The organism is Nostoc sp. JL31 (assembly GCF_017114965.1).
Classification (GTDB): Bacteria; Cyanobacteriota; Cyanobacteriia; order Cyanobacteriales; family Nostocaceae; genus Nostoc; species Nostoc punctiforme_A.
In genome coordinates, this window is sequence record NZ_JABXKO010000113.1 from 1 (window position 1) to 115,343 (window position 115,343).

Genomic DNA, 115,343 nt, shown 5'->3' on the forward strand with positions numbered 1-115,343 from the left:
TACGCACGGATCTAACTGAGAGGTGCGGGGAATAATATCCCCCATCGACTCAACCAGGCTAAAGCCAGTGATCCTCGCTTTCCTTCTTATTTGTTTGAAACCAAGGGCGAAATTGTAGATGTCAAAGGTGATTACGCCCTGATTAAGTTTGGGAAAGTACCAACACCAAATGTTTGGTTACGTGTGGATCAACTTGAAGAGTTTAAATAAGTAAAAAGAATTCAGAAGTCATAATTCAGGAGTCAGAATTCAGAATTCAGCATTTATTCTGACTCCTGAATTCTTGTTGATAAAAATCGCATCTTAATTTATGTCTTCTTCCCCTAGCTCCCCAATTGTCTGTAATTTACCTCGTGTCACCATCGTGGGTGCGTGTAGGGTTGGCAGTACTTTAGCTCAACGGGTTGCAGAGAAAAACCTGGCAGATGTAGTTTTACTAGATATTATTACGGGAATGCCTCAAGGTTTGGCGCTGGATTTGATGGAAGCCAGGGGAATTGAAATACATAATCGCCAGATTATTGGCACAAATAATTATGCTGATACATCTGGTTCTCAAATTGTGGTGATTACTGCCGGACTTCCCCGAAAACCAGGGATGAGTCGGGATGATTTGCTGAAAACCAATGCCAAAATTGTGGTGGAAGCTGCAAAAAATGCGTAGGCGTAGCCCGTCGTAGACATCGCTCATTCTCCCAATGCTATTTTTATTGTCGTCACCAACCCGTTAGATGTGATGACTTATTTAGCTTGGCAAGCAACAGGTTTACCACGCGTAGACCGAAGGGGCTTGTCGCTAGACATCGCATTATGGGTATGGCTGGTGTCTTAGATTCCGCCCGTTTTGAAACCTTCATTGCCCTAGAATTGGGCGTTTTACCTGCTGATGTCAAAGCAATGGTATTGGGTAGCCACGGCGATTTAATGGTTCCCTTGTCTCGTTATGCTACCGTTAACGGCATTCCCATTACTGAATTGCTGGATGCAGCCACAATTGAACACTTGGTAAAAAGAACTCGCAACGGTGGCGCCGAAATTGTGGAATTGATGCAGATGGGTGGTGCTTTTTTTGCTCCAGCATCGGCTACTAGTGTGATGGTAGAATCGATTTTATATAAATCAGTCGCGGTTGTTGCCTGTAGCGGCGTATCTGCAAGGTGAATACGGTTTAGATGATGTTGTAATTGGTGTTCCCTGCCGATTGGGATGCGGTGGAATTGAGAGTATTTTGGAATTGACGCTGACTGATGAAGAAAGAGAGGGTTTGCATACTTCGGCTCGATCTGTGCGTCAAAATATTGAGCGATCGCAGGAAATAATTCGTAATTTTTAATTTGTATAAATAGTAGTCAAAATAAAAAGCAGTAGGTTCAAATCCCACTGCCTTATTTGTTATTCCAAAATTCATCACCCGATGAAAACCAATATCACCAGATTGGTTTTGCGTTAACGGCGAGAATCCTGATCTGCGGGGTCGCCGTAGGGGTCTTCGCTGGCTGGCCGTACATCACCAAACTCCCCTGTGTCGGCGGGGTCGCCATAAGGGTCTTCGCTAGCTGGACGTACATTACCGTAAGATGAGATATCTGCGGGATCGCCGTAGGGGTCTTCACTGGCTGGGCGGACATCGCCGTAAGATGCCGGGTCTGCGGGATCGCCGTAGGGATCTTCGCTGGCTGGACGTACATCGCGATCGCGGAATTCGGCATCTTGATCGGCTTGATCGCTGTTTGATCCCAAAAGTAAGTCTTTCGCCTTTCGGAAAAATTCATTTACCATAATCTGTCTCCTGATTTAAGTTCGTGTTTCCGACGGGCGCGATCGGCGTTATCCTCCAGGAAACCCGCTTTATACACACGCTTCGCCGATCTAGAGTGCTGGAGCTGCGGATGAAGTTATACCAGTGAGATCGCGACCTGTAGCACTCCGGTTATAGCCTTGGAATTCCCGATATTTTTGTGCTTCAGATTCTGGTACTCTAATTCCTTCTGATGGTGGCGTTACCCAGTGAGCGCGATGTTCAGCATCACGATAATATACACGCCCATTCTTGGATAGATAGTATTTACCTTGCGCTCCTTCTTGCGGAGCATTTTTATGTTGGTTGTACATATAGTAAAGTGCCGCAGCTCCTGCCAAAAGTGCCACTTTTTGCCCTGTACCCAATCCTTTCTTAACTTCAGTTTGGCTTGTAGTCTTGCGATCGCTTACTGTTCTACCAATGGTGTCATCTACTGGTGGTGGAACATTAGCCTTTTGGGAACCGCCTCCGCAACTACTCAGCAAGGGCACCATTAACAATGCCGAAAGCAGCACTGCAAATAGACGCGAAACTATTTTACGTTCTTTATATATTGTGTTCATTGGATTTCGTTCTCACCTGTATTTGCTAAAAGCCTTGCTGTTGCAAAAACAAAGTTGGAATTCCTGTTATTTCGCTTGGATTTGAAAAAACATATACCACTTAATTTACAACTGCACAGCTACAGCGTTTCTCTTTTATATTCGTGGATTTTCTCAAGTATTCCATCCCGCCTTTGAGAGAAATCGTATTCATCCCAAGGAAATATATTATTGATTTTTTATGAGTCTATTTAGCTGAAACGCCGAAATATTCAGCAATTTCTCGGTTATTTTTTCTGCATAAATAACTTAGAAAGATACAGTTACTATGATGCTTTCTGCCAAAAAATATACTCAATATGACATTAAAAAACACTAGCACTCGTCTTCTTTTGGCTTTGTGGGATTTGGGAGGAATGCAGCAGGAAGTTAAGAAGGGTCAACTCACTAAGCGAATTGTATCCAAAAGCCAAAAGGTAGCAGATTATCAGGGCATATTCGAGGAATTACAGAAGCAGGGTGCGATCGCAATCTCCAAAAAGGGATATTCTCTGACATCTGGCAAGGGTTTAGAGGTATTGAGTGAGGGTTTGAGAAGTGGCGAGTTTAAGTTTGAAGGGACAATTGTCGGTACTTGGGCGGCGAATGCGTTGGTGAAGTGGATTAGTCAGGTTGATGTGGCGGTAGATAGTGCAGATGTACCAGTTAATGGGAAGGATGTGTTAGCTAAGCTTTCATCTTATGACGAGTTTAAGTCAGTGGCGTTGGAAGTCTACGACAAGTTGAACTATGAATACAACTTTAATAATCTAGTGCCAATTTATCGCATTAGAAGAGGAATTGGTGATCGCGTGAGTCGTACAGAGTTTAATGATTGGCTGCTGGAAACGCAAGCTAACGATATTTTGCAACTACAGGGCGGGAGTGTAGAAGACAGCGCACCCGACAAAATTGAAGATTCGGTAGCTACAGAATTAGATGGATTACGCTGCTACGCCACACGTCTGAAACCTTAAAGGATGTTTGAAAAGTATTGGGCGAATAGAATTCGCTACTACACAAACTAAGTCCACCTCCGTGGACTAATACAAAATCAAGGGTTTTCTAACCCACGGAGGTGGGTTTTGACTGTATAGCCGCGACTTCTAGTCGCCCGGCTAGTAATAAATTAGACTTTTCAAATAACCTCTTAAACCTTATTTGACTCTTCATACATTAACTTCACAACACTATGACTGTCACCGCATCTACCATTGATGATCTGATTCAAAATCAAAACCCTTTTGCAGGACATATTGTGGTCAGACCCCAACAAATATGGGGTAAAAGTTTTCCTGATGTTCCCTCAATTAATGCTCATGCTTCTAATGCAGTTTTTGATGCTGTTGATAAAGTCAGTAAAGGAAAACGTGAAACTGTAGGTATCACAATTACAGCAGAAAAAGGGTTAGGTAAAAGCCATATTATTAGTAGGATTCGCCATCGATTACAGACAGAAGATAGTAGCTTATTTATCTATATGAGTAAGTATGATAACTTGAATCAAATTAAGTCTCTATTTCTGCAAAGTGTCGCCTCCAGTCTCAGAGCTTTTGGTAGTCAAAAAGTAATGCAATGGCAGGAAATTGCAGCAGCTTTAATTAACGAAGCAAAGCAATGGAACTATACGCCACAACAGTATATTAATATGTATCCAGGTTGGTTGAGCCAACACTCAACTAAAGCTATAGTTCATCTAACAGAAAGTGTTCTGAAAGTCAAGCCTGAAATAACCAACTCTTACATAGTTAAAGCAATTTTGTGGACACTTTCTCCAGTCCATATTAATTATGCAAGCTATTGGTTATCTGGTTTAGAATTAGCACAATCACAAGCTGAAGCAATGGGATTGCCAAATCCTAAAAGCGAGGATAGAGAAGGTGAAGCATTAAGCAATGTTCGTCAAATTCTAGATATCACTAGCTATTATCGAGTTCCAGTGATTTGTTTTGACGAATTAGATATTGCAGATGCTGCTGATAATGGATTTTTAGCAGCACAAGTTATCGCAAACTTAGTTAAGGATTTATATAACAGTCTTAAACAAGGTGTTTTACTGTTAGCAATGTATCCTCGTACCTGGGAAGACCAAATCAAGGCTTTACCAGAAGCTGAAGCAGTTGTTGATAGATTAGCAAGTGAACAAGCTGATAGGCAACCAATTGCATTAAAGTATCTAAATTCTGATGATATTGTTGCTCTAGTTAGTCAATGGTTACAAGATTTTTATGAGGAACATCAACAAACCCCGCCTCATCCTCTTTATCCATTTGATGAAACTAAACTCAGAGAGCTTGGTAAGAGTAGACCTACAGTTAGGTCAGTTTTGAAATGGTGTGCAGAGAATTTTGTACCTAATTCTCCTATTATTGATAATCCGACAAATTCAACAACAAACACTACAACAACTACTAAATCTACAACAATCCATACGGTTCAACCATACTTCGATAATGAATTAGCAAATGTTGAGGTTTCTATTGATTCATTAATGGAAGAAGAAGCAACAATTACTGACGCTCTTTGGGTGGCTTTCAATAGTTTAATAGGTGAAACTGTAGAGGGAGTAACAATCGAATCAATTCAAGAAGTAGAGCCTAGTGCAGCAAATAATGGCTTTATGGATTTCAAAATTATCGGCAATAAGAATAAAGTGAGGATTGGATTAGATGTAGTTCAGCAAGATCGCACTGTTATAGGTGCTGCCTTGGGACGACTAATTGATTACAAAACATTTAACCTAACTCGCGGTTGCTTAGTGCGTTCAAAGATAATTAGTCAAAATGCAGTATTAGCTAGAAAGCATTTAAGATTACTTTTGCAACAAAAGGGTGGAGAATGGGTAGCCTTGCAAAGCCAAGACATTAAACCTCTTTTAGCTATCTATTTTGTTTGGTATAACAGTGAGAGTTACGACCTGACAGATGAACAGATATTTGATTTTATTGGCCAAGAAAAACTAGCAATAAATAATCCTTTGATTAGAGAAATACTCAGCGATCCATCTGGGCAAGAACCTACTAATTTAACTGATGATGGATTACCTATTAGTATTCCTCAAAGTGTTGCTAATGCTGATAATATCGCCCTCAATCTATAGCTAACTATAAATGAATCAGCAGTTTTCAATTCCAACAGCACTATGTCTACCCGTCCCTGATATTGAAGCCTTAATACAGGGGCGAACAATTGCAGCTTTACCCAGGATGTTTATTCGTCCTGGGCAGAGATTTGCACTTTATCCTGCTGATTCTTCAGCTTCAATTAAAGCTTGGGCTAAATGTGAGCTTTGCCAAATTTTAGACGAGACTAAACCATTAGAAATTTTGTCTAAATTAACAATATGGACACCACAAGTATTAAAGGAGATACTACAAAAACAACAATATCTTTTCCTGGCTTACTTGCGCGTCTATCAGTTACCTCAGTTACAAGAAATATCAGTTAATCCCAACATTCAGGAAAAGCTAGGAAAATTTGTTAGTTTACCTAATTCTCTAACGGTTTCGGAAGCAACACCTATATTAAACGATCGCACCTTCGCCCAACGCAAACACCAATTAGAAAAGCTAGAACCCTCGCTGTATCATGAATTGGAAGAATTGCAGAGTGCGATCGCATCCCTAAGCATTAGCCAACCAGCAGCTAAACAATTAGATGACGATATGAAGGTATTCTTAGGTTGGAGTAGTGAAAAGCTAATTAAGCAACCCGATCCAGATTTAGCTTGGATAAATAATATTGCAGCATTGGGTAATCGTAGCAAACAAGAAGATGAGTGGAAAAATAATTATCAAGCTGGGACAGATTTTGAAAATATAGTGCGTGATAGCTTAGAGTTTCTAGGATTTACGATTGACTATGCTCACAAAGGCGGTGCTGGTGGTTTAGATTTATTTTGTTCTAAACCATATCCGCTTTTTGGTGAGTGTAAAGCAGGTAAAAAAATTCCCAATCCTACCGCAGTGCAACTGTTGAATTTGGGAACACTACGCCGACCAGACCTTTTTAATCAAGCCACTAAATTAATTATCGGCCCTGGTCAAGCAACAACCCAACTACAGGACGCTGCAAAAGTACACAATATGGCTATCATTAATCCAGAAACGCTTGAGAAGTTAGTTAAATTGCAAAGCAACCATCGTAACTCAATAGACTTATTTAAGCTAAAAGAATATTTAAAAGCAGGTCAATCTGATGAGGAAGTAGAAAAATATATTGACCAAGTTTATAAAGAGATGAGTCTGCGATCGCAGATTATCACAGTAGTCAAAGAACTCTCTGAACAAGATAACCAAAGTTCAAAAGCTACACATCAAGGTTTCACAGTTACAGAAACTCGTGTTCATTATAATGCCAATACCACTCATAACCCCAAGCTAAATGATGAAGCAGTTCACGATTTACTGATAGAACTTTCCTCACCCTTAACAGGCTACTTAGGGCGAATTAAGGGTAGTGATTGGAAGAGCGATCGCTTTTACTTTCTCCGCAATTTACTTATTAACTAAAGATAGTAAAATCTATCTCTTTTCTTCTCTCTGCGTTTTCTGCGTCTTCTCTCCGAGACGCTGCGCGAAGGCGGCTCGTTTCAAAATAACTGAAGTGCGTAGGCGTAGCCAGCCATAGTTATCGCTTTTACTTTCTGAGTGATTGATTAACGAATCTAAAATAAGCTAGGAGATAATTAGCAATAAACTCAAATATCAACTTACTCATCTGATTCTGCAAATAAAGATTCCAAATTTTGATAACCACTAACTACACGGACAATTTCAATTCCATTATTTATAAGTCGATAAAGAACAATATAATTATCCAAAGGAACACCGCGCAAATCAGGTTTAATATTTCCGTAGCTACGTCCCATCTTGGGAAAATTAGCTAAATATTTACACTTTTTCTCAAACTTATTAATAAAATCCTCCCCAGCATCAATATTTATCTTGACAAAATAATCAATAATTTCTGATAAATCTTGACTGGCTTTTGGAGAGATGATATGTTGCTTCATCCTTGTAATTCTCTTGCTTTACGCAGTTTTTCTCGCAATTGTTCAACTACAACTTTCCCATCAATCCCTTCCCCTCTATCCAGTTGATCGATAGCAACCTCAACTTTGTCGCGTGTTTCTTCAACCCATTGCTGATAACCTTTTTCCCACTCTAATAGCAACTTCAATGCTTTACTAATAACTTCTTCAGGATTCGCATATCTACCTGTAGCAATTTGCGCTTGGATAATTTGCTCAAGTTCAGGTTTAATTTGGATATTCATGATTTATATTCCTATTTATTGACAGATTTAACCTTATTGTAACAATATTTAAATTCAAAGAATTTGAATAGCGATCGCTTTTACTTTCTCCGAGATTTACCTATTAACTAAATATAGTAAATTTTTTTACTTATGCTTTATCTGGGTATCTGCTATTCATTTAAAAATAACTGCGATCGCAGTTATCCTAAAGTTAATATACCAGCCTGATAATTCACCACCAACGGCAGAATTTTTAGCCATTCTGAGCCTAACAATACTTCCGTAATTTCATTGCCCACATAAACGTTAATTTCATACTCTTGTTCGTTTAATATCACCTTGCCTAAATAAATATCAAATCTTGATTCTCCCTTAGCAGCTCGTAAAGATTCCTCACCGATATAAAACCAGTCTAGACCCTCTAAATCTTGTTTGTTAATAGCCATAAAGCCTGTAAAACCAGTATCCAACATAGCATCTACAGGCAAATCTAATCCATCAGATGTAATCAAATCAATTTCAAAAAATAGTTGCCCATTATCTCCAAAATCCCCTTGAATCATATTGTGCCAGTTGTTCCTGTTTCATTTAAACAGAATACACAATGTCTACTATTTGAGTATTTTTCAAGGGATTTTTTATGAGCTTGCATTTTATCCACATCAATTAAGTAATCACCACTATTTGGCTCTACTGCAATATACCAGCCATAGTGCTCCTTAATCAAATCGGGACGTACACGCTCAAAAATTTCCCGACAGCGCTGATAAAATGCCTCATCTTCAGCTTTGCGTCTAGCAAGTTCTTCTGGTGGTAAAATTCGTTCTGGAAAGATTCTGCCTCGACGTGCAGGTTGTTTTGCAGTTGATTCAGCCATAGTAATTAGCCCTATTTGTTAATGCTGTCTTAACTTTATTTTACAGAAATATAAAGGCGATCACTTTAACTTTAGTTTACAGGAAGATACAGGCGATCGCTTTGATGAACTAGATAATTATACTGAAGTTTATAGTCTTTAAAAGTACTTTTATTTTTTCTTTTAACTTCTCTATAAGACGCTATACGCAGCTTTCTTCTCCGTAGTAGTATGCACTTCGTTTCAAAATAACTAAAGTGCAGATTGCTTTACAGTTAATTCCTTCATGAATAATTAATACTATCTATTGACTTAATTTTATTTTATGAGAAGCAATAATAATCTTAGGCACAGCCCACCTGAAAGCATCGCAATCTTTTATCTTTATCTCAGTAAATATTATTTATAGTGATAAACTTTACTAAAAATTTACACTTAACCACTGTGTAACTTCATTTACATTAGATAATGCTCTATTACTGTCGAATAAATACATTATACTTACTACACTGGTGTTCATTAATCACAAACCTCTAACAAGTTGAAAACTTAGGCAAGATGACCCATGTATTATCAAATTTGGAATTTCTTTCTTAAAGAAGATAAATACATTTATTGGAAAGAAAAAATCAAAGTTAACAAAAACTTTGACAAAGTTACATGGCAAAAAAATATTGATTTCTTGTCATTAGTAGAGCAAACTTTCCAGTTAAAAAGTCAACTAGCAGAAACCGATAGCCTTGAACCGTTTCTTAAGTTAGCAAGAGAAAACGGTTATAATTTGACCGCAGAAGAACTTGGCTGGTTTCTAGTTACGAGAAGACAGATTTGGGATCTTTTTGATTTTGCACAAAAAACGCCATCTCTCAAAGAAAAATTACTAATAGCTAAAGAGCCACAGCAGTTCATCGACATCGCTGCCGAAAATGGCTATTACTTTTCTGTAGATGAGTTAGCTTGGCTGCTAATTGACATCAAATCATCATCAAATTTAGTATCTATTAACAACAGCGTTGGAGAGATTCTCACAGTATCAAGCTATGGCAGAATTGAAACAGGATACTGGATTTGGTTAGCAGAACACTGGGGAATTGTGCCACCATTTTGTCATCGGGATAAACCCAGTACTTTCTTATGTCAAAATCTCAACAATCCTTTTTTACCCGATCGCTGTTTCTTACCCAAGAGTTACTTTAATCAACGCCTGATGGCAATTCATAATTAAAATAATTCGTAGTTAGGCAAAGGAAGAGAAGAAAGCAATACTTAACTCAACAGTATTGAGTTATGAAACTTAATTACGAATTACGTTAGCGCAGCGGTAGCGAGTCCGCGTACTCTTACAGAGAAGCAAGCTACGCTTTTAGCGTCTCGTAGAGAGCGTCATTACGAATTACGAACTATACATACAGTGAAGCATCCTAGACAGAAGATATATCTTCTATTTAGGATGCTTCACAATAAAAAATTGTTGTCTCAACAACAATTCTGGACAAAATGTGAGAATTTAGACTAAAGCTATCAGCTAGCAGAAACGGTCAAACTACCGGGTTTCTGAAGATCGCCTTGTAAAACGACACCCCGCTGATTGGCATGGATGTGACGCAAAATCTTGTAAATTGCCTCAACTTGGTCTGATGCGCCTGCCTTCTCGGCGAGTTCGTCAAGAGAAAGGGGAGTTTTTTCTTTTTGTAGCACTGCTACCACTCGTGTTTGCAAATCAAGAATGGAGGCGGCAGCTTTTTTGCCAGCTTCTACTCCTGGTTGATGGTAGGCGTTGACGTTGACCAAACTAGCATATAAACCAACAGCACGTTCATACAAAGCAATTAATGCCCCTACAGTTCGGGGATTAACTTGGGGAATCGTGACTGTAATCGAATCGCGGTGATTTTCATAAAGCGCTTGTCGGGTTCCTTGGAGAAAACCGGAAAGATAATCGCCTGATGTAACTCCTGGATCTATTTCAGTGGATGGACCTTGACGATCTTCCAACACTTCGATGAAGGTAGCAAAGAAATTCGCTACACCCTCGCGTAACTGCTGGACATAAGCGTGTTGATCTGTTGAGCCTTTGTTGCCGTAGACGGCGATACCTTGATGGACAACGTTGCCATCTAAGTCTTTTTCCTTACCCAAGGATTCCATCACCAGCTGTTGCAAATAGCGACTGAATAAAAATAAGCTGTCCTTGTAAGGTAGGACAACCATATCTTTTTCGCCCTTTCCATTACCTGCAAAGTACCAAGACAAAGCAAGCAAGGCTGCTGGGTTATTTTTCACATCTGGGACGCGGGTAGCGTCATCCATCTCTTTTGCGCCATCTAGGATAGCACGGACATCAATGCCCTGTAATGCCGCTGGTACTAGCCCTACAGCAGACATTTCTGAGGTGCGTCCTCCTACCCAGTCATACATCGGAAATCTCGCCAACCAGCCTTCATCTTTGGCCAGCTTATCGAGGTTGCTATCAACGCTGGTAATTGCTACCGCATATTGAGCAAATTCCAAATTGTGTCCGGCGTAGGCTTTTTTAACTTCAATCATGCCGTTGCGAGGTTCTGGCGTTCCCCCAGATTTGGAGATCACCAAAACCAAAGTGCTGGCGAGGCTATTCCGTAGATGATTGAGAACGCGATCGATACCTGCGGGATCGTTGTTATCGATAAAGTGAAGTTTCAGGGGTGGGAAATCAGGAGCGAGAGCTTCCGCGACAAATTGGGGGCCGAGAGCGGAACCACCAATGCCGATGGAGATAATATCCGTGAAGCGGCTTGCTCTGGGAGGATGAATAGCACCTGTTTGGACTTTTTCCGCAAAGGCTTCGATTAGTTCTAGGGTTTGGACTATTTCTTGTGTAAGTTCTGGAGCTGGCGCTAAATCAGGATTTCGCAGCCAGTAATGTCCAACCATGCGGTTCTCGTCGGGATTTGCGATCGCACCCTTCTCTAGTTGAGCCATATCCGCAAACGCCTTGTCAAACTTCGGCCGCAACGAATCCACGAAGGCATCATCGAACCGCATCCGACTTATGTCTAAGTACAGTCCCAATCCCTCGTGGAAATATAACCAGTTTTGGTATCTTTGCCAAAGTGCCCTAGCATCCATAGGGAAATCTCAAATAAAGTGTTATTTCAAAAACCAGTTTAATGTAAGGTTATAGCGATCCCTGCCTAGCCTTATACAGTTTACAGTTTTAAGTGTTCCCTTGACCGTGCCAATTTTAGATTTTAGATTTTAGATTTTAGATTAAAAATTATTTCGGTTGATGCCCCGCACTTCTTTACCAGACGCTACCGCGAACGTGCCAAGAAAGCGAACGTGGGTGGAACAAATCCAAAATCCGCAATTCCAAAATCCAAAATTGATTGACTCTTGACTTTAAACATCTGGCATAGGGATGACACGCAGAAATTTCACAATTTCACCCCTAATTTCTATACCAATCAGGTAATTATCCAGGGTGAAGCGGTGAAAAATGCCTTCATTATCAAGCTGTCGCAGTTCTTTTAGATCACTCAGTTGCCACTTTTGGGCTAACTCAATAAAAACAAAATCATGCACCCGCTCGTAGGCGGCAGGTTCTAAATTCTTCAGGTCTAGCAAAAAAGACCTGGCATAGCGCATTTCCAGACTCACTGGGCGTTACCTTCACCAAAACTTGAGGGGCCACTGTCACTAGCTCAAAAGCGCTGCTGAATCAGAAAAACATCAACAGTCTTACCGCTTCTTCGTGGGTTAAAATATCCCACGGTTGCTGCGATCGCTTGACTTTTTGTATGGCTTTAAGCATATAAAAGTCATAATGTAAAGCTTCGAGAACGTTCCAAATATCTTGCAAATCGTCATCGCCTAACTGCTCGATTAAGTGATGCATTCTAAGTCGCAGCAAATTCATACGTTAATTATTCCCTACAACCAAACACCAACAATAAATAGTATTCCCATAAAATTAGCTACGCTCAAGCTACGCTAAAATTTATTCGCCCGGCGAGGAGGGCAAAGGGGCACAAGGGGGACAAGGTGACAAAAGTTTAGAACTTATAACAAGTCTTTCTCCTTGTCCCCAAGTCCTCTTTCCCATGCCCAATTCCCAATTCCCAATTCCCAATGCCCAATTCCCAATTCCCAATTCCCAATTCCCAATTCCCAAATAATTTAATATGGTTGACTATCTCATTTTCTTAGCAATTTCTACAGCACTTTTTGCTCTATTCGCACTAGGACTGAATTTACAGTGGGGCTTTACAGGATTAATTAACTTTGGTCATATTGCTTTCATGACTCTGGGAGCATATACAACGGTATTGTTAAGCTTAAAGGGCGTACCTCTACTTATATCGGCACTGGCTGGGGCAATTGTCGCCGCCTTATTGGGTTTGATAATTGGTTTTGTCACTCTCCGCTTACGAGAAGATTATCTAGGAATTGTCACCATTGGCACGGGCGAATTAATTCGTTTGGTGGTAAACAATCAGGAATTACCTGTGGGTGATACTTGGATTTCTGGGGCGTTTGGTGTACAAAGTTATCCCATACCCCTATCCACAGAACCAAGTTTGTTTGTCAGATTAATAATGATTGCGCTTTTAACGCTCCTGGCTGCTGTAACTTTCTTTACATTGTGGCGATGGATTCGTACCACTCAAATATCTCGGACTACTGATTTAGGCAAAAGGACGACTAGCAAGCAAGAATTTATATCCCGCTTGGGTGTGGGAATTGTGTTAGCACTTTTGGCGGCAGCGATTTATATTTCTGGGGTAATCGGACTGTATAACTACAACCCAAAAGCGGGTTTAATGCTGGTGTTACTGCTGGTTTTAGCATTTGTATACTGGCGGTTAGAAATTTTGGTGCGATCGCCTTGGGGTAGAATTCTCAAAGCCATCCGTGAAGATGAAGAAATTCCCAAAGCGCTGGGAAAAAATGTATTTTGGTATAAATTACAATCTCTCATGCTTGGAGGTGCGATCGCAGGTATCGCTGGTGCTTTCTTCGCTTGGCAACTCAGCGCCATTTACCCCGATAATTTTCAACCGCAGATCACCTTTGACACTTGGATTATGGTGATTTTAGGCGGTTCTGGGAATAATGTTGGCACAATTGTAGGTGCGGTAATTTTCTTTGCTTACGATGCGCTGACGCGAGAAGTCTTACCCAGAATCGTTTCCCTTGATGAAGCACGTTTGGGCGCATTTCGCATCATGGTAATCGGACTAATTTTGATGGTACTGATGATTTGGCGTCCTCAAGGTATCTTAGGGAAAAAAGAGGAACTCACCCTTGGTAAATAACTATTCATCCCCACTTCCCCTTCTGGCAGCCACTGGACTTTCTAAAAGCTTTGGTGGTGTCAAAGCAGTTAATGAGGCCAGAATCGAAGTTGCTAAAGGCAGCATTACGGGCTTGATTGGCCCCAATGGTGCTGGTAAAACTACTTTATTTAACTTACTCTCGAACTTCATTCGTCCCGATAAAGGACGAGTGATTTTTGACGGCGAACCGATTCACAATTTGCAACCATATCAAATCGCCCAGCAGGGAGTAATACGCACCTTTCAGGTTGCACGGACTCTCTCGCGGTTGTCGGTGTTAGAAAATATGCTGCTAGCGGCGCAAAAACAAACAGGTGAAAATTTTTGGCAGGTGCAGTTGCAACCGCACATTGTCGCTAAGGAAGAAAAGCAACTGCAAGAGCGAGCAATGTACTTATTAGAATCAGTGGGCTTGGTAAAAAAAGCACACGATTACGCTGGTTGCTTATCTGGTGGACAACGCAAGCTGCTAGAAATGGGACGGGCGCTGATGACTAATCCTAAGTTAATTTTGTTGGATGAACCAGCTGCTGGGGTGAATCCGAAACTGATTGATGATATTTGCGATCGCATTATCACTTGGAACCGTCAAGACGGAATGACCTTTCTGATTATTGAACATAATATGGATGTGGTTATGTCCTTGTGCGATCGTGTTTGGGTGCTTGCTGAAGGGCAGAATTTAGCTGATGGTACGCCAGCAGAAATTCAAACTAATCCCAAAGTTCTAGAAGCTTATTTGGGAAAATAGAGTGTGATTGACTTTCTGTTTATGCAATGTATTTAGCGAGCGGACTTTGGACAAATAAAAGTACATAAATACTGTTACTTGTTCAAAGTAAAACTGAACTTTATCGCTCTACAGGCGAAGCGAGAGTTTTAGAAAATGGCGATATTTTAACCATAACAGAACTTTTTCCGGGTTGGGAATTGCCTATTACTGAATTGTGGCCTCCTATATTTACGGAGGAAGAAACACAAATTGAGTGAAGGAGTTTGGTAGCTACTCGCTAAACAATCTCAAGTTAATTTTGTTGGATGAAACATCTGCTGGGGTGAATTGGAGGTTGATTTTTCAATCTTCGTTATTTTCTGCAAAATTGACTTGTTCGTAAAGGTCACGCAAATCAATTTGAAAATCAACCGTTTGCAGTGATAAAGTTGCCGATTCGTGTTCAAGTTCAGTAAATGACCATTGACTTTCCGCAGTTTTTACATACTGCATCACATGATACTGATATTGGTCAATTAAAATATATTCCTTGAATTCTGGAATAGAGCGATAATAAAGAAACTTATCGCCTTGGTCATAATTTTTAGTCGATTTAGATAAAACTTCAGCAATTAACATCGGGTTCATAACCGTTGTTGTGCTGGTTCCCGTATAAGTAGGTTGTCCCTCAATCACCATCACATCAGGATATGTATGCTGCCGATAACGGGGTATCCACAAACGCACATCACCAATATAAACATCATAATTTTTACGCCTTAAAGCAATTTTTAAGGATGCAGCTAAATTCAAAGCAATTTTATTATGATTTGTAGTGCCACCCGTCATCGGTACAATTTCTCCATCACGGTATTCGCTTTTATATTCTGCCTTTTCTTCAATTTCTAAATATTCTTCAGGTGTGTAATAGAATTTTTGTGTTTCTAACTGCATAAAAATACAACCTATGATTGTGCGGTTTATTCATCTTTCATATCTATGTTGTACGCCAATAAATCCCATTTTCTCGCTGCATTAACTGGCAAGCAATCAACTCCCGTCGCAGGGTGGCGCAGTCAATATGGTAGCGTTTGAGAATATCATTTACTAGGCATTCAGGGTAGTTGACTCCTACATCAAACTGGTTTGCTAACCATTTGAGAATTACTAAGCGCTTTTTGCGACTAGCAGGAATTTCTTTGAGGCGATCGCCCTCGAAATAGTTTTTCAACACTTTGCTTTCCCAAGCCTCAGTATCCACATCCTCTATCAAGGATGCCATTTTCTCAGGTGTGAAAATTTCCTTACTAATGCTTTGCAAAGCCTCACTATCCAACTGGTACAGGCGGCTATTTCCTTCAGGACGCATTGTCACCAAATTTAGCTCTTTAAGTTTCGCTAAATGATGAGATACCGTCGGTTCCTTGAGTTGCAGTAGCACCGCCAATTCTTCGACGCTGCACTCCTGATTCGCCAGGATACCTACAATCTTCAATCGGCTATCATCCGCTAATGCCTTGAAAAAGCGCAGTAAGATGTTAAATTGCTCTGGTTGCATAACTAACTTCTAATTAGATGTCTATCTAATTAGAAGTATATCTAATTTAAAACTGGTTGGCTCAGAACCCCAACTTCTCACCAAAAGTCGGGGTTCTTGTTGTTTAATTTAACTAAACTGTTCCTCTGCATCTAGGTTGAACAGCATTTGCAGAGTTTGCATACAGCGCCGTCTAGCTTCCACATCTTGCTGCGATCGCAATTGCACCATCGGGTCATGTAAAATTTTATTGACAATTCCCCGTGTTAATGCTTCAATCACCTCTTGATGTTTATCGGCAAATTCCGAACCCAATCTCGACAAAGCTTTTTCTAATTCTTGTTCGCGGATGGTTTCGACTTTATTTCGCAGACAGCTAATAGTGCTAACAGTTTCTAAACTGCGCCACCAAATATCAAAGGCTTCTACTTCTTCCTCTAAAAGTTTCTCAGCTTCTTGTGCAATCTTCCGACGGCTTTCGTAGTTTTGCGCTACTACAGCCTTCAAATCATCCACATTAAACGCGTGCACGTTTTCCAATTCATTTACATCCGCATGAACATTACGCGGCACAGAAATATCAAATAACATTAGAGAGCGCTGAACTTCTAAAACCATTTCTAATTTGGCACGGTCAAGTATTGGCTCTGTTGCCGAAGTACTTGTAAACACCAAATCACTATCGGCAATTACGTTCATCATTTCCGATAGCGGATGAATATTGATCGGTTGTTGAGGGAATTGCTTTGTTAATTCTAAGGCGCGATCGCGAGAGCGATTTACAATACTAATTTCAACAGCACCTTTAGAAATGAGGTGTTGCACCAGCAGCCGTGACATTTTGCCAGCACCCAAAATTACCACTCGGCAAGCTGCCAAATTTGCCACTTTTATCTGTGCTAATTCCACAGCTGCCGAACTGATCGAGACAGCCCCAGTACCAATACTTGTTTCAGTGCGAACCCGCTTCCCAGCTGTCAGCGCTTGTTTAAATAATCGATTCAAAATGGTTTTTATACCGCTATATTGCTGTCCCAGTTTGTGAGTAGTCTTCACCTGAGCCAGAATTTGACCTTCTCCAAGTACCAGACTATCTAAACCACCTGCTACCCGCATCACGTGCATCACGGCATCATCATGGAGCAACATAAACAAGTGTTGTCGCAGAGAAATCACGGGCAATTTACTGTATTCCGCAAGAAACTGCGTTACTTCCCGAATACCTTGGTCTGCTTCACTGGTGACAATGTAAATTTCCAGGCGGTTACAAGTGCTAAGAATTGCAACTTCGTCAATATGGGGATAGCTGGCCAGTTGAGCGATCGCACTTTCAATTTGTGGTTCTGGAATGCTCAGTTTTTCCCGGACTTCTACTGGGGCTGTTTTATGGCTTAACCCCACCACTGCTATATTCATTTGCTAAATTGTAGTTACTAGTTGGTAGTTGGCAATCTGGCATTAAGTGAGAATAGGGAATGGGGAATTTTTGTTTATTGGTTGATAGTTTTCCAACCAATCATTAATCACTAACTACTAACTACTAACTACTATAAAGGTAAAGCTTTTTGGTGATGATTTTTCCCTTTTATAGAAACATTTCTTTCCAAATGCTTTACCTCTACTTTTACCATTCCCCATTCCCTAAAAATTAGTTCAGTTGGAGAACTTTTGGTTCACCAAACAAGTGAATTGTATCAACAAATCGAGCAGTTTTCGACTGGTTGGAAATTACCAAGCTTTGAGTTCTTGCCCCGTCTTTGAAGAAACGTACACCTTGCATGAGATTACCACTGGTAATGCCGCTAGCCGCGAACAGAATAGTTTTACCAGATGCTAGTTCATGAGCATCATAGACCTTATCGGGGTCATTAATATTCATAGACTTTAAGCGATCGATGTTGGCTTCTCTGCTTTCTCCAATCAGACCTGTTTTGACTATAGCTGGATCGTAGATCAGTTGACCTTGGAAGTGTCCACCCAAAGCACGCATTGCTGCTGCTGAGATTACGCCTTCAGGAGCAGCACCGATACCCATCAGAGCGTGGATATTGGTTCCAGCAAAACCGCAGCTTATAGCTGCACCCACATCACCGTCTGAAATTAGGGCAACTCTCGCTCCAGCCTCACGAATTTCCTTAATTAAATCGTTGTGGCGTTCGCGCTTCATTACTACCACAACAAGTTCTTCAATACCCCGGTCTAAAACCTCAGAGAGAATCTTCAGGTTTTCCGTGGCTGACTTGTTGATATCTACCTTGCCCTTAGCTGCGGGAGGTGCTGCTAACTTCTTCATGTAAAAGTCAGGAGCAGCAAATAATCCACCCTTTTCAGAAATTGCCAAGACAGCCATCGAACCAGGTTGTCCATAAGCTACCAAGTTGGTGCCTTCACAGGGATCAACGGCGATATCAATTTCAATTAATTCATCAGGGTTACAGACACTTTCGGCATTTGGTTGGGTACAGATACCAACTTCTTCCCCGATGTATAGCATAGGCGCGTCGTCACGTTCGCCTTCCCCAATCACAATGCGACCGCGCATGTGGATTTTATTCATCCGCTCCCGCATAGCTTCCACAGCTACCTGGTCAGCGATGTTTTTTTCGCCTTTACCCATCCACTTTGCAGATGCGATTGCGGCTTGCTCTACTACTTCAATAATCTCTAACCCAAGTGTATTTTCCACAGAGTTTGCCCTCTCAGCTGCTTGAATTTGCGTCGTTTCATCTGCCTATTTCAGTTTTCAAGTCTACCAAAGGGCGGATACACGTGGAAGAAAGTTAAGTTTTACTGCTAAATCGTTAGAAAAGTGCCAGTTAACACATCCTAATTTTTTACTCGTAACTACTCCAGTATAAAACGTGTTCACACGTAACTAAGTTAAAAACTTGCACAAATCGGTAACAGTCTATATCTAGAACATTGCTTTTCTTTAGTATCTATCTTTAGGTATAAAATAATAAATTAAAAAGCTGGTAAATTCACTAAAAAATAAAGAACGAGGCGCAGAGTAAATAACTTGTCAAATTCAGAGGTTAATCGTGTTTATCGACTACATCACCCTCATGTTAATCAACATGGTAGCTGGGTTATTTCTACTGGCTGACTATGTGTATCGTGGTATAGATAATTCTAATCAAAGACAGTGGATTCCGGGGTTTGGAATTACAGGTGCGATCGCACTCACGACTGGTTTACACATGAGCTTCACCTGGCCAGTAATGGGCAGCTTTAACATTGCCTTCGGTGAGACGAGTGTCCTATTTGGAATCTTGTTTATTGCAGCTGCGATCGCCCTGGCTCAAAATTGGGATTTATTGACAATAGCAATTTACGCCTTCTTTGCTGGTGCAGTTGCGATCGTAGTGGGTATTCGTATCATCAACTTGAATTTGACAAAGCAACCGCTTTTATCGGGAATCGGCTTTATTTTAACTGGATTAGGTGGTATTTTTGCAGCACCAACTCTTTATTGGAAAACCAACCGAACTTGGCGGCTAATTGGCGTAGCAGTGCTGATAGTAGCCGCTCTAATTTGGGCATTGACTGGATATTTGGCTTACTGGAATCATTTAGAGAGTTTCCAAAAGTGGGTTCCAGCGCCGATGCGGTAAGCAATGATCTAGGCTAGAGACATAGTTAAAACCTTGCTTAAAAAAATATGCTGGAATTTCTTAATCCCCTTTTAAATCGCCATCCAGAGCGAGTCAAAGCCAACGTCGAACTTTACACCTGGCAAACTTGTCCTTACTGCATTCGTGCCAAAATATTGCTGTGGTGGAAAGGTGTAAATTTTACTGAATACAAAATCGACGGCGACGAAGCAGCCAGAGCTAAAATGGCAGAACGCGCTAACGGCCGCCGTAGCGTACCACAAATTTTTATTAATAACCAGCATATTGGCGGCTGCGATGACCTATATCAGCTAGACACACAAAGTCAACTCGATCCCCTTTTAGCCCAAGCCGCTATTTAGAAATCAAATTAGCCCCCAACAATTTCTTTGGTGATGCAATGTTGGGCTATTTTGGATTTTAAATTGCTCGGTAAGCAAGTTCGTAGTAAGGACTTTAGTCCTTATTTTCTGAGTACTAAAATCCTTACTACCAAATTTTTCATTACTAGCTTGACAAAGTGCCAGAAAAGTGTAGCACAATTTTGCCCATCTTTAGGGCAAGGAATATCGAATTGATAAGAAGATGCTAACTAAGTATACGGAATATCTTATACATCAACAATGGATGAATTATGCCCTAGAATTAGCAAAAACAGCAGGTGAAGCAGGTGAAATCCCTGTAGGTGCTGTTATCATTGATTCAACAGGCAAATTGCTAGCACAAGGAGAAAACAGAAAAGAGCGCGACAAAGACCCTACCGCTCATGCGGAAATTCTCGCTATCAAGACAGCTGCAACAACTTTACAAAATTGGCATCTTAATGAATGCACCCTTTATGTAACTCTCGAACCTTGCCCGATGTGTGCAGGTGCAATCGTCCAATCACGACTAGGACTACTGGTATATGGAGTAGACGATACAAAAACTGGCGCAATTCGTACAGTTATTAACATACCCGATAGTGCTGCTTCTAATCACCGTCTCCAAGTAATCGGAGGCATTCTAGAGTCAGCTTGTCGTCGACAATTACAGTCTTGGTTTGCTACTAGGCGACGTAAGGTAAACTAACGGACAGAGGTAAAACTGTCCATCTAGTACCAGACAAGTCACGCAAGAGAATCTACGGTGTAACTAATCAGACTTTTCGTTAAATTTTACCCGTCAATCAGCTGCATCCGTCATGATGGAATTTTACTCTTCATCCGATACCTGCCAGCACATCCCAGCAAATCCTCCGGTAGATAGTACTACCTCAAGGGTTTCTCCTTGGTTAAGTCCCCTGGCATATTTATTAGGGCGTCACTGCCTATTACCATTATTCTTTGGACAAATTAGAATAACCGGACAAAAAAATATCCCTACAACTGGGCCTGTGATCCTTGCACCTACACATCGGGCGCGTTGGGATGCCTTGCTTGTACCCTACGCTACCGCTTGTCTGAGAAAGCAAGACTTGCGATTCATGGTGACTATTGACGAATGCCAAGGTTTACAAGGCTGGTTTGTTCGACGTTTAGGGGGGTTTCCTGTAAATTCTAAGCATCCGTCAATCCGCACGCTACGACATGGAGTAGAGCTACTTCAGCAGCAAAAAACCCTGGTAATCTTTCCAGAAGGCAACATTTTTCGTGATGGCCAAGTTCATCAGTTGAAACCGGGAATTGGTCGTCTTGCTTTGAGTGCTGAATCTAGTCATTCCGGGCTGGGAGTAAAAATTATACCCATAGGCATTAACTACAGCCAACCTTATCCCAATTGGGGTACAGATGTAAGTATTGACATTGGCTCCCCAATCAGAGTCGCCGATTATATGAATGGCTGTATAAAACAAGATGCAAAAAGCATCACAACTGATTTAGCAAAGGCACTGCAACAATTGAGCCATCAAGAAACAAAAGTTACTAATCACGCATTTGCAGAAATTACTAATTCTTGATGTAGTCAAACATCAAGATTACCTCTTAATCATTGACCGTGCATAATTCGGAAACTGCAACTTTTCAATATTTGACACTAATTGCTAACTGCTATATTCATCCGGAGTAAGTCAGAAAAGATTAGTAGTATTTTGCAACCTTTGAGGATGTATATATATAAATTACCCTCTATTGATAATATATTCAGCCAAATTGGCATTTTTTCGAACCAATAGCTAAATTAATTGTCTGCAAACTACTAAATTGCTGGATGATAAATATTTTCACATTTGGTCAGACAGTTAAATAAAAGTTGGGAAGCGCCGACTGAAGAGATCGCTATTCTGAACTAGTTTGGTGCGATGCCTACGGCGGGCTACGCCTACACAAATACTTCAAGCAGTGCCTTGGGAAAATTCTCCTGCCAAATATCCCAGTTAAGCTGAGATAATTATTGGGGAGAAAAGTAGGTACTCAGACAGATGGTGACGCACTCCAGCTTAGGTATCGCCGATCACAGCATATATAAGTTAGTTGGTATACAGGGGTAATGGGAACTCTATTAAACTGATTTTTAGTCTAAATCAGAGATACTTAGGATGTAACTTTGCTTTGTCCAAGACCAAAACAGAGTTAAGATACCCGAAGTTTCCATAACTCTTTTATATAGTTGTCGCACTAATTGATCCCATGAACACTGCTGTCGCTGTTACCTTGATGCACCGTACTGTTTTATCAGTTATAGCAGTCCTCAGCCTGCTATCACCTGTGAATGCTCAGGTATCACAGTCACCAGGCACTACCAGCCAACCACAACCCATTGACCCCAACGATCCTAATAACCTCCGTCCTATAACCGAAAGTAACAGCCTTTTGAGCATTGCAGGTGGCGATCGCTTAGTAAAAGATGCAGAACAAGCTGTTTCTGCTCAAAACTACACCTTAGCTGCCAAGAAACTGCAAGAAGCACGTCAAGTTTATAATCAGCTATCTAATTTTTATCAAGAGTTAAATTCTAGCTTTTCGGGAATTGACAACAGAGTTTCTGATTCTCAGCGTCAAAAAGCTCTATTAACAGCCCAAAAGCGAGATGAAGCCACCTTTCAGCTAGCATTGGTACATCGGGCACAAAATCAGCCAGAACTAGCTGTACCGTTGTTAGTTCAAATAATTAAAAGTCAAAACCCGACACGGGATTTAGGCAAGAAAGCCTATAAACAGTTGTTTGAGCTGGGTTTTGTTGATTCTCCCTATCCCAGAGAAGGTGGTAATTCATCCTCTTCATCCCCAAAAAAATAAATTAAATTTTTGTTGCCTGTTTTTCCCTATCCCCATCTCCCTAACCAGTTGCTTGGGAACGCCCCAGTGCTAGGATAGAGCTATCCGCCGTAACCAAAACCTGAGCATTCTCAAAAATACACCTCAAAGGCGCGTGTATCTACAGCCTTGCCAAAGCCTGAAGTTGGCACAGGCATTTGCTCTATATCTGTTAATAATAGAAAAGTAAGTTTTTTCAGGAATTGCGATGATTAGTCCGCAACAGGTTGAGGAAATGATCAAGGCGGGACTGCCAGACGCACAGGTTCAGGTGCAAGACTTGACTGGTGGCGGCGACCACTATCAGGTGACAGTAGTTTCATCGCATTTTGCAGGTAAAGGACTAGTGCAACAGCACCAGTTGGTTTATGGTGCGTTGGGTCAAGCTATGTCAACTGAAGCGATTCATGCCTTGGCGGTGAAAACATACACTCCCGAAGCTTGGCAAGCAACAGCAGCTTCGTAAATAAGAGTCAGAAGTTAGGAGTTATGAATTTTGACTCCTCACTTCTCACTTCTCACTGTTGAATCCAACATAGGAAACACAAATACCATGACACCAGAACTCAAAGACAAAATTGATAGCTTGCTACAAGAAAACAAGATTTTAGTTTTCATGAAGGGAAACAAGTTAATGCCCCAATGTGGTTTCTCTAATAACGTTGTGCAGATTCTCAATACCTTGGGAGTTCCCTTTGAGACGGTTGACGTTCTCTCAGACCCGGAAATCCGTCAAGGTATTAAAGAATACTCTAGCTGGCCGACAATTCCCCAAGTGTACATCAATGGTGAATTCCTTGGCGGTTCTGACATTTTGATTGAACTGTACCAAAAAGGTGAATTGCAGGAAAAGGTAGAAGTAGCATTAGCTTCGTAATCTCTCTTTACCCAAGCTAAAGGCTATGCTGCTGAATTTGCGTTTCGCAATCAAGGCAATGTGCCGTTTTTAATATCCTTGAAAGGAGAGATACTATTTATTTCCCCTTTCAAGGGTTTTTTAATCGGTTTCTGACAAAAATACTTTATCTACAGCAGTTTGCAGGTAAGTGAGGTAAAAAGTCTAGGACTCACATATCAGATATAAAAATGTTTCTAACTCCTGTCTTCTGCCTCATAACCCGTGGCTTTTTACTTATGCAAAAGAAAACAGCTGTACATTGGGCTTGATTCATTCCTAGACAACAATCCCCTCAGTCTAATTGGCAAAACCAATATAGGGCTGAGGGGATGCGTTTAATCAATACAATATCTCCAAAATTTCACACCACGACAACCCGTTGACCAATACAGATAATATGCTATAATTATCTGCGGTAATTAACGGTTACTATCAATGACCAGGTAAATGGTACTTAGTAGTAATCGGGTTGTGGCTGTGGTTGCGGCACTGCAAAGTTTGATCCATCGTACAAGAAGCGGCTGGCTTCCTCTTCTAGGCGATGAATCAGAAAAGGTTCAATGACGTTGCTATGTCGTAGTGCGGCTAGATATCCATCCAAATACATCCGCATGTCATCCGTGCGATAACCGCGATTCCATAACTCGATGAAGGCATCGGTGAGTCTTTGGTAATAGCGGATGGTTTGTGTGTCTTGGAGCATAACTGCTGTATTGATCTCTTTGGAATGAGAATTGTAAATGATTCACGCTAAAAAGTGAAGTGTAATTTCACTTTGGCATTAATTCAAAGTCAACACATCTACTTTGGGTACTACCCCTAGCAGCTACAACCTACTTTAATCCTATTCCAGAAAACATCGATTCTAGTTATCTGCTCAGTTATTTGTCTGATTTTCATATTCAATGGCCCAATTGTATTGGTGTTATATTCCTGGACGAGGGCAGTAATTTTGCGGAGAAATCTACTTTTACGATCAGGTTGAAAAGCTGTTGTATTAACGTTTAGCTGATTGGTTATAGATATTCCCACATTACACCCATTAAAAGCAGAATGTTAAGCTACAAGAATTTTTGATACGTCTAACAACACTGCTGAGAAATTTAATAAAAATTTAATAATATTTCTAATCCCCTATCGGTAAGGCATAAATTAAAGATATTGCCACGTTTTTTATGAGGAAATGTAAAGCTAATAGCAGTTGAAGTAACAAAGGCTACAAAACCTTAGAGATGGGCTTGTTACTTTGAAAGTCATCAGACGCTAAGGGGTCTTGCCGCCGTGGGTTCGGTTTGTATAGAAATCATTGAGGGGAATCCCCATCTGAGGTCGTTGTTGGGTTGGCACTTGCAACAGCTGGAATACCGCGTGCATCAAGCTGCCAGTATTTATCAAGCAAGGGAAGTATTTTTAAGCCATCAACCAACACTGGTAGTTTTAGATGCAGACCTGCCTGATGGTGATGGCATTGAGTTTTGTCGTTGGTTGCATCGTCAGCAACAGCCTCTAATCTTAATGCTATCTGCCCGTAATAGTGAAGCTGATATAGTCGCAGGTTTAAAGGCAGGTGCAGATGATTACCTGAGCAAACCTTTTGGGATGCAAGAGTTTTTGGCACGGGTAGAGGCACTGATTCGCCGGAAGCGCACACCTACTGCACCAGCTTATTTGGATTATGGCACTTTGCAAATCGATTTAGTTCAGCGTCGTGTCCGCTTTCAAGGGGAGTTTATTGACTTAACGCCCCAGGAATTTAGTTTGCTGTACGTTTTGGCACAAGCTGGGGGAGTACCTCTAAGTAGATCGGAATTGCTGCGTCGTGCTTGGCCTGACGCTATCGATAATCCTCGTACCATTGATACTCACGTTTTATCGCTGCGGAAAAAGGTTGAACTCGATCCCCGGCAACCCAATTTGATTCAAACTATCCGCAATGTTGGATACCGTTTTAACATGGAAATTTTGAATACCAATATTTCACAGTCACAAACAACAAAGTTAGCTAGAGAGAGATTTAATAATCAACGTTCAACACTTACTAGTAGTCAAGTGTAAATGGGGCATGGGGCATGGGGCATGGGGCATGGGGCATGGGGCATGGGGCATGGGGGAGTAAGAAAACGACTCCTGATTCCTGTCTCATCCAAATTTTAAAATCCAAAATCGTCTTGAGCTGCTGCTTGAATCAGGCTTTTTCGTAATTCAATCCAGTCTATCTCTGAGGCTGTTTGATTTGCGAATAAATGACCTTGTTGTAGGTGTAATAACCGAGTGCAAAACATCTGGGCTAGTTCCAGTTGGTGATTGACCATCAGAATCGTGGTTTGATGAGTTTGACTCAACTGTGTTAAGACTTGCATTAGATGAGAAGCCGTACCAAAATCGAGGGCAGAGGTTGGCTCATCTAATAATAATATTTTAGGCTGGATGACTAAGGCACGAGCGATCGCTACTAGTTGTCGTTGTCCCGCAGAAAGTTGCACCTCTGTTCGCCCTAACCATTCATTGGGAATGTGCAGTTGGTCTGTCCAATGATTGACTCGTTGCTGAATTGTCTGTTTGGGCAAACCACGCAAAACTAAAGGATAAGCCAAGGATTGCCCAACTGTCATCCCCAACAGCTTTGATTCTTGCAATACAAGTACAAGCATCTGCCGTAGCTGGATGACAGGAATTTGGCGATATTCTTGATTTTCTAGATAGAGCTTACCACTCGTGGGTTCAATTAGGCGGTTGAGGAGGTGTAATAACGAAGTTTTACCAGCGCCTACTGATCCTACAATGGCAATACGTTCGCCCTGAAATACTTCCAAGTCAATATCTCGCAATATGGGATACCCTTGCTGATTGCCTGGAAGTTGGGTTTTCAGCTTTGTAAACAGATTAACTTGCTCTAGCCTGAGTGTGGCTTTTGCTGTATTCAAGGGGAGTAGGGAATGGGGAGTGCGGACTTGGGGACTGGGGAAAAATAACCAATGCCCATGCCCAATTTTAAGTTAATTGTCTGTTAGTTAAGGCTGTAGTGATCGCCCAGCCATCGACTAATAGTAGCAGCAGAGTGAATATTAGTAAAATCAGGTACATCCACGGCTGGGCTAAAGGGCGAACATCTGTGGTGTCAATGCTCGTCTTTGCTTGGACAATTTGCACCAAACGGGCAAATCCAGCTACACGCATCGGTAGTAAATAAGCTTTCCCATCCAGGCTAAGGAAGTAATAAACTAGCCCTCCTTGCCCAGTGCTGCGAGGTTTTAACTCTTTGACTTGTGACCAAGGTAAAGACCAGCCTTTACGAAAAAAGCGAGGCACCCAGGCGGGGTAAGTAACCTGAATTCCCTCGTCATCTACCATTACTTGTTCAGTTAATACCGCATACAAGGCAATTAAACCGATGCCAATCCCTATCCACAATAAGCCTGGAGGTACGGGTGCAGCTGTTACCTGCGATAAAAATGGTAATGGGACTGTTAGTGCTATGTATAGACTCAGCAACGTTATCCGAATCAAAGGAGACAAACGAAAAACAGAAGTTGAGATATTGGCTGAGTTTGCTGTCACGGCTCAATTACAATGCTTTTCTTCATTGTAGGGTAGGTCTATGTCCCTGGTAGTTGATGTGTGGTAGTTCACGGTAAATACTTTTGTACTACAATCCAACCAGTAAGGGATACCCAGGCAAATCCTACAAACAGAATAATATTTACGCCGATGTGTAAGGGTCTAGCCCAAGGTCGTCTGACACTAATTTGAGTGGCACTGAAAGCAGATAGTAAAACTAGTGCTACCACTATTAATCCAGCGATTAAGTGTGATGAGTGACCTAAAGAACCAAAGTGCCCCCAAGTGCCAACAATACCGATCGCTAGCAGTAGTAGCACTAAACTTACCATGCTGATGCCCATTGTATAGTGGAGCGATCGCACCCCTTTATTTCCGCCCAGAAATGGGGTAATAAAAGGAAATTGCTGCGAAGTTCTTGCTCGAAACATCCAAACGCCGGTAATTGCTAACATCAGATATGCCAGCAGGGACAATCCCATTGACCAGGCGGCTATTTTCCACAACCAAAGAAATGAAGGCAGATTCATAAGAATGATTGTAGATGAGATGGCAGAAATGAGGGAGACAAGGAGAATAATCAATGCTCCATACCCAATAAATAATAAACAAAAAGTAAACAAAAAGGGTTGCTAAATTAGCAACCCTTAAATTTAATAAAATTGTTTTTTTTTAATCAACCGATGCTAAACCAAGAATTTGCAAGGGTTTTGTAGTATCTCCGATTTTTGTATTAATTTGCTGCACCATTAGTTTGGTATTAAAAGGGTCTTTTTCATCTGATGAGTCTGTATCAAACTCATTAGTACTGGGTTCTTCGAGCATCAGGCGATCGCAGGGAATCTTATCGGATAAAATTGCACTTGCCATCATCCCTGTATGAATCTCCACTTGACCTTTTCGCGGAGCTTCAAAAACTAAACGTTGTCCAGGGAAAACAACCCTTTCAAAATACCAGTTGGGAATATTGGAGATGCGAGCTACCTGTATTTTGCTCGTGGCATTAATGTAGCAGCAGAGAATTTTTCCCGATTGCTCGGGTGGTAGAGGATCTAATATTTGAGCCATAACTGCTGAGGAGCTTTACGCCACAATTTTACATTACACTAGCCAAGCCTAGCACCCACTGATCCCCAGTTGCTGTAACTGCGAATACCAACTGAGTCGTTGTAGATTATTTATGTCTAAAGATATATTTTCAGTTGTGATAATTTTGTAATTTTTCACACCTTTTTCGGAATTATACACTAAAAATAAAAGTTTTTGATATTTTTTCTTGGTATAAAACTTTCAATTCCTTAAAGCAGATTGTTAAGGAATTGACATAACAACGATCCCCTTGCTTTTAGCATAGCGAGGAAGTGAGTTTTGCTGTTTCATCTATCCCAAGATTAATCGCCTGGGATCATCGCTTAATGAATAAACTCGATGTTATGGTAAAGCTATATGAAAAAATGTCTTCATAAAGCTCTCTATAGATTCTATGTATGTTTTATGCATAGAAATTTTAGCGTTTTCCGCAGTTGCTAACGGCAGCTTCGTCTATACCAATAATCTGCTTAAATGTCAAGCACAATTGTGATAAATAAAACCAATATAAAACAAGCACACACTTTAAGACTGGATGTTTCTCTCGCTTTCTCCACAGATTGGCAAGATGGAAGTTAAAACACAGATGATCGAAAATCGAATTCTTTACGTTCGCCTTCCTTGTAACCCCATCTTTCCTATTGGGGTTGTCTACTTGAGCGATCATGTCCACAAGCAGTTTCCTAATATTGAACAGCGCATCTTTGATTTGGGAACAGTGCCACCTTTAGATTACAGTTCGGCCCTGGATCGCTGTATTGATGAATTTAAACCGACACTACTAGTATTTTCTTGGCGGGATATTCAAATTTATGCCCCAGTTGGCGGACGTGGTGGCAACCCACTGCAAAACGCTTTTGAATTTTACTACGCCAAAAATCCTCTATTGAAACTACGCGGCGGATTGGGCGGTTTGCGAATCTTCATCGCCTACTATGTAGAGTTGTGGCAAAACCAGAGCTTAATCAAACGCGGTTTGAAACGTGCCCAGAAATATAATTCTGATGCTCGTGTAGTTGTCGGTGGTGGTGCAGTCAGCGTATTTTACGAGCAATTAGGTAAAAGCTTACCCCAAGGGACAATTATTTCTGTAGGTGAAGGCGAAACCTTGCTGGAAAAACTTTTAAGTGGCAGAGATTTTCGAGATGAACGCTGTTACGTTGCCGGAGAAACTCAACCACGAAAACGGCTAATTCACGAACAACCCACTCCAATAGAAAAAACCGCTTGTAACTACGACTATATAGAAAGCATTTGGCCGGAATTTAACTTTTACCTGCAAGAGCAAGACTTTTATATAGGTGTACAAACTAAGCGTGGTTGTCCTCACAACTGTTGTTATTGCGTCTACACCGTCGTCGAAGGCAAACAAGTACGCATCAACCCAGCAGATGAAGTCGTTGCTGAGATCCGCCAATTATACGATCGCGGCATTCGCAATTTCTGGTTTACCGATGCCCAATTCATCCCCGCGAAAAAATTTATCGCCGATGCGGTAGAATTATTGCAAAAAATCGTCGATTCTGGTATGACAGACATCCATTGGGCAGCATATATCAGAGCCGACAATTTGACACCAGAGTTGTGTGACTTGATGGCGAAAACCGGGATGAACTACTTTGAAATCGGCATTACCAGTGGTTCTCAAGAACTTGTGCGGAAAATGCGGATGGGGTACAACCTACGAACCGTCTTGCAAAACTGTCGTGATTTAAAAGCCGCTGGTTTCAACGACTTAGTTTCCGTCAACTACTCCTTTAACGTCATTGACGAACGTCCCGAAACCATCCGCCAAACCATCGCTTACCACCGCGAACTAGAACGGATTTTTGGTGCTTATAAAGTCGAACCTGCCATCTTCTTTATTGGACTACAACCCCATACCCATTTGGAAGAATATGCTTTCAAAGAAGGCATCCTCAAACCAGGGTACGATCCAATGAGTTTGATGCCGTGGACAGCCAAAAAACTTCTCTGGAATCCCGAACCCCTTGGTTCATTCTTTGGCGAAGTCTGCTTGCAAGCTTGGCAACAAAACCCCAACGACTTCGGGCGCGAAGTCATGAAAATCTTAGAAGAAAAGCTGGGTTGTGCTGACTTAGAAGCAGCACTGACAGCACCATTAGAGACGAAAGAAAAACAGTTAGCAGGTGTATCCTAGAAAACACTAAAATGTGAAGAAATTCAGAATTCTGAATTTCTCCCTCTATCTTCCTCAGTGCCTCTGCGGTTATTTTTACCAAATCCCATGTTAGAAGGTTCAATCCTACAACAGCTGGAAGCAGCTCATCGCCACACCACCAGGCCAATTCGATTCGGTGTTTACTACAAAAATACCTTAGTTGCCCTGTGCCACGCTTTAGAAGACCATATCTTAACCGATGACGGTACACCCTTAGTCATCGCAGCCTTCCAACAAGGTAAATGGTATCTACAAGAAGCTCAACGATATGCAGACATCGCTCAATGTAGTTGCCAAATTGCCATCATGGCTGCTGCTGAATCTGGCTTTGCTGAACATCCTACCAGCCAGCTACCCAATGTAGACTTAGTGGCATTAGATGCAGGCGATCCAGTGGCGCAAGAGTGGCACTTAATTATCTTATCGCCTAAATACACAGCAATGGTAATTTGTCAAGAATTATCAGAGGCTGATTATGGCAGCGCTGGAGTACCGACATCGGACTTAGAGCGCAAATTCTATGGCTTGTGGACATTTGAGCCAGAGTTAGTACAAGAGACAGCAGAAATAGCGATCGCTCACATCAAAAAATACAACCCAGAACTGGCGGAAAAACTCACAGGCAATAAACAACAAATTGTACCGTCAATAGACAGATCCCAAAATTTAGGTGCAGTTGTCTCCCGTGTAGTAGATTACCTCCAAACTGGGCAAGAGAATTTATCTATCCCTACAGCCCTTCAGAAACAAACCCTAGATCGCAACTTGGTTTCTAACGAAATCCAAGCCTTTTTGCGAATGGCGCAACTGATGGATATGGCAGATGTCAACAATCCAATGGCAGCTGCGGAAGTAGTAGTACTTGCTGAAGCGATCGCCCAGCTTTTGGATCTTCCCGCATGGCAGATTAAGAGGTTGCGGCTAGCGGCTTTGTTACATCGCATAGATCCATTACAAAAAGCAGAAAGCGTACTCACAGGCGGTATATCCACACGCTATCAAGAAGACGCCCCCAGTTCTCCCTTAACTTGTCCCTTGGTACCAGGGGCGCAAGTATTGCGAACCATGCCAAGATTACGAGCAGTTGCCCAAATTATCACTCACCAAAGCGAGTGGTGGAATGGCACAGGGGAACCAGCAGGTTTAGCTGGAGATGAAATTCCCCTAGAGTCGAGAATTTTGGCATTATTAGCAGACTTTCAGTGGCGACTCAATCAGCGAAAATTGTCAAATCAAAGCCGGGAACAGATATTTACTCAAGCATTAGATGAGTGCAGACAGCAACAATCTACCCGCTTTGACCCCAAACTTGTAGATACCCTAGCTTTATTAGTTATGGGTTTACAACAGGGACTCGACTTACCCTTAATGACACCCAAATTCAGCGCCGGTATCTGGATACTTGATTCCCAATGGGATAACCACAGCAAGATAAGTGAGCAGATTGGTAGTTACTTTACATGAATATTGAAGCCATTAGATTAGGAAAACTCAAACAACTTCCAGGGGCAAATTTAGAAGACGAGGAACTCTCTCGACTGGATTTAAGCCGGATTAATCTTGCTGGTGCTACCCTTGTCGGCACTAATTTCGCTGGTTCTAAGCTCGAAGGAGGGCATTTGGAGGGGGCAAATTTGATGGGAGCCAACCTCCAAGAAACTGACTTGCGAGCGAATTTGATGGGAGCGAACCTGATGCAAGCAGATTTAACAGGTGCTGACTTGCGGGGTAGTAACTTACGTGGTGCTAACTTGATGGGAGCCAGACTCAGTGATGTGTCATTGGTGGGTGCTTTCTTGAGTGGTGCCAATTTAATGAATGTGAACTTGCAAGGCGTTGACTTGCGGGGTGCTGACTTGCGCGGTGCAAACCTGACTGGGGCAAATCTCAAAGGTGCAGATTTGAGTCGCGCCGATTTGCAAGGAGCTTTGTTGAGTGAAGCAAACCTCGAAGAAGCCGACTTGCGGGGGGCGAATTTGGCGGGGGCGAATTTGACGGGAGCAAATTTACTCTGTGCAGAGTTAGAAGGTGCAAATTTGAGCGGCGTTAATTTAAATAAAGCTTGTGTGGTGGGTACTGTGGTTGAGACACTTGCGTAAACATTGCACCAAAAAACCACTTATGCCGATTATTTGTATTTTCGAGGACTACCCACAATGACACCCGTCGCGGCACAAGTCTCAATCACCGCGATCATTGCCATGTTGAGCGCGATCGCCAATCGGCAATGGGAACAGTTCAAAGAACTGGAAGTAGATTTTGTATCCCAGTATGGAGTAAAGGTATGGCAAGAGGTTTTTAATTTCCGTCTCAAGCCAGCACTGGATAAAGATTCTGACAGATGGCTACTGATTCAGTGGCGTGGTGAAGGAATTATTTCAGTCAAAAATGTGGCTTAGCTGGGATCGCAAATAGTTCTAATATTCTTTGCGATCGCTGTATTAGAACATAACAAATTCTTAAAAAGGAGAAAGCCTTTTAAATTCCATTTGCTCATTTAGAGAATTAAATCCATTCGGGAACTGTGTAAACTCGTTATAATAAGCTCCACGCCAAATAGTATGAGAATCGTAGATAACCTTCTGTAAATTAAGACTTGTTAGAGAAGCACCGCTCAGATTAGCTCCACTTAGATTAGTATCTATAAGATAACCGCTCAGTTTAGCTCCTTGCAAATTAGCATTTATCAACTGTGCTTGCTGCAAATTTGCACCTAAAAGTGAACTATAATCTAAATTGGCATTTGTAAGGTTAGCTTCTTTGAGATTTGCATCACCCAACCTGCTCAAACTTAAATTCGCACCCTGTAAATTTGCCTTTTTTAGATTAGCATCATATAGTTCTGCTGACTCTAAGGAAGCGCTCTTTAAATTAGCTTTCTCTAAATTTACTTTATTGAGTTTTGCCCAGTTTAGTTTTGCATTAGTCAAATCAGCATCACTCAGATTGGCTTCGCTTAAATCCAAACCTGATAAGTCAGTTTGAATAAGTTTCGCTCCCCTCAAGTTAGCTCCTTTGAATGAAGCCTCATAGGTAACATTACAGTAATCATCACCAATTTCTGATATACCCATTTTCCCTTTATCGCCAACATCATCTCGCCATCTGAGTTCAGCTTTAGTTAAATCAGCCCCTTGTAGATTAGCTCCGTCTAATTTAGCATTAGTCAGTTCAGCTTCTCTTAAATCTGCTCCAGCTAAATTAGCATTTGTTAAATCAGCACCACCTAAATCACACTTGGGGCATTTTTTAGTTGTTAGCAACTGCTTCACATGAGCGGGATTTGAAGTTTTTTTAGCCTGACAATCTTTACAACTAGAAAGAAAAATAAGTAATAAAACTAATACGATTAATATTTTTATTTTCATATATGACGCGATCGCTCAGTTCGCCCCCGTATCCAAAACGCTAGTACACTCATTAACAACACCCCCATCACTCCTTGTAGAGGATTATTATTCACACCAGTTACCCAATCAGGAACTTGACCAGAATATTTCACTAATTTACCTACATTAATAATGTAGTAACCCCAAACTAAACCACCATGCAAACCAATTGGAAAACCCAAGCGTCCCCTCCGCCAACGCTTTCCCCATACCTGCGTTAACCCCAGCAGTACTAAAGCTGGAAATTGCGGCAGTGTATGAATAATTGCCTCCAAGGGTTTAATAAAGTGCAATGTAGCAAACGCAGTTGCATCTGTCCACAGTGCCACACGCAGACTGTAATCTCGTTGTAATTCATCTAGCAACCAGCCTCGGAATAACATCTCCTCAGCAAATCCAACACCTAAGCCAACAAGTAAACCCTCTAAAACAACTTTCAACAAAAAAACTTTCGGTTGTTGCCACACCAACCAACCCAACAAACTTTCTACCCCAAAAAGTATCAGAATATTAATTATCCCCAGAGCCAAGCCACGTAGTAAATCCACACCGTTTTGCCGCGTGAATTCTAAGCCATAATGCCGCAGAATTTGGGGCTGCTGGTAGACATATTTACCCCATAGTCTCAGGAGAAAAATAAAGATCGCATATAACAATACCAATGTCAATATACTTTCTAAGTTTGAATCATGTACTAGTAAGTATATTGGTGTAGCCAATGGCAACCATAGCAACAATAAAGTCAAAATAAAACAGCCCAGCCTGATAGGGGCAGGGTGTTCAGCTAAACGGACAAGGTTTTCTTTCATACCAATGTAAGTCACCAGCCAATACTCTAAACTTCGACTAATGACCAATGACCAATGACTAATGACTATTCATCAGGTTCAATCGTGCTACTTAAACCGTGACTTATCAATGTTTCGCAATAAAACTCAGCGTGTTCCAGAGCGCAAGTAATGACTAAAGCTAGCCCGTTAGTATGGGCTTCCATCATGATGCTCACAGCTTGGGGTTGGGTAAGGCTAGGTACAGTGGCGATTAGCGACTGTACAACATGCTCCATAGAGTTGTAGTCGTCGTTATGGAGCAAAACGCGATACCGAGGCGCGAGCTTGCGGGTTGTGGAAGGCTTTTCAATGGTTTCAACTGACACGGCTCTTTGCTCTTTTCTCGTTACTTCACTACAACAAAGTCTCTGTTTTGCGATCGCTCAACAGTTGTTTACCTATTCTATAGTATTTCTGCTCAGATACTATGCGAGGAAAACCCTTTGCTGGCAGGGATTGGTTGTATTAGTTTTGCGTAGCCACTTGATAAGGCACACGTCTAAGACATGGCTGCCGTAAGAGTGCTACCCTAATCTTACAGAAGCTTTTCTTAAACGTAGCGCATTTTCACTTTTAAGATTAAAGAAGTTGCAAGCAAAATAATCCTTGCCCCTGCCCAAGATGGACATGAGCCTAGATTTTCTTCAAACGGGACAAATTGTGTCTCTAGAGTATGGCGACAGGAACCTGTATGCAGAAGTCATTCAATTTGTAGTTTCCCGCCAGTTGTGCTGGGTGCGTCCTTTATTAATGGTTACTTTCATAGAAGAATCACCCCTAATTACTGATTTGCGAGATGCATCTGACTTACTTTGGCCTGCAAATTTATTTCGCCCAGCATTAGACACAGAAGTAATTACCTTTTTGAGCCAACTTTTAGCGAAAGAACCAAAAACTGAACCTGATTCAGTCGCAAAGCAGCAACTGAATCACTTTATTCATCAACTTTGGCAAGCCTATCAAGAGGGATTGGTGATTGGGGATTAGGGATTGGGCATTGAGAATAGACAATATAGAGACTTCTTGAATAATTCTTCCTTGTCTTCCTTGTCCCTCTTGTCTTCCCAGTCCCCATTCCTTAATTCCCAGCGTCTTACTCAACTGTAGCTAATACCAGAATCTTTCAGGCGTTGAATACTGTGAAATTCGATTGCTACATCCTTCGCACTCGAAATTTTTTCGTACCTTCGTAAGGTGGATAATTGTGGTTAGCAGCGTCCTCAATAACCTCATGCATCGCCTGGAGGATATGACTAGAAGTCAGTCTATTCGATCGCCAGCAGCCATATTGATGATATCAACTCCCTTAGCAACGAGTTCATTCCGCTTGTGGACAATTTCAGCAAACAGATTGGGAGGAATTTTTTTAGGCGTTTAGCGAACTGTATGGAAATTTTCGATGAATGCACAATGTAGAGGTTCAGTAGCACAGTTTACGCCACCTAAAGTATTTAAATAATCAACCTCATAGAAAAATACTAGCAATGATATGACACTTGTATCCCCCTGCTAAATTTAATTACGAATTACGTTAGGAAGTCCTTGTACCTTTACAGAGAAGCAAGCTATACAACTTCTCTTAGAAAGCGTCATTATGAATTATTTTAAAATCCCAGGCTAGGAACCAACTGGATTCGTCCAGCATCCATCTCTGCCATTAATAATTCTAGAGCTTCGTAATCAACATCAGAAATGTAACCCAGTTCCGTCAGTTCTGAGTTGATTTCATTCTCTATCTCAGGAGTTAGTTTTTTAATGTCAAGAGCTTTTTCTACCAATTTACGAATAGCGTACTGAGTTCTCATAAGTAATAATCCAACTGTAATATGACACTAATCATCCCAGATCAGCCTCAGTATAAAGAGTGATCCAAATACTAACTTATTAGTGATATATATCACAATTTAATTAGTTAGATAGATAATTCACTATGACTTTGCCGTATGCCATCAGCAACGCTAAAGTGGGAGATTTAACCTAACATTAAGACTTGGCTAAATTAGCTTTAGTTATAGACTAAGCAAGGTTTCTCAGCATAGTTACTGATAATTTGTCTGCTCTATGGCCGTCTATAGTTGATTGTTTTTGAACTGAGGTAAAAAAAAAGTATATATAAACACATTTTAACCTGGAATTATAACAATCTTTAAACAGACATAGTAAAGCAATAAAGATTCAGCAAAGAGAGCTAAGACGTATGGTCGATGCAACAAAATAGAGTTTATGTTCAAATAATCCTTAGCTTGACGCTTCAAAATTCTTAATAGGATGTAACTATGCAGGCAGTGCTTAACTATCTCAAGATTGCAGTTATTCGCCCCCAAGGGTGTTTGAATGCTGCAAACGCCTTGGAATTTGAACGAGATATGACTACAGCGTTGGCACAAAATGGTATTTCCATCTTGGTAGTAGACCTTGCAGCAGTAGAATCGTTAGACAGTGCGGGGTTAATGGCATTGTTATCTACACACAAGCTGGCTCTTACTTTAGGAAGAAGTTGCCAACTTCGCGCTGTTGCTCCACAAATTAGAATGATTTTTGAACTGACGCAACTCGATAGGGTATTTGAAATATTAGAGGCTGAAGCCGAATTGGCCCAAACATAACTTTATGTAAAAGCACAAAGGTTCGGGCAATAAGTGGACTTTATGTAAAGGAGTTGTAAGTTGCAACGATAAAATCTGTTAGAAGACCTAATTCAATGCTAATGTTGGGGTTGGGTAGCTGTAATTAAGGTAGCTAGAAGATAGCACAGTGGTTGTTGCAGTTGAAAGATTAATAACGTCGGATATTTTAAAACCAGCACGTTACCTGGGTAACGAGCTGTTAGCAGTACACAAACCTTGGGATACGGCAGCAATACGTTGGGTTTTAACCTACCCAGAAGTATATGAAGTCGGTGCATCTAATTTAGGGCACATTATCCTTTATAACGTCTTGAATGCCCAACCGCGTCAATTGTGCGATCGCGCCTACCTCCCAGGAAAAGACCTGGCAGCCAAACTACGCGAAACTAATACGCCATTGTTTGCGGTAGAGTCAAAGCGAGCGCTGACAGAATTTGACATTTTAGGCTTTAGCCTCAGTTACGAACTGGGTGCAACTAATATCCTCGAAATGTTGGATTTGGCAGGAATTCCCTTGACGTGGCGAGAGAGGCAGGGGAGCAGAGGAGCAGAGGGGCAGGGAGGCAGAGAATCTACCGATACCCAGTCATCCTTTCCGTTGATTTTCGCTGGTGGGCAAACAGCGACATCAAATCCTGAGCCTTATGCTGATTTCTTCGACTTTATCGCCCTTGGAGATGGAGAAGAACTGCTGCCAGAAATTGGTTTGGTATTAGAAGAAGGCAAACAAGCAGGATTAAGTCAGGAAAATCTGTTACTGGATTTGGCACAGATACCAGGCGTATATGTGCCTCAGTTTTACTACATGGCAGAGGATGGCTCAGTTCACCCTCTGCGCCCAGACGTACCAAAACGAATTCTGCGACGGGTTGCAACTCCCATACCAGCATATTCTATTGGTTTGGTTCCCTACGTAGAAACAGTGCACGATCGCTTGACCATTGAGATTCGGCGTGGTTGCACTCGTGGCTGTCGCTTCTGTCAACCAGGAATGCTGACTCGACCAGCACGGGATGTAGAACCCGATAAGGTTGTAGAAGCAATTGAACAGGGGATGCGGGCAACTGGTTACAATGAATTTTCCCTACTATCTCTGAGTTGTTCTGATTATTTATCCCTACCAGCAGTGGGGATGGAAATCAAAAATCGCTTAAAAAATGAAAATATTTCTCTGACTCTACCAAGCCAACGGGTAGACAGATTTGATGAGAATATTGCCAACATCCTGGGAGGAACGCGCCAAGGTGGACTGACTTTTGCTCCAGAAGCTGGTACTCAGCGGATGCGAGACATTGTGAATAAGGGGTTGACGAATGAAGAATTATTGCGGGGAGTAAAAACAGCTTGGGAGCAAGGCTGGGATAAAATAAAGTTGTATTTTATGATTGGCTTGCCGGGTGAAACCGATGTTGACGTTTTGGGCATTGCCGAAACAGTAAGCTGGTTACAGCGAGAATGTCGGGGCAAAGGCAGAAAACCCCTAAATTTTAACCTGACAATTTCTAACTTTACGCCCAAGCCCCATACACCATTCCAATGGCACTCAGTTTCTACCACTGAATTTAAACGCAAACAAAACCTGTTGCGGCAAGAATTCCGCCGAATAAAGGCAGTGAAGGTAAATTTTACCGATGTTCGCATTTCGGCAATGGAAGATTTTGTGGGACGAGGCGATCGCAATTTGAGCAAAGTAGTCCGCCTTGCCTGGGAATTGGGTGCAGGTATGGATTCCTGGTATGAAAATTTAGATCGAGCTTTTAGCGCTTGGGGGTCTGCGATCGCCCAGGCCGATTTAGATTGGAAATACCGCCAAGTAGAAAATGGCGAATGGAATTTGTTTCACGCAGAGGCACAGAAGAGCAAAAAAGCAGAGGAGAATACCCCACTCATAACTCAGCACTCCCTCGATATTCCCCTGCCTTGGGATCATATTGATACCGGGATTGACAAAAAGTGGCTCCAAGAAGACTTGCAACGCGCTCTAGAAGCTGCAATTGTACCCGACTGCTCTTTTGAAGGTTGTTCTCATTGTGGCGTCTGTGGTACCGATTTTGGGCATAACGTGGTGATTGAATCACCTGCTATCCCAAAATTTGCTGGCGAGTTTGTCCCCAACACAATTAAGGCGCAAAGACTGCGAGTTTGGTTTGGTAAGCAGGGTAATATGGCTTTAATGAGCCATCTTGATTTAATCCGTCTGTTTGACCGAGTTGTGCGGCGAGCAGGCTTACCAATTGCTTTTACTGGTGGATTTCACCCAATGCCACGGATTTCTCTAGCAACTGCTTTAGCTCTAGGAGCTACTAGCAGCGGTGAAATTGCAGATTTTGAGTTAACTGTGCCAGTGGAAGTTGATACTTTCCGAGAAAATTTGGCTCGTGAAATGCCCACAGACATACCTATCTATAATGTGGAGCAGATAGATTTAAAAGCTAGTGCCGCTACCCAACTGCTAGAGTCCGCAGAGTATTTAATTACTGTAGTAGCACTTGCAGAAACAACACCCATACAATGGCAAAACTGGATTGATACAATCAAAGCAAAAGAGGAAGTTTGGTACGAGCAAATAACTAAATCAAGCAAGAGCCAGTTAATAAATCTGCGCGATCGCTTATTTGAACTGGAGTTAGTAGAAAACTACAATTGCGTTGCAGAATCTATGTCATCTGTAATCCGTTATCTAGGTAGCTATCGCCAAGACGGTTTGGTGTTGCGTCCCGAACAAATCCTGTTTATGCTAGAGACAGTGGCTGGTGTAGAATTTCAACTCCTGCACATCCACCGCAATCGGCTAATTTTAGGGGTATAATCCCTGTAGGGCAACTTGCTAGTAGTTGTCCGAAGATGGCAGCTCAGAGGAATTGATTTTTAGCAAGGTTGCGTTAGAATAGGGTGAAGAGAAATTTTCTGGCGCTGCATTGAATTAGCTGGTTCACTACCCTGGTACTCAGGGGGCGAAAGCAAAGATATTAGAGTGCAACTTCTAGGATTTTATCCTAGACAAACAAAAAGCAGATTAAAGAATGCACACTCTCTCTATAGCTACCTTGTGAATCAGTAACTAACAGCAAGCTCAGTTAGGTTCTCTAAATCCATGCTTTTAAACAACTGCTGAATGTCTAATTCAGGTAGTGCCCAAGAGCTAGTGCATTACTTTTTTAGAGTTAAAGCAACTGCTGTCGGTTATGCCGACTTGTTGTAGACGTTTACGAGACGCGCAAAGTGCTGTTTGTCTTAGGCTAGAGCGGCTCAAGGCAGGTTAGCAACTGGCGCAGATGAGTATAACCCTAAGATAAATCCGGGGAATGGAAAATAGAAATAGTTTCTTTTTCTTAACGAATTCAGTAGGTTACTCTCAAATAAAGCATCCTGAGTTAAAATGCTCACTCAGGATTTAGAACTTTCAACTCAGAACTCTCAAGATTTGAGGGTATTGCATCACAAATCAACCACGGACGGTTGATTTAATTGCTTAAACGATGTGCAGCAGTTCTGGAATAATCAGCCGTAAAAACGCTCTTAAGAGCGCCAATAGCTATTTAACTTAGAAGCTCAGATTTGCGATTTTTATTATCAGTAGCGCCTTTTGAGGGTTGCGAGGGCAGCGAAAGTATAATATCAAACCGAGAAAACAGTGGTAATTAAAACTGACGCGGAGACGCAAGTAGTTTTGAATTATTAAGTAATTAACCGGATTTGATACAACAAACCTCAAACCTGTAAGTGCTGCCAATTTTTGAGGAAATTGAATGCCGAAACAAATTATCATCGCGGAGCAGCACCAAATTGCTGCGGTTTTTTCTGAAGATCAAATACAGGAACTCGTTGTTGCTACAGGTCATCATCAAATAGGTGATATCTACTTAGGAGTAGTAGAAAACGTATTGCCTGGGATAGATGCAGCTTTTGTCAATATTGGCGATCCAGAGCGCAACGGTTTTATTCATGTTACCGACTTGGGGCCATTGAAGCTCAAGCGCACCGCAGCGGCAATTACAGAATTACTAGCACCACAACAGAAAGTTTTAGTGCAAGTAATGAAAGAGCCAACGGGGACAAAAGGGCCTAGGCTCACGGGTAATATTACCTTACCCGGACGCTACGTAGTACTGATGCCCTACGGTCGGGGCGTCAATTTATCCCGACGAATTAAAAGTGAAAGTGAGCGCAATCGCTTGCGAGCGCTAGCGATTTTGGTAAAACCGGCGGGAATGGGTTTGCTTGTGCGTACAGAAGCAGAAGGCAAACCCGAAGAAGCGATTATGGAAGATTTGGAATTGTTGCAAAAGCAATGGGAAGCTATTCAGCAGGAAGCCCATTCCACCCGTGCGCCAGCACTACTCAACCGAGACGATGACTTTATCCAGCGCGTATTGCGAGATATGTACGGCGCGGATGTAAATCGAATTGTTGTGGATTCCAGCACTGGTTTGAAGCGCGTCAAACAGTACTTGCAGAATTGGAGTGGCGGTCAAACACCGCAGGGATTGTTGATTGACCATCATCGCGATCGCTCCCCAATTTTAGAATACTTCCGCATCACTGCTGCGATTAGAGAAGCCCTGAAACCGAGAGTAGACCTACCTTCTGGCGGTTACATTATCATCGAGCCAACGGAAGCGTTAACCGTAATCGATGTTAACTCAGGTTCCTTTACGCGATCGGCAACAGCTAGAGAAACAGTTTTGTGGACAAACTGCGAAGCGGCAACAGAAATTGCTCGCCAGTTGCGTCTACGAAATATCGCCGGGGTGATCGTCGTTGATTTTATCGATATGGAATCGCGACGTGACCAATTACAAGTTCTCGAACACTTTAATAAAGCACTCAAAGCAGACAAAGCTCGTCCCCAGATTGCCCAACTTACCGAACTGGGTTTAGTAGAATTGACCCGCAAACGTCAGGGTCAAAATATTTACGAATTGTTTGGTGAAACTTGCCCCACCTGTGGCGGTTTAGGACATACTGTGCGTCTGCCTGGAGAAATCGAAAACCGATTGCCAATACCGGCAGAGACACCAGAGCGCGAACGTTTTGTATCTTTACCTCACCGAGAACCACGTCAGCCATCTGCCCGCATCCCGGAACCACGAGAAACATACGATGGATTTGGAGAAGCATTTGACGGCGACTCGGAATTGAGCAACCTAAATCTGATCAATCATCCTAGTTATCAAGAACTTAATGATAAGCGCCGTACCCGGACTCGCCGCAGTCGAATTGGTGTCAATGGGTTAAACGGGAAAGATGAAGCTCGGATTGTTCCCAATCCCCTGGCTTTTGTTAACGAGCCAGATTTAGACCTGGATGTAGAACCAGAACTAGGAGTTGCACCAGAAATTCCCTCGCCCACCCTTGGCAAACCAGGCTGGAGTGAAAGAGTAGAGCGCACTAAAATTATCAAGGCAGAACCAGTTAAGCCAGTGGTAGAACCACCGGAGATTAGAACTGTAGAAATGAGCCTTCAAGAACAGGATATATTTGCCTTAATGGGAATATCTCCCTTGGTGAAGCTAGAGCAAGAGGTGAAAAATACCAAGTCTGTAATTATTAATGTGATTCAGCCCGGTCAACAGCCAACGACCCCAATTGAATCAACCTCAGAATCAACTATTGTCCAAAAAGCAACACCTGAAATAATTACTATTGCTCAAAAGGCAACACCTGAAATAACTGCAAGCAAAATACCGACACCAAAAGTTATTGAGCCAGAACAAAAATCTTTAATCGAAGAGACAACTGAAGCATCGGAGTTGCCTGCGAATCCTTCGGGACGTTTGTCTGCGAAAGCTTCTGCCGCCAAAGAGATCGCAGATGAAAGTGAAGCTAATAGTAGCGCCACAGCTAGCCGTCGCCGCCGCCGTCGTTCTTCAGCCATTGAGGATAATTAATTTGTTTTATGGTAGAAACGTCGCCAGTACCTTTGGAAAAATCCAGTTGGCTGGAGTTTTCTACCTTGTCAGGGATTCCAGAGTTGGTTGCAGGTGTAGATGAAGTAGGGCGAGGATCTCTATTTGGCCCTGTGGTGGCGGCAGCTGTGATCCTACCAGATCATGCTTTGCCAATACTGATAGCAGCTAAAATTAAAGACAGTAAAAAGTTGTCTAGTTCTCGGAGAACTCAGTTAGCACAGCAAATTTGTGAGCTAGCTGTAGATTGGAAAATTGGGTTTGCTTCTACTGCCGAAATTGACAAGATAAATATTTTGCAAGCAACGCTGTTAGCAATGAAGCGGGCTGTGCTGAAGTTAAAGGTACAGCCTGAACTTTGCTTGATTGACGGTAATCAGTCAATCAAAGATTTGCTATTACCGCAACAAACAATAGTCAAAGGGGACGAGCGATCGCTCGCTATTGCCTCTGCTAGTATTGTCGCTAAGGTTTGGCGTGACGATCTGATAATGCGTCTAGCATTAAAATACCCTATGTACAACCTGGAGTGTAATAAGGGTTATGGTAGCCAGCGGCATTTGCTGGCTTTGCAACAATATGGGCCGTCGCCTCTGCATCGTCAGTCTTTTCGTCCTTGCCAAATCAAAGGTCTGAGTGTTGAGTGATTAAATAATTACTCAGCATTCAGGATTGGTAATTCAGTACTATCAGCGTCAAGTCCTCTATCTTTGGTTTGTGAGATCACCCAGTAGCGATAATCTGCCAAAAGTTGATTTAATAACCGTTGCTTGACTGACAACAGTACGCTTTTAAGCAAACCATTGCCAGTAGCTTCTAAAATCGGCTTAGGAGTAAAGGAAAATGGCGGTGGAAAATCCACCACCACTTCTAAATCAGCTTTTCCTTGCAAGCGAGTGCCAGTGCTAAACTCTTTGGGAGACAAATAGCCTTTTAAATTGAGAGCAAAGCGCTGGTTAATATACTCGAAACCTAAAATTTCACAGTTTAGCGATCGCAAATAAATTATTCCGTTTGATTCTGCCCAGACTCTCATGTCTACAGTAGGTTGAATACTCAATGACATAAAAGTTAGCGGACGCATTTTCAAGCGAAATACTTCCTCAGAAAGTTGCTGAATCCGGCTATTGTCAACCAAAGCCTTAACCAGACGTTGAGGCTGACGCAAGTAGTGCTGAATGGGAATAGGCTGCTCTGGAACAGCGATTTCAACCGATTGGGAGGCAGTAAACCGGGTAGCCATGAGCTAATAAAAATATCTGTTTCTTAATTTTAATATTTTTTAACAACTTAGTTCTGATTATTAGAAAAATCAGCTATACATCAATTAGCAAAAAGTTGGTACCCTCATTCTAATCTTTAGTTCAAGAAATATAGATTAGGATTTAACTCTTGACATAAAACCCATAATGTGCTTGTTCATTTGGGTAGAAACCCATATCTATCATTGCTCTTAAATCTTCAGAGGGATTTTAGCAAAAAAACTGCTAGGAAATCTATATGTTAGAAGACTGATATTCCATAACTTTTTTTCCTAGATACATATTCCGTTCTATCCCTTTAGTGCGTAAATTTTAGAGATAACAGTGTTTAGTAAAAGTAGATGTTGGATATATTTACCAAACCAAAATATCATAATCTTTATTTACGCATTACACTCGCAACTCAAGGCTAAAAGCATGACTTTATCGATCGCACATTTAGGTCCTCCCGGCACTTATGCAGAACAAGCAACTATTTTTTATGTCAACTGGTTGAGCAAAACTACGGGAATTGAGGCTAGATTATGCCCCTATCCCAGCATTTCCCAATCACTGCACGCCGTTGCTAATGGTCAAGCGCAGTTGGCTGTTGTGCCAGTGGAAAATTCTATTGAAGGCAGTGTTACTACAACACTGGATACACTTTGGCAGTTGGACAGTTTGCGAATACAGTTGGCTTTGGTATTACCCATTGCCCATATGTTAATTTCTTGTGCGCCTAATTTAGATAGTATTAAAACTGTCTACTCTCACCCACAAGCTTTGGCACAATGTCAGGGATGGTTAGAGCGGTTTCTACCGACTGTACAGATTATTCCTAGCAATTCTACAACCGAAGCACTACAGCGATTGGAGCAAGAGACAACAACAGCAGCGATCGCTTCTAGCAGAGCTGCTCAACTCTACAAATTGCCGATACTTGCCAGTAACATCAACGACTATCCAGAAAACTTTACTCGTTTTTGGGTAGTAAGTCAGGGTGAAGTGGACGCTGGATACCAGGCAACAAAAGCTCCTACTAGTCATACATCGCTGGCTTTTAGTATGCCTGCTAACACACCCGGAGCGTTGGTCAAACCTTTGCAAATATTTGCTCAACTAGGAATTAACCTCAGCCGGATTGAATCTCGTCCGACAAAGCGATCACTAGGCGAATACTTGTTTTTCATGGATTTAGAAGCGGACGCCAAGGAAGCACAAATGCAATCTGCTTTAGCAGAATTAGCCATCCACACAGAGATTTTAAAAATTCTTGGCGCTTATAATGTTTTACCGATCGGCGCCGTTACTTAAGAAGTTAGGAGTTATCAGTTAAGAGTTATCATTTAGCATTTACAAGTTATCAGCCAGGAAATATAAATTATAAGTTGTCGATCTTTTATTTTTGTTTTTTCTTCCTAACTCCTCATTTTTAACTCCTAACTTTTAACTCCTCACTTTTCACTAAATGTATCTTTGAGAACAGCGCGAGCTGCCAAGTGATTCCGAGTAGAAGTTAAAATTTCTGCTTCTCGCTCTAGACGAGTTACAGTATCCTGCATTTCTAGCAATAATTGCTGCTCTGCGGCGACGCCATAAAGGTTACTGGCTACCCAATAAGATAACTCTGTTGGTAGATCGGGCAAATCTTCTGGGAGTTCGATATTTTGTTCGGTTAATTTTGCTGATAGACGCACAACATCTCGTAGTAGTTGTTCTACTTCAGTTGATAAAGGTCGCAAATCTTTAGTGGGTGGTTGGTCTTCAATCCACTCAACTAAGCCGACGCGATATGGCTTTTCACGAACATACTCTAATACACGAAATCTTTGCTGCCCTAAAGTCATCATCTTGATCCGATCGTCTGGCAGGCGTTGGTGATGAATAATTTCGGCACAGCAACCAGTGTTTGCAATTGTACCTTTGACTGGATCAAACATCAAAACACCGAATCTGCGATCACTCTCCAAAATCGTGTTCATCATGATTCGGTAGCGAAATTCAAAGATGTGCAGGGGTAATGGCCTAGTAGGAAACAGAACTACTTCGGGTAACGGGAACAGAGGTAGTTCGCGAACTGCAATTTTAGAAGATGATGTCATTGTTACTTTGGGATAAACTTAATCTTTAAAATTTCTTTTCTCTGCTTTTCCCGTACTTTATCTACATTCTATCATTTGTTTCCTAGCTAAATAAAAGCCCTGAGATATATTTCTTCAGGGCTGTGTAAATATTCATACTAGTGTCTGTTGTCCTTTGTCCTTCGTTCTTTGCTAATGACAAATGACCAATGACTAATGACTAAATTAAAGTTTGACTTCAATATCTACACCCGATGGTAGATCCAATTTCATCAGGGCATCAATAGTCTTAGAAGAGGGCTGGTAAATGTCAATAATCCGGCGATGAGTACGGGTTTCAAAATGCTCCCGTGAGTCTTTATCTACGTGAGGCGATCGCAGCACACAATAGATCCGGCGTTTTGTTGGTAAAGGAATTGGGCCTATGGCTGTAGCGTTGGTGCGGTTAGCTGTGTCTACAATCTTCTCGCAAGATGTATCTAATAAGCGCCTGTCAAAGGCTTGTAAGCGAATTCTAATCTTCTGCTGCTGTAGAGTTGCCATCTTTAATTTTCCAGGTTCTGCGTAATTAGGGGAGTATTTACAGGTTAACGGTTACAAGTTATCGGTTACAGAAAACTATTACCTGTCCCCTGTAACCTATTACCTTATTTATAGAGGGAAGAGAAAGGAGCAGAGAGGCAAAATAAATACCATCTCTGCTCCTTTGTTATGAGCAAAAAGGTGCTTGCTACTTGATAATTTTGGAGACGACACCTGCACCAATGGTGCGACCACCTTCGCGAATAGCGAAGCGCATTCCTTGTTCAATAGCGATCGCGTTGATCAATTCTACTGTCATCTTGATGCGATCGCCTGGCATCACCATTTCTACTTCTTTGCCTTCATCGGAAGTGTAGGCTTTGATAGTACCAGTTACATCGGTTGTCCGCACGTAGAACTGGGGACGGTAGCCAGCGAAAAATGGAGTCTTACGACCACCTTCTTTTTCAGTTAGGACGTACACTTCACCTTCAAATTCATTGTGAGGTTTAATCGAACCTGGTTTGGCAATTACCATACCCCGTTCAATATCAGCCTTCTGGATACCCCGGAGTAGTACGCCAGCGTTATCTCCAGCCATACCTTGCTCAAGACTCTTCTTGAACATTTCAATCCCAGTTACGGTAGTAGCACGAGTATCTCTGATACCCACTAGTTCAACGTTATCGCCAACTTTGACTACACCCCGTTCAATCCGACCAGTGGCGACAGTACCACGACCTGTGATTGAGAACACGTCTTCTACAGCCATCAGGAAGGGTTTATCAACATCCCGCTCAGGAGTGGGGATGTAAGAATCTACAGCATCCATCAGTTCATAGATTTTGTCTACCCAAGGATTTTCTCCTCGTTGGGTCTTGGGATTCTTGGTCATTGCTTCCAGAGCTTGCAGACCAGAGCCTTTGATAATAGGGATATCATCCCCAGGGAAATCATAGCTGCTTAACAGTTCTCTCAGTTCTAGTTCCACTAGTTCTAAGAGTTCTGGGTCATCCATCAAGTCTTCTTTATTCAAGAAGACAACCAGACTGGGAACACCAACCTGTTTTGCCAAAAGAATGTGTTCGCGGGTTTGGGGCATAGGGCCATCGGTAGCAGCAACTACGAGGATACCTCCGTCCATTTGGGCAGCACCGGTGATCATGTTCTTCACATAGTCAGCGTGTCCTGGACAGTCTACGTGAGCATAGTGCCGACTTGCAGTTTCATACTCTACGTGAGCGGTATTGATGGTAATACCCCGTGCCTTTTCTTCTGGGGCATTATCAATTTGGTCGTAGCCTTTAGCTACAGCCTGACCCATAGCTGCCAAGGTCATGGTGATGGCTGCTGTCAAGGTAGTTTTACCGTGGTCAACGTGGCCAACTGTACCGATATTAATGTGGGGTTTATTCCTTTCAAACTTTGCGCGTGCCATGAATACTCATTTCCTTATTTTAACTAAGCGTTCCCTTTGCTTTTTGCAATGATAGTTTCAGCTACGCTGCGAGGCACCTCTTCGTAGTGGCTGAACTCCATCGTGAAGATACCCCGACCTTGCGTCTTTGACCGGATATCAGTGGCGTAGCCAAACATGGTCGCCAGTGGAACTTTGGATGCGACCTTAGCAAGTCCCTGTTCGGTGCTTTGACTTTCAATTTGCCCTCGGCGGGAGATGAGGTCGCCAATGACGTTCCCGATATAGTCTTCAGGAACTTCAACCTCAACTTTCATCATAGGCTCTAAGAGGACGGGTGAAGCTTTCAGCACAGCCTCTTTCATCGCCATTGAGCCGGCGATTTTGAAAGCCATTTCCGAAGAGTCTACATCGTGGTATGACCCATCAATTAGCGTCGCTTTGACGTCAATCAACGGATATCCAGCTAGAACACCGGATTCACAGCTTTCTTTCATTCCTTGTTCTGCGGGGCCAACGTACTCTTTAGGTACTGTACCGCCGGCAATTTTGGAGACGAATTCAAAGCCAGTACCGGGTTCTCCAGGCTCCAAATTGATCACAACGTGACCGTATTGACCTTTACCACCACTTTGGCGGATGAATTTGCCCTCAACTTTGTTCACAGCTTTCCGAATTGTTTCTCGGTAAGCTACTTGTGGCGCACCTACATTCGCCTCCACCTTGAATTCTCGTAACATTCGGTCTACTAGAATTTCTAGGTGTAGCTCTCCCATCCCCGCGATTACGGTTTGGTTTGTTTCCGGATCGACGCGGACACGGAAAGTGGGGTCTTCTTCTGAGAGAGATTGCAGAGCTTTGGACAACTTGTCCATGTCGTTCTTAGTTTTGGGTTCAACCGCCACCGAGATTACAGGCTCAGGAATGAATAGGGATTCCAGAATTACTGGCGATGCATCATCACAGAGCGTGTCGCCTGTCAAGGTGTCTTTCAATCCCAAAGCTGCTCCCAAATCACCCGCCCGCAGTTCATCGACATCTTGCCGATCGTCTGCCTTCATTAGAACTAAGCGGGAAATCCGTTCTTTTTTATTCTTACTAGCGTTGAGAACGTAGCTGCCCTTTTTCAGGACACCAGAATAAACACGAACAAATGTTAGGCGACCGTAAGGGTCAGCCATAATCTTGAATGCCAGAGCTGCTAGGGGTTCGCTGTCATCAGCCCGCCGCTCAACAGTATCGCCGTTCGGCAGTAAGCCTTGAATTGGCGGTACTTCACTTGGCGCTGGCAGGTAATCGACAACGGCATCCAGCATCAACTGTACGCCTTTGTTTTTGAATGCCGAACCGCAAAGTACTGGTACAATTGTCCCCGCAATTGTGCCTTTTCGCAGGGCCGTCCGAACTTCCTGTTCTGTAAGTTCTTCGCCCTCGAAGTACTTAGCCATCAGAGCATCATCGGTTTCTGCTGCGGCTTCTATCAGCTTGGTGCGGAATTCGTCTACCTGCGCTTGCAATTCTTCCGGGATATCGGTTTCCTGGATATCGGTTCCTTGATCATTAGCGTAAATATACGCACGTTGCCGTACTAGGTCAACGATACCTCGGAAGTCGTTTTCACTACCAATTGGTAGTTGAATAGCGATCGCATTTGCCCGCAGGCGATCGCGGATTTGCTCGTGAACTTTATAAAAGTTCGCTCCGGTGCGATCCATCTTGTTGATAAAGGCTATCCGAGGAACTTTGTAGCGCTCTGCTTGCCGCCACACTGTCTCAGACTGCGGTTGCACGCCGCCCACAGAACAAAATACTGCGATTACACCATCCAACACGCGCATGGAACGCTCAACTTCAATTGTGAAGTCTACGTGACCCGGAGTATCGATAATGTTAATTTGATGATCTTTCCAACTGGTACTGATAGCAGCGGCAGTAATGGTAATTCCCCGTTCCCGCTCCTGCTCCATCCAGTCTGTGACGGCAGTTCCTTCATGAACTTCGCCAATTTTATGAATTATCCCAGAGTAAAATAATATTCTCTCTGTTGTTGTTGTTTTGCCCGCATCTATATGCGCCGCAATACCAATGTTGCGTACTTTCTCTAGCGGGATCGTGCGTGCCACAGCTACCTCCTATAGTTTTTGCCTCATGATATCTTGTATATTACTCTTTGTTAAGATTCTATACTTTTACGGAAAACCGTCTTTTTTTGTAAATCTACGATATACCGCTTTGGCAAGGCGATATATCGCTTTTTTACTTAGTAACGATAATGTGCGAATGCTTTGTTAGCTTCCGCCATCCGGTGTGTTTCTTCGCGTTTGCGAATGGCATTGCCAGTTTCGTTGGCAGCATCCATTAACTCATTTGCCAATTTGCTGGCCATTGTCCGGCCTGGTCTAGACCGAGAATATTGCACTAACCAACGCAGTGCTAAAGTAGTGCCCCGTTCTGTACGCACTTCCATTGGTACTTGGTAGGTTGCTCCACCAACTCGCCGAGCCTTTACTTCTACTAAAGGCGTGGCATTTCGCACTGCTCTTTCAAAGGTTTCTAAGGCACCAGCACCAGTGCGTTCTTCAATAGTTTTTAATGCATCATAAACAATGCGTGCGGCAAGTGATTTTTTGCCATGACGCATGATCCGTCTGATAATCATGCTCACAAGGCGACTGTTATATACGGAGTCAGACGGAACTGGGCGCCTTTGAATAACACCACGACGAGACATACTTCACCTTTAATTCGGAATTGGCAACGAAATTATATGCTATCAGACACCGGAAACTAAAAGCGGTAGAACCCAACCCTCAGACTTCCTCAATTTTTTCGACCGTTGCAGCAAGGCTGACTTATTTACTGCCAATTTTTGATTTTTGATTTTGGATTAAAAGTTTTCGGTATATATTCCGATCGCAAGGATCTGAACAAATCAAAAGTCTGTAAGCCTAATTCCCTTGTGGGTTTGACCAATCCAAAAGACGCTCGATAACTCGCTAACGCTACGCTATCGCAAATCTAAAATCAAGAATTGTTTGACTTACTACCTGCAACGAAATACTCAAGGCGACAAGATTATAAACTTTAATGTTCAGATGAGAAATTAGCTGTAGATTACAGCATTTTCCTCCTCAGAACTTCTACACTTGCTCGCTTAGTGTAGATGTAGCTTGCTTGATTTTTTGAAACAGACTTTAGCAGCCTTCATCACTACTGTTAGAACAAAGACGGCGCTCCTTCTTTTGCCCTTCAGCTTTTTTAAGGTAGACGATTAATCGTGTTGGATGCGATTAATCGCCTAATCCTATTTTTTCGCTTCTTTAGGACGCTTGGTTCCATACTTGGAACGGCCTTGTTTGCGGTCTTTGACTCCGGCTGTATCTAGGGTGCCACGGATAATGTGGTATCTCACGCCTGGTAGATCCTTAACCCGACCGCCACGAATCATCACAACTGAGTGTTCTTGTAAGTTGTGACCAATGCCTGGAATGTAAGCTGTGACTTCAAATCCAGAGGTAAGTCTGACTCTTGCTACTTTACGTAGGGCTGAGTTAGGCTTTTTTGGTGTGGTTGTGTATACTCTGGTACAAACTCCCCGACGTTGGGGGCATTGTTTCAGAGCAGGGGACTTGGTTTTCTGACGCGCTTGTTCGCGCTCATTTCGTATTAGCTGCTGTATTGTTGGCATGAGTTACAGCGCGTAAAGCTGCTTATGGTCTAAGTTTTAACAAATCCTGATTATATCTTTTTTTACGGCTTTATGTCAATTGCTATTTTTCCTTAGTGATTGAACATCTGTTTTTTGATTAATTGTTCAATCACTAAGGACTCAAGGAGAAGGAATTGCCACAGCCACAGGTAGCGATCGCCTGGGGATTGTGGAAGCGAAAACCACCACCCATTAAGTCTTCTGAATAATCAACTCTCAAACCGTTGAGGTAATTTAAGCTTGCGGCATCTATGACTACTTGAATCTCATCCAAGTGGAAAACCTGGTCGTCAACTTTTATTGCTTCATCGAAGGACATATCATAAAAGAACCCGGAACAACCACCTGGTTTTACTGCCAATCGAAACAAGACATTTGTCTGCTTGGACTTTATTCGCCCAATCTCACTTACGGCTGCTTGACTCAGATGAATCATGGAACTCGTTTTTTGCAATTGAATACCCCATCTTCCATTTTACAGATAGGTTGACCCTTGCTTGTGCAAAATTCCAAATTACCCAAGGCATGAGCGCGATCGCTATTACTACATTTATAACACTAACATGCTTCAGTCCCCACCTTGATTAGGTAGGGACTTCTGGGGTGTAGTAGTTCGTTTACAAAGACGGTTTACAAAAAAATGTATTCAGCTTTGGGGTTAGAGCTTTAATAGCGTTCTTTTGGTTTTAATCTTTGGTACGGGCATAGTCATCTTGGTAGCGGATAATATCATCTTCTCCCAAGTATTCGCCATTTTGGACTTCAATCAATACCAAGGGAATCACGCCAGGATTCTCTAAACGATGAGATGTACATTGGGGTACATAAGTTGACTCATTATTGCTCAGTAGTACTTCTCTATCACCACAAACTACTCTAGCTGTACCAGAGACGACAATCCAATGTTCGCTGCGATGATGGTGCATTTGTAGACTGAGGCGGTGTCCAGGCTTAACTTCGATGCGCTTAATTTTGTATCCGCGCCCTTCTTCCAAAACTGTAAAAGCACCCCAAGGACGTAATTCAGTTGCAGCAACGCCCCTGGAAGTTATGGTTGGAGGGAGGTGTAGAGTTTCAGTCTGTGTAGTTTCTTGATATCGAGCCATAGTTACCTCATTTGAAGACATAACAAACCGTTGGTACTCTTAATTATTGATAAAAAATCTGGCGCTATCTTGCAACCTTGAAAATCAGCAATTTTGTCGCACTTTGATAAACATAGCAAAATCAAACCTTATGGTGTAAACCATCACTACTAAAATTCTGATGTCTACACCAAGTCTTCATCAAGCAAAATGACAGCTTGTTCTAAACTTTAAAAAGTGACTGGGATTGGGGATTGAGTTTTTCCCTATTCCTTCATTTTCGTGGTTGCAGGAAAATACCAATTCCGTTGTGAACACGAGCAGCGGTACTGGGTGATCGATCGAGTAGTTGCCCTCCTAAGTAAAGGCTGGTAGAACTACCGCCATCCAAATTTAAAGCATCCACACAGCCCATTAATTGCATCAATTGGGCATGTTCTGCCAAATTAGGCCCATAACCGCCAGCACGATTATGTGTGGCAGTAATCATCAGTGTGCCTGTTGCCGTTGTGCAAATACCGCTACGAATAGCCTTTTCGGCAATAAAGGCATTGCTGAATTTTTCGCCTTTGGCATCAAGGACAATTTGACGATTTTGGACTAATAGCGGTCCAGCACCGATAATGTAGGGGTAACGACTAAAATCAGCTGGAGTAGTGGCGCTGGAAATACTTACTGCGCTTCCAATAGGTAGCTGGGAAGCAGCACTAGTAGCGTTAGCGCGTAAAGTTAGCAGGTAGCCATCCTGGGGAATGGGAACCGCTGTCGCACCAACTTTGCCGCCTGGTAACTGATTAGTAATTTGGTCTTTTTCTACCACTAAGATAATTTCGTTATCTGTCAGGGGTGTGTAAGTTGATCCCCAAGCTGAGGTATAACGAGCAATGCCACTCTGGACGTAACCACTGTTGAGAAACAGAATTGGTAGGCGCTGGCTATTTGCCGTGATTAAAGTTTCTTCTAAGGTGAGACGACCGAAGTAAAATTGGCCTGAATTATTCCAAGCGATCGCACCTCGATTAAGAATGGGGCCTGATAACCACTGACTATCCCGACGAATCGCACCCAATGGCAATCTATTATTACGGTTAAAATAACCACCATTAATTCCAGCTACAGCTAAGTAACGTTGTGCTGTTTGAATTATGGGAGCAGTACCCGCAAGTCCATCAAGACTAGCCCACATAGGTTTTAAGGTTAGCCCAAATTTGCGGGGATTAACTTCTAACCAGACTACAGGAAAACGCTCTGTGCCTAAGTTGACATAATGCTGTCGCCAACGCAATCCTGGGGCCCAAGTAATATCCCGTTCTTCTAGAGGATCGGGTCGAATATTGATACTCAGACGATTGGGGTTAGCTACAGTAGTAACTTGAGGCGATAGACCAAAGGGAACGCTCAGACTAATAATCGTTTGGTTTTTCACCACCTCCACTTTTTGAATCAGTGGTTCAGGGGCTGGTGGTATTGGTTGTGTTGGTGTAGCTGGTGATAATTGTTTGAGCAGGTTTGGCAGCAATGTTGGTGGTGCTGCTGGTGGCTGGGGGGTATAGCGCTCTATCAAAACGGGATCGGCTATTCCATCCAGGGTAATTGTCCACTGTCTATTTGGGGGTGCAGTATATTTGGGAGTTGGCGTATCTGGATCGGAAGAAGGAGTTTGCGGTTTGGCGATCGCTGACCCTTGTGCAACTTGCCAGGGAGTGGGACGATCTAAATCGACAAGAATCCGAGCTTGTTGCAAAGGGGTACTCGCTTCTGGAGGTTCCTGACTCTGAACAATATTTGTGATTTGTGTTTTTGGGGTAGCAATCACCAAAGTGTTGCCATTAGCTTGAATTTGCCATCCAGATGTTTGAGCAAAATTAGTGATATCCAGATAGCGATATGCTCCTAGTAGCCTGGTGGCTAATACCAGTGGCTTTGTCACTGACGAAAACCACTGTATTGGTTGCTTCGCTGAATTACTACTGTTTAAGAAATTTACTCCAATTAATTGCCTAAATGCCCCATCACTAATATCGGTTGTCATCTGGCCAGATTTTCCAGGCCGCTGTAACCAAGTTCCTGGTACAGTACGACCATTGAGGGAAATTTGATTACCAGAGAATGCTACACCTGTTAAAGGAGGTGCAGGTGACTGTGAGATTAACTTGGGTATAAATTTGGTGGTTTTCGGGGACTCCTGGGCGTTGGCAGCACAAGTAGTTGTTAAGCACAGCACTGTTAAAAGTATTGGTGACACAGTAGCCCGGAAAAATCTGCGATCGCCCTTGGCGTTTGCAGAGCCATCGCTAATCTCTGATTGGCAACAATTCGGTATTTTTACCATAATTTACTAGGTACTTTGGAAAACTATTACCCAAGGTTTAAACTAACTAATTATTTGGAAATATAAAGGAAACATGACTTTATTTTTGAATAAATATGGTAATCTATATATTGGCTAGTTATCTCTTTTAGACACACATTAATTTATTTAGACGCTAAAGCCACTGCAATCAAACTTTTTAACTCTCACTAATTCTAACCACACTATATACGGTAGTTTTGGTTATCAAAACTGGATTAAAATATTTAATCCTAACTGAACGTTGCTACTGTTATTACTTCAGTAATGTCTAGTTAATAGTAATACATGCGGCAACTGGGAAGCGGCAAAATTCTAGACAACAACAATATTTGGGAATTGTCAAATGGGTATATATTGTAATACGCTGATTTTATTGCTGGATCGGGATAAATTTGGCTTTAGAACATAGTACAGCGTTCAGTTTTAGTTTTGTCTGTTTCAGGTGAGCCAAAAAATAGGCTCTATGAGTAGCTAGTGTGCATCTGGAAAAAAGGGATTGAGAAAATACTTAACTTCAAAATATAAAAAAGAAACTGTCAGGGCAAAAATAATGTCTTGGCGGAGGTAACTGGTCGAACACCGCATAAACACATAAAAACACGCAATTATTTTAACACGGGTGAACTGATAAAGTAAAACCGAAGTTAAAATTTTTTTTCCCTAAATTTCGGTGCTTATATATTTTTCCATCGCTGAATTTAGAAATTTTTTCCCACAATGTAGTGGCAAAATTGGTAACTCAATACTTCAGGAACAGGGTATGAATAATAAACCGATGAATCAAAACCAGAAAATCACAACGGATATCAACTCAAGAGATACCTATCAGGGGCAAAAGTGGTTAGTAGAGGAACGAGATGCCTGTGGTGTAGGTTTTATTGCTCATCGCCAAAATCATACCAGCCATGAAATTGTCGAAAAAGCCTTAGCTGCTTTAACCTGCTTAGAACACCGGGGAGGTTGTAGCGCCGATCGCGACTCTGGTGATGGTGCTGGAGTATTGACAGCAATACCTTGGGAGTTGTTCCAACAAGACTTTGCCCAAAGGGGAAAGGAATTTCCATCTACCGATCGTATAGCTGTGGGGATGATATTTCTACCACAAGACCAGCAAGCTGCACAACAAGCTAGGGCCACTGTTGAGCAAGTAGCTGCTGAAGAGAAATTAATTGTATTGGGTTGGCGAATAGTGCCAGTGCAATCTGATTTGCTGGGTGTACAAGCAAGAGAAAATCAACCCCAGATTGAACAAGTTTTGTTAGCTTCTGTTGACAAAAGCGGTGATGAATTAGAACGGCAGTTGTACATTACCCGCCGCCGAATTAGTAAAGCTGCAACTGACATCTCAGAAGAATTTTATATCTGCTCCTTGTCAAGTCGGACAATTGTCTACAAAGGCATGGTGCGTTCCGCTGTCTTGGGCAACTTTTATGACGATTTAAAAAATCCAGCTTACAAAAGCGCCTTTGCTGTTTATCACCGCCGCTTTAGTACCAATACTATGCCCAAGTGGCCGCTAGCCCAACCGATGCGGCTTTTGGGTCACAATGGCGAAATCAATACCTTATTGGGTAACATCAACTGGATGATGGCACGAGAAGCTAGCCTGAATCATCCTGTATGGGGCGATCGCATCCAGGAACTCAAGCCATTAGTTCATATTGATAACAGCGACTCAGCCACCCTAGATAACGTAGTGGAATTGCTGGTTTGCTCTGGACGCACCCCCTTGGAAGCCTTAATGATTATGGTTCCAGAGGCTTACCAAAATCAGCCTTCTTTACGTGAATCTCCAGAAATTGTTGATTTCTACGAATATTACAGTGGTTTGCAAGAAGCTTGGGACGGCCCAGCACTTTTAGTATTTAGCGATGGCAAAAAAGTTGGTGCAACTCTAGATCGTAATGGTTTAAGACCAGCTCGCTACCTGATCACCAAAGATGATTACATTGTTGTAGCTTCGGAAGCTGGTGTGGTGGATTTCCCAGAAGCCGATATTGTCGAGAAAGGTAGACTCGGCCCAGGGCAAATGATTGCCGTAGATTTAGAAAATCATGAAGTACTGAAGAATTGGGAAATTAAGCAGCGCATCGCCAAGCAGCACCCTTATGGAGAATGGCTGCAACAGCACCGTCAAGAACTTAAACAAATTGTCAGTAGTCAGTCGTCACATGTGAATGGAAATGGACATCTGGCTGCTGAGAATGGTAACGGGCATAGTCAAACTGATAAAATTGACAAGCAAACCTTACTTCAGCGTCAAACTGCCTTTGGCTACACGACAGAAGATGTAGAAATGGTGATTCATCCAATGGCGATCGCCGGTTCGGAACCGACTTTCTGTATGGGGGATGATATTCCTTTAGCAGTGCTGTCACAAAAACCTCACCTACTTTATGACTATTTCAAACAGCGCTTTGCTCAGGTGACGAACCCAGCGATCGATCCCCTGCGGGAAAAGCTAGTAATGTCTCTGAAAGTCGAACTGGGTGAACGGGGTAACTTATTAGAACCCAAGGCAGAATATGCTCGGAGATTGAAGCTTGAATCGCCAGTGTTAACGGATGGTGAATTAGAGGCAATTAAGCTGTCAGGATTTGCCACGGCTGAGTTGTCAACCCTATTTGCGATCGCCAGCGGCCCAGAAGGATTGAAAGCCGCTGTGCAATCTTTGCAAGCACAAGCAGCTGAGTCAGTCCGAGCAGGTGCAAAGATTTTAATATTAAGCGATCGGGATTGGGTCAATGACAGTATCAACACAGAATATACATACATTCCTCCCCTATTAGCAGTGGGTGCGGTGCATCATCACCTGATTCGGGAAGGGTTGCGAATGAAAACATCCCTGATTGTCAATACTGCTCAATGCTGGAGTACCCATCACTTTGCCTGTCTGATTGGCTATGGCGCTGGCGCAGTTTGCCCGTACATGGCTTTAGATACGGTGCGTGATTGGTGGTCTGATCCCAAAACTCAAAAGTTAATGGGTGTGCAAAAAATTCCCACCCTCACCCTAGAACAAGCTTTAGGAAACTATCGCAAAGCAGTAGAGTCAGGTTTGCTGAAAATTCTCTCCAAAATGGGAATTTCTCTGCTCTCCAGCTATCAAGCAGCCCAAATATTTGAAGCTATTGGCATCGGTGGAGATTTAATAGACCTGGGATTCCGTGGGACGACTTCCCGCATCGGTGGTTTGAGTATTACCGAACTTGCTGATGAAGTGCTTTCCTTCCACGTCAAAGCTTTCCCAGAACTAACGACCAAGAAGTTAGAAAACCTGGGCTTTGTGCAGTACCGTCCTGGCGGCGAGTACCACATGAATAGCCCCGAAATGGTTAAGGCGCTGCATAAGGCTCTAGATGGCAAAAACTACGACCACTACGAAGTTTATAAAAAGCACCTCCAAGGCAGACCAGTAACAGCCTTGCGGGATTTACTAGATTTCCAAGGCGACCGCCCCCCAGTTCCTCTAGAAGAAGTGGAATCGGTATATGAAATAGTCAAGCGCTTCTGCACAGGCGGCATGTCTTTAGGGGCTTTGTCAAGAGAAGCCCATGAAACTTTAGCGATCGCCATGAACCGCATTGGTGGTAAATCGAATTCTGGAGAAGGTGGCGAAGATCCAGTCCGCTACACAGTTTTAGATGATGTAGACGAGTCTGGTCACTCGCCAACCCTACCTCATTTAAAAGGGTTGCGGAATGGCGATCGAGCTTATAGTGCCATTAAGCAAGTTGCATCGGGACGCTTTGGTGTTACCCCAGAGTACCTAGTCAACGCCAAACAAATTGAAATCAAAATTGCCCAAGGTGCAAAACCTGGAGAAGGTGGGCAACTACCAGGGCCCAAAGTAAGCCAATACATTGCGATGTTAAGGCGCTCCAAACCAGGTGTGACGCTGATATCGCCACCACCACACCACGATATTTATTCGATTGAGGACCTAGCACAACTGATTTTTGATCTACACCAAATTAACCCCAAAGCAAAGGTATCGGTGAAGCTAGTTTCAGAAGTTGGCATTGGCACGATCGCCGCTGGTGTAGCCAAGGCAAACGCTGATATCATCCAGATTTCTGGACATGATGGTGGTACAGGTGCATCGCCACTCAGTTCGATTAAACATGCTGGTTCACCGTGGGAACTGGGTTTAAGTGAGGTGCATCGCGTCTTGATGGAAAATGGCTTGCGCGATCGCGTGATTTTACGCGTAGATGGCGGACTCAAGAGTGGTTGGGATGTGGTAATAGGTGCATTGATGGGCGGTGAAGAATTTGGTTTCGGTTCCATTGCCATGATTGCTGAAGGCTGTATCATGGCGCGAATCTGCCATACAAATAATTGCCCCGTGGGTGTCGCCTCTCAGAAAGAAGAACTCCGCAAGCGGTTTACGGGAATACCGGAACAAGTTGTCAACTTCTTCTACTTCATTGCCGAAGAAGTGCGGAGTTTGTTAGCCCGACTTGGCTACCGTTCTTTGTCAGAAATCATTGGACGTGCAGATTTGTTAAAACTGCGCCCAGAGGTAAATCTCACCAAAACGCGATCGCTGAATCTCGACTGTTTGCTTCAGCTACCAAATAGCAGAGACAATCGTAGCTGGTTGGTGCATGAAGAAGTTCACAGCAACGGCGTGGTTTTAGATGACAAGTTCCTTGCCGATCCTGACATTCAGGCTGCTATTAGGCATCAGTCTACCGTCACCAAGACTTACCCAATTATCAATACTGACAGAACAGTGGGTACAAGATTAGCGGGTGCGATCGCTTCTCAATACGGTGACAGTGGCTTTGAAGGACAAATTAATCTCAACTTTACAGGTAGTGTTGGGCAAAGCTTTGGTGCTTTCAACCTCCCAGGCATAATTCTAAGCCTAGAAGGAGAAGCAAACGACTATGTAGGTAAAGGGATGCATGGTGGTGAAATCATCATCAAACCTCCAACTGATGCTACTTATAACGCATCACAAAACGTGATAGTTGGTAATACCTGCCTCTATGGTGCTACTGGCGGCATATTATTTGCCAACGGTCTAGCAGGAGAGCGCTTTGCTGTGAGAAACTCCAAAGGCGTAGCAGTGATTGAAGGCGCTGGGGATCACTGCTGTGAATACATGACTGGTGGTGTGATTGTCGTCCTCGGCAAAGTAGGACGTAACGTAGCTGCTGGCATGACTGGTGGACTCGCATACTTCTTGGATGAAGACGATTCATTTCGTGAGTTAGTCAACCCTGAAATTGTCAAAATACAGCGGGTGATTACAGAAGTAGGTGCAAAGCAACTGCAAGAGTTAATCCAAACTCATGCAGAACGCACTGGTTCACCAAAGGCGAAGAAAATTCTGCAAAACTGGCAAGAATTTTTGCCGAAATTCTGGCAGTTAGTTCCGCCTTCTGAAGCTGATAGTCCAGAAGCTAATCCTGAAAACAAAACAACTGAGTTCAGTTTAGTAAGCAGTCATTAGTAACTGTAACCGTTCTCATACTCTCCCTTAAGCTATTCTCCCGTAGGAGAAGCTGCACAAACAGATACTCTGCGAAAACCCCTTTGTGATGCCCAAAGCAGTCGCCTGAATTTACCTCTTAAAAAGAGCGTAGAGAGAAAAAAATATTCCCCCTTTTTTAGGGGGAATACTCACAGATCGACTTTAGACTAAGAACACCAAAGCGACTGAGCAATCAAATCTTGTGAAAGTTCTAAGTAGTAAAATCGGGATCAGCACTGTCCTGAAATCTACCTAATTGCGTATAGAAGGCATTATCTAAATACTGGTAAACTGCCATAGAAAAGTTTTCAGACAAGTAGGACTTGTCTATCAAAATGCTTATAGAAGAGCAAGCTCCCGATCGCAAAACTTCTGAAGAAGAGCGTTTCCAAGATGATTATTATTCATACTTTGAATCTCCTGAAAATGCTACCCGATACACACCATCAGTTTGGTATCTCGATCAAGCTTTTAAGCAACGTTCATTCTCTTTGTTAGATTTAGGATGTGGCAATGGGGCTTTGAACAAATATCTACCTGAGCGATGTGACTACCTTGGGATAGACCACAGTGAAGGTGCGATTCAATACTGTTCAAAACTATACCCCAACCAGAAGTTTACTGCTAAAGATTTATCGGTAGCACTGCCAGAATTAGCTTCAGAAAATCAAAAATTTGATGCCGTCGTGCTAGCAGGCTTGCTATTTCATAATGTTGACAAGGAAACACTACAACAAAACAACGATAAAGAACTCGTTCAATTCTGTTTAGACAAACTAATAAGCGACAAAGGATATTTGGTGCTTATTGTACCTTTTGCTTATGGTGAACATCCATCTCATAATCTCTATGTTCGGGCAGAATGGCTACAAAACTTGGTAGAAAAATTGCTGAAAGCTGTAAAGGCAAAAATTGTTTACGAGAATATTTCTCTGCAAATTGGCTTGGACAAACAGGTTCGACAGCAGAAGACTACTCCTGACTGGTTTGTTCCCGATAGCACTACTGACTATTCCAATAAGTATGCTGGAACATATATGGCAACTTGGACAGTTATTGCCTCTGCATCGCTGGGTTAAACCGTCATCAGAGATAACCAAGATTATTCATCAACTTTTAAGTTGATTTTTTTTTATTTAATACCATAAATTGGTCTAAACTCGAATCACCAATAGTGTGTTTTAAGCAAAAAACATAATTTTAGTTTTTAGCCAATTACTATTGATTAATTAACCATAATTAATAATTATTACTTTTTGTTAGCAAGCAGTTTTTGATCTGCATCTTCGATTTCTAAAAGTTCTGGAATAGTCACAAACCGATAGCCTTGTTTTTTAAAGTTGCTAATAATTTCTGGTAAAGCTTGCACAGTTCTGGAACGATTACCGCCACCATCATGCATTAGCACAATCCCACCAGGTTTTGAATCTTTAATCACGTTATCGATCAACTTTGGTACAGCTGGTAACTTGTAGTCTGTGGAATCAGCCGACCACATCACCACAGCATACTTCTGTCCTTTTGCATAACCAGCTAATCCATTATGTAGGATGCCACCAGGCGGTCGGAACAGATTTGTTTTGACACCTGTAACTTGATAAATTAAGTCTGTTGTGCGCTCAATTTCAAAAGCAGCTGCTTCTTGATTAAAAAAGTGATACCAGTGATGCCAAGTATGGTTAGCAATGACGTGACCTTGAGCGACAATCTGCTTTCCTAACTCTGGATAATTTTTTAGGTTCTGCCCGACTACAAAAAACGTCCCTTTGATATTATTTGATTTCAGAATATTTAGCACTTGCTCTGTAGTCTGAGGCCAAGGGCCATCATCAAAGGTGAGAGCAATCACTTTCTCACCCTGAGTGAGTTTTGCAGTCTTAATGATTTCCCCTTGAAAACGTGATGGTATAGGATAGGCTAGACCCTTTGTTTGTGCTTCTTGCTGCCAACTTGTAAGCATCGCCGCCTTTAATTTCTCAATGCGCTGCTGAATTCCTACGTTTGCAGATACATCCTTGACATTTATACTTGGTCTACTCTGAGCCTCCGAAGCATTTGGCCTTAGAAGCATCATAAAAGCAAGACTAAAAACACCACCTAAAGCAAGTAGCGCAATTAATATTCCTTCTGGCCACAGAAACGACTTATTGTTTTCCACCTCATAGCTCCTTCAAAGATCGAACCATCACCACGCTTATGACGGTACGTTATAGCACATTTTTATTAGATACCAGCTGCTTTCTGGTAATCATGAAAACTGGAATTGGTACTAACGGAAATTCAGAATCGATAAGACAGACTATATTGCTTTAACTGAAATCTATATGCTCTAGATTTGGACAGCGTTGAATATACAATAATTGATACTGTTTAATTTCAACCCAGTCATCAAAGGTAAGGTCTACACTTCCACATTCTTACTGATAGCTCTAAGAAGGAGAGGAACACAATCAGATCATTAACCACACCCCAAAACCGTCTTAAATAGGAGTTATGCATTAGTTGCTGTTTTTCAGTTCACCACTAAAGCAGCATTATCCTTTCAAGTTTTATAGCTTTTCAAATAAGATGAACTAAGTTGTCATACCCACAATTTGCATTTTTAGCAGACTGAAGTCTTTTTAGCTAGACTTTGCGACAGTAAATCTGTATAATTTACAACTTAAGTCAATTGTTTGATTAACAAATAAAACTACTTACAAGGGCGGGGTATCTTTAAAAAAAGAGTCTGGCAAACTATTAGTTCTATTCTCGATAGGATATATTTTACTGCCTGTTGCCATTATTTCCTTTTTAAGAAAAAGTTAAATTTTCAACTGACAGAATGTTACCTTGTACATTTCTATGAAGTAGACCAGACGAAAATTGATTCAATATAGTTTCTCATTGCCAAGGGGCATTTATTCTTTAAATCTAGTCATCTTTGACTTATTCAGCAAAAATAATTCTATCAGCAGTTTAGTTCTATTTCAGATGCTGATACTTTAGCCGAAATTGCTAGTAGCTTTCTGTCTGTGAATTTTTTTCTCGATAATTAAGTATGTTTATATCTTAATTAATAGTACAGTTTAATATGCACTGTCACCGTGTAATTACGGAAATTAATTACATCTAGATAGGCAAGTGATTAAAATTACAATAGTATGGCATCTATCTATTGAAGTATTAAAGTCCATACATTAAAGTCCATATTTAAACGTAGTATTTTTTACTAAAAACACTTGCTTTAACTAGATTTATGCATTTAAAAATACATTTACATTTTAACTATTTTTATGTCAAATCACTTAAGAATACAGCACAAAATATAATTTTTTGCAACTCAACCTCCAGCAAGACTGCCCTCTGCCTTTTTTCACTAAAGTGAGGTAGATACTGTTACACATGGGGTAGACTATTTTGCCACTCTACAAACAATTTTCTGTTTAAAGAAAAAGCCTACTGGTTGTATCGCTCTAGCAGTCTGTCACTAGCTTCTTTGGCAGGAAGAAACAAAACTTATAATTATCTCATAAACTTGCCTTATAATTACAGCAATTAGAATTTTTATTTTTAATTGTCTATTTGACAACCCTTAGACAGGTCATAGTTTATTTGCAGTACTTTTGCTTATCTTCAGTAAATGAATAAGTGTATTATTTAATATCTGTATAGGTTGACCTTAAACTCTGCTTTCCTATTAATATACCTTTTGAGTCAAAATAATCAAGGTATTTGTCTCACTTCTGAAACTGGCTAGAAACTTTTATGATTCCTCACGAAAGTGATGCAAAAAAAGAGCGTGCGTCGTTAAAAGTATGGCGTAGTTCGCAAGAAAATCTGATTTTAATTGCGATCGCACTGTGTTTGGCATTCTTAATCAGGACTTTTATCGCCGAACCGCGCTATATACCTTCTGACTCGATGTTACCCACCTTACATACTGGCGATCGCTTGGTAGTTGAAAAAATCTCCTACCATTTTCACCCTCCCATAACTGGGGATATTATTGTTTTTCAGCCACCCGCAGAACTACAACGTCGAGGATATCCCAAAGACCAAGCGTTTATCAAGCGAGTTATTGGCCAGCCTGGTGAGGTAATTAGTGTTGCTTCTGGTAAAGTTTACCTCAACGGTCAACCCTTGGCAGAAGACTACATCGCTGAACCCCCAAATCTGCCATATCAACCAGTGAAAGTCCCAGAAGACGAATTTTTTGTTATGGGAGATAATCGCAACGATAGTAATGACTCTCGCTATTGGGGCTTTTTACCCAGAAAAAATGTCATCGGTCGGGCAACGTTTCGCTTTTGGCCTCTCGATCGCATTGGGTTCATTTAATCAGTTTTAGATTTTGGATTTTTCTTTCAATCCAAAATTGCTAGAGTTAGGAGTTATTTTAAGACTTCTAACTTTTAACTTAAAACCTCAAATAATACATTATCTGGGCGATCGCATCACCAGTTAACTCCAGCCGTCGCTGGAAATCAGCCAGGTTACGGTAAGGCCCGGCTGATTGCCGATTTTGCACCGCTGCTTCCGCCAGAGACAAATCTATAAATGGAATTTGTGCTAATTTTTCAACGGTTGCTGTGTTCGGGTTGACTAAATGGGTAGGATTTTCTAAAGATTCGTGGTCATAGTAAATAAAATTCAACAGAGGCTTTAATGGCTCCAGGCGCGGCGCTGGTATAGCCAAAGCCGCAGCGATATCTTCAATACAGTAAAATTTCACACCCGAATGTGAAAGTTCCACAAGCGATCGCGCTTGGTGAATTGACAAACCTGGCAGACGTAACCAATCATCTACAGTGGCTTGATTAGCATCAATGCGGATACCTAATTGAGCCGCTATCTGAATTTCTTCCCCAGATTGGAGGCGATAGTAGGGATCGTTGAGGAGCTTGGCGCGGAGTTTTTGCAGTCTAGAGTTTAAAGGTAGCCAGTTATTCATGATTGTCGCTTACCTCAAGAAATCTGGTCTAGCAATTGGCGGCGCTTTTGTTCAAATTCATACTCTGAAATCAGTCCATCCTGGCGCAGAGCATCTAATTCCCGCATTGCATCAGCGATCGCTCCTACCTGATTAATCGCTTTTTGTGAGTTCCTTGCTGCTGACTTGCCGAGATTAAAATTACGATCGAAAGCTTCTTCGTCTTGGGCTAAATACCAAACTCCCTCAATCGCACTAGCTACCTTGGGGATCGGCGTCCAGGAAAGCAACACATACAAAATTCCCCACAGCGGCTGTCCCAAATAGAATTTATGTAATCCTGAAATTGTCAGCGTGCCAGAAAAAGCTAAAACAGCGGCAACACTTCGACTTTTGCGCTTAGTCAACATATTTCTAATAAATATACGAATACCATAGTTTCTACAATAAGACAGCCAAAAGGCACAGAAACAATTCAAAACTCACTCATATTAGTCAACTACCCTGTTTTGCCCTTCCGACTTTTGGGTGGTAAGCCCCACAATTTAATATTTAAAGAAATTTGAGTAAGTTTCACATGACTGTGTATTGAGCTTTGATGTTAATTTTAAGTTTTTAACGGATCAGATTACTGCAATGTCACAGACCTTCCTACCGCCAGAATGGTTTAAACAGCTTTGTGATCCTTACGCTGTGCTAGGAATTTCTGTGAGTGCTGACGATCGCCAGATTTTTAAACGCTATCACACTTTAGCGAAACTGCTACATCCTGATCGCTATGCCAAAAGCTGCAATCCAGACGAAGAATTAGCAACAGCGATACTTAGCTATTTAATCAATCCAGCTTATGAACAACTCAAAAATCGACACAAGCGTTTAATTGCCATAGCTATGCTGCGATCGGACGCAAGAGTATTACAGCAGCAAGCTTTGTGTGGGCAAAGTGCCATAGCTAAGGAAATTATAGAAATGTCTGCACCCCAAGCAGAATTATTTTACGAAGAAGCGATCGCCTCCTATGCAGAAGCTCAATACAAATCACTCCATCAGTTCTATCAAATTACACAACAAATTAGCATACTGAATTTAGTTTACTTACAATTGCATAAACCTCACTTGTTTCTACCACAAAAAGCTGTTCGCATTATCCCTGAAGTAGAAGTCAAGCCAGTTGAATTGATATTAAATGAAGAAACTAATGTCAAACCAGTTTTGACAAACTACGCTCAACGTCACTACCAGCGAGCTATTGAGTACGTCAGGCTAGCCAATTGGCCCCTAGCAGTGCAAGAACTGCGCGATGCCATCAAGTTAGAGCCAAATAACAGCGACTATTATGCCTTATTAGGTTTAGTACATCTAAAACAGAAATTTATCGGCATGGCTAGGGTTTACATCCGTCAAGCATTAAAACTTAACCCGCAAGATTCACTAGCTCAGAAATACGCTACCAGGCTGAAAATTGAACCAGGTGAAAATACCAATCCTAAATCAATGGCTAAAGCTCTGAGTATTGCGGCTTTATTAAGTAGATTTAACAAGGGGAAACGTTCTCAAGTCAAGTGTTGAAATTTCGGTAACAAACCGTACCAAAACCGAAGCTTCGTGACTAGATTACTCCCCTAGACTAAAATAATAAATAGAAGTAAAACTATTAAGCTACTGAGTCTGGGCGCTCAGTTTAGTATAAGCAATATGGGATTCTTCGATTCTGAAATAGTTCAGCAAGAAGCAAAACAGCTGTTTGAGGATTATCAAGCGCTAATCAAGCTTGGCAACAGCTACGGCAAATTTGACCGCGATGGCAAAAAGCTGTTTATTGAGCAAATGGAAACCATGATGGATCGGTACCGCATCTTTATGAAGCGCTTCGAGCTATCAGAAGATTTCATGGCACAAATGACAGTAGAACAACTGAAAACGCAATTAGGTCAGTTCGGTGTCACCCCGCAACAAATGTTTGACCAAATGCACCTCACTTTAGAACGGATGAAAGCCGAGCTAGAAAAACAGCCCTAGTCAATTTTAGATTTTGCGGAAAGTCAGATCGCCGGAAGTTGGCGCTCCAACTTTCCAAAACAGATTTTGGATTCATTGTCCATCCAAAATTCAAAATCTAAAATTAAATTATTGTGACTTGGGACGAGAAAACTGGGAAGGTGGCTTGAAGTTTTCTACGGGTACGTTCTTAAGTGCCTTTTCCATAAAATCTTTCCAAATGGGAGCGACCATAACACCACCTGTTGCATGATCAGCTAACTGTCTGTTGTCGTCTCTTCCTACCCAAACAGCAGTTGTCAACTGTGGCACAGTCCCAACAAACCAAATATCTTTTTCTGATGATGTTGTTCCCGTCTTACCCGCGGCTGGGCGACCGAGAGCAGCACCTTTACCTGTACCTTCAGTGATTACCGATCGCATCACATCTAAAATTGCGGCTGATGCCCAAGGATCGAGAACTAGCTGTGGTTTAGGGGTGTTATCTAGCAACACGTTACCACTACTATCGGTGACACGGGCAATTACAGTTGGTGGAGATTGCCAGCCATAATTAGCAAAGGTAGCATAAGCACTTGCCATTTCCAGAGGAGTGACACCAATTGCACCAAGTGGTAAGGAAGTCACAGGTTCCATTGGACTCATAATGCCCAAGGTACGACACGTTTCTATGACTCTATTCATCCCCACAGCCTTACCAATCTTGATCACCGGAATGTTGCGCGATTGGGCTAAAGCTCTGCGGATTGGCATAGCTCCACTAAAACCGCCATCATAATTTCTGGGAAAGTACCAACCGTTACCATCTCGATAGCTAACTGGAGAATCTACCACCGTTGAGTCTGGCCCATATTTACCAGTAGCAAAAGCAGTATAGTATACAAACGGTTTAAAAGAAGATCCGGGCTGGCGCTGAGATTGAGTTGCACGATTGAATTCACTGGTTTTAGGATCTATACCACCCACCAGTGCTTTGATAAAATGTGTGCGCGGATCAATTGCCACCAGGGCCATTTGATTCTTAGATAATCCTTGCCCCAGAAGTGTTTTATGCCACTTCGTAACGGTTTCCTCAGCCATGATTTGGAAGTTGGCATCAACTGTCGTTTGCACCCGCATCCCACCTTTGAGTAGTGTCTCCCGCCCAAACTTCTTAGCCAATTCCTGCGCTACGGTGTTGGTTACATAAGGTAGGGCACTACCTTGAAAAGATTTGATTCTACCAAGTTTGATTTCCTGTTTGAGGGCATTGTCGTACTCTGACTGGTTGATCCAGTTTAATTCCAGCATCCGCCCCAGCACTTCTTTTTGTTTCTGTTTTGCCAGCTTCATGCTCACAAAGGGGCTGAATTCTTCTGGTGCTTGGATCAAACCCGCCATCATTGCTGACTCACCCAAGCTTAAATATTCTGATGACTTATTAAAGTAACTGCGGGCTGCCGTTTGTACACCATAATTGTTATGACCCCAATAAACTTGATTGAGGTACATTTCTAATATTTGGTCTTTAGTGAGAATTTGCTCTAACCTGATTGCCAGCACGGCCTCCGCTAACTTGCGGGTAAAGGCACGCTTTTGAGACAAAAACAGGTTTTTTACCAATTGCATAGTAACAGTGGAGCCACCCTCTTTGACTCCACCTGCTACAGCGTTAACTACTATAGCCCGGCCAACACCAGTGGGGTTAATACCGTGGTGATCGTAGAAGTGACTATCTTCACTTGCTAATACCGCCCGTTTTAAGTTCGGAGAAATTCTATCCAGGGGTACGACTTCCCGGTTGGCTTCCCCGTGAATACTCGTTAAGAGTTTGCCCTTAACGTCATAAATGTAAGTCGTTTCTGAGGGAAAGAAGTTACGTAGCTGTCTCACATCTGGCAAATTACGGAAACTGATGGCTAAACCAACCAGTCCTCCGGCTACAATGGAACTTGCCAGCATGGTGATTGAGAGGAGAGTACCGCCAGTTACCTGACCGACTCCTTTCAAAAACTCAAAACCTGATGAAGCCCGACGCTGTGGCTGTTTATCTTCAAAAGTCCTAGACGACGACACGGCTATTTCACTTCCTCACTTGTAAATTTAACTGTAATTGATTGGGTGAAGCAAGGCGGTTAGTTTTTTGCAATTATAGTAGTCTGGCAGATGAGAAAGTGGATAAATTGCAAGTGTTTATAACCAACTTAACTTCTAGTGTGCAAAACATAGCTAATAATGAATCTCTTGGAATAACCCAAGAATTTGCTTGGTTGCGTCGTGGTGTAGTAGAAGTATTCCCACAATCAGTTGATGTTAACAGCGAAAGTCTAGAAAGGCTCTTACTAACTACAAACCAACCTTTAAGGGTAAAATTAGGGATTGACCCTACTGGTACTGATATTCATTTAGGTCATAGCATAGCAGTACGAAAACTGCGAGGATTTCAAGATGCAGGTCATACAGCAGTTTTAATCATTGGTGATTTTACAGCACGTATTGGCGATCCAACTGGTAAATCTGAAGTGCGTCGTCAGCTTACAGAAGTAGACGTAGCTAAAAATGCTCAGACTTATCTAGATCAAGTACGTCCTATCTTGGATTTTGACACACCAGGAAGGTTAGAGGTGCGCTATAACTCCGAATGGCTCTCTGGGCTAAACTTAGAGAAAATTTTGGAGTTACTCTCTACGATGACGGTGGGGCAGATGTTAGCGAAAGAAGGATTTGCCGATCGCTATAAAAAAGAGAATCCAATTTTTATCCATGAGTTCCTGTACCCGTTAATGCAAGGTTTTGATTCGGTTGCAGTTGAGGCAGATGTGGAATTAGGTGGCACCGATCAGAAATTTAATATTGCTGTAGGCAGAGATTTGCAGCGCCATTTTGGTCAAAAGCCGCAATTTGGTATGCTGCTGCCCATTTTGATTGGCACGGATGGCGTGCAAAAAATGTCTAAGTCTTTAGGTAATTATATCGGATTGTCAGAACACCCAGGACAAAAGTATCAAAAGTTGCAAGGAGTTCCCGATAATCTGCTGTCACAGTATTTTGAACTGTTGACAGATTTACCTTTGGATCAACTGCCAGAAAATCCTCGTGATCGCCAAACACTTTTAGCATGGGAAGTTGTCAAACAGTACCACGGTGAACAAGCAGCCCAAGAGGCGAAAGAAGCAGCCCAAAGTGGCGGTAAAGAAGGTGCTGTTCCAGAATTTTCTCTAGCTGGCGTGCAGCAATTTCCTACTAAGTTAGCGTATATTCTCAATGTCACTGGCTTGTGCAAAAGTACGGGAGAAGGAAAGCGGAAAATTCAAGAGGGTGGAGTGCGCCTAGATGGCGATCGCATTACCGATGCTGATACTACTTTCGATGCTCCTGGTGAATTACAAGGTAAAGTTTTACAAGTTGGGAAAAATAAGTTTGTGCGCTTAGTACCTTAAATGGGGAGTAGGGAATGGGGAATAGAGAACAGGTAGAACAACGAGTTATTGTGGCTTTGGATGTGCCGGATGAGCAAGCTGCGATCGCTCTTATTGATCGGCTACCGCAAGTTACTTTCTGGAAAGTCGGTTTAGAGTTGTTTACCAGCACTGGCCCGAAAATTCTGGAAGTGTTAAAGTCTCGGCAAAAGCGCATTTTCTTGGATTTAAAGTTTGATGATATCCCCAATACCGTTGCTGGTGCTTGCCGGAGTGCAGCTAGATATGGGGTGGATTTACTGACAATTCATGCTACTGCTGGTAGAGATGCTCTGAAAGCCGCAACTGAGGCAGCACAGGAAGGGGCTGCAAAAGCAGGTGTAGAGCCACCAAAGTTAATTGCGATTACTCTGCTAACGAGCATTTCTGCTCGGCAGTTGGCATTTGATTTAAAAATACCCTTAGAATTGCCAGAATACGCTCTAGAAATGGCCTTGCTGGCTCAGGAATCTGGTTTGGATGGGGTAGTTTGTTCGCCTCAAGAGGTGGCACAACTACGACAAACTTGTGGAAATGACTTTTTGCTAGTTTGTCCGGGAGTTAGACCAACTTGGGCAGATAAAGGCGATCAAAAGCGATCGCTCACTCCAGCCCAAGCAATTATTGCCGGTGCAGATTATCTAGTGATTGGGCGTCCCATCACCGCTGCTACTGAGCCTGAGTTAGCTTGGAAGAGGATTTCTGAGGAGTTAACCACGGTGGCATGAAGCTAAGAGTCAGTGAGACACTCAGAGTACAGGGTGTAGGGGAGAACAATCTTGCCTCTTCGCTCAGTCAGAAAAATTATAGTTTCCTTTTGGCTTGTGGCTTCTGGGTTGTAGTATCAAATAGCTTTGTTTACCCAGCCTTCTCGATAAACCCCACCCCTAAACCCTCGGCGCTAGCAGAAAGGGAAAATGTCAACAGTGGCGCGAAGTCTTTGTGTTCTGAACAAAATTTAGAAACATTAACTATACACCTACTGCAAAAATTACCTAGTTATACCAATCGCGCTAGTCAACGCGCCCGCCGCCTCAGTAGAAGCAGTGAGGTTTACAGTTATATGCTTGTGGCAGGAAAACCTGAGTTTACTCCTCTGCCCCTTAACCTTGAAGAATATAGTGCAGATGCGTCTAAAAGTGCTGCATCAGGAGTTGAGCAAGTTTTCTTTACTACCTTAGAGCGGCAGTACATAGGTAAGAAAGTTGTAGAATTACAACAATTTCACTGGTTGTTATTGACTAAAACTCAAAGTGGTTGGCAACTAGTGATGATGTTTTCTCAAGCTGGTTCCTATTCACAACAGCAGCCGCTATCTCCACCACGCAATAGTAGTAACGGTACTGTTGCCCAAGGGGTTAAAGCTTGGTTGCGGGATTGTGAAGCTGGAAGTTTACGTCAATAAAACCTAATTTTCAATCTTCGCCAATTAGAAGAATATTAAGTAATGTCTAAAAATCTTCACTCAAATTCTCGATAAATAGGATTATAACTTGTGGTTAAAAACTACATTGAAATAATTACAAGAACGAAATTTCGAGCATTTTGATTGGGATTATTTGATTGAGGAGATTGAAAGATTGGGTAATGAACAAAAACACAAGCTCGAAAGTTATTACTTCCTTAGAAATGCTCTGGCGCAGCATAGCCCTTTGTTAAAGATAAGCTAACTTTTTGCAGCGTGGCTTAAATAAACCCCTATTTAAAATCATTAAAATGCCTACACTGTATTCATTTTGATTTTTTTTAGCGAGTCCGCAAGTGTCATTATGAATTTTGAATTCGCCTTGCGTTACTAGTTCATTTGATGAAGATACATCACCTAGCTAGCTTGTATCAGTATGATTTTGCCTGTATCTTTAGGAAGATTTTTAGTAAAAATAGCTAATAAATAGCTAAAAGAAGCAGACATTATTTAAAAACGCAGATTGGCTTGAATTTAAGCGTTGTAACTCCCGTTTTTTGGCGATAACATGGAAAGAAGTTTATTTCAAGCTTTATCAAACCGCGTTTAGCGTCAGTTTTTTTATGGACATTCAGTTAATCAACATCGGCTTTGGTAACATCGTGTCTGCCAACCGAGTCGTTGCCATTGTCAGTCCAGAGTCTGCCCCGATTAAGCGGATTATTACCGATGCACGGGACAGAGGTCAACTGATTGATGCAACTTACGGTCGTCGGACTAGGGCTGTAATTATCACTGATTCCAGCCACGTAATTCTGTCAGCGATTCAGCCGGAAACGGTAGCAAATCGCTTTGTGATTTCTCGCGAGCATCAAACTGTAGATAATTGAGTAGCAGTGGGTTTTTCTTACTCCTCTTTGCACCGTATCGGTAGTACTATGTCAACTAGACAAATTTTCTGTCACTCTTGCTACAAATTCTTTAGTCACCAGTGGACTAGACCAGGAACACAAGACTAATGAATAATATGTATTGATTGATTCACAGGTTGAAGGGATGATGCCAGTTTTACCCATCCAGAGTAGTGCGACTACCGAAGAATGCTTACATTTAGGCAGGTTAATCGTTTTAACTGGCCCCAGTGGGGTCGGTAAAGGCACTTTAATGCGATCGCTCCTAGAGCGTCATCCAGAACTCTATTATTCCGTATCCGTGACAACTCGTTCTCCCCGTCCAGGGGAAATCAATGGCAAAAGTTATTACTTCATCAACCGCAGTAAGTTTGAGCAATTAGTTACTGAAGGTGAATTTTTAGAATGGGCAGAATTTGCTGGTAACTATTACGGCACACCCCGTGAAGCTGTACTTAACCAAATTCATTCCGGTAAGTTGGTAGTGCTGGAAATTGAACTAGAAGGGGCAAGACAAATTCGTGCTTCCTTCCCCAGTGCCCTCAGCATTTTTATTTTACCGCCTTCCTTTGATGAATTAGAGAAACGAATACGCTCTCGTGCCCAAGACTCTGAAGAAGCGATCGCTCGTCGTCTGCTCCGCGCCCAAGAAGAAATTCAAGCCGCAGATGAATTTGATATTAGAATCGTTAATGACGATTTTGAAACTGCTTTAAATGATATTGAAGCTGTTTTGTTTAAATAAATTAGGAGTTAAGAGTTAGAAGTTATGAATTTAAACTCCTAACTCCTAACTCCTAGTAATTAACCAAAAATTCCTAGTAATTAACCAAATAGACCTTGAATTAGTGCCAAATTACTAGTCAAAAAGTAAGCAACTACTGCACCACCAATACCACCAATCAAGAAAGAACTGCCGAAGTTGTTCCAGCTTTCTTTAGAGTTAAAAGCATCTGCTGGAGGCTTGGGTACGGTAACACTAGGAAGTGCTTTGGGCGGATTGCTATTGGCATACAGCGATAGAGCGCCGGTGAGAACTACAACTAAACCAATGGCTGCCAGTAACCCAGCTAAGTTAGCATTATCTGTGTCCCGCAGTGGACCCAATTTGGCAAAGGGGCCAAATAGCCAGTAACCATGAGCCATACCAACTTCTAAACCACGTCTAGCAGGAGCCAGACCTGGGCGATAAGCAGGTAAATTATTAATAAACCCCTTGACCAAGGGAGAAGAATTAACCGGGGTTTCTAGGTTGCCTATCTGTGGATCGCCAAATGCGGGAAAAACAACTTCCCGATTTCTGGGATCGCTTGGAAGATTCTTTGATGCATCTACTGCTTGTGCCATATTTTATGTTCGCCTCTAAAATTAAAATGGTGGCATTTTTATATTAATAATAATTGTGGCTAAAGAAGCATTTTGTTTAGGAAGTTTAGAAAAATTAATTTAGCTTATTTAAAACTGTGAAACTCGCGATCTGTAAACAGTATCACGAGTTTCAAAAAACTATTTTTGCTGGCTATTTTAGTGATAATTCTGCCTAACTAAGCTGAATACATCAACTACACAATATTAGGCAAAAAACAAGACATTGATTCAACTGTCCTAAATTCCATTTGACACTTATGGCAGTGGGTGGAAAAGTAGGTCGGGGAAAAAGCGGTTGAATTCAATCAAGATACCTGCTGTGATCGTCAGCCAGATGGTAGCTGCTACAGGTGCAGTGGAAATGAATTTAATCAAATAAGCTGATTGGTTGCCTTTGTCTGCCATGAATTTAGTCTCCAAAACGAATGAATTAGTTAAGCTGATTTAGCGTGGGGAAATGGGTATTTCTGTATCCTTGGCTGCTAATTTTCCAGAGAGCAATTCTTGGACTGCTGCTACTGGCCAAGTAAAGCCTGACGCTATTATGGGTAGTGCCAAACCAAGATCGATTTGGATTTCTTTTTGTTCAGTATCAGATTCCTTTTTGATTGCTTGCAGATAGGTACGACCTACCCAACCAATCCAACCAGCAATATAAAGAAACAAAATGCTGGGGATCAAAAAGTCACCAGCACGATCTAGACGACCATCAACAATCAAGTGGGGATATCCTTCAGGGCCGCACAGCGCCTGAGAATAACGCTCAAACCGCTTTCTCCCAGATTCGGGATCGGCGGTAGTATTACGGGCATTAGCAGCTAGCTCTTGAAAAGCGGGATTGTCTTTGCACGGTGTCAAATTAGCCCCTAAAGCTTGCGCTGGGGGGGCAAAGTTGAACCAAAGACTAATCGCTAACATCAAAGCAAACAATCGTCGCATAGAGTTGTTTCCTTTTATTACAAAACAAGAAGTTTTTTGTACAAAACGAAGCGGCTTGTACAGTTGTTTATTTGCATAACTAGGAAGTCATCATACTCTTGGGTGGGAACCGAGTAAAGTTTAAGTAAATAAAAGTTAAAGCTTCTCAACCAAAATTTAGTGCTGAGTGCTGAGTAACGAGTGCTGAGTATAAGAGTTGTTGTAGGGTAGTAAAGAAGCAAGATTTTCTCTCCACTATTCAGAACTTAGGATTTAGGACTCAGAACTCAGGACTCAGCACCCAGCACTCATTACTCTCAATGACAACCGTTTTAGCAATAGAAACCAGTTGTGATGAAACAGCCGTCGCAATTGTTAACAATCGTAAAGTTTGCAGCAGTATTGTAGCCTCACAAATCCCAGTCCATCAGCAGTATGGCGGAGTAGTGCCAGAAGTTGCCTCTCGCCAGCACTTGGAAACAATAAATGTTGCGATCGCCCAAGCCCTAGAGCAAGCCCAACTAGACTGGGGAAAAATTGACGCAATTGCCGCCACTTGTGCCCCTGGACTTGTAGGAGCGCTATTGGTGGGGTTAACTGCTGCCAAAACCCTGGCAATGGTACACAACAAGCCATTTTTGGGAGTTCATCACCTCGAAGGTCACATTTACGCAACTTACTTGAGCGAATCAACTTTAAATCCCCCTTTCCTTAGCTTACTGGTTTCAGGCGGACATACAAGCTTGATTTATGTCAAAGATTGTGGTATTTACGAAACCTTGGGACAAACCCGTGATGATGCTGCGGGTGAAGCCTTTGATAAAGTGGCGCGATTGTTAAAGCTGGGTTATCCCGGTGGACCAGTGATTGACAAGTTGGCACAACAGGGCAATCCTCAAGCCTTTGCTTTACCGGAAGGAAGAGTTTCTCTACCCGGTGGGGGGTTTCATCGTTATGATGCGAGTTTTAGTGGGTTAAAAACGGCTGTATTACGTTTAGTGCAGCAGTTAGAGAAAGATAGTGGACAAGTGCCGGTGGCAGATGTAGCAGCTAGCTTTCAGGATACAGTAGCGCGATCGCTAACCAAAAGAGCGATCGCCTGTGCCCTAGACTATGGTCTAGATACAATTGCCATTGGTGGCGGTGTAGCTGCAAACAGCGGGTTGAGAAAAAACCTCCAAGCCGCCGCCGTTAAACATAACCTACGTGTCCTATTCCCACCTCTAAAATTCTGTACCGATAACGCCGCTATGATTGGCTGTGCCGCCGCTGACCATCTATCTCGTGGTCATACATCTCCCCTGACACTAGGCGTTGAGTCTAGGTTAGGGCTTACTCAGGTAATGAAGTTGTATCAAACTGTTGAGTAGTCATTTGTCATTAGTCATTAGTCATTAGTCATTAGTCATTTGTAACTATCAATGCCCAATGCCCAATGCCCAATGCCCAATGCCCAATGCCCAATGCCCAATGCCCAATACCCTATACCCTATAACTATTGACTATCGCCCGAATGTGATCGGCCACTGCATCCGGCTGTTCCAACATAGCCAGGTGTCCGCAATTCGGAATTTCCAGAACATTGTCACCACAATATTGAAAAAGCCTGTGAAAGCTGGCTAAATGGCGCACATACTTGGGTTCCATAACCTTGTCTTCCGCGCCAGCCAAAAAATAAACTGGCTGCTTCAGTTGGGATACTAGCTCAGGTAAACGATTGATTTCTTCTTCAGTTGTGGAGTCTAACAAAGTTCCCAGAGCCGCTTCTGGATCAGCCACAACGAAATCTATTACTCGCTGACGTGCCCAATAGCGCTCTAAAGGACGAGCCACACTAGCTCTGGTAAACAGCAAATCAATCAAAGGCACTTGGGACAGCCAGCGCGGACGGACTTGCAAAAATTTCTGACCAGCCGAGCGAAACTGCTCAAAGGCTTCTTTGAGGTAAATACCACCGCCAGCGTTGATACAGATAACTCCCTTAACACACTCAGGCATTTGATCTGCTCCCCAAAGAGCGATCGTCCCGCCTAATGAGTGACCAATTAGCCAAGCACTCGTAATATTTAGCTGTTTCAGGAGAGCTGCTAAATCCTGAGTATACGCAGCAGGAGTATAAAGAGAATCGAAAGATGAGCCAGCCGCACTACTGGAGATGGGCGTCAGACTCAAAGACGTTTGTGCTCGACTAAAATCAGTTTTTACCTGGGATTGGGATTCACCAAAACCCCGCAAATCATAGGACAGGCACTGCAAATCATCTGATAGGCGGGAAATCACAGGTTGCCAATATCCACGGCTATTGAGCCAACCGTGGATAAATACTAAAGCATGGGGGCAGGAAGTGGGAGCCGTTAGCTCGTATGCGTGTGGAACGCCCAAGATCTCGATAGTTGCCATACTTGTATCGTACCCTTAAGGACGGGTGCGACTAAATACTAAAGTGGAAAGAGTTAGAAGTCAGGAGTTAAAAATTCTTAACTCCTAACTCATAACTCCTCACTTTTTTTTCTCACTTTTTTTATTTACCCAGCAACCTCTGTCGCACTCCTTCAGCAATTTTGTGACCCAGATATTCAGGAATAAGGCTTTCATTCGGCCCTAACAAGTAGAGAATTAGCCGTGTACGTCCGCGCCAAACCAGTAAATTGGCATTGACTACCAGAAGGTCTTCCTGCCAGATAGCATACATCACTTTGTAGAATAATCCTGGTTGATTATCAGCTTCAATCACTAGGGCAGGGAGATGAAATACCGGATCGACATAAAACTCAGTTTGTACCTGCTCTAAGCCAGTGTCAAGGTTAAATTCTACTGCCAGCATCTCTTCTACCTCAAACCGACCTCCTAAAGCCTCGCGAATGGCGCGACAAACATTTTCTGCGGTTTTCTCGGTCAAGGCTTTACTACCACGAGATACCAACAGTTTGATAAAAACTAACATTGGCGGACGGATTTGACCGTATAGACTTAAACCGTGGATAGTCAACCCATAAGCTGCTAGTACACCAAAAATATCGCTGAGGAGAAAAGACTGGTTGCGGTAAGCAAAATGCAGAGCACTTTTGCTACCTTCCGGTTTCAGCTCAATAACAGCGCGTCTAGTTTTATAGAGACGGTAGGCTAACCGCAAATTTTGCAGTTGAATTTCACTACTGACGAATTGCTCATAAAACTGGGGAAACGCTCGGTTAAAGCGCTTTAGGAGTTCCAGTGTCGAAGATTTTAAACCAGAAGCCATTGTTAAAGGTAAGACTCGCTTGCTTTCGTCATCTGGGGGCTGGGTGTTGGGGGCTGGGTGTTAAGGACTGGGGACTGAGAATTGGGGACTGAGAGGAGGGAGGAAGGGAGAAGAGTTTTCCCCTCTGCCCCCTGCACCCCACCCCTCTGCCTCTTTAATCAATGCCCAATCTTGTTTATACAATTCATTCCTAAGCTAACGTGCATTTAAGCTCTATACGAGCAATTGCCAGGATTAGGTTTTTCCATTATGAATTTTGAATTTGAAATTGTTTATATCCTCACCCTTTTGGTGAATTTCTCCTAGCCTTTACAACAAAATGCTAAAGTTGAAAATGATTGGTGTGAAACACGCTCTAACTGGCTATTACCATTGCAAATCCCGAAAACAACCGAAAAACTTTGAGTGTAAAGGGTAGTAAATGGGGGTAGCGATGTTAAAAGTGAATCAACACTCCTGAGAGTGGAAACCAATTCAGTTATACTACCCGAACCGCGTTGGCATGGGTTTTTGGAAAACTTGGTTTAGTACTCCTGAATCTGTAGGGACAAGTAGGACAAACCCCTTTGAAGAGCATACAGCGGAAACTACGGGCAACTCCAGCCCCAGTAGTATTAGCGAAGCTGCTTCAAAGGAGGCTCGGATCGTCTTCAGTACGGAACGAGATATTGACCTATATGAGCTAGAAGAACTCTGTGATGCAGTTGGTTGGTCGCGTCGTCCTCTAAGAAAAGTAAAAAAAGCTATTGAGCATAGTTTTCTCGTTGCCTCAATGTGGCAAGTGAGAGGAAACCAAAAGCGGCTCATTGGTTTTGCCCGTGCTACCTCAGATCACGCGTTTAATGCCACTATCTGGGATGTAGTGGTTCACCCAGACTTTCAAAGTCAAGGACTGGGCAAGGCGCTGATGAAATACGTTCTCAAAAAACTTAGGAGTGAAGAAATTAGTAATGTCACTCTCTTCGCTGACCCCCATGTTGTAGATTTCTACCGAACTATGGGGTTTATGGCTGATCCAGAAGGCATCAAAGGTATGTTCTGGTATCCTCACTAATGCTCAATCCAAATAAAACCCGATTCGCACAATAAAATCAGGTATAGTAGTACAAATCTATTATTTAAATTTGGTTTGACAAGGTTTAGCCGACGAACGCACAAGTAATATCTCTTGGAAAACTAAGTCGGCAGACAAACCTTTATCAGTCTAAATATCTAATCTAGCTAGTATTTGCAGAATATATAAATATATTAGGCATGAGCAATGTTATGTGATATGATTGATTTAACGCTTTTGTGAAAGCGCGATCGCTTTGATGGGAATTTAAAACCAAACCCAAAAAAGCGGATGAGTATAACGGGATGTAGCGCAGCTTGGTAGCGCGCCTGCTTTGGGAGCAGGATGCCGCAGGTTCAAATCCTGTCATCCCGATTTAATCAATATAGATAACAGTTAGAGCAGTTAGTTAGGTTTTATTTACTAACATCTGCAATTTGATTGGATATTTTTACGGAGAAGACCGATTAGGCTGTTCTGCTGTCGAAGCTTAATCGGAAATTTCGTAATTAAGTAGTAAGGTAATTTTTAACACTGAGCTTTGTATAGATTTGAGAAGATATTAAAGCAAGCGCAGATGGAACGATTGATTAACTAATAGCGTCAACTAATTTTAGAAAAAGCCGATACAATGGCATTTATCATCTCCAAGGTTGGAGAGATGGAGAGACTTTTTGCTGTTTGAGAAGACATATAATAAGCATCTACGGCATTTCGCGGTCAATAGCGAAGCAAAACCTAGAAAAACACAACGTTAGCACAACCAATTTGTGAAAACGATACTATAGCAACTCTAAATAGTTAGGGAACATTGGATTTTGACCGTTGACGCTTAACACTCAACCTCAACGCGCACAATGAATTTTTCACAACTGAAATAGATTGCTATATAACTAAAGCTAGTTGGTGCTGTGCAAATCCAACCATTTGTTTAATTTAATTGGACTATTGATGCGAGGAGCAGTCATGAAATCATTTATTCGCTTAGGCGCAACATTGGGTATAGCTGGCAGTGTATTTTTAACAGGGCTTTCCGGAATAGGCAATCTACCAGGAATGGGCAATCTAGAGGCGATCGCTCTGCCACAAGATCAAATCGTGAAAAAGCTCCAAGAAGTACCTGTATTCACGCTCACCAATCCTAAAGGCGAATTCGTAGTTCTTTCGAGAAACAACGCATCCAAGCCGGTGTCACAAGTGGGATTTTTTATTAGCAAGCAAGATGCTCAAAAATTCCTTGACAATCGGCTCAAAAAAGAAAATCCCCAGTTAGCAAGCACTCTACAGGTTAGACCTTTATCCTTGGCAGACTACTATAAAATAGTCCAAGAAAGCAAAAAGAAATCAGATTCTGTGATTTATACTTTAGTGCCGACGCAACAGCAAGTAGCCTCGGCAACAAGTATGCTCAATCAAAATGGTAAAAAGGGACAGCAATTCAATGGTATTCCCCTATTTGTACCAAAATTTAAGAAAGATAATAGTTATTTGACTATTCCTCTTGCCAAAGGTAATGAACGATACATCCCTTTCTTTTTTGAGAAAGAACAAGCAGTTGCTTTGTTAGAGGAATTCAAAAAAGCCGTACCAAAGGAAGGAGCCAATACTGAAATTCAGGTGGTGGATTTGTACGGCGTTATGGAAGCTCTCAATAGCAGCAGCGATCCTAGTATCAATAAAATTGTTCTGTATCCATCACGGGAGTCGATCAATTTTATTCGCTCCCTTGCGCCAAATCAATCACCAGCAGCCAAGCCAGCTGCTGCCCCCGCTCCGAAAAAATAACGGATATGCGCTCCAAGGTTGAGGTATGGGGGAGAAACATCTGATAGTCTCTGGTTTACAACTTTGGCAGTGGCGGAATGCAGCTCTCGAAGCAGCGATCGCCACTGATGTCCTACCAATGGAAGTAGATTGGTTGCTCCTCGAAGTTGCTGGATTAGACCGCTTGGCACTACGTTTAGAGTCTTTTAAAAACTGGCCGCAAATTCAACTGCAATTGCCGCTAGAAGAGTTAGAACAGTTGTGGCAGAGGCGATTAAATGACCGCTTACCAGTGCAGTACATTGCCGGAGTTACACCTTGGCGTCAGTTTAAAATTGCGGTGTCGAGTGCGGTTTTGATTCCTAGACCAGAGACAGAGTGTTTAATCGATTTAGCTGAAGCATCTACTAGCAATACTTCAGGACACTGGGCCGATTTAGGGACTGGGAGTGGTGCGATCGCCATCGGATTAGCAGATGCCTTGCCAAAAGCTACAATTCATGCTGTTGATTACAGTTTAGAAGCTCTAGCGATCGCTCAAGCCAATGCTGATAATTTGGGTTTTGCTGACCGGATTAAATTTTATCAAGGTTCCTGGTGGGAGCCACTGACATTCCTTAAAGGTCAGTTTAGTGGTATGGTGTCGAATCCTCCCTACATACCCACCAGCACCCTACCTACTTTGAAACCAGAAGTACTTAACCATGAACCACATCTAGCTTTGGATGGTGGCGCTGATGGCTTGGATTGCATTCGCCATTTGGTAGAAATCTCACCTAGTTATTTGCAACCTGGCGGCGTGTGGCTAATTGAGATGATGGCTGGACAGGCCGATGAAGTGCGAGAACTTTTGCAAAATCAAGGTAATTATTGCAATATTCAAATTCATGCTGATTTAGCTGGAATTGAACGCTTTGCCCTAGCTTATAGAAGTTAAGTTTTCCCTGACTGCATTTGGCTATCTCCATTTGTTTGAGCCATTCCAATATCACTCGATTATCATCAATTGCATTGGCAATTTGTCGCAAAAAACTATGTGCTTGTGATATATCTACCGATATTCTGCATCTATATCTAACCTTTATATATGTTTCCTAAATATTTTGAAACAATAGCCTGTGAGCATTTAGTAGGAACAGGAGTAAAACCAGAATATCTCAACGATGATAAACTGGGCAGAGTGATGGATAAACTATTTATTAAAAGACTGGATACCATATTTTTTATTATCGTCTTAAAGGCGGCTAAAAAATTTGGTGTATCACTGTCATCATCACACTTAGACTCATCATCAATTCACGTACATGGGCAGTACAACACCAGTTTACCAGAAGTAATATTTGAGAGTAAAGCAGCACAATCAACTGCTCGTGATAGCTTGAAATCCAATCTCCAATTGCTAAAAATCCTTTATTTCCTGCGGCGATCGCCAATGTGAACAGCGCTAGGCATAAGGGGAGATTATGTTGCTGTCCGGCACGGCGACGGGGGTCTTTTATATCTGCAAAAGCTTTTATAATTTCGATTTCAGAAACAGTAGTAGGAGCAAAAAGCTAGAATTTGCGCTGAATTCTACCATATTGAGCCTTCCTTTAGAATGAAATAGCCCTGGCTAGGCAGCAGGTAATTGAGTTTTATTTATATTTTTTAAAAACAAATATTTTATTTAATGTATATGATATTAACGCCAGAGGAAGTAGAATTAAAGCTCCTGCCATGAAAAGACTAATCTTGTAAATTAGCAATAATTTTATAAAAAATAATTGCAGTGAATAAATAATTGTATAAACTCCTATAAATCTAAAAATTAGAGTATTGCTTTTCTTTTTAAAAACGATAGCTCCAATAGTTTTAAAGTTAAAAAATACCCCGCATATAGTTGATATTAAAGCGGCAATTTCATAGTGGAAATTTAGTAAAATCAGCAAAGCAAATAGCGAATAACCGAAAAGTGTATTTATCCCCCCTACTATCAGAAACCTTATAAATCTTTTTGATAAAAAATGCATAATTTTAATTTAATAACCTTGATATTAAATTTATTTTGCATGGAGATTTTTTGTAGCCAATAACAGCTAGATTACCTGCCGGAATAGAAATCGGCAAATAACCAATTTTTGTTTTTTTTAAAAAAACAATAAAAAGCTGCTTAATCTTTTTAGGTAGTGGAAATAATTTTAACCAGTAATGTAACGGATAGCAATTGAATAATATTTGAGTTTTTATTCTAACAAACCCACTATCTTTTAATAAATACCTAATACTATTTTCAGAAAATAACTGTAGATGTTCAATATCAAAAATAGGAGACTTAGTTTCTAAAATTTTAGCTGAGAGAGCGCGATGATTATGACAAATGAAAAAGACAGCACCCCCATCTTTCAGCATAGCGTAACCATCTTGACACATTTGCTTAGGATCGTACAAGTGTTCTAGGGTTTGAAAAGAGGTAACGAGACTAAAGCTACCCAGTGGAAAATCCCCAACTCTGAAAAGACCATGCTTAATTAAGGGTCGAATTTCATTCTTAGCTGCTAGTATAGGAGCTTTGGAAGGCTCTACTCCAGTAACACGAGTGAATCCTCTACAAAGTAATTCTTCTAAAAATCCTCCATCCCCTGTACCAATATCAATTGCACCATCAAGATTAGGTAGCTGTTGTATAATCTCAGGTAAGAAGCTGCCGTAGGTTCTACTGGCATAACGCGCTTCTTCAGAACTATCAAAGGCAGCTTCATGATAGGCTGTTGCTAAAACATTCTGTTTAGGAATTTGACTAGCATAAAGTAAGTCACAAACTGGGCAAGAAATCAGCCTGTAGTGCATGTATTCAGGCAATTTACGAGATGCAAAGGCAAAGCTATCCAATAGATTGAAATCAAAATCGGCTTTTGCAAAGACTTTGGATTGATTGTTGGAACCACATACAGGGCAAGAACGACTAACCATTTCCATATATTTTCTCCAAGTTAACGATTGATTTTCCAGATAGTTACTTTTTCAGATGAAGTTGGAATAACTTTATTAGAGCTTTCCCAAATAGGCTGCATACAGGCTGGGTCATTTATAAGTAAGGGATGAGTTGAATACTCGATAAGATGGGTTGCTGGCGTTGCCATCAGGAGTCGGCAAAATCGCTCTGATTTAGCTGTTGTCCATAAATCTTTAATAACTTGTCTACGATTATCTGAGGGATAAACTCTCAATGATTGCCGGTCTACAGTATTACCCGCCCCTTCTAAATAAGCAGCTTTTCCACTAATACCACTTAATAAAAAAATCTCATCATCAACATACTTGTTCGTCAATATGACAGAGTTTTGTGGCGTTTTGTCATGAATATAAGTCATAGCCATTCGTTCGTTAGTATTTAAGTTAACTTGCTTGGAAAGTAAGTTAACCATTAAGCGGCTTGGTCTAGCAAGTTGTTGAGCAATAAGAGATAGTACGACAAAAACAACTACAGTACTAATCTGCATGGATATGCTTAAGGATAGGTGAGGCCGGACAAACTGGTAAACTTGATAGAGTCCAGGAATCGCTAGTAAAAATGGATACCAACATGTTGGTAATAGCAGTTGTCCCCCAACTGAATAATTGTCATAATCAGTTGTTAAACATATCGCACCTAAAGTTGACACGACTACCATCCACACAATCAGGCTAGTAAAGAGTAGAAACTCTTGACGTGCTGGTTTGCAGAATAGGTAAACAATATTAATAATAAGCAAAGGAATACCTATCATATTCAAGGCAACAAAAGCAGACATAGATACTATTTGCCAAACCCATTTAAATACTGTCGAGTTATGAATTAAACGGCTTAATAAGTCATAAATTTTTGTAGAAAATGGCCAAGAAGTCATCCAGTTAGTCCAATCTTTGGGATCTGTTAAATTATTAAAGCCTAACTTGAGACTGGTAGTACCACTCAAATAGATAGGAGATTTCATCTCCAAATAAATTAGTAAACTTAAAGTTACAGCAACACCAACAGCAACAAGATATATTCTTTGCCTAGTGCGCTTCCAGCCGTAGGCTGACAGTAACACAAAACCTGGCAGCATTGGTAAAAATACATGAATCCGAAAACGGCTTGTTGCCACCACCATGATTGCAGCAATAATGAGAAGCACATTAACAGGTTGTTTTTTATAGCAACGAATAGAAATGAGCAAAACTCCAAGGAGAATTCCATAAGTGACTAACATCCCACTATACATTTGTGGACTGGTTAGGATCGCTGGCTCTATTCCACTGGAAACATGGGGAAACAAAGTAAAGTAAAAATAGCCAATCTCGTTTTTCACCAAAGGTGGGTATGAGATAGCTGTAATATACATTGTTGCTGTTGCCAGATATGCAGCAACTCTACTTCTAGTCAAAGTTTTGACGATACTATAAAGTGCTAGACACATTCCAATTTCGATAATGATGTAATGATAAACAATGTGTACCCGCAGCATATCTGTCTGACCTGTGAAGCGTGAAAGCAGCATGGTGGTCAGATGGGGAAACATGTGGTAAGCACGTTCAGGTGTTCTTGCTCTTGCAGATTGCTCTAGAGGTGGTACGTGTCTAGCCAATTCGTATGCTTGACCTGTATGGTAATAATGATCTGCATACAGCGTCGATGTATAAGTATTAGTTGTATGGTTATATTTCCAGGCTATTTGGTAGGGAATATTAACTACTAAACTTCCTGCAATTAACAAAGCAAATACCCAGTCAAATAGCTTCCAGCTAAAATATTTAATTTGAATGTTCAACCAATACTTTTTACGAATTGAATAAATGATCAACCCAATAAAAATCGTAACCTGCCCAATATAAAATAAAAATTCAAGCTTAAGTACAGCCAAACCAAAGTAAATTAAAGTTGTTAATGTATAGCTAGCGATCGCACTGAATGTAAAACGAACTATCGGCTCTTCTACTTGTCGCCTTAACAACAGATAAAACAACGCACTCAAAGGCATCCACAGTCCAACTATACCTAAACTAAAGCGCAATAATTCAAACAAATCCCATTCCATTGCTACCAAGTAATAGACTAGAGAAAACAAAGTAATAGTAACGACAATTAGAGTAATAAAACTTGATTTTTTTTGAACTATTTTTTCTGATGTTTCAATCATATTTTTTTCTTTATATTTATTTAATTTTTTAACACTATTATAAGCGGATCTAACTTCTCCATCTTTAATAATTGTGTGACGAATAAAATGGGGTCTTTGCTTAACTTCCTCAAATATCTTGGCAATATACTCAGCAACAATACCAAGACCGAATAGATTAACTGAGCCAAAAAATAAGATGGTAAGCAAAACAGTAGTTATGCCTTTAGGAGCCAAACCAGGAAACAGAATTCGACTAAGAATTTGCATAATTGCTAACAATAGGGTAACTAGTAATAATGTTGTTCCTAGAAAACTGAGAATAGTTAAAGGAGTATAGCTAAAAGACAAAATTCCTTTCTTCGCCCAAGCAATATTTTTTGCTAAATTATTAGTAGTTACACCAAACATTCTTTCTGGTCTTACATAATCTATACCAATCTGTTTAAAACCCACAAATGCTCTTATTCCTCGAAGAAATAAATCTCGCTCAGGAAACTGTAAAATTGCCTGAACTACTTTTTTGTCCATCAAAGAAAAATCTCCTGCATCATGAGGAATTGAAAGATATGAAAAATAATCAAAAATTCTGTAGAAAGCTTTATAGGCAAGCTGCATAAAAAGAGGGGCTTTGCGTTTTGTCCTATTACCATAAACGACATCATATCCTTCACGCCATTTTTCAACAAACTGTTCAATTAATTCTGGTAAATCTTGAAGGTCTCCATCAAGTAAAACACAAGCATTTTTAGTCGCTATTTCCATACCACTTTTGAAAGCAGCTTGAGAGCCAAAATTACGGGAATGAGAAATTCCAATTACTCGTTTATCAATCCGGGAAATTTTCTGAACGACTTCTTCAGTATTATCAGGGCTACAATCATTAACAAAGATAATTTCATAGTCAATATTCAGTTTTATAAATGTCTTTTTTAGACGTTCATACATAATAGGAATCGCTTTATTATCCTTATAACAAGCGATGATAGCTGTTACGCTATATATAATATCTAAGCCAAATTTTTTAGAACTTTGATGATATCTTTCTTTATCTTCTAATCCTTTATACCACTCTGTCGTCTTTAACAGACCATCTTTAAAGCTTGTCTGAGGTTTCCAAAACAAAAGCTCTTGGGCTTTAGTTACATCAGCATACCAATCAATAACATCCCAATGGCGATTTGTCATGGAATTGTAAGTTGGCTCTTTACTAATGTTAAATATCTTACTAGCAAAAATTGCTACGTCACTAATAGTCATTTTTTGACCACTACCAATATTAAATGACTCCCCATAATCTTCCTTTTTTAAGTTCAATGCAGTATCAATAAATGCTTCACAAACATCCTCAATATAGACAAAATCTCTAGAAATACCAGGACTGACAAAATTAGGATATTTGCTCTCAAGCCCGCAGCGAATCAAATTCGGAATTAGCCTCGATGAATCTTCTAGGGCACCATAGACAGAATATAATCTTAAATTCGCGCAAGGCAGTTGCTTTTTCTTTCCATAGAAATACAAGAGATTGGCACAAGCAATCTTAGAGACTGCATAATCACTATTAGGGGCAGGTAGCTCAGTTTCACTAGGGCCAGCAGATTTGTCTCCGTATTCAGAAGAACTTCCAGCATGAACATAACAGGAGATTTGGCGAGAGGCTAGTCGCTCTAAAAGTTTGGCAGTTAGGTTAAAGTTGGTTTGATAGATCAATTGGCTATCCTTTTCAAAGGAATAAGCTCCAAAAGCCACGCAGTTAAATATTGTTCCCGGCTTAGTTTTATCTATTAAAAAATCTAGGTTAGAATCTACTAGCAAATCAACAACAATAACATTCTTCTCACTCAGTCCCTCCAATCGCCAAGCAGGGAAGCGAGAAGTAGTACCAAAGACATCTTCTCTGAGTTTGAGCAATTGCCTCAGTAAATTGGCACCAATAAAGCCACTACCACCGAGAACTAAAATCGGACCCTGTAGCCGCCTAATTTTTTGATCTAAATCCATAAATTACCTCTTCAGTTCTCTAAATGATGCTGGTAGGTCTAAGCCAGATTCTCAATGACGAAAATCGTGTGTAAACGGAGGTATTGTACAATTCATCTCTAAGAGGATGTTTGAAAAGTCTAAATTATTACTAGCCTTGGCGACTAGAAGTCGCGGCTATACAGACAAAACCCACCTGCGTGGGTTAAGAAGCTTGATTTTTCGTTAGTCCGCGTAGGCGGACTTTGTTCGTGTAGCCGCGATTTCCAATCGCCCAAAACTTTTCAAACATCCTCTAAGAGACACCCTGGGCAATCATTTGCTCAACACCACTCTGAGCAATGGCCACCAAACGCGATGAGAGCAACCATCGTCGTCTAGGCGTACAACCACATTCTCCCCAACGGTATTGGCGTACAAAGCACCTCCAATTAATGCCAGATCATGTATGTAAAGACAGCCTGGGAAGAAGCACGATCGCACTGGTACCAGAGGACGAAGAACAATTGAAATCAGACGTTCTGTCATGTTTTAACCTCCTAACCAGAGGTCAGTTTTAACCCACCTCTGGCTGGATAGCTTAATCTTGTATTTCTCTTCAACTCTCTAACAAGGTTCGCAGCATCTAAGCCACATTCTTGACGATGAAAATTCTGAGAGCCATAAAGTCCAGATACATACCCCAAAGCATGGCGGTGCGTAAACTGCGGTGGTGCACAATTCATCTTCAAAAGACAATGGGCAATTATCTGACCAACACTTCCCTGAGCCACATGTTCTTCAACTACGAACAAATGACGTGATTTCTGTAAGTCATCAAGGAAATCTTTTGGGATTTTAGCCGCCTCTATTGGCAATTCAGTTAAAACCCAGATGTCTGGACGATCGCACTCACTCAATTGCTTCGCCGCCTCAAGGATACTTCCAGCCAAGGGACCAACGACTAAAATCGTGGCTCCTTTACCCCTCATCAATCGCCGCCATGAAGAATACTTCGGAAGCTCTAAATCCTTTGGCTTTTCACACCTACCGAGGCGTAAATAAGCAGGATGCTCAAAGTTAGTAAGCTGATTGATAATTTCTGGAACGTCTGCGGCAAAAGCCGGCACAAAGACATGCATATTGCTCAGACAGAGCATAGTTCCATAGTCTTCAAGTGCATGATGTGTTGCTCCCATAACTCCATAGCCATAACCACCTCCATTACCAACCAGCCGCACAGGGAGATCATGCATACAGACATCATTACGGATTTGCTCAAAAGGTCGGGCATAAACAAAGGGAGCAATACTATAAACCCAAGGTTGAAAACCTTCTTGAGCTAAACCTGCAGCCGCAGATACCATATTTTGTTCTGCTACACCTGCATTGATAAAACGTTCGCCCAAACTCTCTTGTAAAGGTTCTAGAGCTTTGTATCCCAAGTCACCACTGAGAAATACTAACTTAGGATTAGTCGCACACTTGACAAGGGTTTCACAAAAGATGTTTCTCATATCCCTACCTCTTTTAGCGCCTGTTGATACTGCACTGAAGTCATTGGTAGATAGTGCCACTCCATCTTGTTCTCCATAAAGGAAACACCATTCCCCTTTTTGGTATGAGCAATAATGACGTGAGGCTTGTTGGGAGTAGATGAAAAAGCTTCTACAATCGCATCTAGATTGTGACCATTAATCTCAGTTACAGCACAACCAAAAGCACGAAACTTGTCTGCCAATGGCTCTAAATTAGCTACTTCTTGCGTAGTCCCAAAGCCTTGTAACCCATTACAGTCAATAATCATTATTAATTGATGCAGCTTTTGATGCACTGCAAAAATTAGAGCTTCCCAATTAGAACCTTCATTCCATTCACCATCTGACAGTAAACAAAAGATCCTCCCTGATTCACTCTTTAGCTTCTTTGCTAGAGCTAATCCATTGGATAAAGACAAGCCATGACCTAAACTTCCTGTAGCAAAAATAATTTCAGGTATCCAACCGGCAGGGGGATGTCCACTTAGCTTTGTGCCATCTTGATGAAACTTTTGTAGATATTCATCACTTAAGTGCCCTAAAGACCATAATGTAACATAGAGTGCTCCAGCAGCATGACCTTTAGAGAGAACAAATGCATCGCCTTCGTTCAAAACTTTGTGGTATAAAACCATTACTAAATCTAGTGATGACAAGTTACCGCCAATATGACCAACACTACTTTCAAAGTGCATCCTAAGTAACCTTACCTTAGCTTGCCGAATAATCTCTGTAAGAGGTTTTTTAGTATTTTCAGGCGCTGTGAGCAAAACTATATTGGGATTAAATGTATTAATCATTTTGTCCAGTTTGTTGAGTTTCATAATCTTCAAATAGATCGTTAGGGAGTTCAAAATTAATCAGTTTATTTTGACTTTTCAATCATAATTTTTACCAAAAATGCAATAATTGCAGAAATTCAACTTAAATATTGCGACAATATTCATGAGACACTTAAGATTAAATAGTATGAAAGTAAGAGTCAAGCTAAAAGCTGATCATCACTCAAAATATTAACTAATGAGGTTAGAGATAACTTATATTTCAGTCTCTTCCGGAACACTAATGTATATCATCGCCAGACTGTCATTACTTAACCTACTTAACCATGGAACTTCACCAGATAACCAAGTCTTACTAAAAATAACTTTGTAGCCAGGTAGGTGAAGATCTTTATCTGAAAGTATGACTGCCTTTTTTGTATTAATTATTTGCTGGATTCTTTTTGCTTCTTCAGGATATGCCTGTTCGATTAAGGGGAAATAAATTGATGCCATTTGAACTTTTGGCAAATTATTAATTATCATTGCAACAGGATCTAACGTATAGTTAATTATGTAATGTGAATGGTCGAATTTTGATATATGTCTCGATAGAAATTATAGTATTCTGGCTTCAGAAGTTTTCCTTTAAAAATACTAATTTCTGTCGAAATAACTCCTTTACCCATCAAAATATCTAATCTCCAAGGAGTATAAACAGCGCTTGTTGGTGAGGCTGAGAAGATAAGACTATTTGCCAAAATAAAACAAATAGAAATTAATGGTAAAAGTATAATTATTTTAATCTTGCGACCAAGCCGTTGAGATGTTTGAATAACGGAATAAATAATGACTCCTACGCCGAGGGATGAACCATTGATTAGTCTAAAAAAATCATATGAGTGAATTGCATTTAAGTATCCAAAAAGAGTAACTAGACAAAATTCCATTACAATAGCTTCATTTGGAGCTAAATTTTTATTCAAAAACATTTTTTTTAAGAAATAAAATAGTGTTACAAAATTCCAACAAAAGATGATTGTAAAGAAAATCATTCTAGAGTCATGTACATCATCTACAAATGTAATAAATATTGATTTAAATAAGTTTGGTAAAAAGTTTGAAATTGTTAATTCATGTTTAGATTGTAACGTCATAATTTGATTTTGAATCCAAAAGTCATCCAGAAGACTATTAGAGAATAAAAATAACGAGATCGGAAATAGAAACCCCAAACAAAAAAATAAAAGTCTTGAATTAGTAGTTTTTTTAGTATTTTTTTGAAAAATAATTTCGTAAATAAAAAAAAATACAAAGGGAGGTAATATAGCTTGAAATGATGTATATCTACATAATAAAGATAATCCTAATAATAGTCCCGATCCAAACACATTTTTATTATTTTTTTTACTAAAAAACATTAGAATTGACAATAAAAAAAATGTATAGCAGAAGTAATTTGACCAGGGAAATACAATATATCCATTTAAAAGAAAGATTAAAAGAGTTGAAAAGAATGCTGCATATTTCGGCAGAAATTGTAAAAAGAGTTGATATGACAAAAAAAGACTGAATGAATAAAATATACCAGTAGCTATCCCTATAGATATCAACCTCTCTCCAAATAAAGTTAGAGAAAGACTCTGAATCCAAGTTGTCATAATTCCATAAGCAGGGAATGTTTCTTTATAAGGAATTAAACCTCTTTTTAGATCGAGAGCTTGTACATACATAAATCCCCAATGATGGCTATCATAATTAAGAATTGATTCAATCCAGCTAAATCCAAAACTTAAGCAGCAAATCAGCAATACTGAAAAATCAAAAATTCTGCCATTTCTAAAATTGATAAATTCAAATTTTTGTTTGTATTGGTTAGAAATTACGTCAGTAGTCGTCATGTTTATACACTCCCTAATTTTTCCAAACTACGCATTATTGCCAAGAAAGTTCAGTGACTGCTAAAACAGACTCTGTTTAACAGAATTAAACGTTCAATATCGAGTCAAACAACACACACAAGTATTGAAAAATTATCAATAAGCGAATCGATAGCACTCCAGGGATGAAGTATAGCTTCATCCCTCAATTCCGGCTAAATTTAAATTCTTACGAATGATTGTAAGGTTTTTAGTACTTCTTAACGCTTAAATAGGTGAGCATAAATAATTAAAAACTTGTAGTAAGCTTTGAAGCGCTTAAGCGCTTCAAAGCTTACTACAAGCAATTTTCGTAATTTGGTTTATTCTCGCCTATAGACTTAAATATAATGACAACATATACAATTTAGCAAGCGAAGATTAATAGAAAATTATTATTAATAACTTCAGTAGATATCAATTTTAAGCGCTTTAAATTATTTCTAACTTTTGATAGATGTTAAAATAAGGATTTTTTCATGGGGGAGAGCATCTGTGTATCAGAGTTGCATCTAAGATTTAAGGGTAATTTGGGATTACCCCACGATCGCATCTCTCACAACATTTAAGCGAGTAACTGAATTGCTGTGCTATTGGGACGGGTGAGGACACCCGTCCCATATTCACGGTGGGCAAGGATACTCACCCCACAAGATAGATAATTTTTTGGGAAGTTATTTAAAAGTTATATTTCTTTATATATATTGAATTATTCTCGCCGACTTACTTAGTAAGATGACGCAAGTTTCCCTCACAGACCTGATAGCTGGTGCACGCGCTGGCTTGTTGGTGAGCTTTCCCACCGATACTGTTCCTGCACTTGCAGCGATACCAGAAGAAGCAGCATTAATTTTTGCAGCGAAGCAACGCAGTCAAGACAAACCTTTGATTTTGATGGCAGCTAGTGCTGAAGATTTGTGGCCGTATGTCAAGGGTAGTGAGAATGAATATAAAGTTTGGCAAAAATTAGCAGATAAATATTGGCCAGGAGGACTGACATTAGTTTTGCCAGCGAGCGATCGCTTACCAAAAGTTATGAATCCCATCGATCCCACAACAATTGGGATTCGAGTACCAAACAGTGCGATCGCTCAAACTATTTTGGCGCAAACAGGCCCTCTTGCCACCACTAGCGCCAATTTTTCTGGTCAGCCGCCTTTGCAAACAATGACAGAAATTGAGACTCAGTTTCCCCAGGTTCTGACTTTAGCAACGACAGAATACCAGGGTGAAATACCAGGGATGGGTATACCTTCCACTGTTGCTAAATGGACAGGGATAAATTGGCAAATTTTGCGACAAGGTGCGATTAAGTTAGATTTATCGAGTGATAACCAAGTATAGGTAGCTATAATGTTGTTTTCGTGGTCTTAACAACAGAGAAATCTGAAACTTTAGTTTGCGCTGTTGTACTTAATTAGCAAATTAATAATTGCCAGATATGAATTGGAGCAACTGGATATATATAGGAGCAGGAATAGCATTAGGTATGGTTTTCCGTCAGATATTAGGGCGATGGCTACGCCCAAAGCAGGCATCGCCAAATGTTTCATCTAGCTCATCCCCAGTAGCGCCATTAGCTCAACAGGATATGTCACTAATATCACAACAGCTACAGCAAACACAGCTGGCATACCTGATGGCAAGGGAAATGAGTCAGTTTAAAGCTGGTTTTTTGGCGCGGACTACCCATGAATTGCGATCGCCTTTTAATGGTTTGATTGGCTTACATCAGTTAATTTTGTCAGATTTATGTGAAAATCCAGCTGAAGAGCGAGAATTTATTGCCCAAGCTCACGAGCGAACGCTGAAGTTGCTGAAGCTCATGGATGAAATTCTTAACGTTGCAAGAGCTGAACACGGCACCAATAAATTAGATATTCAGCCCAGACCCTTAGCCGAAATTTTAGATGAGGTTCATGGCTTAACTTATATGCTGGCGGCAAATCGCAATTTTCCCTTGCAATTATTACCCACCGAACCAGAAATTTATGTTTTGACAGATTACCTCTGGCTCCGCCAAGTATTGATAAGTTTAATAGACACTGCCATTACTCAGATGGAGGAAGGCAGCATTTGTATTTCCAGTAGCGCTCTACCTACAAACAATTTTGTCAACATTTGGCTAGATTTACCAACTCATGCTGTACCTTGGAGCGAGCCGATTGATTTGCTCAAATTTGAAGATCGGTTGACTCAGATTGACCAAAAAAACGCTGTTCTTTCCCCAGGAATGAGGCTATTAATCAATCAGACTCTGGTGGAAGTTATGGGAGGAAAGTTAGAAATATTGCCTTTGACCATTGTGAAGGAACCACTTCAACAGCTTACCAGACTACAAATCTCTATCCCCCTAGTGATTCCTGAAGCTGAACTTCTGTAGCAGAAACGAAAGCATGGTTAGCTTGATTGTGTAGCACCATAGTAGTAGTGCTGTTGGTTTGAAAACCAATCTTTTCGTAGAAACCTTGGTGGTGAGTAGTCATTAAGTAAATACGCTCAACCCACTTCATACGGGGATGTCTCAAAACAGTTTCGACTAAATTGCTTCCCAAGCCACTATGTTGATACTCTGGATGAATCACAACATCCCAAATTGTGGCGCGATAGATGCCATCAGATGTTGCTCTTGCAAAGCCAATGAGTCGATCGCGATCGCAAACAGAAATTACTGGCTCACTATTGGCAATGGCTATACCTAAATCCTCAATACTGCGTCCCTTTGCCCAGAAAGCTGAAACGTTTAACAGTTCTTGGAGTTGGTAAAGGTCAATTTTAGACTTGCGATCGCTAAATTTAATCTGAAGATCGTTCATGTATGGCATCCACTTTTGGCAGTATCTTTGAGCAGACATTTGGTGAAATTAAATATGCATGATCCAGAAATCTTGTAGAGACTTAGCACTGCTACGTCTCTACAAGATTTTTCAGCAGATGTCTAGTACAATGTCTAAGCTAGTAATGAAAAGTTTGTAGTAAGCACTTTAGTGCTGAGAAAATTAAGGACTAAAGTCCTTACCCAACGGGAAAGTTAGTCGCTCATGGGGGAAACCCCCAAGACCACGCTAACTCACTACGAACTTGCTTACCCATCAATTTAAACTTTGAGTTAAGTCATATTTTGCTATAAATTGCTGTACGTGTAGAGAAAGAAAATTTAATGACAAACCCACTTCCATAGAGGATGAGTTGCTCCCTGTTGACGTATCCGATAAACTTGTTTTTCTAAACGTTGTTTTTCCTGCTGTGGTAGTCCGAGTAGAATATTCCGGCTTTGCCAAACTAAAACAGCGGCAGTCATCCCAAAACAAAAGGCTAGACCGAAGGTAGACAGCGGATGGTAGAATAATCCAAATCTCACTGCCACCCAGGTAAAATATTGTTGCCACAGAACAATTTCTCCACGTAGACCCCACAAGGAGACAGGCGCAATAGTCAGCCATAAACAGCCCACAAACAGCCACCTGCCATATACTGTTAGCTGATGTAGCCTTTGTACTTGTTGAGCAAACGATGGGTCAGATTTCTCCAAGTCTGGGACAGTATTTAATGGTTCTTCCGGTTGATCCATAGGGGAATAAGAGTGCAAGGCGTGGATGAGCAATTCAAAATGCTTTCACCCAATTGTGAAATATACACAAGTTTAACTATCCTGGGAACTGGGAGATGTATCAATCGAATCAGGGTTGTCTAACACCTGGGATTCCCCTTTACGCTCTCGCCACCAAGTTAGAAGAGTACTGGCGATGAAAATACTCGAATAAGCTCCCATTGTGAAGCCAACAATCAAAGCAAGGGAAAAGTATTTCAGTGTTTCCCCGCCAAATAGAAAGATTGCAGATAATGTCAGTAATACGGTTAAGGTAGTGTTGATCGATCTTGTCAATGTTTGGTTAACCGCATCATCTACAATTTCGGCAATCGGCTGTTCGGGATGGATTTTAAGGGTTTCCCGAATGCGATCGTAAATCACTACTGTATCGTTGACTGAAAAACCTGTGATCGTAAGTAAGGCGACGATAAAAAGGCTATCTACTTCGATGCCCGCCACCAAACCCAAAATTGAAAAAGCCCCTACTGTGATCAAGATATCGTGGAATAGGGCAACGATCGCAAACACAGCATAATCTAACTGGAAGCGGAAAGTCATGTAGATAGTAATACCGATGAAGGAAACTATCAGAGCTAACATCCCAGATGTAAACAGTTCTTTTCCCAAGGTGGGGCCAACAGAGTCAATCTGGTTCTTTTGTGGGTCAAAAACGCCGATTTCTTCGCTCAAAGCGTTTTGTAATTTGGTACGCTGATCGACACCCAAATCTTTTGACCGAATTAGTACACCATTTTCTACACCATTTTCTGAGACAAGTTGGATACTGCTATCACCTAGTCCCTGTGCTTTTGCTACTTCCCGGACAGCGTTGATATCAATTGGTTTGTCGCAGTTACCGGGTTTGGTGCAATCTCGGACAAATTGCAACCGCGTACCACCGATAAAATCTAAACCGGGGCGTAAGGGAGAACGAATATTCGGTTGTTGCCAAGAAATCACCATTGAGATGATACCAGCGATGATGATAGCAGCAGAAATACTCCACCAAAGCGATCGCGATTTATTAATACTTAGTTTCATTGAGTCACCTCTGCCTTATTCGATGCTGGCAGGTTTGGACAGAAAAGTTCTGTCTTCCGCAAGGAGTGAATTGAAATTGCCAAAAATAGCAATGTCCGACTACAGGTAATTGCGGTAAACATACTCACAGCTACCCCCAAAGCTAAGGTAAGAGCAAAGCCTTTGACTAAACCAGACCCCAGCCAAAACAGGGCAGCGCAAGCAATCCATGTAGTGACGTTGCTATCTAAAATACTAGAAAATGCTCGGTAAAAACCAGATTCCACGGAACGATACAGAGATTTACCCGCCCGCAATTCTTCCCGCGTCCGTTCAAAAATTAGCACATTGGCATCAACTGCCATCCCAATACTGAGAATAAAACCAGCAATTCCTGGCAAAGTCAGGGTAACGCCCAACAAAGCAAAGGTTGCCCAAGTTAAGAGGGAGTAGATCACTAGTGATACATCCGCAATCAATCCTGGTAGTCGATAGTAAACCACCATGAATATTAATACTAAAGTCAAACCACCGACTCCAGCATAAATACTACTTTGAATGCTATCTTTACCCAAGGTTGCTCCGACTGTCCGCCTTTCTGCGATTTCTACTGGTACGGGTAATGCGCCACCGCGTAACTGCACGCCTAAGTCATTGGCTTGCTGGGCGGTAAAACGTCCTGTAATCACGGCAGAACCACCAGTAATGCCAGTAGCGGCAAATTCTATACCCACGGTGGGAGCGCTAATCAGTTCATTGTCCAGAAAAACACCAATACTACGCCCAGTACCGGCGAGATTTTTCGTCAAATTGGCAAACAGTTCACCACCCTTTTGGTCGAAGCGAATAGCAACATTCCAGTTGTTACCTTGAGTGGGTTCACCATAGGCATCCTTGAGGTATTTGCCAATTAGCGGTGGATCAGTGCTTTCAAACAATTCTGCGATCGCTTGATTATTTTTTTGTAAGTCTTCTTGATTCTTGACAATTGCCGCTTTGTCGGTACTCTTTCTTAATTCTTCTTGCTTAAATTTCAATTCGGCTCTTGATGCTTGAAAAGCAAGCAGTTGAGTTTCTGTATTCGCCTTTTGGGTACGAAATTCTAACTGTGCTGTACCCCCTAGCACCCGTTCAGCTTGTTCTGGATCGTTGACTCCTGGTAGTTGCACCAGTATTTTATCTGCGCCGACTGTTTGGATTACTGGCTCAGAAACACCTAAACCATTAATCCGGCCTTCGACAACTTTCTTCACACCTTCTAATTCTCGTTCGGTGATTTTGGGAATATCCGCTGATGGTTTCACCTGAATTGTGAGCTGTGAACCTCCGCGCAAGTCCAGCCCCAAGGGTATCGGAATTGTGGCAATCACCGTAATAGCGGCGATTATCAGGACTAAAATCAAAACTAATAGCGATCGCTGTCTTTGCATACCATAACTCGCAACTGACAAACGCTATAATAGCGCTCTTTTGAGGAGTTATGAGTCAGGAGTTGAGAGTTAGGAGTTAGTAGTTGAGAGTTAGAAGTTAGGAGTTGTAAATTCAATATTGAATTCTTAACTCCTCACTCCTAACTTTTAACTCCTAACTTTTAAACTCGTAACGCCACCATTTTTTCCACAGCTTCTACGATTTGCTCTGGTTGGATGATTGTTAGTCGTTCCAGATTGCCGTTGTAAGGTGTGGGAATATCTTGGGAAGAAAGGCGGAGTACTGGCGCATCCAATTCATCGAATAAGCGATCATTTATTGAGGCGATGACTTCTGCTCCAATACCCGCAGTGCGCATCGATTCTTCCACAACAATGACTTTATGGGTTTTACGTATTGATGCACCAATGGTATCAAAATCTAATGGTTTGAGGGATATTAAATCGATAACTTCTGGATCGTATCCTTGTTTTGCAAGAGTTTTTACCGCTTGTAGCACATGATGCCGCATTCGGGAATAAGTGATAATTGTGACATCTTTCCCCTCACGCACAATTTCTGCTTTATCTAGTGGTAGTAAATATTCTTCTTCTGGTAAATCTTCTTTCAAGTTGTAAAGCAAAACGTGTTCAAAGAACAATACTGGATTATCATCGCGGATAGCGGATTTCAGCAGTCCTTTAGCATTTCTTGGTGTGGAGCAAGCAACAATCTTCAACCCTGGCACAGCTTGAAAGTAGGTTTCTAGGCGCTGGGAATGTTCTGCGCCTAGCTGCCGTCCTACACCTCCAGGGCCGCGAATTACCATCGGAATTTTAAAGTTACCGCCAGAAGTATAGCGGAGCATCCCAGCGTTGTTGGATATTTGGTTGAAGGCGAGCAGTAAAAAGCCCATGTTCATGCCTTCAATGATCGGACGTAACCCAGTCATTGCGGCTCCCACAGCCATCCCAGTAAAGCTATTTTCAGCGATGGGGGTGTCTAGAATGCGGAGTTCGCCATATTTTTGGTACAGGTCTTTGGTAACTTTATAGGAACCGCCGTAGTGTCCAACATCTTCACCGAGAACAAATACGCTGGAATCACGCGCCATTTCTTCATCAATGGCTTCCCGTAAGGCGTTGAAGAATAGTGTTTCTGCCATTTAGACCTTTTAGTACGATTATGGTTTTAGAATTTTATCGTGCTGCTGTCGCAAATACAGTGAGCGATCGCACTAGTTAGAGATTGGGTTTTTTAAACGAACTGCCCCAAACATAGAGCGAGTAATTGCCATAACTATATCAAAGCTAGTTAATTTCGATTTTAGATGTTTTATGAGCGATCGCCTGAGACTCTAGCAAATGCGGCTGATTTATCTATGTAAAAAAATCGCTAATTAAGTATAATAGTTACTCAGTAGTTTCCGATTGAAAGATACTAAATTACTCCAATCACACTAGTACCGCAAGGCGGAATTCAAAATTCAAAATTAATACAGCGTAAGCGTTTCATTAGTTTGGAATGGGTGGTTTATTTACGCCGTACTCTACTAGAGTAAAAATTTGTTGTAGCAATAATTTAAATATGCCTACTGTAGAACAATTGAAAACGTTGTTTATCTTAAGTTTTTGGGCTACTAAAATGTATTTACCTGTGTTTTTAGTGCGAATCGATGAACGAACAAAAAATGTTGTAATTCTCGCCGGTGAAGAAAATGAAATTATAATTTACCTAGACGGGAAGTGGAGATATGTATGAGTAAACCAGATTTTATGACAATGCCCCGTGCCCAATTGCGTCAATATATCCTTGAGCATAGAGAAGATGATCAAGCCTTTGAAACTTATTTAGATAGATTCACCTCTGAAGACGCTATAATCTATCCTGCACCGCAGTCAATAGATGATTTAGAAAACTTCCCAGAGTTACATCAACAGAATTTAGAAAGACTACGAAAGCAAGCTTAAGCTCTCCAAATTTTATCAGCGATCGCCTCCTCCTTTGGCAAACGAGGCTTATCAAGATAGATCCCCGACTTCTGGCGAGAAGTCGGGGATCTGGGTTAGGCGCAGTGATAACCCATAAATTCACTAAAAATTAATTTTTAGCAAACAAACGATCCAAAAAATCAATTTTTACTGCCAGGTTAATTATCCCTCGATTTGTAGCAGCGTCCGTAATTTCAGCATTATTCAGAGCCATAATATGTGCCGATGATTGGTCCACCAGAAGAACCACCTGTAGTATCACAATCATGTAACAGTACTTCTTGCTGCTCCTGGACAATATTTATATAGAAACCTTGTCAAATTCAGAAAAACAGGCGCTTCATAACAAGGAAATATTCACAATAACCTTGGAGGTGAAAGTTGCCTAAACTGCCACGTATTACTGCAACAGAAGCTGAAAAACTCTTATTAGATGCAGGCTTTATTCAAATTAGAAATAAAGAGAGTTATTCTGGATGTCAATCTTTGAATCTCAGCGTTATTATGGGGTGGTGTTCCTGGTAAGACTTTATTGCGTGAAAACGTTTCCTGATATGCCATATAGTGATTTCACTTTAGAGAAAGTCAAACAGAACTTTCAAATAAATACTATTGAAAGAACTGAGATTTTTGCTAATATACCTGATATAGAATGCAGTGACTTATTAAAAGAAATTCTTCAATATAATTCACCTATAGCTATTGCCAGTAATAGTGAAAAAGCTCGCTCTGAGATGATTATTTCTCCAATTTTACTAGATTTGAGACGACAATTAAATGACCAGATAAATTTATTCTCTGGTGTTGAATTCAATGTTGATCCGGCACAAGGTTTAAATGGAATTTGTGATTTTCTAATTACCCGTTCTCCAGAAAGACTAATTATCACTGCACCAGTTATTATTATTGTGGAAGCTAAAAAAGAAAACATTCCTGCTGGTTTAGGACAATGTGTAGCCGAAATGTTAGCAGCAAGAATATTTAACGAACGAGCAGGTAATGAAAATTTGATAATTTATGGAACTGTCACCACTGGAAGTATTTGGCAATTTTTAAAATTAGAAGGTCAATCTATCCAGATTGATTTAAGTGAATATTATCTTAAAGATGTCAATAAAATTTTAGGAATCTTAGCTAGTGGTGTCCGGTGAAAAAATTATCATTAAGTAGACATCGCATCCCTAAAACACCCGCTCAAAAGGTTTTTTCCGATAACGCCGATAAATATCAAAATCACTGTCTAAAGTAGCTATGGCAGCAATATCTAAGCGTTCCAAAATGACAATCAAGGATAAATCTGCAAAATCCCCTGGTAAATCTCTGTACTGAGTATTCAACTCAGCAATGCGCGAAAAATCTTGTGGCAATATTTGCTCACACTCATAGAGTTGTTTCGCAACATCTAGAAGAAACTCGTTTTGTGTACGCCAATCAAACTTGAGCAACCACACCACTTCTGCAATACAAATGGGCGTAGTTACTAGCCTAGAAGTACAGTTCTCAAAAAAACGACGCACCTGTTGGTGATACCGATCTCTGGCACTGTAGTACGCAAACAAAAACCCGCTATCTGCCAGTATAAGCGGATAATAGGTCATGAATGCCGCTTGTTGAGATATTGAGCGATCGCTTTTTTACGGTTTGAGCGTTCCGATAAATCCCTTGGTGCATCTTGTAGCAGATGTTCAGGGTGTCCACCCCGCCTCTCTACCAAAGTTTTACCCGCTTGTAAGGTTAGCCAGCGTTCAGTAATCAAGCGTCTGATCAATTCACTCTTTTCCGTTTGCTCGTGAGCTAAAATATCGGCTAGCTGCCTTTCTGTTTCTTCATCCAGCCTGACACTAAGCATAACTTTTATCATCCTTGTAATACACGTATGACAGTTATAACGCCGATTAGTTAAATTTTGTTTGAATTTCGCACCAGCCAAACCCAAAATACAAAGAATCTCACGCCCAAACACCAAAACACAACTATGCGTCTTCGCGCCTCTGCGTGAGATTTCCCCCTAAATTAGTATCTAATATGCCTAGCCTACTTTAACCATCGCGCCGCATCTTTGGCATGATAAGTCAAAATCAAATCTGCACCAGCGCGTTTAAACCCAGTTAAAGTTTCCAAAACCACTCGCTCTTCATCAATCCAACCATTGAGAGCCGCAGCTTTCACCATCGCATACTCACCAGAAACATTGTAAGCTGCAACTGGTAAGTTACTCGCTTCCTTCACCCGCCAAATAATATCCATATATGCCAAGGCTGGCTTAACCATGAGCATATCAGCACCTTCAGCGATATCTAATTCAATCTCTTTAATCGCTTCGCGGGCGTTACCTGGGTCCATTTGGTAAGTTCTTCTGTCCCCAAATTGTGGTGTCGAGTCTGCTGCATCCCGAAATGGGCCATAATAACCCGAAGCATACTTAGCAGCATAAGATAAAATCGGCGTATCTTGAAATCCTGCTTCATCCAAACCCTGACGAATTGCCTGGACAAAACCATCCATCATCCCAGAAGGCGCGATGATATCGGCACCGGCTTTTGCTTGAGAAACCGCTGTTTTCTTCAACAATTCCAGAGTTGGGTCATTTAAAACTCGTCCTGTTAAATCACCAACTTGCAGATAACCACAATGACCGTGGCTAGTATACTCACATAAACAAGTATCAGCAATTACAATCAAATCTGGCACTGCTGCTTTTACCGCCGTCGCCGCTTTTTGGACAATTCCGCAATCATGCCAAGCGCCAGTGGCATCGACATCTTTATCAGCCGGAATACCAAATAAAATAATAGAAGGAATTCCTAAGTCGTAAACTTCTTTTGCTTCTTCAACGATTTTATCTACCGAAAGTTGGTAGACTCCGGGCATCGATTTCACCTCATTAGCAATTCCCTCACCCGGCACAGCAAATAGTGGGTAGATTAAATCACTTGTTGTTAAAACAGTTTCACGAACCATCCGGCGCAGTTGAGGATGAGTACGCAGACGACGGGGGCGATGTATAGGAAACATAAAATTTTATGAAGAGAAACAACGCAGATAGACACAAAACAAAGCGTCACAAAAGCAGGCTAAAATTTTCCTGCCGTCAGACAGACTAAAAACAGTGCTTAACTGTCCTTTGCCCTACTCTTAATCAAGTTGTGGGGCAATTTTGTATTCTACAGCTTGGTTGCACCTATCCGACGGACTGGAAAAAAAACAACATTATGAAGCAATTCAAAATTCAATAATGATAAAATTGTCTGTTAGCAAAATTTTGGGGAATTGAGGGTTGAAATTTAAACGCATAGGCCCTTCTCTACGAGACGCTACGCGTAGCTTGCTTCCACTAAGTGGTACGCCTTCCCGCAGGGTAGTGGCGCAGAGGTAAACGCAGAGGCATGCAGAGAATTCGCTACGAATTAATTAAATTTGTATTTGGTAGCAAATAACTGACAATTACCAATGCCCATAGCCATAATCTATGCTAAAAAACTCGGAAAATATAAGGATAACGGAAGGGTATATCAGGATTGCTGAAAACTCCAATGAGTGCCCAAATTGTTAATCCCCAGTGCAATAGATATCCCAGACCGGCTAGTGGCCCCAGCAATAATAGAGGTAATACTAACCAACCGAATAGAAAAAACAACGCTCCCAGAATTCCTCCGTAAAGCCAGACATTAAAGTGGAAATTGATCGATTCTTTGGCGTTTTCTTTAACAACAGGATCGTCAGATACAAACAGTATGGCGATAGGTATACCTACAGATACCAACGTCGTGCTGAAAAAAATCGCTCCATGAGACAAGGCAGATAGAAGCTTTCGCTTGTCTGTGTCGTACATTGCTTTCTCCTATTTAGTCAGATTGTTCGTTATACTACGACCCTATCATGAGCATCGTTGTCTTAAGATTAAAAGACTTGCCAGAGTCAAAAAAAATTAAGCTAGCTAACAAACAAATACATTTATGTCTACTGAACTTCAGTCTGAACTTATTCAAGCAGTTGAACTTCGCCGCAACTTTGCGATTATATCTCACCCCGATGCAGGTAAAACTACACTAACTGAAAAGCTACTCCTGTACGGGGGTGCAATTCACGAAGCTGGGGCAGTCAAAGCGCGACGGGCACAGCGAAAGGCTACTTCTGACTGGATGGCGATGGAGCAACAACGGGGTATTTCCATTACCTCCACAGTGTTGCAATTTGAATACCGAAATTGCCAAATCAATCTATTAGACACTCCCGGACACCAAGATTTCAGTGAAGATACTTATCGTACCCTTGCCGCCGCCGATAATGCAGTAATGCTGATTGATGCGGCAAAAGGTTTGGAACCGCAAACGCGCAAATTGTTTGAAGTATGTAAGTTGCGCGGTATCCCGATTTTTACATTTATCAACAAGCTCGATCGCCCCGGAAGAGAACCTCTGGAACTATTGGATGAAATTGAGCAAGAATTAGGATTGCAAACCTATGCAGTCAACTGGCCGATTGGTATGGGCGATCGCTTTAAAGGTGTTTTTGACCGACACAAGCAACAAATACACCTGTTTGAACGCAGCGCCCACGGTAGCCGAGAAGCCCGTGATACGATAGTCGAATTAGGCGATCCAAGAATAGAAGAGAAGCTAGAACAAAGCCTGTACTACCAACTGAAAAACGATCTAGAACTCTTAGAAGGAGTTGGGCCAGAACTAGATTTGCAGTTGGTACACGAAGGCAAAATGACACCTGTGTTCTTTGGTAGTGCCATGACTAACTTCGGGGTAGAGTTATTCCTCAAGTATTTCCTCGACTATGCCCTCAAACCCGGTTCTCATATCAGCAGTGTTGGCGAAGTTCCCCCTACATACCCAGAGTTTTCGGGGTTTGTCTTTAAACTGCAAGCGAATATGGACCCGAAACACCGCGATCGCGTCGCATTCATCCGGGTTTGCACTGGTAAGTTTGAAAAAGATATGATGGTGAATCACGCTCGCATTGGTAAACTCATCCGTCTGTCTCGCCCGCAAAAACTCTTTGCTCAAGAGCGAGAATCGATTGATGTGGCTTATCCTGGCGATGTGATCGGTTTGAATAATCCCGGTGTTTTTGCGATCGGGGATACAATTTACACGGGACAAAAGCTCGAATATGAGGGGATTCCGTATTTCTCGCCGGAACTGTTCGCATCTCTGAGGAATCCCAACCCCTCGAAGTCTAAACAATTCCAAAAAGGCGTTGCGGAATTGCGAGAAGAAGGTGCTGTGCAAATTATGTATTCAATTGATGAAGCCAAGCGCGATCCAATTTTGGCGGCGGTGGGTCAGTTGCAATTCGAAGTAGTACAGTTTCGCTTACAAAATGAGTATGGTGTAGAAACCATATTAGATTTATTGCCCTACAGTGTCGCCCGTTGGGTTGAGGGTGGTTGGGAAGCATTAGAAAAAGTGGGACGAATATTCAATACCACTACAGTTAAAGACAGTATGGGACGACCAGTGTTGCTATTCCGCAATGAATGGAATTGTCAACAGTTATTGGGCGACCATCCAGAGTTAAAATTAAGCGCGATCGCTCCAGTATTTTCTAGTCAACAACCAGTGGACGAATGAAGAAGAATACAGAATTCAGAATCCAGATGAAGACTCAACTGAATTCTGACGACTGACTCCTGAATTCAACCTTTATCTTTCACTTGACAAACAAAACTTGAGCGCGGTTGATTTCCACGGCATCCGAGGTTCGCGCTTTCGCACAAACGTGGATCATTTAGAAGAGATTGGAGTGCCAGAATTTGTATGCCTTCACATGCCAAACCGTCTTTGGAGGCTGGTTTAGTTGCCCTCAAACAGGGAATTTACCAAACCGCGATCGCTCAACTAGAACCTATTGCTAGCAGCCAAAATAATGGTACTGCTAGCTTACAAGCCCAGGTTGGTTTAGTGATGGCTTATGCTCGCACTGGCGAAGTTCCCAAAGCGATCGCTATTTCCCAGGATCTTATTGAGAGTAACAATCCGCAAGTTCAAGAGTGGGCAACACGCGCTCTCGAACACCTGACAAAACGTAAAAAAACCGAGCAAGAATCAAAAAAAGTCGAAACTGGATTTGTTGCTTTTGAGAATTCAACCCCAGATTCAACACCAGATTCAACCCCAGTTACTCCCCCGGAAACTTCTACATTAGAGGAAAAGCCGAACGATCAAGTCATAGAAACCAAAAGCGACGACATCCCGCCGATGGTGCCACTAGCTAGACTCAAAGCTACATTAGCCACACCGCCACCACCACTGCCTGCGCCCCTAAACGGCTTCATGGGTTCTGTTACCCGCACCCAAGCCAAATTATTCGGCGTTATTTATTGGCGACAAGCACAACGCGCTAGAGCATGGCAACCACTACGTAAACCAAAATTAATTCCCTTGCGGCTACTGTCAGTAGGAACATTCATCGCCCTGTTTTGGGTGATCCGAGAAATCCTCAAGTTAGCATTGGGATTCATCAACCAGACTTTAGTCAAACTACCTTATCTGGAGCCAATACAGCTTTTATACCACGATCCTACTCAACTGTTGCTGATCGCATTGGTGATTTTAATCGGAGTATCACCTTGGTTGCTGGATCTGCTACTGGCGAACTTGTATGGTCAGCGAGAATTTCCGAAAGATGTATTGAATACCCATAGCCGCGAAGCTGTTCGAGTGCTACAACGTTGTTGCCAACAGCGGCACTGGCCGTTACCGAAACTGCGGATTTTACCAACGGCTGCACCAATTATTCTGACTTATGGTAGTTTACCACGTAATGCCAGGATTGTTGTCAGTCAAGGGCTATTAGAGCAGCTGGCAGATGATGAAATCGCCATTATTTACGCCACGCAACTAGGGCATATTGCTCACTGGGATTTTGCTGTAATGTCTTTGTTGCTGCTGGTGACACTACCAACTCATAAGCTATATCAGCAAGTGTCGGAGTTGGGAGACAAAATATCGGCAAAAATTTGGCGCTGGCCAGTGACAATTCTGGCGAGTCTAATTTATGGAATTTGGTGTTTGCTGACTGGGACTGGATTGTGGTTGTCGCGGTTGCGGCTTTATTATAGCGATCGCGTCGCCGCTGAAATTACTGGTAATCCCAATGCTCTGATTCGCGCTTTACTCAAAATCGCCATTGGCATTGCCGCTGATATCCAAAAACAAGAACACACCAGTTGGCAACTAGAAAGCTTAAATCTTTTAACACCAGTCAGCTACCAACAGAGTTTATCTTTGGGTACTATTGCCAGTAATTTATCTTTTGAATCCTTTTTGAAGTGGGATACTGCCAATCCCTATCGCCGATGGTTTACGATTAATAATAGCCATCCTTTAATGGGCGATCGCATCGAACGCCTCTGCCAAATAGCCCGTCACTGGCATCTAGACACCGAACTACATTTTGCTAGCGTTCCATCAAAGGTTAAGCGTCAGTCTTTTCTATTACAAGTCGCTCCCTGGTTGGGAATTCCTTTAGGGGTTCTGTTTGCAGCTTTAGTTTGGCTAACCTGGCAACTAGCATTCACACTCAAGTTTTTAAATCTAAAGTGGATATATGAAGATTGGTCTTTTATTACAGGCTGCCTTCTGATTGGCTTTAGCATCGGTACTGTGATGCGGATTAATTCTTTTTTTCCCGATATAAAACCTGCTACCGTGCAAACTGACGACAGCTTACCTAACCTGTTAGCTGACCCTTCTGCCCTACCTATTGATAGCGTCAGCGTGCGTCTTGTGGGTAAATTATTAGGTCGTCAAGGTACTAGTAACACCCTAGCGCAAGATTTAATCTTGCAATCCAGCGCGGGTTTGATAAAATTACACCACATTTCTTGGCTAGGACAGTCAGTCAATCACCAGGATCTAATCGGTCGGCAAATTATCGTCACAGGTTGGTTCCGGCGAGGAGCAACACCTTGGATCGATATCCAAACCCTAGAAACTCAAAGTGGTAAAACCATTCATAGCCCTCATCCCATTTGGTCTACTTTTTTAGCTGTTGCAGCACAGGCTTGGGGCGCATACGTCTTTCTCACTGGTTAGTCATTGGTCATTGGTCATTAGTCATTAGTCATTAGTTTAGTCATTAGTCATTGGTCATTAGCAAAGGACAAAGGACAAAGGACAAATCGGAATGTAAACAAAAGTTGCAGGTTTTCTTAACAAGTGTTACATTTATTTACACAAACAATAGCAACCGACATACATAACTCAGCATCACCGCTTAGTTATGGATTTAGGTGCTTTTTCCCCTCTCTATACCTTTTTATCCTCCCAACACAGCAGCAAATTAACCAGCCAGTGGCTGGTTTTTGTTTCAAAATATGCTCACTTGAATAAAAAAATGTGTTTTATGTTACGATGCAGTAATACTAATGCCGAAAAGATATGCGCTAAACTAGCTACGTAGAAAATACCGTGGTAATGTAAGGAATGGTATTTGATTCTGCGAAAAAGGGCATAGAAGAAAGCGTGTACTTTAGCAGGCAATAGGCTATTAAATTTACAATTCTTAGAATTAAGGTGTTATTAGCTCACCATAGTGTGAGCCTTTGGATTAAACAAGCTTGATCCCGACGAAAAACTGTATTGTTGTATAGGTTGACAGTTTCGAGCAAAAAAATTGGTTTATGGCAGTCTTGGTCAATAGCATCTATTTAAAAGCCAAAGCTAAGTGATTGTTTTCTTGCCTTGCCATGTTCATTCAACTCTGGAGGTATAGTTCATGTCCGTTCGCCTATATATAGGTAATTTGCCTAAAGATGAAATAGATCGTCAAGATCTGCAAGCCGTTTTTGCAGCAGAAGGTGATGCTGTAACTACTAAATTAATTAAAGACCGCAAAACTGGCAAATGCCGTGGTTTCGGTTTTCTTACAGTCAACAATGACGAACAAGCTGACGAAATTATTGAAAAGTATAATGGTCAGATGTTCAAAGATACTCCCATTAAGCTAGAGAAGGCATTACCTCGGACAAAGGGTGAAGAGGGCGACGAGCAAGCTCCTAAACCAGTTACTCTTGCTAGTAATAGTACCCCAACTCCTAGCCCCATCAGAGAAGGTAGCCGTCGTGAGAAAAGCTCTAAGAAGCCTCGTCGTGGCGGCGGTGGCGGAGGTTCTCGCGAAAGCAGCACTACAACCACCGATTCAGACGCTATTCGTCCAGATCCTCGTTGGGCTTCGGAATTAGAAAAGCTGAAGCAGATGCTAGCTGCACAAACTACGAATTAATCCTCAAGGGAGAGAAATTAAAAATTAAAAATCAGAATTTTTTTTGATTTTTAATTTTTAATTGTTGATAATTATCTAGCTGCTTAGTTTAACGAACTTGCAGCTAATTTTGTAAGTACGTAGGCACAGTCCGCTGTAGGTATCGCATCGCCACTAGTCACACCAAGCCGTACCTGAGAGTTAGCAGTTAGGAGCGTGCAAACCGCCCAAGCTCAATAAAATCTATCTGGATTTAAATCAAATCAAACGACACATAAGTTTCACGAATTTATCATACTTGCGTAATAAAAAAGTATATATTGATGCAACTATAGTTTCTGTAGACTTATTGTTAAAGCTTGTTTATAAAAAAATAAAATTAAGTTTTTGTGATTGGGGTCAAATGAGTAGTGATACCGTGTTAGAGGGCGATCGCACTCACTACCCCTACCGCAATCCCCTACAAATTTATGCTCAAAGATGTATTGATAAAATTCACTTATTTTTAACTTGTAACAAATAGGAGGGGTGTGGGGATATATTTATATTGAGCGCATAAATCAGAAAATGCATCGTACTAAACGATATGGGATGAATAAATATATCCCTAGCATTGGATATTGCATTTAATTGGAGTATTACGTATGAATTCTCAACACTCGCAATTTAGTTCAGACAATAAAACAGATTTAATAGCCTTAGCGTAACTTTCTGTTCGATTGCTCATTACGCTCTGATTACACACATAAAAAAGCCTGATCTTTATCAATGCGATCGCAGTAATTAGCTGGATTTGATAAATTAGAGTCAGTAATGGCAAGCTTGATAATGCCAAGAGAAGCGGAGGCGCAATCGCTCTAAAGATAATCTACACTCAAAGAGATACCGATCGTTTTCAGCTTCTGTTATGTCCTCAACTCTAGATTCTTTGCCACCTGCGCTCGCTAAAATTGTCCAGCGCTTTCAACGCGCTTCCGAACCGAAGCGACGCTACGAACAGCTAATCTGGTATGCTCAGAAGCTCAATGAGTTCCCAGAAGCTGATAAATTACCCGAAAATAAAGTTCCTGGTTGCGTGTCTCAAGTTTATATCACCGCAGCTTTGGATGACGGTAAGGTTGTATTTCAGGGCGATTCCGATTCTCAGTTAACCAAAGGATTAGTAGGGCTTCTGGTTGAAGGATTGCAGGGACTCACGCCAACTGAGATTGTCCAACTTACTCCAGATTTTATTCAAGAAACAGGTTTAAATGTTAGCCTGACACCTTCCCGTGCGAATGGGTTTTACAACATTTTTAAAACCATGCAAAAAAAAGCATTGGAATGTAAGTTAGATTTGCCTAGCTAAACTTGGTCATTAGTTATTAGTCATTGGTCATTTGCAAAGGACAAAGGACAAATGACAAATGACAAAGAAGGTACAACTACCAAAATTTAGTGTCATGTCAACCAATGTATTATCTACCTCTGCTGCTATTGGCTTTGGTGGAGTAGTTCAAGAATATCTCTGGAATTTTGAAAATCAACAATTTCGCGTTGTTTATGAAACCCTCGGTAAAGGTTCACCGCTATTGCTACTACCATCTTTCAGCAGTGTTTCGACGCGTTTGGAAGTCGGCGAACTTGCCAAGTTACTAGCTCCCAATTTTCAAGTTGTAGCCTTAGACTGGCCTGGATTTGGTGAATCTTCTCGCCCTAGTTTGAATTATCGACCGGAAATATATCAGCAATTTCTGGAAGATTTTGTCAAAGCTGTTTTTAATACTCCTGTTACTGTGGTGGCGGCTGGTCATGCTGCTACATACGTTTTACAATTAGCTGTCAAACAGCAGGCTGCTTTCTCAAGGATTGTATTGTTGGCTCCTACTTGGCGTGGCCCTTTGCCAACAATGGGGGCAAGTCAACAGATAGCTGGCATTGTGAGAGAATTGGTGCGATCGCCTATACTTGGTCAAGCTCTCTACAAACTCAACACTACCCAATCTTTCTTAAGTTTTATGTACCGCCGCCATGTCTTTACTGACGCGGCTAAAATTACACCCAGTTTCATTGAAAAAAAATGGCAAACAACTCAACAACCAGGAGCGCGATTTGCATCTGCTGCCTTTGTAACTGGTAATCTTGATGCTGTACACGAACAATCTGATTTTTTGGAACTTGTACAGTCTTTAACTGTACCGCTCATGGTAGTAATTGGAGAATCCAGCCCCCCTAAATCACGAGAAGAAATGAACGCTTTGGTAGCGTTACCAGGAGTGAGAAGTGTTGTTATCCTTGGTTCTCTGGGACTGCATGAAGAATATCCAGCAGTTGTTTTAGAAGCAATTCAAGATTTTTTGTTCTCCCCAGAAAATTAAATCTTCGCTTATCCATCAAAGTATAATTTTCTTGTTTGCGATAATTATTATTGCATAGCACTTCTCGTTTGTATGCAATATACTCTGACCTCTCTCCAAACCTCTCTCCTTTTAGGAGAGAGGCTTTGAATCTTACCCAGTATCAGTAATATTTAATTCTTCTCCATATCCTTAAGATTGTGGTTAGGACGCTACTAAAGCTAAGGGCGATGTAGTAAATGGTGTGAAATTAGCGATCGCTACATTGCACTGCTACACCTGCTCCTATTTCCGTTTAAGTACGGATCTCTGTTTAATCTCTCTTAGGTTAAAAAGTGAGCGGAAATAAAAGTTTTAGAAATGAGTAACAATCAAAAATTAAAATATTTATCTTTAGCGTATTGTGCGTATCTTGCGCTGACAATATATTGGCTTTTTCACTATACTGGCCCAGTGCAATTTTTGGGAGAAATGCAGATGAGTCTGTTTGGTAAGCAGTGGCAATCTGTAAGTATAATGATCCTTAATCTTCCAGTTATATTGTTAGGGACTTATTTACGCAATCGAGTTCAAAGTCAAAATCCAGATAAATAATTTTCTGCTAAGTGGAATGTAATTGATGATTTGACAAATAACCGACTTCTAAAAAATGCCCTCATGCCGATAATTATTATAATAATCGGGTTGATTATGCTAAGTATTACATTAGCGCAATCATTCGGCAAAGATATCGGTACAATTAACATCGCTCAACTAAGTTCCGGCAAAATTGCTGAACACAGTTTTTATGCTAATATTTCAGGCTATCCAGATCCCAATGTGTTAGTAACACAAAAGGGCAATAAAATGCCCAGAGTCTATATTGCATTGAGAGAGAACTCTCAGTCTAACACCCTGGTTCATTTGATTATTTCATTAGACAAGGATGATATTGAAGAGTATGTTCACAAAGATCCAAAAAGTGAAACAGTAACGGTGAGTGGATTTGTGACTGAGGGTGGAGAAGGAGAAGTGAGAACGTGGTTAGAGAAGCAAGGAGTTGCCATTGCCGATAGTTACTGGACTATCGTCCCTGGAGTTAATTTGAGTAACCGCAGTAATGGGACATATTCTCAGATATTTATAGCTATTGCCTTTATTATTTTTGCCGCTTTTATCTTTTATAGAAATTGCAAAGAACAAACAGCATAGCTGAATGTGGCATTGTCAAGCCACTACCTGCAACTTTCGATAAGTCTGTAGAAGTTTCTGTTGCTACTCTAAGAGTACTCCAAAGGAGTAGTTTGGCTTGTATGCAATATTCCTGTCAGTCCAACCAATTTGTGAATATTTATGACTTATTACAGATGCAGAAAAATAAAATGTTTCTTAATTAAATTATGTGATTATTTTGTTGAAAATCAAAATAACAGCAAGTTCGCACAAAAATATAAAAAGATTTATGATATGCGATAATGATTATCCATAAGGTGAGACAAGAGGAATTTAGAGTATGGTGGCTGACGTAATCAACAATTCAGTTCCCGTTACTGTTCTTACAGGCTATTTGGGAGCAGGTAAAACGACTCTACTCAATCACATCCTCACCTACGAACACGGCAAAAAAGTTGCTGTGATTGTCAATGAATTTGGGGAAGTGGGTATTGATAATCAATTGATTATCGATGCTGATGAAGAAATTTTTGAAATGAATAATGGCTGTATCTGTTGTACAGTGCGCGGCGATTTAATTCGCATCATTGGCAATTTGATGAAGCGGCGCGATAAATTTGACCATTTAGTAATTGAAACAACTGGATTAGCCGATCCAGCACCAGTGATTCAGACATTTTTTGTTGATGAAGATTTGCAAAGCCAACTGTCTCTAGATGCAGTGGTGACAGTGGTAGATGCGAAGCATATTTGGCAGCATTGGGATGCCGACGAAGCACAAGAACAGATTGCTTTTGCCGATGTAATTTTACTTAATAAAACAGATTTGGTAGCACCAGAAGAGTTAGATGAATTAGAAAAACGGATTCGGGCGATGAATGCGATCGCAAAAATCTACCGTACCCAAAATTCTGAACTAGGAATGGATGCTTTGTTGGGTGTAAAAGCCTTTGATTTAGATCGTGCATTAGAAATTGATCCAGATTTTTTAGGCGAAGATGCCCACGTACACGATGAAAGTGTTTTTTC

The 115,343-nt window shown here is 41.5% G+C and carries 110 protein-coding genes, 1 tRNA gene and 4 pseudogenes (1 of these 115 running past the window's edge); 55 read left to right on the forward strand and 60 right to left on the reverse strand.

Annotated elements, in window-relative coordinates; all coding sequences use genetic code 11:
- Positions 1–54 precede the first annotated feature (54 nt).
- Together HWQ43_RS28855 and mdh are read left to right on the forward strand one after the other, a co-directional pair.
- Positions 55–210 (forward strand): annotated as a pseudogene (locus HWQ43_RS28855) (NAD(P)H-quinone oxidoreductase subunit O); the annotation flags it as partial.
- Positions 211–310: 100 nt separating this feature from the next.
- Positions 311–1,333, forward strand: a pseudogene (gene mdh, locus HWQ43_RS28860) (malate dehydrogenase).
- A gap of 113 nt (positions 1,334–1,446) precedes the next feature.
- Here the strand turns inward: mdh and HWQ43_RS28865 are convergent.
- Both HWQ43_RS28865 and HWQ43_RS28870 read right to left on the reverse strand, forming a co-directional pair.
- Positions 1,447–1,779: a translation initiation factor gene (locus tag HWQ43_RS28865; RefSeq protein ID WP_292740042.1), complete on the reverse strand. Its 333-nt coding sequence runs from the start codon at positions 1,777–1,779 to the stop codon at positions 1,447–1,449.
- A 90-nt stretch (positions 1,780–1,869) separates the two neighbouring features.
- Entirely contained in the window at positions 1,870–2,364 is a 495-nt protein-coding gene (locus tag HWQ43_RS28870) for a hypothetical protein (protein ID WP_292740044.1), read from the reverse strand.
- A gap of 338 nt (positions 2,365–2,702) precedes the next feature.
- Between HWQ43_RS28870 and HWQ43_RS28875 the strand changes: the two genes are divergently transcribed.
- The 3 genes from HWQ43_RS28875 to HWQ43_RS28885 all read left to right on the forward strand — a co-directional run bounded on the left by HWQ43_RS28875 (position 2,703) and on the right by HWQ43_RS28885 (position 6,893).
- Entirely contained in the window at positions 2,703–3,359 is a 657-nt protein-coding gene (locus tag HWQ43_RS28875; RefSeq protein ID WP_292740045.1) for a hypothetical protein, read from the forward strand.
- Positions 3,360–3,574: 215 nt separating this feature from the next.
- Entirely contained in the window at positions 3,575–5,482 is a 1,908-nt protein-coding gene (locus tag HWQ43_RS28880; RefSeq protein ID WP_292740047.1) for a hypothetical protein, read from the forward strand.
- A gap of 10 nt (positions 5,483–5,492) precedes the next feature.
- Positions 5,493–6,893, forward strand: coding sequence for a DUF1802 family protein (locus tag HWQ43_RS28885; protein WP_292740049.1), 1,401 nt, complete (start codon positions 5,493–5,495; stop codon positions 6,891–6,893).
- A 200-nt stretch (positions 6,894–7,093) separates the two neighbouring features.
- Here HWQ43_RS28885 and HWQ43_RS28890 read toward each other — a convergent pair whose 3' ends face one another.
- The 4 genes from HWQ43_RS28890 to HWQ43_RS28905 form a co-directional block, all read right to left on the reverse strand.
- On the reverse strand, positions 7,094–7,396 hold the full coding sequence (locus HWQ43_RS28890; RefSeq protein WP_292740051.1) for a type II toxin-antitoxin system RelE/ParE family toxin: 303 nt from the start codon (positions 7,394–7,396) through the stop codon (positions 7,094–7,096).
- Positions 7,393–7,659 (reverse strand): type II toxin-antitoxin system ParD family antitoxin, encoded by a 267-nt coding sequence (locus HWQ43_RS28895; RefSeq protein ID WP_292740053.1) that lies wholly within the window; start codon positions 7,657–7,659, stop codon positions 7,393–7,395. Before HWQ43_RS28895 ends, HWQ43_RS28890 begins: the two co-directional genes overlap by 4 nt.
- A 182-nt stretch (positions 7,660–7,841) precedes the next feature.
- Positions 7,842–8,204 (reverse strand): aspartyl protease, encoded by a 363-nt coding sequence (locus HWQ43_RS28900; protein ID WP_292740055.1) that lies wholly within the window; start codon positions 8,202–8,204, stop codon positions 7,842–7,844.
- Positions 8,201–8,518 (reverse strand): hypothetical protein, encoded by a 318-nt coding sequence (locus tag HWQ43_RS28905; protein WP_292740057.1) that lies wholly within the window; start codon positions 8,516–8,518, stop codon positions 8,201–8,203. Before HWQ43_RS28905 ends, HWQ43_RS28900 begins: the two co-directional genes overlap by 4 nt.
- 544 nt (positions 8,519–9,062) lie before the next feature.
- On the opposite strand from HWQ43_RS28905, the gene HWQ43_RS28910 reads away from it, so the two are divergent.
- Complete coding sequence (locus HWQ43_RS28910) at positions 9,063–9,722, forward strand: Nif11-like leader peptide family natural product precursor (protein WP_292740059.1); 660 nt, start codon at positions 9,063–9,065, stop codon at positions 9,720–9,722.
- 296 nt (positions 9,723–10,018) lie between these two features.
- Here HWQ43_RS28910 and HWQ43_RS28915 read toward each other — a convergent pair whose 3' ends face one another.
- The 3 genes from HWQ43_RS28915 to HWQ43_RS28925 all read right to left on the reverse strand — a co-directional run bounded on the left by HWQ43_RS28915 (position 10,019) and on the right by HWQ43_RS28925 (position 12,395).
- Complete coding sequence (locus HWQ43_RS28915; RefSeq protein ID WP_292740061.1) at positions 10,019–11,605, reverse strand: glucose-6-phosphate isomerase; 1,587 nt, start codon at positions 11,603–11,605, stop codon at positions 10,019–10,021.
- A 273-nt stretch (positions 11,606–11,878) separates the two neighbouring features.
- Entirely contained in the window at positions 11,879–12,136 is a 258-nt protein-coding gene (locus tag HWQ43_RS28920) for a cytotoxic translational repressor of toxin-antitoxin stability system (RefSeq protein WP_174712487.1), read from the reverse strand.
- A gap of 61 nt (positions 12,137–12,197) precedes the next feature.
- Entirely contained in the window at positions 12,198–12,395 is a 198-nt protein-coding gene (locus HWQ43_RS28925; protein ID WP_104907481.1) for a hypothetical protein, read from the reverse strand.
- Positions 12,396–12,660: 265 nt separating this feature from the next.
- Here HWQ43_RS28925 and HWQ43_RS28930 point away from each other — a divergent pair, with 265 nt between their 5' ends.
- Both HWQ43_RS28930 and HWQ43_RS28935 read left to right on the forward strand, forming a co-directional pair.
- Entirely contained in the window at positions 12,661–13,794 is a 1,134-nt protein-coding gene (locus HWQ43_RS28930) for a branched-chain amino acid ABC transporter permease (protein ID WP_292740065.1), read from the forward strand.
- Complete coding sequence (locus HWQ43_RS28935; RefSeq protein ID WP_292740067.1) at positions 13,784–14,566, forward strand: ABC transporter ATP-binding protein; 783 nt, start codon at positions 13,784–13,786, stop codon at positions 14,564–14,566. Before HWQ43_RS28930 ends, HWQ43_RS28935 begins: the two co-directional genes overlap by 11 nt.
- Positions 14,567–14,890: 324 nt before the next feature.
- Here the strand turns inward: HWQ43_RS28935 and HWQ43_RS28940 are convergent, their stop codons facing one another.
- From HWQ43_RS28940 to glpX, 4 genes are all read right to left on the reverse strand, one after another.
- Entirely contained in the window at positions 14,891–15,481 is a 591-nt protein-coding gene (locus HWQ43_RS28940; RefSeq protein WP_292740069.1) for a Uma2 family endonuclease, read from the reverse strand.
- 43 nt (positions 15,482–15,524) lie between these two features.
- Entirely contained in the window at positions 15,525–16,085 is a 561-nt protein-coding gene (locus HWQ43_RS28945; protein ID WP_292740071.1) for a metalloregulator ArsR/SmtB family transcription factor, read from the reverse strand.
- 108 nt (positions 16,086–16,193) lie between these two features.
- Entirely contained in the window at positions 16,194–17,480 is a 1,287-nt protein-coding gene (locus HWQ43_RS28950) for a glutamyl-tRNA reductase (protein ID WP_292740073.1), read from the reverse strand.
- Positions 17,481–17,712: 232 nt separating this feature from the next.
- Positions 17,713–18,750 (reverse strand): class II fructose-bisphosphatase, encoded by a 1,038-nt coding sequence (gene glpX, locus HWQ43_RS28955; protein ID WP_099102172.1) that lies wholly within the window; start codon positions 18,748–18,750, stop codon positions 17,713–17,715.
- 355 nt (positions 18,751–19,105) lie between these two features.
- Between glpX and HWQ43_RS28960 the strand changes: the two genes are divergently transcribed.
- From HWQ43_RS28960 to grxD, 7 genes are all read left to right on the forward strand, one after another.
- Positions 19,106–19,678, forward strand: a complete 573-nt coding sequence (locus tag HWQ43_RS28960; RefSeq protein WP_292740075.1) for a DUF981 family protein — start codon at positions 19,106–19,108, stop codon at positions 19,676–19,678.
- A gap of 47 nt (positions 19,679–19,725) precedes the next feature.
- Positions 19,726–20,040 carry a glutaredoxin 3 gene (grxC, locus tag HWQ43_RS28965; protein ID WP_292740077.1) on the forward strand — a complete coding sequence of 105 codons (315 nt, stop codon included), beginning with the start codon at positions 19,726–19,728 and terminating at the stop codon, positions 20,038–20,040.
- Between the two features lie 223 nt (positions 20,041–20,263).
- The gene (tadA, locus tag HWQ43_RS28970) at positions 20,264–20,749 is read left to right on the forward strand and encodes a tRNA adenosine(34) deaminase TadA (protein WP_292740079.1); all 486 of its coding nucleotides are present in this window, start codon (positions 20,264–20,266) and stop codon (positions 20,747–20,749) included.
- A 112-nt stretch (positions 20,750–20,861) separates the two neighbouring features.
- Positions 20,862–21,617, forward strand: coding sequence for a 1-acyl-sn-glycerol-3-phosphate acyltransferase (locus HWQ43_RS28975; RefSeq protein WP_292740081.1), 756 nt, complete (start codon positions 20,862–20,864; stop codon positions 21,615–21,617).
- 670 nt (positions 21,618–22,287) lie between these two features.
- On the forward strand, positions 22,288–22,896 hold the full coding sequence (locus tag HWQ43_RS28980) for a hypothetical protein (RefSeq protein ID WP_094349511.1): 609 nt from the start codon (positions 22,288–22,290) through the stop codon (positions 22,894–22,896).
- A gap of 226 nt (positions 22,897–23,122) precedes the next feature.
- Entirely contained in the window at positions 23,123–23,380 is a 258-nt protein-coding gene (locus tag HWQ43_RS28985; protein WP_094349510.1) for a BolA family protein, read from the forward strand.
- A gap of 87 nt (positions 23,381–23,467) precedes the next feature.
- Positions 23,468–23,791 (forward strand): Grx4 family monothiol glutaredoxin, encoded by a 324-nt coding sequence (gene grxD / locus HWQ43_RS28990; RefSeq protein ID WP_094349509.1) that lies wholly within the window; start codon positions 23,468–23,470, stop codon positions 23,789–23,791.
- A 475-nt stretch (positions 23,792–24,266) separates the two neighbouring features.
- Here the strand turns inward: grxD and HWQ43_RS28995 are convergent, their stop codons facing one another.
- Positions 24,267–24,515 carry a DUF6761 family protein gene (locus HWQ43_RS28995; protein ID WP_099102685.1) on the reverse strand — a complete coding sequence of 83 codons (249 nt, stop codon included), beginning with the start codon at positions 24,513–24,515 and terminating at the stop codon, positions 24,267–24,269.
- Between the two features lie 578 nt (positions 24,516–25,093).
- Here HWQ43_RS28995 and HWQ43_RS29000 point away from each other — a divergent pair.
- Positions 25,094–25,867 carry a response regulator transcription factor gene (locus tag HWQ43_RS29000; protein ID WP_094349507.1) on the forward strand — a complete coding sequence of 258 codons (774 nt, stop codon included), beginning with the start codon at positions 25,094–25,096 and terminating at the stop codon, positions 25,865–25,867.
- 95 nt (positions 25,868–25,962) lie between these two features.
- Here the strand turns inward: HWQ43_RS29000 and HWQ43_RS29005 are convergent, their stop codons facing one another.
- The 4 genes from HWQ43_RS29005 to HWQ43_RS29020 all read right to left on the reverse strand — a co-directional run bounded on the left by HWQ43_RS29005 (position 25,963) and on the right by HWQ43_RS29020 (position 28,438).
- On the reverse strand, positions 25,963–26,736 hold the full coding sequence (locus HWQ43_RS29005) for an ATP-binding cassette domain-containing protein (protein WP_292740087.1): 774 nt from the start codon (positions 26,734–26,736) through the stop codon (positions 25,963–25,965).
- 67 nt (positions 26,737–26,803) lie between these two features.
- Positions 26,804–27,370 (reverse strand): hypothetical protein, encoded by a 567-nt coding sequence (locus HWQ43_RS29010; RefSeq protein ID WP_292740089.1) that lies wholly within the window; start codon positions 27,368–27,370, stop codon positions 26,804–26,806.
- Between the two features lie 68 nt (positions 27,371–27,438).
- Positions 27,439–27,900, reverse strand: a complete 462-nt coding sequence (locus tag HWQ43_RS29015) for a DUF4079 domain-containing protein (protein ID WP_292740091.1) — start codon at positions 27,898–27,900, stop codon at positions 27,439–27,441.
- A gap of 142 nt (positions 27,901–28,042) precedes the next feature.
- Entirely contained in the window at positions 28,043–28,438 is a 396-nt protein-coding gene (locus HWQ43_RS29020) for a DUF1830 domain-containing protein (protein WP_194041932.1), read from the reverse strand.
- A gap of 589 nt (positions 28,439–29,027) precedes the next feature.
- Between HWQ43_RS29020 and HWQ43_RS29025 the strand changes: the two genes are divergently transcribed.
- The 4 genes from HWQ43_RS29025 (at position 29,028) to HWQ43_RS29040 (ending at position 33,040) form a co-directional block, all read left to right on the forward strand.
- Positions 29,028–30,620: a photosystem II high light acclimation radical SAM protein gene (locus HWQ43_RS29025; RefSeq protein ID WP_292740095.1), complete on the forward strand. Its 1,593-nt coding sequence runs from the start codon at positions 29,028–29,030 to the stop codon at positions 30,618–30,620.
- Positions 30,621–30,707: 87 nt separating this feature from the next.
- Positions 30,708–32,105 carry a DICT sensory domain-containing protein gene (locus HWQ43_RS29030; RefSeq protein ID WP_292740097.1) on the forward strand — a complete coding sequence of 466 codons (1,398 nt, stop codon included), beginning with the start codon at positions 30,708–30,710 and terminating at the stop codon, positions 32,103–32,105.
- A complete protein-coding gene (locus HWQ43_RS29035; protein ID WP_292740099.1) occupies positions 32,102–32,740 on the forward strand; it encodes a pentapeptide repeat-containing protein in 639 nt (212 codons plus the stop codon). Before HWQ43_RS29030 ends, HWQ43_RS29035 begins: the two co-directional genes overlap by 4 nt.
- Positions 32,741–32,743: 3 nt before the next feature.
- On the forward strand, positions 32,744–33,040 hold the full coding sequence (locus tag HWQ43_RS29040; RefSeq protein ID WP_366932929.1) for a hypothetical protein: 297 nt from the start codon (positions 32,744–32,746) through the stop codon (positions 33,038–33,040).
- Positions 33,041–33,100: 60 nt separating this feature from the next.
- On the opposite strand, the gene HWQ43_RS29045 is transcribed toward HWQ43_RS29040, so the two are convergent.
- The 3 genes from HWQ43_RS29045 to clpS form a co-directional block, all read right to left on the reverse strand.
- Complete coding sequence (locus HWQ43_RS29045; RefSeq protein WP_292740101.1) at positions 33,101–34,009, reverse strand: pentapeptide repeat-containing protein; 909 nt, start codon at positions 34,007–34,009, stop codon at positions 33,101–33,103.
- The gene (locus HWQ43_RS29050) at positions 34,006–34,839 is read right to left on the reverse strand and encodes a type II CAAX endopeptidase family protein (RefSeq protein WP_292740302.1); all 834 of its coding nucleotides are present in this window, start codon (positions 34,837–34,839) and stop codon (positions 34,006–34,008) included. The genes HWQ43_RS29045 and HWQ43_RS29050 overlap by 4 nt, the downstream gene beginning before the upstream one ends.
- Before the next feature lie 65 nt (positions 34,840–34,904).
- Positions 34,905–35,186 (reverse strand): ATP-dependent Clp protease adapter ClpS, encoded by a 282-nt coding sequence (gene clpS / locus HWQ43_RS29055; protein ID WP_104907504.1) that lies wholly within the window; start codon positions 35,184–35,186, stop codon positions 34,905–34,907.
- Between the two features lie 295 nt (positions 35,187–35,481).
- Here clpS and HWQ43_RS29060 point away from each other — a divergent pair, with 295 nt between their 5' ends.
- Together HWQ43_RS29060 and HWQ43_RS29065 are read left to right on the forward strand one after the other, a co-directional pair.
- Positions 35,482–35,847, forward strand: coding sequence for a hypothetical protein (locus HWQ43_RS29060; protein WP_292740103.1), 366 nt, complete (start codon positions 35,482–35,484; stop codon positions 35,845–35,847).
- A 217-nt stretch (positions 35,848–36,064) separates the two neighbouring features.
- Entirely contained in the window at positions 36,065–36,238 is a 174-nt protein-coding gene (locus HWQ43_RS29065) for a hypothetical protein (protein WP_292740104.1), read from the forward strand.
- 226 nt (positions 36,239–36,464) lie between these two features.
- On the opposite strand, the gene HWQ43_RS29070 is transcribed toward HWQ43_RS29065, so the two are convergent.
- On the reverse strand, positions 36,465–36,665 hold the full coding sequence (locus tag HWQ43_RS29070) for a hypothetical protein (RefSeq protein ID WP_094349495.1): 201 nt from the start codon (positions 36,663–36,665) through the stop codon (positions 36,465–36,467).
- 471 nt (positions 36,666–37,136) lie between these two features.
- Between HWQ43_RS29070 and HWQ43_RS29075 the strand changes: the two genes are divergently transcribed.
- From HWQ43_RS29075 to HWQ43_RS29090, 4 genes are all read left to right on the forward strand, one after another.
- Positions 37,137–37,466, forward strand: coding sequence for an STAS domain-containing protein (locus HWQ43_RS29075; RefSeq protein WP_292740106.1), 330 nt, complete (start codon positions 37,137–37,139; stop codon positions 37,464–37,466).
- Between the two features lie 148 nt (positions 37,467–37,614).
- Positions 37,615–40,296, forward strand: coding sequence for a TIGR03960 family B12-binding radical SAM protein (locus HWQ43_RS29080; RefSeq protein WP_292740108.1), 2,682 nt, complete (start codon positions 37,615–37,617; stop codon positions 40,294–40,296).
- Between the two features lie 940 nt (positions 40,297–41,236).
- A complete protein-coding gene (locus HWQ43_RS29085) occupies positions 41,237–43,378 on the forward strand; it encodes an Rne/Rng family ribonuclease (RefSeq protein WP_292740109.1) in 2,142 nt (713 codons plus the stop codon).
- Between the two features lie 8 nt (positions 43,379–43,386).
- The gene (locus HWQ43_RS29090) at positions 43,387–44,043 is read left to right on the forward strand and encodes a ribonuclease HII (protein WP_292740110.1); all 657 of its coding nucleotides are present in this window, start codon (positions 43,387–43,389) and stop codon (positions 44,041–44,043) included.
- 8 nt (positions 44,044–44,051) lie between these two features.
- Here the strand turns inward: HWQ43_RS29090 and HWQ43_RS29095 are convergent, their stop codons facing one another.
- Complete coding sequence (locus tag HWQ43_RS29095; protein ID WP_292740112.1) at positions 44,052–44,639, reverse strand: DUF1997 domain-containing protein; 588 nt, start codon at positions 44,637–44,639, stop codon at positions 44,052–44,054.
- 436 nt (positions 44,640–45,075) lie between these two features.
- Between HWQ43_RS29095 and pheA the strand changes: the two genes are divergently transcribed.
- Positions 45,076–45,951, forward strand: coding sequence for a prephenate dehydratase (gene pheA / locus HWQ43_RS29100; protein WP_292740114.1), 876 nt, complete (start codon positions 45,076–45,078; stop codon positions 45,949–45,951).
- 140 nt (positions 45,952–46,091) lie between these two features.
- Here pheA and HWQ43_RS29105 read toward each other — a convergent pair whose 3' ends face one another.
- The 9 genes from HWQ43_RS29105 to HWQ43_RS29145 all read right to left on the reverse strand — a co-directional run bounded on the left by HWQ43_RS29105 (position 46,092) and on the right by HWQ43_RS29145 (position 55,783).
- Complete coding sequence (locus HWQ43_RS29105; RefSeq protein WP_094349488.1) at positions 46,092–46,739, reverse strand: LON peptidase substrate-binding domain-containing protein; 648 nt, start codon at positions 46,737–46,739, stop codon at positions 46,092–46,094.
- Between the two features lie 204 nt (positions 46,740–46,943).
- On the reverse strand, positions 46,944–47,261 hold the full coding sequence (gene rpsJ, locus HWQ43_RS29110) for a 30S ribosomal protein S10 (protein ID WP_008232935.1): 318 nt from the start codon (positions 47,259–47,261) through the stop codon (positions 46,944–46,946).
- Between the two features lie 187 nt (positions 47,262–47,448).
- Positions 47,449–48,678 carry an elongation factor Tu gene (gene tuf, locus HWQ43_RS29115; protein WP_099099763.1) on the reverse strand — a complete coding sequence of 410 codons (1,230 nt, stop codon included), beginning with the start codon at positions 48,676–48,678 and terminating at the stop codon, positions 47,449–47,451.
- 23 nt (positions 48,679–48,701) lie between these two features.
- Positions 48,702–50,780 (reverse strand): elongation factor G, encoded by a 2,079-nt coding sequence (gene fusA / locus HWQ43_RS29120; protein ID WP_292740117.1) that lies wholly within the window; start codon positions 50,778–50,780, stop codon positions 48,702–48,704.
- 137 nt (positions 50,781–50,917) lie between these two features.
- A complete protein-coding gene (gene rpsG / locus HWQ43_RS29125) occupies positions 50,918–51,388 on the reverse strand; it encodes a 30S ribosomal protein S7 (RefSeq protein WP_069070112.1) in 471 nt (156 codons plus the stop codon).
- Positions 51,389–51,961: 573 nt separating this feature from the next.
- On the reverse strand, positions 51,962–52,345 hold the full coding sequence (gene rpsL, locus HWQ43_RS29130; RefSeq protein WP_012410236.1) for a 30S ribosomal protein S12: 384 nt from the start codon (positions 52,343–52,345) through the stop codon (positions 51,962–51,964).
- A gap of 133 nt (positions 52,346–52,478) precedes the next feature.
- Positions 52,479–52,802, reverse strand: coding sequence for an iron-sulfur cluster assembly accessory protein (locus tag HWQ43_RS29135; protein WP_292740304.1), 324 nt, complete (start codon positions 52,800–52,802; stop codon positions 52,479–52,481).
- Between the two features lie 250 nt (positions 52,803–53,052).
- A complete protein-coding gene (locus HWQ43_RS29140; RefSeq protein WP_292740138.1) occupies positions 53,053–53,472 on the reverse strand; it encodes a cupin domain-containing protein in 420 nt (139 codons plus the stop codon).
- A gap of 253 nt (positions 53,473–53,725) precedes the next feature.
- The gene (locus HWQ43_RS29145; protein WP_292740140.1) at positions 53,726–55,783 is read right to left on the reverse strand and encodes a phosphodiester glycosidase family protein; all 2,058 of its coding nucleotides are present in this window, start codon (positions 55,781–55,783) and stop codon (positions 53,726–53,728) included.
- A gap of 781 nt (positions 55,784–56,564) precedes the next feature.
- Here HWQ43_RS29145 and gltB point away from each other — a divergent pair.
- Together gltB and HWQ43_RS29155 are read left to right on the forward strand one after the other, a co-directional pair.
- The gene (gltB, locus tag HWQ43_RS29150) at positions 56,565–61,268 is read left to right on the forward strand and encodes a glutamate synthase large subunit (protein ID WP_292740142.1); all 4,704 of its coding nucleotides are present in this window, start codon (positions 56,565–56,567) and stop codon (positions 61,266–61,268) included.
- Positions 61,269–61,624: 356 nt separating this feature from the next.
- Complete coding sequence (locus HWQ43_RS29155; RefSeq protein ID WP_292740144.1) at positions 61,625–62,368, forward strand: class I SAM-dependent methyltransferase; 744 nt, start codon at positions 61,625–61,627, stop codon at positions 62,366–62,368.
- Positions 62,369–62,538: 170 nt separating this feature from the next.
- Here HWQ43_RS29155 and HWQ43_RS29160 read toward each other — a convergent pair whose 3' ends face one another.
- The gene (locus HWQ43_RS29160; protein WP_292740146.1) at positions 62,539–63,447 is read right to left on the reverse strand and encodes a polysaccharide deacetylase family protein; all 909 of its coding nucleotides are present in this window, start codon (positions 63,445–63,447) and stop codon (positions 62,539–62,541) included.
- Between the two features lie 1,589 nt (positions 63,448–65,036).
- On the opposite strand from HWQ43_RS29160, the gene lepB reads away from it, so the two are divergent.
- Positions 65,037–65,609 carry a signal peptidase I gene (lepB, locus tag HWQ43_RS29165; protein WP_292740148.1) on the forward strand — a complete coding sequence of 191 codons (573 nt, stop codon included), beginning with the start codon at positions 65,037–65,039 and terminating at the stop codon, positions 65,607–65,609.
- 79 nt (positions 65,610–65,688) lie between these two features.
- Here lepB and HWQ43_RS29170 read toward each other — a convergent pair whose 3' ends face one another.
- A complete protein-coding gene (locus HWQ43_RS29170; RefSeq protein WP_292740150.1) occupies positions 65,689–66,222 on the reverse strand; it encodes a ComEA family DNA-binding protein in 534 nt (177 codons plus the stop codon).
- Positions 66,223–66,236: 14 nt separating this feature from the next.
- Positions 66,237–66,611, reverse strand: a complete 375-nt coding sequence (locus HWQ43_RS29175) for an NINE protein (RefSeq protein ID WP_292740152.1) — start codon at positions 66,609–66,611, stop codon at positions 66,237–66,239.
- A 226-nt stretch (positions 66,612–66,837) separates the two neighbouring features.
- Between HWQ43_RS29175 and HWQ43_RS29180 the strand changes: the two genes are divergently transcribed.
- Together HWQ43_RS29180 and HWQ43_RS29185 are read left to right on the forward strand one after the other, a co-directional pair.
- Positions 66,838–67,770 carry a DnaJ domain-containing protein gene (locus tag HWQ43_RS29180; protein ID WP_292740153.1) on the forward strand — a complete coding sequence of 311 codons (933 nt, stop codon included), beginning with the start codon at positions 66,838–66,840 and terminating at the stop codon, positions 67,768–67,770.
- Between the two features lie 126 nt (positions 67,771–67,896).
- A complete protein-coding gene (locus HWQ43_RS29185) occupies positions 67,897–68,220 on the forward strand; it encodes a DUF1825 family protein (RefSeq protein WP_094349476.1) in 324 nt (107 codons plus the stop codon).
- A 108-nt stretch (positions 68,221–68,328) separates the two neighbouring features.
- On the opposite strand, the gene HWQ43_RS29190 is transcribed toward HWQ43_RS29185, so the two are convergent.
- Positions 68,329–70,254: a transglycosylase domain-containing protein gene (locus tag HWQ43_RS29190; protein WP_292740154.1), complete on the reverse strand. Its 1,926-nt coding sequence runs from the start codon at positions 70,252–70,254 to the stop codon at positions 68,329–68,331.
- A 173-nt stretch (positions 70,255–70,427) separates the two neighbouring features.
- On the opposite strand from HWQ43_RS29190, the gene tyrS reads away from it, so the two are divergent.
- The 6 genes and pseudogenes from tyrS to gmk all read left to right on the forward strand — a co-directional run bounded on the left by tyrS (position 70,428) and on the right by gmk (position 74,697).
- On the forward strand, positions 70,428–71,618 hold the full coding sequence (gene tyrS / locus HWQ43_RS29195) for a tyrosine--tRNA ligase (protein ID WP_292740306.1): 1,191 nt from the start codon (positions 70,428–70,430) through the stop codon (positions 71,616–71,618).
- A gap of 14 nt (positions 71,619–71,632) precedes the next feature.
- Positions 71,633–72,364 carry an orotidine-5'-phosphate decarboxylase gene (gene pyrF, locus HWQ43_RS29200; protein ID WP_292740155.1) on the forward strand — a complete coding sequence of 244 codons (732 nt, stop codon included), beginning with the start codon at positions 71,633–71,635 and terminating at the stop codon, positions 72,362–72,364.
- Positions 72,361–73,041, forward strand: coding sequence for a hypothetical protein (locus HWQ43_RS29205; protein WP_292740157.1), 681 nt, complete (start codon positions 72,361–72,363; stop codon positions 73,039–73,041). The genes pyrF and HWQ43_RS29205 overlap by 4 nt, the downstream gene beginning before the upstream one ends.
- A 127-nt stretch (positions 73,042–73,168) precedes the next feature.
- Positions 73,169–73,306 (forward strand): annotated as a pseudogene (locus tag HWQ43_RS33930) (DUF29 family protein); the annotation flags it as partial.
- 358 nt (positions 73,307–73,664) lie between these two features.
- Positions 73,665–73,931 (forward strand): extracellular matrix/biofilm regulator RemA, encoded by a 267-nt coding sequence (remA, locus tag HWQ43_RS29210; RefSeq protein WP_041233849.1) that lies wholly within the window; start codon positions 73,665–73,667, stop codon positions 73,929–73,931.
- Between the two features lie 166 nt (positions 73,932–74,097).
- A complete protein-coding gene (gene gmk / locus HWQ43_RS29215; RefSeq protein WP_292740308.1) occupies positions 74,098–74,697 on the forward strand; it encodes a guanylate kinase in 600 nt (199 codons plus the stop codon).
- 80 nt (positions 74,698–74,777) lie between these two features.
- On the opposite strand, the gene HWQ43_RS29220 is transcribed toward gmk, so the two are convergent.
- The 3 genes from HWQ43_RS29220 to HWQ43_RS29230 form a co-directional block, all read right to left on the reverse strand.
- Entirely contained in the window at positions 74,778–75,299 is a 522-nt protein-coding gene (locus HWQ43_RS29220) for a photosystem I reaction center protein subunit XI (RefSeq protein ID WP_292740162.1), read from the reverse strand.
- A 276-nt stretch (positions 75,300–75,575) separates the two neighbouring features.
- Positions 75,576–75,725, reverse strand: a complete 150-nt coding sequence (gene psaJ / locus HWQ43_RS29225; protein ID WP_292740164.1) for a photosystem I reaction center subunit IX — start codon at positions 75,723–75,725, stop codon at positions 75,576–75,578.
- A 39-nt stretch (positions 75,726–75,764) separates the two neighbouring features.
- On the reverse strand, positions 75,765–76,259 hold the full coding sequence (locus HWQ43_RS29230) for a Photosystem I reaction center subunit III (protein ID WP_292740166.1): 495 nt from the start codon (positions 76,257–76,259) through the stop codon (positions 75,765–75,767).
- Between the two features lie 299 nt (positions 76,260–76,558).
- On the opposite strand from HWQ43_RS29230, the gene tsaD reads away from it, so the two are divergent.
- Positions 76,559–77,608: a tRNA (adenosine(37)-N6)-threonylcarbamoyltransferase complex transferase subunit TsaD gene (gene tsaD, locus HWQ43_RS29235; protein WP_292740168.1), complete on the forward strand. Its 1,050-nt coding sequence runs from the start codon at positions 76,559–76,561 to the stop codon at positions 77,606–77,608.
- Positions 77,609–77,720: 112 nt separating this feature from the next.
- On the opposite strand, the gene HWQ43_RS29240 is transcribed toward tsaD, so the two are convergent.
- Both HWQ43_RS29240 and HWQ43_RS29245 read right to left on the reverse strand, forming a co-directional pair.
- A complete protein-coding gene (locus tag HWQ43_RS29240; protein WP_292740170.1) occupies positions 77,721–78,638 on the reverse strand; it encodes an alpha/beta hydrolase in 918 nt (305 codons plus the stop codon).
- 121 nt (positions 78,639–78,759) lie between these two features.
- Positions 78,760–79,479 carry a hypothetical protein gene (locus HWQ43_RS29245; protein ID WP_012410214.1) on the reverse strand — a complete coding sequence of 240 codons (720 nt, stop codon included), beginning with the start codon at positions 79,477–79,479 and terminating at the stop codon, positions 78,760–78,762.
- Between the two features lie 502 nt (positions 79,480–79,981).
- Between HWQ43_RS29245 and HWQ43_RS29250 the strand changes: the two genes are divergently transcribed.
- The 5 genes from HWQ43_RS29250 to HWQ43_RS29270 all read left to right on the forward strand — a co-directional run bounded on the left by HWQ43_RS29250 (position 79,982) and on the right by HWQ43_RS29270 (position 83,735).
- The gene (locus HWQ43_RS29250) at positions 79,982–80,533 is read left to right on the forward strand and encodes a GNAT family N-acetyltransferase (RefSeq protein WP_292740172.1); all 552 of its coding nucleotides are present in this window, start codon (positions 79,982–79,984) and stop codon (positions 80,531–80,533) included.
- A 301-nt stretch (positions 80,534–80,834) separates the two neighbouring features.
- Positions 80,835–80,908, forward strand: a tRNA-Pro gene (locus tag HWQ43_RS29255).
- Positions 80,909–81,499: 591 nt separating this feature from the next.
- A complete protein-coding gene (locus HWQ43_RS29260) occupies positions 81,500–82,318 on the forward strand; it encodes a Tic22 family protein (protein WP_292740174.1) in 819 nt (272 codons plus the stop codon).
- A gap of 25 nt (positions 82,319–82,343) precedes the next feature.
- Positions 82,344–83,234 (forward strand): peptide chain release factor N(5)-glutamine methyltransferase, encoded by an 891-nt coding sequence (prmC, locus tag HWQ43_RS29265; protein ID WP_292740176.1) that lies wholly within the window; start codon positions 82,344–82,346, stop codon positions 83,232–83,234.
- 150 nt (positions 83,235–83,384) lie between these two features.
- On the forward strand, positions 83,385–83,735 hold the full coding sequence (locus tag HWQ43_RS29270; RefSeq protein ID WP_292740178.1) for a DUF4277 domain-containing protein: 351 nt from the start codon (positions 83,385–83,387) through the stop codon (positions 83,733–83,735).
- Here HWQ43_RS29270 and HWQ43_RS33935 read toward each other — a convergent pair.
- The 9 genes and pseudogenes from HWQ43_RS33935 to HWQ43_RS29310 form a co-directional block, all read right to left on the reverse strand.
- Positions 83,716–83,823: pseudogene (locus HWQ43_RS33935) on the reverse strand (hypothetical protein); the annotation flags it as partial. The gene HWQ43_RS29270 and the pseudogene HWQ43_RS33935 overlap by 20 nt on opposite strands.
- Positions 83,824–83,931: 108 nt before the next feature.
- The gene (locus HWQ43_RS29275) at positions 83,932–84,306 is read right to left on the reverse strand and encodes a GtrA family protein (RefSeq protein ID WP_292740179.1); all 375 of its coding nucleotides are present in this window, start codon (positions 84,304–84,306) and stop codon (positions 83,932–83,934) included.
- Between the two features lie 4 nt (positions 84,307–84,310).
- A complete protein-coding gene (locus HWQ43_RS29280; protein WP_292740181.1) occupies positions 84,311–85,252 on the reverse strand; it encodes a class I SAM-dependent methyltransferase in 942 nt (313 codons plus the stop codon).
- A 14-nt stretch (positions 85,253–85,266) separates the two neighbouring features.
- Positions 85,267–89,418 (reverse strand): NAD-dependent epimerase/dehydratase family protein, encoded by a 4,152-nt coding sequence (locus HWQ43_RS29285; RefSeq protein ID WP_292740182.1) that lies wholly within the window; start codon positions 89,416–89,418, stop codon positions 85,267–85,269.
- 294 nt (positions 89,419–89,712) lie between these two features.
- Positions 89,713–89,925, reverse strand: coding sequence for a hypothetical protein (locus HWQ43_RS29290; protein WP_292740184.1), 213 nt, complete (start codon positions 89,923–89,925; stop codon positions 89,713–89,715).
- Positions 89,926–89,936: 11 nt separating this feature from the next.
- On the reverse strand, positions 89,937–90,893 hold the full coding sequence (locus HWQ43_RS29295) for a hypothetical protein (RefSeq protein WP_292740186.1): 957 nt from the start codon (positions 90,891–90,893) through the stop codon (positions 89,937–89,939).
- Positions 90,890–91,714, reverse strand: coding sequence for a transketolase (locus tag HWQ43_RS29300; protein ID WP_292740188.1), 825 nt, complete (start codon positions 91,712–91,714; stop codon positions 90,890–90,892). Before HWQ43_RS29300 ends, HWQ43_RS29295 begins: the two co-directional genes overlap by 4 nt.
- A 237-nt stretch (positions 91,715–91,951) precedes the next feature.
- Positions 91,952–92,191 carry a hypothetical protein gene (locus tag HWQ43_RS29305; protein WP_292740190.1) on the reverse strand — a complete coding sequence of 80 codons (240 nt, stop codon included), beginning with the start codon at positions 92,189–92,191 and terminating at the stop codon, positions 91,952–91,954.
- Positions 92,192–92,247: 56 nt separating this feature from the next.
- Positions 92,248–93,576, reverse strand: coding sequence for a glycosyltransferase family 39 protein (locus HWQ43_RS29310; RefSeq protein ID WP_292740192.1), 1,329 nt, complete (start codon positions 93,574–93,576; stop codon positions 92,248–92,250).
- Positions 93,577–94,329: 753 nt separating this feature from the next.
- Here HWQ43_RS29310 and HWQ43_RS29315 point away from each other — a divergent pair.
- Positions 94,330–94,938 (forward strand): L-threonylcarbamoyladenylate synthase, encoded by a 609-nt coding sequence (locus HWQ43_RS29315; RefSeq protein ID WP_292740193.1) that lies wholly within the window; start codon positions 94,330–94,332, stop codon positions 94,936–94,938.
- 97 nt (positions 94,939–95,035) lie between these two features.
- A complete protein-coding gene (locus HWQ43_RS29320; RefSeq protein ID WP_292740195.1) occupies positions 95,036–95,977 on the forward strand; it encodes a HAMP domain-containing sensor histidine kinase in 942 nt (313 codons plus the stop codon).
- Here HWQ43_RS29320 and HWQ43_RS29325 read toward each other — a convergent pair.
- The 5 genes from HWQ43_RS29325 to HWQ43_RS29345 form a co-directional block, all read right to left on the reverse strand.
- Positions 95,940–96,410: a GNAT family N-acetyltransferase gene (locus HWQ43_RS29325; RefSeq protein WP_292740310.1), complete on the reverse strand. Its 471-nt coding sequence runs from the start codon at positions 96,408–96,410 to the stop codon at positions 95,940–95,942. The two genes, HWQ43_RS29320 and HWQ43_RS29325, sit on opposite strands and share 38 nt — an antisense overlap.
- Before the next feature lie 341 nt (positions 96,411–96,751).
- On the reverse strand, positions 96,752–97,165 hold the full coding sequence (locus HWQ43_RS29330; protein WP_292740197.1) for a hypothetical protein: 414 nt from the start codon (positions 97,163–97,165) through the stop codon (positions 96,752–96,754).
- A 72-nt stretch (positions 97,166–97,237) separates the two neighbouring features.
- The gene (secF, locus tag HWQ43_RS29335) at positions 97,238–98,227 is read right to left on the reverse strand and encodes a protein translocase subunit SecF (RefSeq protein ID WP_292740198.1); all 990 of its coding nucleotides are present in this window, start codon (positions 98,225–98,227) and stop codon (positions 97,238–97,240) included.
- On the reverse strand, positions 98,224–99,636 hold the full coding sequence (secD, locus tag HWQ43_RS29340; RefSeq protein ID WP_099100380.1) for a protein translocase subunit SecD: 1,413 nt from the start codon (positions 99,634–99,636) through the stop codon (positions 98,224–98,226). The genes secF and secD overlap by 4 nt, the downstream gene beginning before the upstream one ends.
- A gap of 161 nt (positions 99,637–99,797) precedes the next feature.
- On the reverse strand, positions 99,798–100,781 hold the full coding sequence (locus HWQ43_RS29345; protein WP_292740200.1) for an alpha-ketoacid dehydrogenase subunit beta: 984 nt from the start codon (positions 100,779–100,781) through the stop codon (positions 99,798–99,800).
- 592 nt (positions 100,782–101,373) lie between these two features.
- On the opposite strand from HWQ43_RS29345, the gene HWQ43_RS29350 reads away from it, so the two are divergent.
- Positions 101,374–101,586 carry a hypothetical protein gene (locus HWQ43_RS29350; RefSeq protein WP_292740201.1) on the forward strand — a complete coding sequence of 71 codons (213 nt, stop codon included), beginning with the start codon at positions 101,374–101,376 and terminating at the stop codon, positions 101,584–101,586.
- Positions 101,587–101,716: 130 nt separating this feature from the next.
- Here HWQ43_RS29350 and HWQ43_RS29355 read toward each other — a convergent pair whose 3' ends face one another.
- Complete coding sequence (locus tag HWQ43_RS29355; protein ID WP_292740203.1) at positions 101,717–101,875, reverse strand: hypothetical protein; 159 nt, start codon at positions 101,873–101,875, stop codon at positions 101,717–101,719.
- A 286-nt stretch (positions 101,876–102,161) separates the two neighbouring features.
- On the opposite strand from HWQ43_RS29355, the gene HWQ43_RS29360 reads away from it, so the two are divergent.
- A complete protein-coding gene (locus HWQ43_RS29360; protein ID WP_292740313.1) occupies positions 102,162–102,758 on the forward strand; it encodes a hypothetical protein in 597 nt (198 codons plus the stop codon).
- 30 nt (positions 102,759–102,788) lie between these two features.
- Here the strand turns inward: HWQ43_RS29360 and HWQ43_RS29365 are convergent, their stop codons facing one another.
- From HWQ43_RS29365 to HWQ43_RS29380, 4 genes are all read right to left on the reverse strand, one after another.
- On the reverse strand, positions 102,789–103,205 hold the full coding sequence (locus HWQ43_RS29365; RefSeq protein WP_292740204.1) for a PIN domain-containing protein: 417 nt from the start codon (positions 103,203–103,205) through the stop codon (positions 102,789–102,791).
- A complete protein-coding gene (locus tag HWQ43_RS29370; protein ID WP_292740206.1) occupies positions 103,202–103,456 on the reverse strand; it encodes a hypothetical protein in 255 nt (84 codons plus the stop codon). Before HWQ43_RS29370 ends, HWQ43_RS29365 begins: the two co-directional genes overlap by 4 nt.
- Before the next feature lie 185 nt (positions 103,457–103,641).
- Positions 103,642–104,622, reverse strand: a complete 981-nt coding sequence (gene hemB, locus HWQ43_RS29375) for a porphobilinogen synthase (RefSeq protein WP_292740208.1) — start codon at positions 104,620–104,622, stop codon at positions 103,642–103,644.
- Between the two features lie 457 nt (positions 104,623–105,079).
- Positions 105,080–105,439: a DUF4870 domain-containing protein gene (locus tag HWQ43_RS29380; protein WP_292740210.1), complete on the reverse strand. Its 360-nt coding sequence runs from the start codon at positions 105,437–105,439 to the stop codon at positions 105,080–105,082.
- A 124-nt stretch (positions 105,440–105,563) separates the two neighbouring features.
- Here HWQ43_RS29380 and prfC point away from each other — a divergent pair, with 124 nt between their 5' ends.
- The 7 genes from prfC to HWQ43_RS29415 all read left to right on the forward strand — a co-directional run.
- Positions 105,564–107,192: a peptide chain release factor 3 gene (gene prfC / locus HWQ43_RS29385; RefSeq protein WP_292740211.1), complete on the forward strand. Its 1,629-nt coding sequence runs from the start codon at positions 105,564–105,566 to the stop codon at positions 107,190–107,192.
- A 186-nt stretch (positions 107,193–107,378) separates the two neighbouring features.
- A complete protein-coding gene (locus HWQ43_RS29390) occupies positions 107,379–109,658 on the forward strand; it encodes a M48 family metalloprotease (RefSeq protein WP_292740213.1) in 2,280 nt (759 codons plus the stop codon).
- A gap of 682 nt (positions 109,659–110,340) precedes the next feature.
- Complete coding sequence (locus HWQ43_RS29395) at positions 110,341–110,847, forward strand: RNA-binding protein (protein ID WP_292740215.1); 507 nt, start codon at positions 110,341–110,343, stop codon at positions 110,845–110,847.
- 886 nt (positions 110,848–111,733) lie between these two features.
- On the forward strand, positions 111,734–112,174 hold the full coding sequence (locus HWQ43_RS29400; RefSeq protein WP_190933753.1) for a SufE family protein: 441 nt from the start codon (positions 111,734–111,736) through the stop codon (positions 112,172–112,174).
- Between the two features lie 94 nt (positions 112,175–112,268).
- Complete coding sequence (locus HWQ43_RS29405) at positions 112,269–113,183, forward strand: alpha/beta hydrolase (RefSeq protein WP_292740315.1); 915 nt, start codon at positions 112,269–112,271, stop codon at positions 113,181–113,183.
- Between the two features lie 636 nt (positions 113,184–113,819).
- Positions 113,820–114,353 carry a hypothetical protein gene (locus HWQ43_RS29410; protein ID WP_292740217.1) on the forward strand — a complete coding sequence of 178 codons (534 nt, stop codon included), beginning with the start codon at positions 113,820–113,822 and terminating at the stop codon, positions 114,351–114,353.
- A 301-nt stretch (positions 114,354–114,654) separates the two neighbouring features.
- Positions 114,655–115,343, forward strand: partial view of a GTP-binding protein gene (locus tag HWQ43_RS29415; RefSeq protein ID WP_292740219.1) — the 5' portion only. Its footprint extends 283 nt past the window's final position; 689 of the gene's 972 nt are visible here — the first part of the coding sequence; the start codon lies at positions 114,655–114,657; its stop codon lies beyond the right edge, outside the window.

Coding starts and splice junctions, on each gene's coding strand:
- HWQ43_RS28865 (WP_292740042.1), bottom strand. CDS start 1,779: ATGGTAAATGAATTTTTCCGAAAGGCGAAAGACTTACTTTTGGGATCA.
- HWQ43_RS28870 (WP_292740044.1), bottom strand. CDS start 2,364: ATGAACACAATATATAAAGAACGTAAAATAGTTTCGCGTCTATTTGCA.
- HWQ43_RS28875 (WP_292740045.1), top strand. CDS start 2,703: ATGACATTAAAAAACACTAGCACTCGTCTTCTTTTGGCTTTGTGGGAT.
- HWQ43_RS28880 (WP_292740047.1), top strand. CDS start 3,575: ATGACTGTCACCGCATCTACCATTGATGATCTGATTCAAAATCAAAAC.
- HWQ43_RS28885 (WP_292740049.1), top strand. CDS start 5,493: ATGAATCAGCAGTTTTCAATTCCAACAGCACTATGTCTACCCGTCCCT.
- HWQ43_RS28890 (WP_292740051.1), bottom strand. CDS start 7,396: ATGAAGCAACATATCATCTCTCCAAAAGCCAGTCAAGATTTATCAGAA.
- HWQ43_RS28895 (WP_292740053.1), bottom strand. CDS start 7,659: ATGAATATCCAAATTAAACCTGAACTTGAGCAAATTATCCAAGCGCAA.
- HWQ43_RS28900 (WP_292740055.1), bottom strand. CDS start 8,204: ATGATTCAAGGGGATTTTGGAGATAATGGGCAACTATTTTTTGAAATT.
- HWQ43_RS28905 (WP_292740057.1), bottom strand. CDS start 8,518: ATGGCTGAATCAACTGCAAAACAACCTGCACGTCGAGGCAGAATCTTT.
- HWQ43_RS28910 (WP_292740059.1), top strand. CDS start 9,063: ATGTATTATCAAATTTGGAATTTCTTTCTTAAAGAAGATAAATACATT.
- HWQ43_RS28915 (WP_292740061.1), bottom strand. CDS start 11,605: ATGGATGCTAGGGCACTTTGGCAAAGATACCAAAACTGGTTATATTTC.
- HWQ43_RS28925 (WP_104907481.1), bottom strand. CDS start 12,395: ATGAATTTGCTGCGACTTAGAATGCATCACTTAATCGAGCAGTTAGGC.
- HWQ43_RS28930 (WP_292740065.1), top strand. CDS start 12,661: ATGGTTGACTATCTCATTTTCTTAGCAATTTCTACAGCACTTTTTGCT.
- HWQ43_RS28940 (WP_292740069.1), bottom strand. CDS start 15,481: ATGCAGTTAGAAACACAAAAATTCTATTACACACCTGAAGAATATTTA.
- HWQ43_RS28945 (WP_292740071.1), bottom strand. CDS start 16,085: ATGCAACCAGAGCAATTTAACATCTTACTGCGCTTTTTCAAGGCATTA.
- HWQ43_RS28950 (WP_292740073.1), bottom strand. CDS start 17,480: ATGAATATAGCAGTGGTGGGGTTAAGCCATAAAACAGCCCCAGTAGAA.
- grxC (WP_292740077.1), top strand. CDS start 19,726: ATGCTGGAATTTCTTAATCCCCTTTTAAATCGCCATCCAGAGCGAGTC.
- tadA (WP_292740079.1), top strand. CDS start 20,264: ATGCTAACTAAGTATACGGAATATCTTATACATCAACAATGGATGAAT.
- HWQ43_RS28975 (WP_292740081.1), top strand. CDS start 20,862: ATGATGGAATTTTACTCTTCATCCGATACCTGCCAGCACATCCCAGCA.
- HWQ43_RS28980 (WP_094349511.1), top strand. CDS start 22,288: ATGAACACTGCTGTCGCTGTTACCTTGATGCACCGTACTGTTTTATCA.
- HWQ43_RS28985 (WP_094349510.1), top strand. CDS start 23,123: ATGATTAGTCCGCAACAGGTTGAGGAAATGATCAAGGCGGGACTGCCA.
- grxD (WP_094349509.1), top strand. CDS start 23,468: ATGACACCAGAACTCAAAGACAAAATTGATAGCTTGCTACAAGAAAAC.
- HWQ43_RS28995 (WP_099102685.1), bottom strand. CDS start 24,515: ATGCTCCAAGACACACAAACCATCCGCTATTACCAAAGACTCACCGAT.
- HWQ43_RS29015 (WP_292740091.1), bottom strand. CDS start 27,900: ATGAATCTGCCTTCATTTCTTTGGTTGTGGAAAATAGCCGCCTGGTCA.
- HWQ43_RS29020 (WP_194041932.1), bottom strand. CDS start 28,438: ATGGCTCAAATATTAGATCCTCTACCACCCGAGCAATCGGGAAAAATT.
- HWQ43_RS29025 (WP_292740095.1), top strand. CDS start 29,028: ATGGAAGTTAAAACACAGATGATCGAAAATCGAATTCTTTACGTTCGC.
- HWQ43_RS29030 (WP_292740097.1), top strand. CDS start 30,708: ATGTTAGAAGGTTCAATCCTACAACAGCTGGAAGCAGCTCATCGCCAC.
- HWQ43_RS29035 (WP_292740099.1), top strand. CDS start 32,102: ATGAATATTGAAGCCATTAGATTAGGAAAACTCAAACAACTTCCAGGG.
- HWQ43_RS29045 (WP_292740101.1), bottom strand. CDS start 34,009: ATGAAAATAAAAATATTAATCGTATTAGTTTTATTACTTATTTTTCTT.
- HWQ43_RS29050 (WP_292740302.1), bottom strand. CDS start 34,839: ATGAAAGAAAACCTTGTCCGTTTAGCTGAACACCCTGCCCCTATCAGG.
- HWQ43_RS29060 (WP_292740103.1), top strand. CDS start 35,482: ATGGACATGAGCCTAGATTTTCTTCAAACGGGACAAATTGTGTCTCTA.
- HWQ43_RS29070 (WP_094349495.1), bottom strand. CDS start 36,665: ATGAGAACTCAGTACGCTATTCGTAAATTGGTAGAAAAAGCTCTTGAC.
- HWQ43_RS29075 (WP_292740106.1), top strand. CDS start 37,137: ATGCAGGCAGTGCTTAACTATCTCAAGATTGCAGTTATTCGCCCCCAA.
- HWQ43_RS29085 (WP_292740109.1), top strand. CDS start 41,237: ATGCCGAAACAAATTATCATCGCGGAGCAGCACCAAATTGCTGCGGTT.
- HWQ43_RS29090 (WP_292740110.1), top strand. CDS start 43,387: ATGGTAGAAACGTCGCCAGTACCTTTGGAAAAATCCAGTTGGCTGGAG.
- HWQ43_RS29095 (WP_292740112.1), bottom strand. CDS start 44,639: ATGGCTACCCGGTTTACTGCCTCCCAATCGGTTGAAATCGCTGTTCCA.
- pheA (WP_292740114.1), top strand. CDS start 45,076: ATGACTTTATCGATCGCACATTTAGGTCCTCCCGGCACTTATGCAGAA.
- HWQ43_RS29105 (WP_094349488.1), bottom strand. CDS start 46,739: ATGACATCATCTTCTAAAATTGCAGTTCGCGAACTACCTCTGTTCCCG.
- rpsJ (WP_008232935.1), bottom strand. CDS start 47,261: ATGGCAACTCTACAGCAGCAGAAGATTAGAATTCGCTTACAAGCCTTT.
- tuf (WP_099099763.1), bottom strand. CDS start 48,678: ATGGCACGCGCAAAGTTTGAAAGGAATAAACCCCACATTAATATCGGT.
- rpsG (WP_069070112.1), bottom strand. CDS start 51,388: ATGTCTCGTCGTGGTGTTATTCAAAGGCGCCCAGTTCCGTCTGACTCC.
- rpsL (WP_012410236.1), bottom strand. CDS start 52,345: ATGCCAACAATACAGCAGCTAATACGAAATGAGCGCGAACAAGCGCGT.
- HWQ43_RS29135 (WP_292740304.1), bottom strand. CDS start 52,802: ATGATTCATCTGAGTCAAGCAGCCGTAAGTGAGATTGGGCGAATAAAG.
- HWQ43_RS29140 (WP_292740138.1), bottom strand. CDS start 53,472: ATGGCTCGATATCAAGAAACTACACAGACTGAAACTCTACACCTCCCT.
- HWQ43_RS29145 (WP_292740140.1), bottom strand. CDS start 55,783: ATGGTAAAAATACCGAATTGTTGCCAATCAGAGATTAGCGATGGCTCT.
- gltB (WP_292740142.1), top strand. CDS start 56,565: ATGAATAATAAACCGATGAATCAAAACCAGAAAATCACAACGGATATC.
- HWQ43_RS29155 (WP_292740144.1), top strand. CDS start 61,625: ATGCTTATAGAAGAGCAAGCTCCCGATCGCAAAACTTCTGAAGAAGAG.
- lepB (WP_292740148.1), top strand. CDS start 65,037: ATGATTCCTCACGAAAGTGATGCAAAAAAAGAGCGTGCGTCGTTAAAA.
- HWQ43_RS29170 (WP_292740150.1), bottom strand. CDS start 66,222: ATGAATAACTGGCTACCTTTAAACTCTAGACTGCAAAAACTCCGCGCC.
- HWQ43_RS29175 (WP_292740152.1), bottom strand. CDS start 66,611: ATGTTGACTAAGCGCAAAAGTCGAAGTGTTGCCGCTGTTTTAGCTTTT.
- HWQ43_RS29180 (WP_292740153.1), top strand. CDS start 66,838: ATGTCACAGACCTTCCTACCGCCAGAATGGTTTAAACAGCTTTGTGAT.
- HWQ43_RS29185 (WP_094349476.1), top strand. CDS start 67,897: ATGGGATTCTTCGATTCTGAAATAGTTCAGCAAGAAGCAAAACAGCTG.
- pyrF (WP_292740155.1), top strand. CDS start 71,633: ATGGGGAATAGAGAACAGGTAGAACAACGAGTTATTGTGGCTTTGGAT.
- HWQ43_RS29205 (WP_292740157.1), top strand. CDS start 72,361: ATGAAGCTAAGAGTCAGTGAGACACTCAGAGTACAGGGTGTAGGGGAG.
- remA (WP_041233849.1), top strand. CDS start 73,665: ATGGACATTCAGTTAATCAACATCGGCTTTGGTAACATCGTGTCTGCC.
- gmk (WP_292740308.1), top strand. CDS start 74,098: ATGATGCCAGTTTTACCCATCCAGAGTAGTGCGACTACCGAAGAATGC.
- HWQ43_RS29220 (WP_292740162.1), bottom strand. CDS start 75,299: ATGGCACAAGCAGTAGATGCATCAAAGAATCTTCCAAGCGATCCCAGA.
- psaJ (WP_292740164.1), bottom strand. CDS start 75,725: ATGGCAGACAAAGGCAACCAATCAGCTTATTTGATTAAATTCATTTCC.
- HWQ43_RS29230 (WP_292740166.1), bottom strand. CDS start 76,259: ATGCGACGATTGTTTGCTTTGATGTTAGCGATTAGTCTTTGGTTCAAC.
- tsaD (WP_292740168.1), top strand. CDS start 76,559: ATGACAACCGTTTTAGCAATAGAAACCAGTTGTGATGAAACAGCCGTC.
- HWQ43_RS29240 (WP_292740170.1), bottom strand. CDS start 78,638: ATGGCAACTATCGAGATCTTGGGCGTTCCACACGCATACGAGCTAACG.
- HWQ43_RS29245 (WP_012410214.1), bottom strand. CDS start 79,479: ATGGCTTCTGGTTTAAAATCTTCGACACTGGAACTCCTAAAGCGCTTT.
- HWQ43_RS29250 (WP_292740172.1), top strand. CDS start 79,982: ATGGGTTTTTGGAAAACTTGGTTTAGTACTCCTGAATCTGTAGGGACA.
- HWQ43_RS29260 (WP_292740174.1), top strand. CDS start 81,500: ATGAAATCATTTATTCGCTTAGGCGCAACATTGGGTATAGCTGGCAGT.
- prmC (WP_292740176.1), top strand. CDS start 82,344: ATGGGGGAGAAACATCTGATAGTCTCTGGTTTACAACTTTGGCAGTGG.
- HWQ43_RS29270 (WP_292740178.1), top strand. CDS start 83,385: ATGTTTCCTAAATATTTTGAAACAATAGCCTGTGAGCATTTAGTAGGA.
- HWQ43_RS29275 (WP_292740179.1), bottom strand. CDS start 84,306: ATGCATTTTTTATCAAAAAGATTTATAAGGTTTCTGATAGTAGGGGGG.
- HWQ43_RS29280 (WP_292740181.1), bottom strand. CDS start 85,252: ATGGAAATGGTTAGTCGTTCTTGCCCTGTATGTGGTTCCAACAATCAA.
- HWQ43_RS29285 (WP_292740182.1), bottom strand. CDS start 89,418: ATGGATTTAGATCAAAAAATTAGGCGGCTACAGGGTCCGATTTTAGTT.
- HWQ43_RS29290 (WP_292740184.1), bottom strand. CDS start 89,925: ATGACAGAACGTCTGATTTCAATTGTTCTTCGTCCTCTGGTACCAGTG.
- HWQ43_RS29295 (WP_292740186.1), bottom strand. CDS start 90,893: ATGAGAAACATCTTTTGTGAAACCCTTGTCAAGTGTGCGACTAATCCT.
- HWQ43_RS29300 (WP_292740188.1), bottom strand. CDS start 91,714: ATGATTAATACATTTAATCCCAATATAGTTTTGCTCACAGCGCCTGAA.
- HWQ43_RS29305 (WP_292740190.1), bottom strand. CDS start 92,191: ATGGCATCAATTTATTTCCCCTTAATCGAACAGGCATATCCTGAAGAA.
- HWQ43_RS29310 (WP_292740192.1), bottom strand. CDS start 93,576: ATGACGACTACTGACGTAATTTCTAACCAATACAAACAAAAATTTGAA.
- HWQ43_RS29315 (WP_292740193.1), top strand. CDS start 94,330: ATGACGCAAGTTTCCCTCACAGACCTGATAGCTGGTGCACGCGCTGGC.
- HWQ43_RS29320 (WP_292740195.1), top strand. CDS start 95,036: ATGAATTGGAGCAACTGGATATATATAGGAGCAGGAATAGCATTAGGT.
- HWQ43_RS29325 (WP_292740310.1), bottom strand. CDS start 96,410: ATGAACGATCTTCAGATTAAATTTAGCGATCGCAAGTCTAAAATTGAC.
- HWQ43_RS29330 (WP_292740197.1), bottom strand. CDS start 97,165: ATGGATCAACCGGAAGAACCATTAAATACTGTCCCAGACTTGGAGAAA.
- secF (WP_292740198.1), bottom strand. CDS start 98,227: ATGAAACTAAGTATTAATAAATCGCGATCGCTTTGGTGGAGTATTTCT.
- secD (WP_099100380.1), bottom strand. CDS start 99,636: ATGCAAAGACAGCGATCGCTATTAGTTTTGATTTTAGTCCTGATAATC.
- HWQ43_RS29345 (WP_292740200.1), bottom strand. CDS start 100,781: ATGGCAGAAACACTATTCTTCAACGCCTTACGGGAAGCCATTGATGAA.
- HWQ43_RS29350 (WP_292740201.1), top strand. CDS start 101,374: ATGAGTAAACCAGATTTTATGACAATGCCCCGTGCCCAATTGCGTCAA.
- HWQ43_RS29355 (WP_292740203.1), bottom strand. CDS start 101,875: ATGATTGTGATACTACAGGTGGTTCTTCTGGTGGACCAATCATCGGCA.
- HWQ43_RS29360 (WP_292740313.1), top strand. CDS start 102,162: ATGCCATATAGTGATTTCACTTTAGAGAAAGTCAAACAGAACTTTCAA.
- HWQ43_RS29365 (WP_292740204.1), bottom strand. CDS start 103,205: ATGACCTATTATCCGCTTATACTGGCAGATAGCGGGTTTTTGTTTGCG.
- HWQ43_RS29370 (WP_292740206.1), bottom strand. CDS start 103,456: ATGCTTAGTGTCAGGCTGGATGAAGAAACAGAAAGGCAGCTAGCCGAT.
- hemB (WP_292740208.1), bottom strand. CDS start 104,622: ATGTTTCCTATACATCGCCCCCGTCGTCTGCGTACTCATCCTCAACTG.
- HWQ43_RS29380 (WP_292740210.1), bottom strand. CDS start 105,439: ATGTACGACACAGACAAGCGAAAGCTTCTATCTGCCTTGTCTCATGGA.
- prfC (WP_292740211.1), top strand. CDS start 105,564: ATGTCTACTGAACTTCAGTCTGAACTTATTCAAGCAGTTGAACTTCGC.
- HWQ43_RS29390 (WP_292740213.1), top strand. CDS start 107,379: ATGCCTTCACATGCCAAACCGTCTTTGGAGGCTGGTTTAGTTGCCCTC.
- HWQ43_RS29395 (WP_292740215.1), top strand. CDS start 110,341: ATGTCCGTTCGCCTATATATAGGTAATTTGCCTAAAGATGAAATAGAT.
- HWQ43_RS29400 (WP_190933753.1), top strand. CDS start 111,734: ATGTCCTCAACTCTAGATTCTTTGCCACCTGCGCTCGCTAAAATTGTC.
- HWQ43_RS29405 (WP_292740315.1), top strand. CDS start 112,269: ATGTCAACCAATGTATTATCTACCTCTGCTGCTATTGGCTTTGGTGGA.
- HWQ43_RS29410 (WP_292740217.1), top strand. CDS start 113,820: ATGCCGATAATTATTATAATAATCGGGTTGATTATGCTAAGTATTACA.